Origin of the sequence: Nocardia albiluteola (assembly GCF_018860155.1) — a bacterium.
Lineage (GTDB): Bacteria > Actinomycetota > Actinomycetes > Mycobacteriales > Mycobacteriaceae > Nocardia > Nocardia albiluteola.
In genome coordinates this window covers 114,469-228,782 of sequence record NZ_JAHKNI010000004.1, presented here as the reverse complement: position 1 = coordinate 228,782, position 114,314 = coordinate 114,469, and the positions used below count along the sequence as shown (strand labels likewise).

At 67.7% G+C, this 114,314-nt stretch carries 109 protein-coding genes, 2 tRNA genes and 2 pseudogenes (1 of these 113 running past the window's edge); 69 read left to right on the top strand and 44 right to left on the bottom strand.

The features are described from left to right. Positions 1–254 precede the first annotated feature (254 nt). Positions 255–1,088, bottom strand: a complete 834-nt coding sequence (locus tag KO481_RS14215) for a MerR family transcriptional regulator (RefSeq protein ID WP_215917582.1) — start codon at positions 1,086–1,088, stop codon at positions 255–257. 444 nt (positions 1,089–1,532) lie between these two features. Here KO481_RS14215 and KO481_RS14210 point away from each other — a divergent pair, with 444 nt between their 5' ends. Further along, on the top strand, positions 1,533–2,837 hold the full coding sequence (locus KO481_RS14210; RefSeq protein WP_215917581.1) for a prenyltransferase/squalene oxidase repeat-containing protein: 1,305 nt from the start codon (positions 1,533–1,535) through the stop codon (positions 2,835–2,837). Positions 2,838–3,035: 198 nt separating this feature from the next. Here KO481_RS14210 and KO481_RS14205 read toward each other — a convergent pair whose 3' ends face one another. Further along, the gene (locus KO481_RS14205; RefSeq protein WP_215917580.1) at positions 3,036–3,641 is read right to left on the bottom strand and encodes a TetR/AcrR family transcriptional regulator; all 606 of its coding nucleotides are present in this window, start codon (positions 3,639–3,641) and stop codon (positions 3,036–3,038) included. A 72-nt stretch (positions 3,642–3,713) separates the two neighbouring features. Here KO481_RS14205 and KO481_RS14200 point away from each other — a divergent pair, with 72 nt between their 5' ends. The 5 genes and pseudogenes from KO481_RS14200 to KO481_RS14180 all read left to right on the top strand — a co-directional run bounded on the left by KO481_RS14200 (position 3,714) and on the right by KO481_RS14180 (position 6,095). After that, positions 3,714–4,406, top strand: coding sequence for an NAD(P)-dependent oxidoreductase (locus KO481_RS14200; RefSeq protein ID WP_215917579.1), 693 nt, complete (start codon positions 3,714–3,716; stop codon positions 4,404–4,406). Positions 4,407–4,473: 67 nt separating this feature from the next. After that, positions 4,474–4,866, top strand: coding sequence for a pyridoxamine 5'-phosphate oxidase family protein (locus KO481_RS14195; RefSeq protein ID WP_215917578.1), 393 nt, complete (start codon positions 4,474–4,476; stop codon positions 4,864–4,866). 67 nt (positions 4,867–4,933) lie between these two features. Continuing rightward, positions 4,934–5,323, top strand: coding sequence for an antibiotic biosynthesis monooxygenase family protein (locus KO481_RS14190; RefSeq protein ID WP_215917577.1), 390 nt, complete (start codon positions 4,934–4,936; stop codon positions 5,321–5,323). A gap of 27 nt (positions 5,324–5,350) precedes the next feature. Then, a pseudogene (locus KO481_RS14185) lies at positions 5,351–5,530 on the top strand (WHG domain-containing protein); the annotation flags it as partial. Positions 5,531–5,660: 130 nt separating this feature from the next. Next, positions 5,661–6,095, top strand: coding sequence for a DUF6924 domain-containing protein (locus KO481_RS14180; protein ID WP_215917576.1), 435 nt, complete (start codon positions 5,661–5,663; stop codon positions 6,093–6,095). 27 nt (positions 6,096–6,122) lie between these two features. On the opposite strand, the gene KO481_RS14175 is transcribed toward KO481_RS14180, so the two are convergent. Then, entirely contained in the window at positions 6,123–6,956 is an 834-nt protein-coding gene (locus KO481_RS14175; RefSeq protein ID WP_215917575.1) for an IclR family transcriptional regulator, read from the bottom strand. A gap of 235 nt (positions 6,957–7,191) precedes the next feature. Here KO481_RS14175 and KO481_RS14170 point away from each other — a divergent pair, with 235 nt between their 5' ends. The 7 genes from KO481_RS14170 to KO481_RS14140 all read left to right on the top strand — a co-directional run bounded on the left by KO481_RS14170 (position 7,192) and on the right by KO481_RS14140 (position 15,703). Continuing rightward, complete coding sequence (locus KO481_RS14170; protein ID WP_215917574.1) at positions 7,192–8,598, top strand: MFS transporter; 1,407 nt, start codon at positions 7,192–7,194, stop codon at positions 8,596–8,598. A 54-nt stretch (positions 8,599–8,652) separates the two neighbouring features. Continuing rightward, positions 8,653–9,210: a formaldehyde-activating enzyme gene (gene fae / locus KO481_RS14165; RefSeq protein ID WP_215917573.1), complete on the top strand. Its 558-nt coding sequence runs from the start codon at positions 8,653–8,655 to the stop codon at positions 9,208–9,210. Further along, positions 9,207–10,313 carry a mandelate racemase/muconate lactonizing enzyme family protein gene (locus KO481_RS14160; RefSeq protein WP_215917572.1) on the top strand — a complete coding sequence of 369 codons (1,107 nt, stop codon included), beginning with the start codon at positions 9,207–9,209 and terminating at the stop codon, positions 10,311–10,313. Before fae ends, KO481_RS14160 begins: the two co-directional genes overlap by 4 nt. Next, the gene (locus KO481_RS14155) at positions 10,301–11,788 is read left to right on the top strand and encodes an aldehyde dehydrogenase (protein ID WP_215917571.1); all 1,488 of its coding nucleotides are present in this window, start codon (positions 10,301–10,303) and stop codon (positions 11,786–11,788) included. Before KO481_RS14160 ends, KO481_RS14155 begins: the two co-directional genes overlap by 13 nt. 5 nt (positions 11,789–11,793) lie before the next feature. Next, complete coding sequence (locus KO481_RS14150; protein WP_215917570.1) at positions 11,794–12,717, top strand: NAD(P)-dependent oxidoreductase; 924 nt, start codon at positions 11,794–11,796, stop codon at positions 12,715–12,717. Continuing rightward, positions 12,714–13,901 carry an iron-containing alcohol dehydrogenase family protein gene (locus tag KO481_RS14145; RefSeq protein WP_215917569.1) on the top strand — a complete coding sequence of 396 codons (1,188 nt, stop codon included), beginning with the start codon at positions 12,714–12,716 and terminating at the stop codon, positions 13,899–13,901. Before KO481_RS14150 ends, KO481_RS14145 begins: the two co-directional genes overlap by 4 nt. A gap of 332 nt (positions 13,902–14,233) precedes the next feature. Continuing rightward, on the top strand, positions 14,234–15,703 hold the full coding sequence (locus tag KO481_RS14140; RefSeq protein WP_215917568.1) for an NAD-dependent succinate-semialdehyde dehydrogenase: 1,470 nt from the start codon (positions 14,234–14,236) through the stop codon (positions 15,701–15,703). Positions 15,704–15,755: 52 nt separating this feature from the next. On the opposite strand, the gene KO481_RS14135 is transcribed toward KO481_RS14140, so the two are convergent. Further along, positions 15,756–16,379, bottom strand: coding sequence for a TetR/AcrR family transcriptional regulator (locus KO481_RS14135; RefSeq protein WP_215917567.1), 624 nt, complete (start codon positions 16,377–16,379; stop codon positions 15,756–15,758). 89 nt (positions 16,380–16,468) lie between these two features. Here KO481_RS14135 and KO481_RS14130 point away from each other — a divergent pair, with 89 nt between their 5' ends. The 4 genes from KO481_RS14130 to KO481_RS14115 all read left to right on the top strand — a co-directional run bounded on the left by KO481_RS14130 (position 16,469) and on the right by KO481_RS14115 (position 21,168). Beyond that, a complete protein-coding gene (locus KO481_RS14130) occupies positions 16,469–17,866 on the top strand; it encodes an amidase (RefSeq protein ID WP_215917566.1) in 1,398 nt (465 codons plus the stop codon). Between the two features lie 95 nt (positions 17,867–17,961). Further along, positions 17,962–18,396, top strand: coding sequence for a nuclear transport factor 2 family protein (locus KO481_RS14125; RefSeq protein WP_215917565.1), 435 nt, complete (start codon positions 17,962–17,964; stop codon positions 18,394–18,396). A gap of 98 nt (positions 18,397–18,494) precedes the next feature. Further along, entirely contained in the window at positions 18,495–19,709 is a 1,215-nt protein-coding gene (locus KO481_RS44340) for a DUF445 domain-containing protein (RefSeq protein WP_215917564.1), read from the top strand. A 349-nt stretch (positions 19,710–20,058) separates the two neighbouring features. After that, positions 20,059–21,168 carry a pentapeptide repeat-containing protein gene (locus KO481_RS14115; protein ID WP_215917563.1) on the top strand — a complete coding sequence of 370 codons (1,110 nt, stop codon included), beginning with the start codon at positions 20,059–20,061 and terminating at the stop codon, positions 21,166–21,168. Between the two features lie 253 nt (positions 21,169–21,421). Here the strand turns inward: KO481_RS14115 and KO481_RS43935 are convergent, their stop codons facing one another. Then, positions 21,422–21,550: a hypothetical protein gene (locus KO481_RS43935; protein ID WP_281066087.1), complete on the bottom strand. Its 129-nt coding sequence runs from the start codon at positions 21,548–21,550 to the stop codon at positions 21,422–21,424. Between the two features lie 715 nt (positions 21,551–22,265). Here KO481_RS43935 and KO481_RS14110 point away from each other — a divergent pair. Continuing rightward, entirely contained in the window at positions 22,266–24,302 is a 2,037-nt protein-coding gene (locus KO481_RS14110; RefSeq protein ID WP_372452017.1) for a glycosyltransferase family 39 protein, read from the top strand. Between the two features lie 55 nt (positions 24,303–24,357). Here the strand turns inward: KO481_RS14110 and KO481_RS14105 are convergent. Next, positions 24,358–24,430 (bottom strand) — tRNA-Gly (locus tag KO481_RS14105). Between the two features lie 228 nt (positions 24,431–24,658). On the opposite strand from KO481_RS14105, the gene KO481_RS14100 reads away from it, so the two are divergent. The 3 genes from KO481_RS14100 (at position 24,659) to KO481_RS14090 (ending at position 27,806) form a co-directional block, all read left to right on the top strand. After that, entirely contained in the window at positions 24,659–26,737 is a 2,079-nt protein-coding gene (locus KO481_RS14100) for an ArnT family glycosyltransferase (RefSeq protein ID WP_215917561.1), read from the top strand. Positions 26,738–27,033: 296 nt separating this feature from the next. Then, positions 27,034–27,303, top strand: a complete 270-nt coding sequence (locus KO481_RS14095; protein ID WP_215917560.1) for a type II toxin-antitoxin system TacA family antitoxin — start codon at positions 27,034–27,036, stop codon at positions 27,301–27,303. Further along, positions 27,300–27,806: a GNAT family N-acetyltransferase gene (locus KO481_RS14090; RefSeq protein ID WP_308166598.1), complete on the top strand. Its 507-nt coding sequence runs from the start codon at positions 27,300–27,302 to the stop codon at positions 27,804–27,806. Before KO481_RS14095 ends, KO481_RS14090 begins: the two co-directional genes overlap by 4 nt. A 75-nt stretch (positions 27,807–27,881) precedes the next feature. Here the strand turns inward: KO481_RS14090 and KO481_RS14085 are convergent, their stop codons facing one another. Next, positions 27,882–29,351: a sensor histidine kinase gene (locus KO481_RS14085; protein WP_372452042.1), complete on the bottom strand. Its 1,470-nt coding sequence runs from the start codon at positions 29,349–29,351 to the stop codon at positions 27,882–27,884. 199 nt (positions 29,352–29,550) lie between these two features. After that, the gene (locus tag KO481_RS14080) at positions 29,551–30,255 is read right to left on the bottom strand and encodes a response regulator transcription factor (protein WP_215917887.1); all 705 of its coding nucleotides are present in this window, start codon (positions 30,253–30,255) and stop codon (positions 29,551–29,553) included. 251 nt (positions 30,256–30,506) lie between these two features. Here KO481_RS14080 and KO481_RS14075 point away from each other — a divergent pair, with 251 nt between their 5' ends. Continuing rightward, the gene (locus KO481_RS14075) at positions 30,507–31,211 is read left to right on the top strand and encodes a hypothetical protein (RefSeq protein ID WP_215917558.1); all 705 of its coding nucleotides are present in this window, start codon (positions 30,507–30,509) and stop codon (positions 31,209–31,211) included. 456 nt (positions 31,212–31,667) lie between these two features. Here KO481_RS14075 and KO481_RS14070 read toward each other — a convergent pair whose 3' ends face one another. Beyond that, positions 31,668–32,588, bottom strand: coding sequence for an NADP-dependent oxidoreductase (locus KO481_RS14070; protein WP_215917557.1), 921 nt, complete (start codon positions 32,586–32,588; stop codon positions 31,668–31,670). An 85-nt stretch (positions 32,589–32,673) separates the two neighbouring features. On the opposite strand from KO481_RS14070, the gene KO481_RS14065 reads away from it, so the two are divergent. Beyond that, positions 32,674–33,279: a TetR/AcrR family transcriptional regulator gene (locus KO481_RS14065; protein ID WP_215917556.1), complete on the top strand. Its 606-nt coding sequence runs from the start codon at positions 32,674–32,676 to the stop codon at positions 33,277–33,279. A gap of 143 nt (positions 33,280–33,422) precedes the next feature. Here KO481_RS14065 and KO481_RS14060 read toward each other — a convergent pair whose 3' ends face one another. The 4 genes from KO481_RS14060 to KO481_RS14045 form a co-directional block, all read right to left on the bottom strand. Next, a complete protein-coding gene (locus tag KO481_RS14060) occupies positions 33,423–34,394 on the bottom strand; it encodes a carbohydrate kinase family protein (RefSeq protein ID WP_215917555.1) in 972 nt (323 codons plus the stop codon). Next, on the bottom strand, positions 34,381–35,184 hold the full coding sequence (locus tag KO481_RS14055; RefSeq protein ID WP_308166597.1) for an ATP-binding cassette domain-containing protein: 804 nt from the start codon (positions 35,182–35,184) through the stop codon (positions 34,381–34,383). The genes KO481_RS14060 and KO481_RS14055 overlap by 14 nt, the downstream gene beginning before the upstream one ends. Next, positions 35,181–36,182: an ABC transporter permease gene (locus KO481_RS14050; protein ID WP_215917554.1), complete on the bottom strand. Its 1,002-nt coding sequence runs from the start codon at positions 36,180–36,182 to the stop codon at positions 35,181–35,183. The genes KO481_RS14055 and KO481_RS14050 overlap by 4 nt, the downstream gene beginning before the upstream one ends. A gap of 113 nt (positions 36,183–36,295) precedes the next feature. Continuing rightward, positions 36,296–37,315, bottom strand: a complete 1,020-nt coding sequence (locus KO481_RS14045; RefSeq protein WP_215917553.1) for a sugar ABC transporter substrate-binding protein — start codon at positions 37,313–37,315, stop codon at positions 36,296–36,298. 164 nt (positions 37,316–37,479) lie between these two features. Between KO481_RS14045 and KO481_RS14040 the strand changes: the two genes are divergently transcribed. Next, complete coding sequence (locus KO481_RS14040; RefSeq protein WP_215917552.1) at positions 37,480–38,559, top strand: LacI family DNA-binding transcriptional regulator; 1,080 nt, start codon at positions 37,480–37,482, stop codon at positions 38,557–38,559. A 67-nt stretch (positions 38,560–38,626) separates the two neighbouring features. After that, positions 38,627–39,016 (top strand): annotated as a pseudogene (locus KO481_RS44335) (Uma2 family endonuclease); the annotation flags it as partial. Positions 39,017–39,282: 266 nt separating this feature from the next. Here the strand turns inward: KO481_RS44335 and KO481_RS14030 are convergent. The 4 genes from KO481_RS14030 to uraD all read right to left on the bottom strand — a co-directional run bounded on the left by KO481_RS14030 (position 39,283) and on the right by uraD (position 41,910). Continuing rightward, positions 39,283–40,050, bottom strand: coding sequence for an IclR family transcriptional regulator (locus tag KO481_RS14030; RefSeq protein WP_215917551.1), 768 nt, complete (start codon positions 40,048–40,050; stop codon positions 39,283–39,285). 100 nt (positions 40,051–40,150) lie between these two features. Beyond that, the gene (gene pucL, locus KO481_RS14025) at positions 40,151–41,074 is read right to left on the bottom strand and encodes a factor-independent urate hydroxylase (protein ID WP_215917550.1); all 924 of its coding nucleotides are present in this window, start codon (positions 41,072–41,074) and stop codon (positions 40,151–40,153) included. 6 nt (positions 41,075–41,080) lie between these two features. Continuing rightward, positions 41,081–41,416 carry a hydroxyisourate hydrolase gene (gene uraH / locus KO481_RS14020; protein WP_215917549.1) on the bottom strand — a complete coding sequence of 112 codons (336 nt, stop codon included), beginning with the start codon at positions 41,414–41,416 and terminating at the stop codon, positions 41,081–41,083. Continuing rightward, positions 41,413–41,910, bottom strand: a complete 498-nt coding sequence (gene uraD, locus KO481_RS14015) for a 2-oxo-4-hydroxy-4-carboxy-5-ureidoimidazoline decarboxylase (protein WP_215917548.1) — start codon at positions 41,908–41,910, stop codon at positions 41,413–41,415. The genes uraH and uraD overlap by 4 nt, the downstream gene beginning before the upstream one ends. Before the next feature lie 341 nt (positions 41,911–42,251). Between uraD and KO481_RS14010 the strand changes: the two genes are divergently transcribed. From KO481_RS14010 to KO481_RS13975, 8 genes are all read left to right on the top strand, one after another. Continuing rightward, the gene (locus KO481_RS14010) at positions 42,252–43,064 is read left to right on the top strand and encodes a hydroxypyruvate isomerase family protein (RefSeq protein WP_215917547.1); all 813 of its coding nucleotides are present in this window, start codon (positions 42,252–42,254) and stop codon (positions 43,062–43,064) included. Continuing rightward, positions 43,061–43,984 (top strand): NAD(P)-dependent oxidoreductase, encoded by a 924-nt coding sequence (locus KO481_RS14005; RefSeq protein WP_281066096.1) that lies wholly within the window; start codon positions 43,061–43,063, stop codon positions 43,982–43,984. Before KO481_RS14010 ends, KO481_RS14005 begins: the two co-directional genes overlap by 4 nt. 4 nt (positions 43,985–43,988) lie before the next feature. Continuing rightward, on the top strand, positions 43,989–45,140 hold the full coding sequence (locus KO481_RS14000; RefSeq protein WP_215917545.1) for a glycerate kinase: 1,152 nt from the start codon (positions 43,989–43,991) through the stop codon (positions 45,138–45,140). 301 nt (positions 45,141–45,441) lie between these two features. Continuing rightward, on the top strand, positions 45,442–46,776 hold the full coding sequence (allB, locus tag KO481_RS13995) for an allantoinase AllB (protein ID WP_215917544.1): 1,335 nt from the start codon (positions 45,442–45,444) through the stop codon (positions 46,774–46,776). 125 nt (positions 46,777–46,901) lie between these two features. Then, positions 46,902–47,930 (top strand): allantoicase, encoded by a 1,029-nt coding sequence (gene alc, locus KO481_RS13990; protein WP_215917543.1) that lies wholly within the window; start codon positions 46,902–46,904, stop codon positions 47,928–47,930. 31 nt (positions 47,931–47,961) lie between these two features. Further along, a complete protein-coding gene (locus KO481_RS13985; protein ID WP_215917542.1) occupies positions 47,962–48,348 on the top strand; it encodes an allophanate hydrolase-related protein in 387 nt (128 codons plus the stop codon). Positions 48,349–48,492: 144 nt separating this feature from the next. Continuing rightward, positions 48,493–50,283, top strand: a complete 1,791-nt coding sequence (gcl, locus tag KO481_RS13980; protein WP_215917541.1) for a glyoxylate carboligase — start codon at positions 48,493–48,495, stop codon at positions 50,281–50,283. 225 nt (positions 50,284–50,508) lie between these two features. Then, on the top strand, positions 50,509–50,994 hold the full coding sequence (locus KO481_RS13975; protein WP_215917540.1) for a DUF5666 domain-containing protein: 486 nt from the start codon (positions 50,509–50,511) through the stop codon (positions 50,992–50,994). A gap of 539 nt (positions 50,995–51,533) precedes the next feature. Here the strand turns inward: KO481_RS13975 and KO481_RS13970 are convergent. The 4 genes from KO481_RS13970 to KO481_RS13955 form a co-directional block, all read right to left on the bottom strand. Next, entirely contained in the window at positions 51,534–52,691 is a 1,158-nt protein-coding gene (locus tag KO481_RS13970; RefSeq protein ID WP_215917539.1) for an ROK family transcriptional regulator, read from the bottom strand. Positions 52,692–52,811: 120 nt separating this feature from the next. Beyond that, the gene (locus KO481_RS13965) at positions 52,812–54,266 is read right to left on the bottom strand and encodes a sugar ABC transporter permease (RefSeq protein ID WP_215917538.1); all 1,455 of its coding nucleotides are present in this window, start codon (positions 54,264–54,266) and stop codon (positions 52,812–52,814) included. A gap of 35 nt (positions 54,267–54,301) precedes the next feature. Beyond that, entirely contained in the window at positions 54,302–55,075 is a 774-nt protein-coding gene (locus KO481_RS13960; RefSeq protein ID WP_215917537.1) for an ATP-binding cassette domain-containing protein, read from the bottom strand. A gap of 17 nt (positions 55,076–55,092) precedes the next feature. Beyond that, positions 55,093–56,217 (bottom strand): sugar ABC transporter substrate-binding protein, encoded by a 1,125-nt coding sequence (locus KO481_RS13955; protein WP_245400893.1) that lies wholly within the window; start codon positions 56,215–56,217, stop codon positions 55,093–55,095. Positions 56,218–56,547: 330 nt separating this feature from the next. On the opposite strand from KO481_RS13955, the gene KO481_RS13950 reads away from it, so the two are divergent. The 3 genes from KO481_RS13950 to KO481_RS13940 are packed head-to-tail and all read left to right on the top strand — an operon-like array spanning position 56,548 to position 59,124. Next, complete coding sequence (locus KO481_RS13950; protein ID WP_245400892.1) at positions 56,548–57,267, top strand: ABC transporter permease; 720 nt, start codon at positions 56,548–56,550, stop codon at positions 57,265–57,267. Further along, a complete protein-coding gene (locus tag KO481_RS13945) occupies positions 57,260–58,093 on the top strand; it encodes an ABC transporter permease (RefSeq protein ID WP_308166596.1) in 834 nt (277 codons plus the stop codon). Before KO481_RS13950 ends, KO481_RS13945 begins: the two co-directional genes overlap by 8 nt. A gap of 2 nt (positions 58,094–58,095) precedes the next feature. Further along, a complete protein-coding gene (locus KO481_RS13940; protein WP_308166595.1) occupies positions 58,096–59,124 on the top strand; it encodes an ABC transporter ATP-binding protein in 1,029 nt (342 codons plus the stop codon). A 12-nt stretch (positions 59,125–59,136) separates the two neighbouring features. On the opposite strand, the gene KO481_RS13935 is transcribed toward KO481_RS13940, so the two are convergent. Then, positions 59,137–59,871 (bottom strand): DUF4389 domain-containing protein, encoded by a 735-nt coding sequence (locus KO481_RS13935; protein ID WP_215917534.1) that lies wholly within the window; start codon positions 59,869–59,871, stop codon positions 59,137–59,139. Positions 59,872–60,124: 253 nt separating this feature from the next. Here KO481_RS13935 and KO481_RS13930 point away from each other — a divergent pair, with 253 nt between their 5' ends. From KO481_RS13930 to KO481_RS13915, 4 genes are read left to right on the top strand one after another with little or no spacing between them, the layout of a single operon-like run. Further along, entirely contained in the window at positions 60,125–62,800 is a 2,676-nt protein-coding gene (locus KO481_RS13930; RefSeq protein ID WP_308166594.1) for a sensor histidine kinase, read from the top strand. Continuing rightward, positions 62,797–63,225 (top strand): roadblock/LC7 domain-containing protein, encoded by a 429-nt coding sequence (locus KO481_RS13925; RefSeq protein WP_215917533.1) that lies wholly within the window; start codon positions 62,797–62,799, stop codon positions 63,223–63,225. The genes KO481_RS13930 and KO481_RS13925 overlap by 4 nt, the downstream gene beginning before the upstream one ends. Further along, entirely contained in the window at positions 63,222–63,590 is a 369-nt protein-coding gene (locus KO481_RS13920; protein WP_215917532.1) for a DUF742 domain-containing protein, read from the top strand. Before KO481_RS13925 ends, KO481_RS13920 begins: the two co-directional genes overlap by 4 nt. Then, on the top strand, positions 63,571–64,185 hold the full coding sequence (locus KO481_RS13915) for a GTP-binding protein (RefSeq protein WP_372452041.1): 615 nt from the start codon (positions 63,571–63,573) through the stop codon (positions 64,183–64,185). The genes KO481_RS13920 and KO481_RS13915 overlap by 20 nt, the downstream gene beginning before the upstream one ends. A gap of 400 nt (positions 64,186–64,585) precedes the next feature. Here the strand turns inward: KO481_RS13915 and KO481_RS13910 are convergent, their stop codons facing one another. After that, positions 64,586–64,906: a hypothetical protein gene (locus KO481_RS13910; protein WP_215917530.1), complete on the bottom strand. Its 321-nt coding sequence runs from the start codon at positions 64,904–64,906 to the stop codon at positions 64,586–64,588. 363 nt (positions 64,907–65,269) lie between these two features. Here KO481_RS13910 and KO481_RS13905 point away from each other — a divergent pair, with 363 nt between their 5' ends. Then, entirely contained in the window at positions 65,270–65,845 is a 576-nt protein-coding gene (locus KO481_RS13905; RefSeq protein WP_215917529.1) for a DUF4254 domain-containing protein, read from the top strand. Here the strand turns inward: KO481_RS13905 and KO481_RS13900 are convergent. From KO481_RS13900 to KO481_RS13890, 3 genes are read right to left on the bottom strand one after another with little or no spacing between them, the layout of a single operon-like run. After that, positions 65,842–66,162 carry a hypothetical protein gene (locus KO481_RS13900; protein ID WP_215917528.1) on the bottom strand — a complete coding sequence of 107 codons (321 nt, stop codon included), beginning with the start codon at positions 66,160–66,162 and terminating at the stop codon, positions 65,842–65,844. The two genes, KO481_RS13905 and KO481_RS13900, sit on opposite strands and share 4 nt — an antisense overlap. Continuing rightward, entirely contained in the window at positions 66,162–67,361 is a 1,200-nt protein-coding gene (locus KO481_RS13895; RefSeq protein WP_215917527.1) for a fatty acid desaturase family protein, read from the bottom strand. Before KO481_RS13895 ends, KO481_RS13900 begins: the two co-directional genes overlap by 1 nt. A gap of 35 nt (positions 67,362–67,396) precedes the next feature. Continuing rightward, positions 67,397–68,503 carry a ferredoxin reductase gene (locus KO481_RS13890; RefSeq protein WP_215917526.1) on the bottom strand — a complete coding sequence of 369 codons (1,107 nt, stop codon included), beginning with the start codon at positions 68,501–68,503 and terminating at the stop codon, positions 67,397–67,399. A 164-nt stretch (positions 68,504–68,667) separates the two neighbouring features. On the opposite strand from KO481_RS13890, the gene KO481_RS13885 reads away from it, so the two are divergent. The 4 genes from KO481_RS13885 to KO481_RS13870 all read left to right on the top strand — a co-directional run bounded on the left by KO481_RS13885 (position 68,668) and on the right by KO481_RS13870 (position 72,915). After that, positions 68,668–69,291, top strand: a complete 624-nt coding sequence (locus tag KO481_RS13885) for a TetR family transcriptional regulator (protein WP_245400890.1) — start codon at positions 68,668–68,670, stop codon at positions 69,289–69,291. 168 nt (positions 69,292–69,459) lie between these two features. Then, on the top strand, positions 69,460–70,044 hold the full coding sequence (locus KO481_RS13880) for a PadR family transcriptional regulator (protein ID WP_215917525.1): 585 nt from the start codon (positions 69,460–69,462) through the stop codon (positions 70,042–70,044). Then, positions 70,037–72,076, top strand: a complete 2,040-nt coding sequence (locus tag KO481_RS13875; RefSeq protein WP_308166593.1) for an FAD-dependent oxidoreductase — start codon at positions 70,037–70,039, stop codon at positions 72,074–72,076. Before KO481_RS13880 ends, KO481_RS13875 begins: the two co-directional genes overlap by 8 nt. A gap of 236 nt (positions 72,077–72,312) precedes the next feature. Continuing rightward, a complete protein-coding gene (locus KO481_RS13870) occupies positions 72,313–72,915 on the top strand; it encodes a VOC family protein (RefSeq protein ID WP_215917523.1) in 603 nt (200 codons plus the stop codon). 34 nt (positions 72,916–72,949) lie between these two features. Here the strand turns inward: KO481_RS13870 and KO481_RS13865 are convergent, their stop codons facing one another. From KO481_RS13865 to KO481_RS13855, 3 genes are all read right to left on the bottom strand, one after another. Next, a complete protein-coding gene (locus KO481_RS13865; protein ID WP_215917522.1) occupies positions 72,950–73,180 on the bottom strand; it encodes a hypothetical protein in 231 nt (76 codons plus the stop codon). Positions 73,181–73,391: 211 nt separating this feature from the next. Next, positions 73,392–74,897 (bottom strand): alpha/beta hydrolase, encoded by a 1,506-nt coding sequence (locus KO481_RS13860; RefSeq protein WP_215917521.1) that lies wholly within the window; start codon positions 74,895–74,897, stop codon positions 73,392–73,394. A 102-nt stretch (positions 74,898–74,999) separates the two neighbouring features. Further along, on the bottom strand, positions 75,000–76,091 hold the full coding sequence (locus tag KO481_RS13855) for a serine hydrolase domain-containing protein (protein WP_308166592.1): 1,092 nt from the start codon (positions 76,089–76,091) through the stop codon (positions 75,000–75,002). A gap of 471 nt (positions 76,092–76,562) precedes the next feature. Between KO481_RS13855 and cmrA the strand changes: the two genes are divergently transcribed. Both cmrA and lysA read left to right on the top strand, forming a co-directional pair. Next, positions 76,563–77,357 (top strand): mycolate reductase, encoded by a 795-nt coding sequence (gene cmrA / locus KO481_RS13850; protein WP_215917520.1) that lies wholly within the window; start codon positions 76,563–76,565, stop codon positions 77,355–77,357. A gap of 145 nt (positions 77,358–77,502) precedes the next feature. Next, positions 77,503–78,846 (top strand): diaminopimelate decarboxylase, encoded by a 1,344-nt coding sequence (gene lysA, locus KO481_RS13845; RefSeq protein ID WP_215917519.1) that lies wholly within the window; start codon positions 77,503–77,505, stop codon positions 78,844–78,846. A gap of 113 nt (positions 78,847–78,959) precedes the next feature. On the opposite strand, the gene KO481_RS43000 is transcribed toward lysA, so the two are convergent. Further along, entirely contained in the window at positions 78,960–79,424 is a 465-nt protein-coding gene (locus tag KO481_RS43000) for a MarR family winged helix-turn-helix transcriptional regulator (RefSeq protein ID WP_215917518.1), read from the bottom strand. Positions 79,425–79,497: 73 nt separating this feature from the next. On the opposite strand from KO481_RS43000, the gene KO481_RS13835 reads away from it, so the two are divergent. After that, entirely contained in the window at positions 79,498–80,436 is a 939-nt protein-coding gene (locus tag KO481_RS13835) for an amidohydrolase family protein (RefSeq protein ID WP_215917517.1), read from the top strand. A 147-nt stretch (positions 80,437–80,583) separates the two neighbouring features. Here KO481_RS13835 and KO481_RS13830 read toward each other — a convergent pair whose 3' ends face one another. Beyond that, a complete protein-coding gene (locus KO481_RS13830; RefSeq protein ID WP_215917516.1) occupies positions 80,584–82,341 on the bottom strand; it encodes a helicase HerA-like domain-containing protein in 1,758 nt (585 codons plus the stop codon). A gap of 261 nt (positions 82,342–82,602) precedes the next feature. On the opposite strand from KO481_RS13830, the gene orn reads away from it, so the two are divergent. Beyond that, complete coding sequence (gene orn / locus KO481_RS13825; RefSeq protein WP_215917515.1) at positions 82,603–83,238, top strand: oligoribonuclease; 636 nt, start codon at positions 82,603–82,605, stop codon at positions 83,236–83,238. 54 nt (positions 83,239–83,292) lie between these two features. Beyond that, positions 83,293–83,365, top strand: a tRNA-His gene (locus KO481_RS13820). Between the two features lie 501 nt (positions 83,366–83,866). Here KO481_RS13820 and KO481_RS13815 read toward each other — a convergent pair. The 3 genes from KO481_RS13815 to KO481_RS13805 all read right to left on the bottom strand — a co-directional run bounded on the left by KO481_RS13815 (position 83,867) and on the right by KO481_RS13805 (position 86,157). Next, positions 83,867–84,859, bottom strand: coding sequence for a quinone oxidoreductase family protein (locus tag KO481_RS13815; RefSeq protein WP_215917514.1), 993 nt, complete (start codon positions 84,857–84,859; stop codon positions 83,867–83,869). An 82-nt stretch (positions 84,860–84,941) separates the two neighbouring features. Further along, entirely contained in the window at positions 84,942–85,316 is a 375-nt protein-coding gene (locus tag KO481_RS13810; protein ID WP_215917513.1) for a VOC family protein, read from the bottom strand. 262 nt (positions 85,317–85,578) lie between these two features. Next, entirely contained in the window at positions 85,579–86,157 is a 579-nt protein-coding gene (locus tag KO481_RS13805) for a TetR family transcriptional regulator (protein WP_215917512.1), read from the bottom strand. A gap of 110 nt (positions 86,158–86,267) precedes the next feature. On the opposite strand from KO481_RS13805, the gene KO481_RS13800 reads away from it, so the two are divergent. Together KO481_RS13800 and KO481_RS13795 are read left to right on the top strand one after the other, a co-directional pair. Further along, positions 86,268–88,418, top strand: a complete 2,151-nt coding sequence (locus KO481_RS13800) for a flavin-containing monooxygenase (protein WP_215917511.1) — start codon at positions 86,268–86,270, stop codon at positions 88,416–88,418. Next, positions 88,415–88,672, top strand: a complete 258-nt coding sequence (locus tag KO481_RS13795) for an SDR family NAD(P)-dependent oxidoreductase (RefSeq protein WP_215917510.1) — start codon at positions 88,415–88,417, stop codon at positions 88,670–88,672. Before KO481_RS13800 ends, KO481_RS13795 begins: the two co-directional genes overlap by 4 nt. A gap of 106 nt (positions 88,673–88,778) precedes the next feature. On the opposite strand, the gene KO481_RS13790 is transcribed toward KO481_RS13795, so the two are convergent. Next, positions 88,779–89,603 carry a MerR family transcriptional regulator gene (locus tag KO481_RS13790; protein WP_215917509.1) on the bottom strand — a complete coding sequence of 275 codons (825 nt, stop codon included), beginning with the start codon at positions 89,601–89,603 and terminating at the stop codon, positions 88,779–88,781. Positions 89,604–89,732: 129 nt separating this feature from the next. Between KO481_RS13790 and KO481_RS42995 the strand changes: the two genes are divergently transcribed. Together KO481_RS42995 and KO481_RS13785 are read left to right on the top strand one after the other, a co-directional pair. Further along, positions 89,733–89,909, top strand: coding sequence for a VOC family protein (locus KO481_RS42995; RefSeq protein WP_245401035.1), 177 nt, complete (start codon positions 89,733–89,735; stop codon positions 89,907–89,909). Then, on the top strand, positions 89,906–90,115 hold the full coding sequence (locus tag KO481_RS13785) for a VOC family protein (RefSeq protein ID WP_245400945.1): 210 nt from the start codon (positions 89,906–89,908) through the stop codon (positions 90,113–90,115). Before KO481_RS42995 ends, KO481_RS13785 begins: the two co-directional genes overlap by 4 nt. Before the next feature lie 287 nt (positions 90,116–90,402). Here the strand turns inward: KO481_RS13785 and KO481_RS13780 are convergent, their stop codons facing one another. Beyond that, positions 90,403–91,059 (bottom strand): TetR/AcrR family transcriptional regulator, encoded by a 657-nt coding sequence (locus tag KO481_RS13780; protein WP_215917507.1) that lies wholly within the window; start codon positions 91,057–91,059, stop codon positions 90,403–90,405. A 150-nt stretch (positions 91,060–91,209) separates the two neighbouring features. On the opposite strand from KO481_RS13780, the gene KO481_RS13775 reads away from it, so the two are divergent. Then, a complete protein-coding gene (locus KO481_RS13775) occupies positions 91,210–92,034 on the top strand; it encodes an aldo/keto reductase (RefSeq protein ID WP_215917506.1) in 825 nt (274 codons plus the stop codon). Continuing rightward, the gene (locus KO481_RS13770) at positions 92,031–92,387 is read left to right on the top strand and encodes a hypothetical protein (protein WP_215917505.1); all 357 of its coding nucleotides are present in this window, start codon (positions 92,031–92,033) and stop codon (positions 92,385–92,387) included. Before KO481_RS13775 ends, KO481_RS13770 begins: the two co-directional genes overlap by 4 nt. Before the next feature lie 9 nt (positions 92,388–92,396). Here the strand turns inward: KO481_RS13770 and KO481_RS43930 are convergent, their stop codons facing one another. Together KO481_RS43930 and KO481_RS13760 are read right to left on the bottom strand one after the other, a co-directional pair. Continuing rightward, positions 92,397–92,519 (bottom strand): hypothetical protein, encoded by a 123-nt coding sequence (locus KO481_RS43930; protein WP_281066086.1) that lies wholly within the window; start codon positions 92,517–92,519, stop codon positions 92,397–92,399. 150 nt (positions 92,520–92,669) lie between these two features. Continuing rightward, on the bottom strand, positions 92,670–93,596 hold the full coding sequence (locus tag KO481_RS13760) for a helix-turn-helix domain-containing protein (RefSeq protein WP_215917504.1): 927 nt from the start codon (positions 93,594–93,596) through the stop codon (positions 92,670–92,672). A 118-nt stretch (positions 93,597–93,714) separates the two neighbouring features. Between KO481_RS13760 and KO481_RS13755 the strand changes: the two genes are divergently transcribed. Next, positions 93,715–94,758, top strand: coding sequence for an NAD(P)-dependent alcohol dehydrogenase (locus KO481_RS13755; RefSeq protein ID WP_215917503.1), 1,044 nt, complete (start codon positions 93,715–93,717; stop codon positions 94,756–94,758). Positions 94,759–95,131: 373 nt separating this feature from the next. Continuing rightward, positions 95,132–96,604: an AAA family ATPase gene (locus KO481_RS13750; protein ID WP_215917502.1), complete on the top strand. Its 1,473-nt coding sequence runs from the start codon at positions 95,132–95,134 to the stop codon at positions 96,602–96,604. Positions 96,605–96,671: 67 nt separating this feature from the next. On the opposite strand, the gene KO481_RS42990 is transcribed toward KO481_RS13750, so the two are convergent. Both KO481_RS42990 and KO481_RS13740 read right to left on the bottom strand, forming a co-directional pair. Beyond that, complete coding sequence (locus KO481_RS42990; protein WP_245400889.1) at positions 96,672–97,346, bottom strand: cupin domain-containing protein; 675 nt, start codon at positions 97,344–97,346, stop codon at positions 96,672–96,674. A 109-nt stretch (positions 97,347–97,455) separates the two neighbouring features. After that, positions 97,456–97,893, bottom strand: coding sequence for a DoxX family protein (locus KO481_RS13740; protein ID WP_215917501.1), 438 nt, complete (start codon positions 97,891–97,893; stop codon positions 97,456–97,458). Positions 97,894–98,063: 170 nt separating this feature from the next. Here KO481_RS13740 and KO481_RS13735 point away from each other — a divergent pair, with 170 nt between their 5' ends. Then, the gene (locus KO481_RS13735) at positions 98,064–98,690 is read left to right on the top strand and encodes an MspA family porin (RefSeq protein ID WP_245400888.1); all 627 of its coding nucleotides are present in this window, start codon (positions 98,064–98,066) and stop codon (positions 98,688–98,690) included. Positions 98,691–99,032: 342 nt separating this feature from the next. Here the strand turns inward: KO481_RS13735 and KO481_RS13730 are convergent, their stop codons facing one another. Then, a complete protein-coding gene (locus tag KO481_RS13730; protein ID WP_308166590.1) occupies positions 99,033–100,457 on the bottom strand; it encodes an ATP-binding protein in 1,425 nt (474 codons plus the stop codon). Between the two features lie 403 nt (positions 100,458–100,860). Here KO481_RS13730 and KO481_RS13725 point away from each other — a divergent pair, with 403 nt between their 5' ends. After that, positions 100,861–103,098: a sensor histidine kinase gene (locus KO481_RS13725; RefSeq protein ID WP_245400943.1), complete on the top strand. Its 2,238-nt coding sequence runs from the start codon at positions 100,861–100,863 to the stop codon at positions 103,096–103,098. A 10-nt stretch (positions 103,099–103,108) separates the two neighbouring features. Here KO481_RS13725 and KO481_RS13720 read toward each other — a convergent pair whose 3' ends face one another. Together KO481_RS13720 and KO481_RS13715 are read right to left on the bottom strand one after the other, a co-directional pair. After that, the gene (locus KO481_RS13720; protein WP_215917499.1) at positions 103,109–103,921 is read right to left on the bottom strand and encodes a PIG-L family deacetylase; all 813 of its coding nucleotides are present in this window, start codon (positions 103,919–103,921) and stop codon (positions 103,109–103,111) included. Positions 103,922–104,030: 109 nt separating this feature from the next. After that, the gene (locus KO481_RS13715) at positions 104,031–105,614 is read right to left on the bottom strand and encodes a CocE/NonD family hydrolase (RefSeq protein ID WP_215917498.1); all 1,584 of its coding nucleotides are present in this window, start codon (positions 105,612–105,614) and stop codon (positions 104,031–104,033) included. Between the two features lie 155 nt (positions 105,615–105,769). On the opposite strand from KO481_RS13715, the gene KO481_RS13710 reads away from it, so the two are divergent. Together KO481_RS13710 and shbA are read left to right on the top strand one after the other, a co-directional pair. Then, positions 105,770–106,663: a GAF domain-containing protein gene (locus tag KO481_RS13710; protein ID WP_215917497.1), complete on the top strand. Its 894-nt coding sequence runs from the start codon at positions 105,770–105,772 to the stop codon at positions 106,661–106,663. A gap of 157 nt (positions 106,664–106,820) precedes the next feature. After that, the gene (gene shbA / locus KO481_RS13705; RefSeq protein ID WP_215917496.1) at positions 106,821–107,387 is read left to right on the top strand and encodes an RNA polymerase sigma factor ShbA; all 567 of its coding nucleotides are present in this window, start codon (positions 106,821–106,823) and stop codon (positions 107,385–107,387) included. A gap of 78 nt (positions 107,388–107,465) precedes the next feature. Here the strand turns inward: shbA and KO481_RS13700 are convergent, their stop codons facing one another. Further along, the gene (locus KO481_RS13700; RefSeq protein WP_215917495.1) at positions 107,466–108,320 is read right to left on the bottom strand and encodes an alpha/beta fold hydrolase; all 855 of its coding nucleotides are present in this window, start codon (positions 108,318–108,320) and stop codon (positions 107,466–107,468) included. A gap of 127 nt (positions 108,321–108,447) precedes the next feature. On the opposite strand from KO481_RS13700, the gene KO481_RS13695 reads away from it, so the two are divergent. From KO481_RS13695 to KO481_RS13665, 7 genes are all read left to right on the top strand, one after another. After that, positions 108,448–109,083, top strand: a complete 636-nt coding sequence (locus KO481_RS13695; protein ID WP_215917494.1) for a CGNR zinc finger domain-containing protein — start codon at positions 108,448–108,450, stop codon at positions 109,081–109,083. A 76-nt stretch (positions 109,084–109,159) separates the two neighbouring features. Further along, complete coding sequence (gene hypA / locus KO481_RS13690) at positions 109,160–109,531, top strand: hydrogenase maturation nickel metallochaperone HypA (RefSeq protein WP_215917493.1); 372 nt, start codon at positions 109,160–109,162, stop codon at positions 109,529–109,531. Further along, the gene (hypB, locus tag KO481_RS13685; protein WP_215917492.1) at positions 109,492–110,316 is read left to right on the top strand and encodes a hydrogenase nickel incorporation protein HypB; all 825 of its coding nucleotides are present in this window, start codon (positions 109,492–109,494) and stop codon (positions 110,314–110,316) included. Before hypA ends, hypB begins: the two co-directional genes overlap by 40 nt. Before the next feature lie 97 nt (positions 110,317–110,413). Then, on the top strand, positions 110,414–111,469 hold the full coding sequence (locus KO481_RS13680) for an NADH-quinone oxidoreductase subunit B family protein (protein WP_215917491.1): 1,056 nt from the start codon (positions 110,414–110,416) through the stop codon (positions 111,467–111,469). Between the two features lie 10 nt (positions 111,470–111,479). Continuing rightward, positions 111,480–113,276: a nickel-dependent hydrogenase large subunit gene (locus KO481_RS13675; protein ID WP_215917490.1), complete on the top strand. Its 1,797-nt coding sequence runs from the start codon at positions 111,480–111,482 to the stop codon at positions 113,274–113,276. 31 nt (positions 113,277–113,307) lie between these two features. Continuing rightward, the gene (locus KO481_RS13670; protein WP_215917489.1) at positions 113,308–114,225 is read left to right on the top strand and encodes a NifU family protein; all 918 of its coding nucleotides are present in this window, start codon (positions 113,308–113,310) and stop codon (positions 114,223–114,225) included. Then, a protein-coding gene (locus KO481_RS13665) for a DUF5947 family protein (RefSeq protein ID WP_215917488.1) crosses the window boundary here: on the top strand, positions 114,222–114,314 show its start. The gene runs 546 nt beyond the window's last position; 93 of the gene's 639 nt are visible here — the first part of the coding sequence; its start codon is at positions 114,222–114,224; the stop codon falls past the right edge of the window. Before KO481_RS13670 ends, KO481_RS13665 begins: the two co-directional genes overlap by 4 nt.

Below are 114,314 nucleotides of genomic sequence, written 5' to 3'. Positions count from 1 at the left end.
TTTGCAGGCATCCTCGCAGGACCCACCGACAATCCGGCCCCGAGGCGTATCGAAGAGTTTTGACGTCGTGATCTGCGGCGAGCACCGGGTGACCGTAGTCGCCTTCCGCGGTCATGGACACCGGCCTGCCCAGCCGACGCCCGATGCCGCTCGCCGCCGGGAGGATAGCTTCACCTGGCGCCGGATCTCGGTGAGCGGTTCGCCGATACCGTTGCCGCTCACCGAGATTTGATATCGACTGACCTGGGGCAGGGTCAGATCACCGGGACGATTACCGAGGTTTCGGCCTCGGATTCGGGGACCTGGCTGGGGTCGTTGAGATAGATGTTGAAGTGGTGGGTCGAGAGGTCGTCGGTGCGGGAGATGCGCAGGCCGTTGTCGTCGATGAAGGCGGCGATCTGGTCGTGGGCCTGTGGGATCACCTGGGCGAAGGGGCCTTTCACGGTGGCCGATACCGCGCGGCGGGCCGGGAGGTGCAGCGCGATGAGCGGGGACTGGACCTCGGTGCCAGGGGTGGTTTCCACGAAAACCGACTCGTCGACGTCGGATTCGCGGAATTCCGCGTCGTGCTCGATGCATCCGCCGGGGCCGATTATCGAGATGTGCTGGCGCTGAAGTTCGGGCATGAAGCGGGCCCAGAGTTCCCCTTCCGCCGCGTAGTTGGCGAGGGTGCCGCGCAGGGTCACCAGCGTCTGGGCGGGGATATCGATCAGTTTCACGTCGGTCATGGTGTGCTCCAGAGTGTTTCGGTCGAGTAGGTGCTCGATGAGGGTCAGCCGGTGCCGGGCCGCGGCGGACTCGTCCACCAGCGCCAGGCGCTGCGAGCGCAGCGCCTCGGTGTAGGCGGGGGTGCCGTAGACGGCGAGCAGGGCTCCGATGGCGGACACGCCGAACCCGACGTCACGCAGCTGCCGGATGCGGCTGGCCTCGCGTAGCTGCCGCGGCGAGTACCAGCGATATCCGGTGATGTTGTCGACGACTGCGGGAATCAGCACCCCGCTGGCGTCGTAATGCCGCAGCATGCGCACGCTGATCCTGCTCAGCGAGGAGAAGCGCCCGATGGACATCAGGTTCGAGGGGTCGGTCACGCCAGTGAGTCTGCGGTCTCACATGGTGTCAGAGTCAAGCGACACACGCGTTCGGGCGAACCCACCCACCAAAGTCCGTGCGGCCAACGCATGGTTCGGGCTCGCTCGTCGCGTCCGGACGTCAGCTGGGAATGGGGTCGAAGAAGGAGTAGATGCGGTGGATGGTGTGGGTGCCCCTGCGCACCGGCGCCCGACGGCGTGACCGGCTCGGTACCGCCGTGCCCGGTCACGCTGTCTCGGTGAAGAATTGCGTGCGGATCTGGGCTGCTTCCCCAAATGCCACCGGCTCGAACCGGGTGACAGTGCCGACGACCAGCGCAGCACGCAAGTCATATTTCTCCTCGGTTCAATTCGCATAACTATCCGACGCCGCCCGGTACACGAACACAGACCGACGGGTATCGATGGAGGTAGACGGATCGAACGGCAACAAAGGCGGTTGCGGTGCGAATGGATCTGGAGACGAGAATCGGTGCGGCGGCGGAGTGGCTGTACCGGAATCAGATGTCCGACGAGCCCGGGGGCACGGGCTGGGGCTGGCTTGCGGACGTGCCACCGAATGCGATGAGCACGGCGGAGGTCGTGTGCGCGCTACGGGTCTGCGGGCGGGAAATCCCTTGGGCGCAGGAGGTTTCCGAACTGTTGCGCCAGCCGTTGCTGGACGGGGGCGAGCGCATGGCGCCGATCGATACGTCCTGGCGATTGCGGGCATTGCGCGAACTGGGGGCCCAGGCAGACGACGCCGATGAGGTGGAGCTGCGCGAGTCGTTACTCGCGGCGCAGGACGCCGACACCGGCGGATGGCCGATGTCGAGCCGGTCGGGGCCCGTGTCGGTCATGGCCACCGCCAACGCGATTGCCGCGCTCGATGCGGCCGCATCCTCCGATGAGGATGTGGCACAGGCGATTCTGTGGGGCGCGGGCTGCCTGGTGGCCGCGATACTGGACCACGATCCACGCCCTCGGCCGCTCTATGAGTCGGCCTATGTGGTGGCCGCGCTGGTCCGGCCCGAGATCGCCGCGATCGGCGGGGAACGCTTCGCCCACGCCCGCGAGCTGGCCGTCTGCCGCTTACTCGCAGCGTTGCGGCGCGGTGATGCCGGCGTCGCGAAGGAGACGTTCGTCCGGGACGGCGTCGCCGAGAGCTGGCGGCATCTGACGCTGCACACCGCGCTCGGCGCGGTCCTGGCCGCCGAGCCCCGGTCGATCGCCGATCCGGCGGTATCACAGGCGCTCACGACCCTGCTCGACCTGCAGGAAACCGATCGCATGCACGCCCAGTACGGCGGATTCCGTACCTCACCGGACGGATATGTGACCACCTCTGCCACGGCACAGGCCCTGACGGCAATGACACTCGCCAAGCAGGGATCGGACGAAATCCCGTCCCCGGCAAGGAATCCGAGAGCTCGAGAACGCTCCCGAACGGCCCACCTGGCCGAACCACACCGGCTGGCCATCGCGGGCGGCCGCCCGGTGGTCATGAACGCCCACGCCGGTGCCGCCCTGTGGATCTGCGGCGTCGCCGCCGGACTGACCATCGCGGCCATGGCAATCGTCTTCTCCGGCCACCTCGGCCAGATCGGCAGCCGCGCACTGACCGCATGGGGAATGCTGTTCGTAGCCCTGGGCACCTACGCGGGCATCGGAACCCGATTGCCACGAATACCCCGCGGCCAGATCGCCACCACGATATTCGGCACCTACACCGCAGTTGTCCTGCCGCTCATCGCCTTTCTGCTGCGGTGAATCGAACGGGTAGCCACCTCCACGACGCAGTTCCCGGGAATGCGAAAGCCTCGTGCTCGACATCGACGACACAGCTCTGAAAGCTCTGGATAACCATCGTCCACCGACACTCGAAGCTCGGCTACCGCGTCGCCCTCGAACCAGTCGGCGACACCGCATGATTCGCACCTCCCGCGCAGGGTTGTCGATTCGATGGGTCTATCGGGTTGCGATGCGGCTATGGGTTGGGGTGCGGCGGGGGTACAGGGCGCTGTGTAGCGGGGGGCCCAGGACGCGGCGCAGCGCGTGCGGTGTCATGGCAGTGACGGGGGCGAGGGGGTTGAGGTACCTGGTAAAGATCACTCCACCGATCAGAGCGACGGCGGCGGTGGCGCGTTCGGTGGCGTCGGGGCCGCCCAAATATTCAGCAAGTCCGCTGATTACCTCGTTCTCCAGGTAGTCGCGCAGGACGCGCATGACGTCTTCGTCTCGGGCTGCCAGCCGGTTCTCGGCGGGATCGGTGGCCTCCCAGCCGTCGACGACCGAGCACAGCAGCCGGTCGGCCAAGCCCTCCGCCGGACCGTCCACGACCGCGGCCAGGTTGAGCGTGCGACTGCAGGCCACGCGCATGACCTCGACGAAAAGGCCTTGTTTGGTACCGAAGTGATAGATGACCGCCGCCGAGTCGACCCCGGCTCGCGCGGCCACCGCGCGCACCGTTGTACGCCGGAAACCGTGACGCAGGAACAGCTCCTGCGCCGCCTCCGCGATGTGTTCCCGCGTAGGCGGACGGCCCCTCGGGCGACCACGCGATTTATTCAGCATCGTTGAATTCCACGACTCGTGGGTGCCAGTGTCAAGCACGCCCCACCCACGAAGATCGAAGGAGTCACGCACATGCTCATCACAGTGTTCGGAGCCACCGGCCCGACCGGCCGCCAACTGACCGACCAGGCACTCGCCGCAGGCCACCACGTCACCGCCGTAGCCCGGCGGCCGGAGAAACTCACGCCCCGTCCAGGCCTGACCTTGGCCCGAGCGGACGTCGCCGATCCCGAAGCCGTCGAGGCTGTGGTCGCCGGCAGCGACGCTGTGCTGTCCGCCCTCGGCGCAGCACCGACCCGGGGACCTGTCGACACATACTCCACCGGTACCGGGCACATTGCGGAGGCGATGCACCGGCAGGGTGTGAAGCGGCTGATCGTGATCAGCTCGAGCGTCCTCGATCCCGGTTGGAGGCCGAGCAACGCCGTCTTTTTCAACAACGTGTTCGACCCGTACGTGAACCGGGTCCTGGCCCGTACCGCCCACGAGGACATGCGGCGGATGGAGGCCGCAGTCCGCGCCAGCGAGTTGGACTGGACGATTGTCCGACCCTCCGGTCTTTTCGATCACCCGGACGTGACCGACTACGTGACAGACGAGAACAGCGCCGACGGGGTGTTCACTGCCCGATCCGACCTCGCCGCAGCCATGCTCGGACAGCTCACGGACGGCCGCTTCACCCGCAAGGCGATAGGTGTCGCGACAACCCAGATCAAGCCCAATATCGCCAAGCTGATCTGGAGCGAGGCCACCCGGAAGCGGTAGTAGACCTATGGCGACGCTGTCGGCGGTGAACGCTGAAATTCCTTCCACGATAAAAGGATTGAGCACAATGTCTGTGTCGTTGTCGGCCTCGGCCGAGGCCTTCTTGGCCGAGAACCACGCCTGCACGCTGACCACCGTGCGACCCGACGGGTCGCCCCACGTGGTGCCCGTGCGATTTACCTGGGATCGCACGTCCGGGTTGGCGCGCGTCATGACGATCAAGTCGCGACGCAAGGCTAGGAATATCCTGGCCGGCCCCGGCGGCCGCGTCGCGATCTGCCAGACGGCAGGTTTTCGGTGGCTGACGCTCGAAGGTCCGGCCGTCGTATCAGATGATCCGCGGCGCATAGCCGAGGGCGTGCGCCGGTATACCAGCCGCTACTCGTCCCCGCCGCCCAGCCCGCCAGGGCTGGTGGTGATCGAGGTCGCGGTGGACCGGGTCATAAGCCCGGACAACTGATCCGGGTATCGCGGCCCAGAGCATCCGGGTTACCAATCCCCAATCATCATCAACACAAGGGAACATCATGACGCAACTCGATAGCAACGACGACGATCGGCCGGTCACCTTGATCAACGTATTCGAGGTTCCAGCCGACCAGGTCGACGAGGCCATCACCCAATGGCGTATCCGCGCACAGCTCATGGCGAGTGCTCCCGGATTCCGAGACTCACGACTGCATCGGGCGATCTCTTCGACGGCGCGGTTCCAACTTGTCAACGTTGCGCATTGGGACAGCCAGGCCGATCTGGAAGCGGCCCAAGCCGACCCCGCGTTTCGAGCTATGGCGGAGAACGCCCAGTTGTCGGTTTCAGCCAACCCGGCAGCTTATGAGGTCGTGGTCGAACTTCTTAGAAACGACTCGGAGCCGCCGGAATTCGACGGCTCCGAGCTCCCGGAAAATGGGGACCGGTAGTTCACACCGGCCCTCGCCGCCACCACCCGCGCCGCTTTCCCCGGCCTCCCGCCCGCAGCACTCGCTCTCGCCCTGCGAATCTGGGGTCGCATGCACGGCCTCGTCGCCCTCGAGGTGCACGGCCACCTCGGCCCGCAGACCAGCCGGCCCGTGGCTCTGTACCACGCGGAAATGCTCGACCTGGCGGACTCCCTCGGCCTGGGTTGAGCCTCGCGCTCGGCCCGTTGCGGTTTCGCATCAAGATCGGGACGCGGCGGAGGGGCCGCGGAGCGCGTAGGCGGAGAATGTGATGTGATCGAGGAATCCAGATCCACTCCCGGGAAGGGACTCCACACTCGTGATCATCCAGCGAGAGACCCAGATGTCGCTCGTCGTGCGCACGGACTTCTCCGATGAACAGGCTTGGGAGGCTTGCCGTTCAGCGATCGAGAAGTCCGCGGTCGAGGCGATCGGGCACCCCGACAACTTCGTCGAGTTCGTGGACAATCCGGAGTACCGCGACATCACGGTGCAGCAGTTCCTCGACGAGCTCCCCGAGGGAGACGAGGATGAGAACGACACGTACGTCATGCTGGCGGACCAGCAGACCATGACGAACGCGGATTATCCGGTGCTCGTACTCGACCTGTTCGACGCGGGGCGCGGGACGACCGCGCGCGTCGCCTCGTCCGAGTTGTGGGAAGTGGTCGGCAATCTCGACAACGCCAACATGGATGTCCGGGACTACGCGGACGCCGCGGGCGAAGACGGCGTATTCCGTAACTTCCCCTGATCCGTTTCGCGCCCGAAGTCCGCGGCGTCACCCGGATTTCGGGCGCTTCCGCCGCGCCGGCGCGCCGAGAGTCGCCGACAGCTGATCGGCCACCGTGCGCGTGAACTCTCCCGCCTCGCGTAAATGGTTGCCCAGGCGCTGTTTCGGGGCGGAGACGTTGATGGCGGCGACGACGTCGCCGCGGAAGCCGTAGACCGGCGCGGACACACCGACCAGCCCGGGCTCGAATTCCTCGTCCACCGAGGCATATCCGCGCTGCCGGATGTCGGCGACCCTGCCCAGCAGGAACTCCAACGTCAGCCAGTCCGTATCCGCCTGTGCGCCAACGGGTATCGCGGTGGCGATCGGCGACGCGGGACGGTCCGGGGGAAACAGGTCCCACCAGCGGGTGATGGTCTCGTCGTCCCATTCGCTCATCAGGGTGCGGCCCGCGGAGGTGGTGTAGGGGTCGACCGAGGTGCCCTCCCAGCCGATGCCGCGGAAGGCGTGCGTCGCCAGCTCGCTGTGCAGGGTCAGCACCCGGTTGCCGCGCAGGACGCACAGGTGGGTGGTCTCGTTCAGGCCTCCCACCACCTTGCGCAGGTACGGCGCGGACACATGCGCCAGCTGAGTTTCGGTGGCGTGCGTGGCCAGGGCGAACAGCCGCCAGCCCGGGCGGTAGGCCTTGGTGTCCTCGTCGCGGGCCACCAGACCGGCCTCGGCGAGCGTGGCCAGCGCGCGGGAGACCTGCGCCTTGTCGCGCCCGGCCAGCTCGGCGATCCGGGAGACACCCAACCCGGCCGCGGCATCGGGCCGCGCCAGCACCTCCAGCAGCTCGACATCGCGGATCAAACCGGAGCTGTAGGTCCGCTGATCAGCCATTACTCCCCCTATCGGAGCTCACGGCGGGGCCGACGACCCCGCCTCGCAGTCGGACGGTCCATCTCACGCCGTAACCCCACGGTTCGGCCGCCGCCCGCGTCATTGTGTTGATTATCGTGCAACAGTGGTTGCTTGAATGTCAATGCTCGCGATACCTTCGCTCCATTGAAGTGCCGTGGCTCACACCGCCCCCATCGGTGTGCCACGGCATGCTGCAGGAAGAGAGTGCATTGCAATGACGAGTGCCGAAATCCACGATCCCGCCGAACCCGTCGTAGGCCCCAAGGCCTGGCGGTTCCTGAAACGGCTCACGGCCGTGACCGCGGGCGGAATGTTCATCGACGGCTACATATTCGCGGTCATCGGCGTGACGATGGCGCTGCAGACGTTCAAGGACGATCTGCACGTCACCACCACCTGGGCGGGCCTGATCTCCTCCGCCACGCTGATCGGAATCTTCATCGGCGCAACCACTTTCGGCTGGCTTACCGACAGGGTCGGCCGCAAGGCGATGTTCCTGGGCGACCTGGCCGGGTTCGCGATCGCCTCGGTGCTGATGTTCTTCGTGCAGTCCTCGTGGCAGATGTTCGCGCTGGGCCTGATCATGGGCCTGGCGGTCGGCGCCGACTACGCGATCGGTTCGCCACTGATCACCGAGTTCTCCCCGACCTCGCTGCGCGCCCGGCTCACCTCGTTCCTCCAGATCGCATGGAACGTCGGCTATGTCGTGGCCTTCCTCATCGGCTACCTGATCACCCGCGCCTACCCGCACGAGTGGCGGCTGGTCCTGGTCTCGGCCTTCATACCGGCGGCGCTGTGTCTGATCGCCCGGCACGGACTGCCCGAATCGCCGCGCTGGCTGCTGTCCCAGGGTCGCCGCGAGGAGGCCGAAGCCGTTCTCGCGCAGCTGGATTGGTCGCTGGAATCCGGCGACTTCCAGGCCGAGCAGCCCGAGGAGGCGAAGTTCTCCACGATCTTCTCCCGCGACTACATCGGCCGCACCTTCTTCGTCTCGATGTTCTGGACGTGCCTGGTACTGCCGTACTTCGCGATCATCTTCTTCCAGGCCGACGTGCTGAAGGCCCTGCACATGACCAATCCGATCGTCTCCGCGCTGGTCGGCACGATCGTCGCGCTGGCCGGCGCGGTGCTGGGCTGGTACCTGATCGAGCGGGTCGGGCGGCGCCGACTGCTGATCGTGCCGCTGTGGATCACCGGCATCGCGCTGCTGATCGTCTCGTTCGACGCCTCGCTGCCGCGGCTGATCGTGGCTGTCGCATTCTTCGTCTACCTCTTCGCCTACGGCGTGGCCTCCATCCTGTGCGGCGTATACCCGATGGAGCTGTTTCCGACCGCGGTGCGCACCAGCGGCGTCGGATTCTCCAGCTCGGTCAGCCGGATCGGCGCGGCCATCGGCACCTTCCTGTTGCCGATCGCGTTGAACCACTGGAGCGTCGGCGGCACCATGGCGGTGATGGGCGCGGTGTGCATCGCGGGCGCGATCGGCTCGCAGTACCTGGCGCCGGAGACGACCGGCCGTTCCCTGGCCGAGGTCAGCTCCAAGGCCGCCCGCGGTGTCATCCGCACGACCGCGGAGCGGCGGACCGCTGCGAGCCCGGCCACCGAGCCCAAGGTCGCCTGACCCGGCCGCTCGACCGAACCACCAACCCCTGCAACACCTTCGGAGGTGACAGCCATGGCCCGGCACACCGGTGTCGAACTCGGCGAATCGTTCATCGATCCCGGCGTCAACGCGGCGCACATCAATACCGTCCTCGGCCCGCGCGGCAGCGCCGCCGAAACGGCGTGGACCACCAGTCTGGCCACCCCGTCGGCGGGTTACGAACGCTTCGTGGTGATCATGCGCCCCGGTGTGCCGGTTCAGCCGTTCACCGTCTTCGTCTCCAAGGCCGCACCCGTCGACGACCGGCACGGCGAAATGATCTGGGGCCCTGCGCAGGCCGGGGTCGCCGCGGGCGTGGCCGACGCGGTCGCCGCGGGCACCGTCGCCCCCGACGAGGTCTCCGATCTGCGCCTGATCGTCGCGGTCTGGGTCAACCCGAAGGCCGACGACGCGGAGGCGGTCTACCGCAACAATCGCCTCGCCACCGCGACGGCGCTGGCCAACGGTGCGGCCCGGTACCCCGACGTCGACACCGTGCTGAAAACCCGTGGGCAGATCGGTAATCCGTTCTTCACCCCAGCCGACGGCGGCGCCCCCGGCACCGAAACCACCCCGGAGGACCCGAAATGAAAATCACCGCGATTCGTACCCGGAAACTACGTCAGGAACTCGATCCGCCCTTCTTCGCGGCCTGGGATCCGGTGCCGCGCAGGCATTTCGACGCCACCATCGTCGAGGTGCACACCGACGAGGGCATCGTCGGCATCGGATCCGGCGACACCATGGACGGTTTCGCCGCCTACGAGGACCTGTTCATCGGCACCGATCCGCTGAACATCATCGAGCAGGTCCGGCGGATCGAGACCATCAACTTCCACGCCGGGCGTTTCTGGCCGCTCGAGGTCGCGCTGTGGGACATCATCGGCAAGGCCGCGAACATGCCGGTGGCACAGCTGTTCGGCGGCGCGGAGCGCAAGATCCTGGCCTATGCCTCGACCGGGGAGCTGCGCACGCCCGAGCAGCGTGCCGAATCCGCCCTGGCCATCCGCGAAGCCGGCTTCCGGGCCATGAAAATCCGTGTGAATCCCCATGATTCGCGCGCCGGGCTCGCCGCGGTGCGCGCGGCCCGCGAGGCCGTCGGCGACACCATGGAGATCATGGTCGATCTCAACCAGTCGTGGCGGATGGCCGGGGACACCCAGGTCCCCGCGGATTATGTGACCGCCCGCCGCCTCATCGAGCAGTTCCGCGACCTGGACGTGTACTGGGTCGAGGAGCCGCTGCCCTACGTCGATCGCGACGGCCTGCGGCGGCTGCGCGCCGAGACCGGGATGCGGATCTCCGGCGGAGAGATGATCTCCTCGCTGCCCGAGGTCATCGACTACCTCGAGCACGACGTGCTGGACATCTACCAGATGGACGTGGTGCTCGCGGTCGGCATGCACCGTGCGCGGACCCTGGGCGAGCTGGCCATCGCCAAGAACCGCCGCTTCACCCCGCACTCCTGGACCAACGGCATCGGCGTGCTGGCCAATCTGCACGTCAGCGCCGGAATCGGCGGGGGGCCGTACTTCGAATTCCCCTACGATCCACCGGGCTGGACGCCCGAGCGCCGGGACTTCATGCTGACCCGCCCGGTAGAGGTCGATACTGAGGGCTACCTGCATGTTCCCGACGCACCCGGGATCGGATTCGAACTCGACGAGGAGGCGTGCCGCCGATGGGCACTGTGAACTGGCACGAGCGGGCCGAGCGCGCCGACCTGCCGAATCAACTCTTCATCGACGGGAAATTCGTCGATGCCGCCGACGGCGGGACCTTCGAGAAGTACTCCCCCATCGACGGGCGGCTGCAAGGCGTCGTTGCGTCCGGGCAGGCCGCCGATATCGACGCCGCGGTGTTCGCCGCGCGCCGGGCATTCGAGGACGGCCGCTGGTCCGGGCTGGATCCGGCCGTGCGCAAGGCGCACCTGCTGCGGTTCGCCGACGAGATCGAGCGCGCCGCCGAGCGCCTCGCCCTGGCCGAGACCCTGGATGTCGGCAAGCCGATCGCCAACACCCTCGCCGTCGACGCGCCCGGCACGGCGAACACGATCCGCTGGTATGCCGAGGCTATCGACAAGACCTACGACGAGATCGCCCCGGCCCCCGCCAAGCGCCTCGCGCTCATCACTCGCGAGCCGCTCGGCGTGGTCGGCGCGGTCGTGCCGTGGAACTACCCGTCGATGATCGCGTCCTGGAAGATCGGTCCCGCCCTGGCGGCGGGCAACACCTTCGTGCTCAAACCGGCCGAGCAGTCCCCGCATTCGGCGCTGGTACTGGCCGAGGCCGCGCAGCGCGCCGGGCTCCCCGACGGCGTGCTGAACGTGGTCACCGGATTCGGTGAGACCGCCGGGCAGGCCCTGGGCCGTCATCTGGACGTGGACAAGATCGCCTTCACCGGGTCCACCCGGGTGGGAAGGCTGTTCCAGCAGTACGCGGCGGAATCCAACGGCAAGCAGGTGGCCATCGAGGCGGGCGGCAAGTCGCCGCAGCTGGTGCTGGACAGCGCCGGAGATCTGCAGCGCATCGCCGAAACCGTGGCCTGGGGCATCTATTACAACGTCGGGCAGACCTGCAACGCCGGCTCCCGCCTGATAGTGCACGAATCCCTAGCGGACGAATTGGTCACGCGCATCGCCGAATTCGCGGCCAGGACGTTCGTCCCAGGAGATCCGCTGGACGAGAACACCCAGTTCGGTGCGATCGCCGACGAGCAGCAGCTCGCCAGCGTGACCGGCTATCTGGAACAGGGCCGCCGCACCGCCCGCCTGGTGACCGGCGGCAACCGCGTGCGCACCGAATCCGGCGGCTACTACGTGCAACCGACGATCTTCTCCGAGGTGGATAACGATTCCACGCTCGCGCAGGAGGAGATCTTCGGGCCCGTGCTGACCGTGACCACCTTCACCACCGAGGAGCAGGGGGTGGCGCTGGCCAACGACACCCGCTACGGCCTGGCGGCCTCGGTATGGACCACCGATCTGTCTGCCGCCCACCGGGTTTCGCGCCAGCTACGCGCGGGGACGGTGTGGGTCAACACCTTCGACGAATCGAGCGTGATCACCCCGTTCGGCGGCTTCAAGGAGACCGGACTCGGGCGGGACAAATCCCTGCACGCCCTCGACGCCTACACCGCACTGAAGACCACCTGGATAAATTGGGAATAACTGAGATGACACTGAATTCGACCCCGCTCATCGGGTTCATCGGCCTCGGCCACATGGGCGGGCACATGTCCGCGAACCTCGTGCGGGCCGGGCATCGCCTGCTCGTGCACGACCTCAACGCCGAGGCTGTGCAGCGCCTGGTCGATCTCGGCGCCGAGCGCGCCGAGTCGATCGCCGAGCTGGCCGCCGCCTGCGACGTCGTGATCACGATGCTGCCCGGGCCGCCGCAGGTCGAGGCCGTGATCCGGGAGATGGGTCCGCTGCTGCGGCCCGGCTCGGTGTGGGTGGACATGTCCACCTCCACCCCGGCCGCCGCCCGTGTGCTGGACGACCTGCTGAGCGAGCGCGACGTCTCCCGCCTCGACGCGCCGGTGTCGGGGATGGCCAAGGGCGCCGCCTCGGGCATGTTGCAGATCTTCGTCGGCGGCGAGACCGCGGTGCTCGAGCGGGTGCGGCCGCTGTTCGAGGTGATGGGCGATCCCGAGCGGGTGCTGCACGTCGGCGGGCTCGGCGCGGGGTACACCGTCAAGCTGATGATCAACCAGCTGTGGTTCTCGCATCTGGTCGCCGCGGCCGAGGTGCTGACCGTCGGGGTGAAGGCCGGGGTCGACCTCGAGGTACTGCACCGCTCGCTGCTGGCCAGCCCGGCCGCGAGTTCGTTCCTGGCCAACGATCTGCCCTCGATCTTCGCCGATGACTACGACGAGTCCTTCGCGATGAAGCTGGCATGCAAGGATCTCGGCCTCTCGATCGATCTGGGCCGCGATGTCGGTGTGCCGACGCCGATCTCGGCGCACGTCGAGCAGATCTATCGCACCGCGCTGGCGAAATACGGCCCCGATTCCGGCGAGATGATTCCGGTGCGGCTGGCCGAGGAGTACGCCGGGCTGCTGCTGCGTCCGGCCGAGGCGCAGGAGACGGCGGCATGACCGAACATCATTGCGGCTACGCACATTCGGTGCACGCCGAGAACTGGGACATCACCACCCGAACCCAGGTGATCGCCGGGGCCGGGTCGGTCGCGCGGCTGGGCGGGCTGCTTCACGAGCGGGGCGCGCGGCGGGTGCTGATCGTCACCGATCCGGGCCTGCGCAAGACCGGCATGGTGGACGACGTCGCCGCGACGATCACCACCGCAGGGCCGGCGGTGACGATCCACAGCGAGATCCCCGCGAATCCGTCGACGGCCTCGCTGGACGTGGCCACAGCGGTCGCGCGGGATGCCCGCGCCGATTTCGTCGTCGCGATCGGCGGCGGCTCGGCGCTGGACGCGGCGAAGGCCGTTGCGCTGCTGGCCCACACATCGCTGTCGGCCGAATCGCTGGACGGCTCTGAGGAATTCGACGCCCCGACGGTACCGCTGGCGGCCATCCCGACTACGGCCGGAACCGGCGCGGAGACCAACGGTTTCGGCGTCATGGAGAGCGCCGACCATCGCAAGGTGTACATCGGCACCGCCGCGACGACCCCCGAACTGGTGATCCTGGACGCCGAGCTGACGGTCGGGCTGCCCGCGAAGGTCACCGCGGCGGCGGGTTTCGACGCGATCATCCACGGCGCGGAATCGCTGCTTTCCCAGGGCGCTACCTCGCTCTCGCGCGCCTACGCCACCGAATCGCTGCGGCTGACCGTCGCGGCCCTGGCCGACGCGGTGGCCGACGGCTCCGATATCGAGGCCCGCAGCCGCATGCTGATCGGCTCGCACCTGGCCGGGCGCGCCCTGTCGCTGAGCGGACTGGGCCTGGTCCACGGCATCGGGCATTCGATCACCGCCACCACCGGCACCCCGCACGGCGTCGCGCTGGCCTCGATCGCGGGTCCGGCGCTGGCCTTCGGAGCCGGTGCGGCACAGGCGAAGTACGCCGATCTGGTCCGGGTGCTGGATCTGGACGGCGACGGTGCGCGCGCGGCGCAGCGGATCGAGGAGATCGCGGCCACGGTCGGCCTGCCCACAAACCTGGGTGAGCTGGGCGTGGGCGAGGAGCTCGTCGAAACCCTGGTCACCAAGACCCTCGCGGACGCGGTCACCAACAACACCCCGCTGCGGCCCAGCGCCGAGCAATTGGCGGCGCTGTTGCGGGCCAGCATCCGGAGCCCCGGTAAGGACCAATGACCGACAGCCGCACCGCGGGAAGCCTCGATGTCGTTGCCATCAGGGCATCCGTGTGGCCGACGTCCGATCCGATGTGCTCCCGCGACCGGCGAAAGCCCATGAGCCAAAGGCGCATCCAACCCAGGCTGCGGTATCACGCACGAGTTCCGCATCTCACGCCGTGATCCGGACCGTGTCATCCGATCGTTCCGCGCGCCAACGAGAGCTGAGAGTCGAGCAGCACGTGCGGACCGACGATCCGGACCGCTCGACGACGACACCGCCCGCGGGCCGTGTCGGATCACCGGGTGCGAACGCCCGGCTGGATAGCCGACGAAAGAAGGAGAACTGTGATGGCTCACGACCGTGAGTCCGCCCTGGCCCTGGTCGCGGAGCTGCCGCGCGGGCTCTACATCAATGGCCGCTGGCGCGAATCTGCAACGGGCGCACACTATCCCGTGCACAGTCCCGCCGACGGCACGGTGCTGACCGAGGTCGCCGACGCGAGCGTGGCCGATGCGCAGGACGCGCTGACCGCCGCCGAAGCCGCCCAGAAGGACTGGGGTGCAACAACACCGCGGTATCGCGCCGAGCTGCTGCGCAGGGTGTTCGATCGGATCATCGAGCGCACCGAGGATTTCGCGGCGCTGATCAGCCTCGAGATGGGCAAGCCGCTGGCCGAGGCGCGCGGCGAGGTGGCCTACGGCGCGGAGTTCCTGCGCTGGTTCTCCGAGCAGGCCGCTCATCTGACCGGGTCGTATGCCCCGGCGCCGAACGGCGGCTATCGCATCGTCACGGCCAAGCAGCCGGTCGGGCCCTCGCTGCTGATCACCCCGTGGAATTTCCCGCTGGCCATGGCAACCCGCAAGATCGGCGCGGCGCTCGCGGCGGGCTGCACCTGCCTGATCAAGCCCGCACCGCAGACGCCGCTGACGCTGGCGCTGCTGATGCGGATCTTCGATGAGCTGAATGTGCCCGCGGGCGTGGTGAATTACCTGCCGACGCTGGACGCCGCGGCGCAGTCCAAGGCGCTGATGGACGATCCGCGGCTGCGCAAGGTGTCGTTCACCGGATCCACCGGGGTCGGCTCGATCCTGTTGCATCAGGCCGCGGATCGGGTGCTGCGCACCTCGATGGAGCTGGGCGGCAACGGGCCGTTCATTGTGTTCGACGACGCGGACCTGGATGCCGCGGTCGAGGGCGCGATGCTGGCGAAGATGCGCAATGCGGGCGAATCCTGTGTCGCGGCAAACCGATTCCTCGTTCACAGCGCCGTCGCGGAGGAGTTCACGCAGCGGCTGGTGCGGCGTTTCGAGAAGCTGGTCATCGGCGACGCCTTCGACCCGGCCAGCACCGTCGGGCCGCTCATCGATGCCAGGCAGCTGGACAAGGTGACCGAACTGGTGGACGATGCCGTCGCCCACGGCGCGCGAATTCGCGTCGGCGGCAAGGCATCCAGCGGCGCGGGCTACTTCTATGCGCCGACCGTACTGACCGATGTGCCGGAGACGGCGCGAATCGGGCGCGAGGAGATCTTCGGCCCGGTCGCGGCGATCACCACCTTCGACACCGAGGCGCAGGCGCTCGAGCGCGCCAACGCCACCGAGTACGGCCTCGCCGGATACGTGTACACGCGGGACATCTCGCGCGCGCTGCGGTTCGCCGAAGGCCTGGAGTCCGGCATGGTCGGAGTGAACCGCGGCCTGGTGTCGGATCCGGGCGGCCCGTTCGGCGGGGTCAAGGCCTCGGGCCTGGGGCGTGAGGGCGGTGCCACCGGCATCGAGGAATACCTCGAGACGAAGTATCTCGCCGTCCAGTTGTAGAGGCGGGAGGGTGCGGCCCACGCGGATGAGGGCGCGTGGGGCGCACGGACCGCTACTGCCGCCGCAGTTCCATGGCCAGCTCACCGTGGCCGTTGTCGACGAGGAAGCCGAGGAACAGCGCCCGGAACGCCGCCTGCGCCGTCTCGGGTGGAATCGCGCCCGGCACGGCCAGTTCGTGCAATGCCATCCCGTGTGCCAGGGCGGTGAACGCCGCGGCGGCGCCCTCCGGATCCGGCCCGCCGGCTGCCCGCACGCCGGCCACGGCCACCGTCCGGGCAGCGGTCAGCGCGTGCGAGATGGAATCTCGGTATTCCGGATGCCGCGCGGCGTGCAGATACGCCTCGAACAGCGCGAGCGTTTCCGGATCGCGCGGCGCGGCGGTGAAGGCCAGGGCCTCGAGGACTTCGTCGGGCGTGCTGTGCGCCTCGGCGAGCGATTCGGCGAGCCGCACCTGAGCCTGCGCGTCGGTGTCGGTGTAGACCCGCAGCGCCTCCTCGATCAGCGCATCGATCGAGTCGAAGAAGTACCCGACGGTCGTCAGGGGCAGCCCGGCCCGTTCGGTCACCGCGCGGTGGGTCACCCCGGCCACACCGGCGGCCGCGACCACCTCGACGACGGCCTCGAGCAACGCCTCACGCCGCGCCTGAGCGCTGGGACGATGGCGGCGCACGGTCACATCCCCACCCTAGAACATCTCTGTAACTCTGTAACTTCTTACAGTTTCCCCCTGGGCAAAGTCTGTAAGTTCTTCTAGGGTTGGCCGTTATGACGTCCATCCACGCCTTTCGCGACGACGCCCTCGGCGAACACGACGCGGTAGCCCTCGCCGAATTGATCCGCGCCGGAAAGGTGAGCCGCCAGGAGCTCGCCGCCGCGGCCATCGAGCGGGCCCGCCTGGTCGATCCCCAGCTCAACGCGGTCATCAGCCCGATCTATGACGCTCCCCGGTACGGCACCCGCCCCGGCGCCGCCCTCGATGGCGTGCCGACGTTCGTCAAGGACAACACCGACGTCGCGGGCCTGCCGACCGGCCACGGCAGCGAGGCGTTCCGTGCCCGCCCGGCCGCGAAGGACGGCGCGTACACCGAACACCTCCGTGGCACCGGCCTGACGCTGATCGGCAAATCGCGCCTGCCGGAGTTCGGTTTCAACGCCAGCACCGAGTACATGACCGAATCGCCGGCCCGCAACCCGTGGAATCTCGATCATTCGATCGGCGCGTCGTCGGGCGGATCGGCCGCGCTCGTCGCCTCGGGTGTGGTCCCGATCGCGCACGCGAACGACGGCGGTGGCTCGATTCGCATCCCCGCGGCGTGCGGCGGACTCGTCGGGCTCAAGCCGAGCCGTGGCCGCCACATCGACGGGGAGCAGGTCAAACACCTTCCGCTGCACATAATTTCGGAGGGCGTGCTCACCCGCACCGTCCGCGATACCGCGGCATTCGTGGCCGCGGCCGAGGATCACTGGCGCAACCCGGCGCTGCCACCGATCGGACAGGTACACGGCCCGGCGCGGCGCCGGCTGCGCGTGGGGCTCGTGCTGCGCAGCGTGACCGGCGCCGAGGTGGACGCGCCGACGCGTGCGGCCGTCGAACACACCGCGGCCCTGCTGGAAAAGGCCGGTCACCTCGTCGAGCCGATCGCGCTACCGGTCACCGAGCAGTTCGCGGCCGACTTCGTCCAATACTGGGCGCTGCTGGCCGATCTCGCGATCAGCACCGGGAAGCTGATCCTGGATCGGTCGTTCGACGCCGCCCGGGCCGACGGCCTGTCGCGCGGCCTGCGGGCCCATCACCGGCAGGCGCCGCACCGCACCCCGGGGGCGCTGCGGCGCTTGCGCCGCGTTCCGGCCGCGTACGCGCGGATGTTCGCGCGGCACGAAGTCGTTGTCTCGCCGGTACTTTCGCATACGACTCCGCCGCTGGGCCATCTTTCGCCGACGGTCCCATTCCCCGAATTGATCGAGCGCCTCACGCACTATGTGGGTTACACGCCCCTGAACAACATCGCGGGCACCCCTGCCATCTCCTTGCCGATGGGCCGGACCGACGACGGACTTCCGGTCGGCGTGCACATGTCCGCCGCATACGGCGACGAGCGCACCCTGATCGAACTGGCCTACCTGCTCGAGGCCGAAAACCCCTTCCCTCGAATCCAGGACTGAATTCCACACGGCGGGAGATTTCGCCGAATCCGCTGACGCGCGGACTGGATTCCTGATGGCATGGACCCCGCACGCACGCATCACCGGAGGTCAGCATGTTGTCGCTACAGGAGATATCGGACCGGATGGAGATCCAGGATCTGATGGTGCGATATTCGCATGCGGTGGACACCCGGCAGTGGGATCTACTGGACGAGGTGTTCACCGCCGATGCGTACATCGACTACACCGCGATGGGCGGCGCCGCGGGCGACCTGGCCTCCACCAAGAAATTCCTGGCCGACATGCTGCCGAATTTCCTGGCGTTCCAGCACCTGATCAGCAATTCCTCGATCGCCGTCGACGGCGACACCGCCACCGCGCGCACCATGTGCCACAACCCGATGCTCGTCGCGGACGCGCAGGGCAAGCAGAGCCTGATGCTGTGCGGGCTGTGGTACCTGGACACGTTCGTGCGCGTCGAGGGGCAGTGGCGAATCCAGCGGCGGGTCGAGGAGAAGGGGTACATGTTCGTGGCACCGTCCGCCTGAGCGGCGCGGATACCGCCGGCCAAGCGCCGGACCAGATCTAGAACCCGCTACAGTTCCGCGGTGGGTTTCGCTAGCTTCTTCCGGCTCGGATCGGCCGCGTGATCGCCGATTTCCTCCAGCACTGGATGCTCTACTGCTCTATACCGGTCGTGGCGGCGCTCATCGGCTGGACCACCAAGCTAGTTGCGGTGGAGATGCTGTGCCGCCCGCTCGAGTTCGTCGGCATCCGGCCCTGGTTCGGCTGGCAGGGAGTGATCCCGAAGGCGGCGCCGCGGATGGCGACGATCGCGGTCGACCTGATGTTCTCCCGGCTGATCGACCCGCAGGAACTGCTGGGCCGCGTCGACGTCGCCGAACTCACCACCACCCTGCGCGAACCCCTGGACAACGCCATCGCGCGCATGGTGAATCAGCTGATGATGCGCTACGAACCGCGGATCTGGGTGACCATGCCGCAGGTCGCGCGCACGGCCATGATCGCCCGCGTGCAGCGGGACGTGCCCGAGCTGATCGAGGACATCGTCACCGACCTGCGCCTGAACCTCGACCAGGTGATGGATCTGCGGTCCATCGCCATCGACACCCTGGTCAACGACAAGGCGCTGCTGGTGAAGATGGTGCGTCACGTGGGGCATCACGAGCTGCGCTTCATCGTGCGCTCGGGGCTGCTGTTCGGCACGGTGCTGGGCTTCGTGCAGATGTTCACCTGGGCATTCACCCACTCCCCCATGCTGATGCCGCTGTTCGGCGGCCTCACCGGCCTGTCCACGGACTGGCTGGCGCTGCAGATGATCTTCCGTCCGGTCGACCGGCGCCGAGTGCTGGGCATCGTGCCGTGGCAGGGCCTGTTCCACCGGCGCCGCGAACAGGTCTGCAACGACTACGCCGACCTGATCGCCACCGAAATCCTCACCCCGGCAAAGATGCTCGAGGCCGTCCTGAACGGCCATCGCGCGGACCGCCTCACCTCCATCCTCTCCAGAAGGATCGGCGAATTCATCGATGCCCAGTCCGCACCCGCGCGACCGCTGGTGACCCTGGTCGCCGGCGACAGCATCACCGCCCTCAAACGCGACATGGCGCCGGAGATGATCGCCTACATCCGCAGCGCCGCAGCCGGATTCGAGGAGCACGCCATGCGCACCCTCGATCTGCGCACCCTTGTCGTGGAGAAGACCCGCCTGATGACCGACAACGAGTACGAGGGCCTGCTGCGCCCGGCCTTCAAACAGGACGAGTGGAAGCTGGTGGCAATCGGCGGCATCCTGGGCTTCCTGGTCGGCGAACTACAGGTCCACCTGCTGCTGAACTGACAGCTCATACCACCGGTTGCGACCGTCCCCGGGCAATTCTGTCGCCACCCCGCACTACCGGTGCCGCTGGCCGGAAGATGTAGCGGAAGAACGGATTCCACCTCAAGCCGACCATAGCCTTGTGTAGGGAGGCCGTGGTGATACCGGCGCACCGGAGGTGGGCGTGTTCTCAACGCCTGTGACGCGGTTTGCAGGGCGAGATGCGCTGTGGCGCACAACATCCGTGTGTTGGTCGCCGCTCGGCCGGAGATGAAGTGGTCTCCGTGAATCCAGGAGCGCAGGTAGGGTTCAGCCAATGAGTGGGCGTTCGTGGCTGAGGTCGCCGCTGAGTTTGACCTTGGGTCTGTCAGTGTCGTTGTTGGTCGTGGTAAGCGGCTTGTTGCTCGCCGATTCCACCACGAGCCACTCCGACGCACTGCGTACCGGTGGACTGGCAGCAGGTTCGGTCATCGCGTTGTACGCCTTATGGTTGAACGACCGACGCCGAAGGGTGGAGGAGGATCGACAGCGTACTGAGCGCGAGCGGTACAATTTGGAGTTGCTGCGGGCTGAGCGTGACCGGGACCGGGTAACAGACGAACGCTTCGCAAAATCGGTGGAGCTTCTCGGATCCGATGCCGATCAAGTGCGGGTCGGCGCGCTGCATGCGCTCGCTGGTGTTTCGCGTGGTCGACGAGATTACACGCAGACAGTGCTGGACGTGATCTGTTCCTATCTGCGTCGTCCATTCGACCATCCGGAATATCTCCGGGAGCATGCGGCTGGCGAGAAACCCGACGCCGTACCGGACCGAGCAGAAGCCGAGCGGGAACTTCAAGTTCGGCTGACCGCCCAACGACTCGTCGCGCAACTGCTACCGCCGGCGAGTTCTCCCGGTCCCAGCTATGACCTCGACCTCACGGGCGCTTGCGTTGCGCACTTCGATCTGTCGGGCCGCAAGGTTGGTTCGCTCACCATGAGGAATGCTACGTTCCACGACGACACGGATCTCGGCGGCTGCGTGACAACCGGACCTGCGCAGTTCACAGCGGCGACTGTCGGAGACGGCCGATTTCGGTGCCGCGACACCGTCTTTCATGATCGCGTCTGGTTCAATGAAATGCGGTTCGGCGGGCTGGCCGACTTCGCGGGTACTCGCTTCATGGGGGAGACCACGTTCAAGCAGGCGGTGTTCGAAAGCGACGCGGACTTCCAGGAAGTGGTTTTCGAGGGGCCGCTGGACCTCTTCCGTGTTCGCTTCGAGGGACATTTGGATATGCGCTTCGCCGCAGTACCTCCGACGGTGGCCTTCTACAACACCCAAGTGAATCCACAGCGGGAGATCCAGCTGCCACCAGGATGGGAGCCGGTGCGCCGTGACGGTTTGGTCCGTTTGTCCGTAGTCGCAGACGCACGGCAGTGGGATGGCGTCACAACGGAAGCGTCTGCAGTGAAGGCGCCTTCGAAGGAGTCATCGTGACCACCCGCCGACGATGGGAGTCTGATCGATGGAGTATCAGCGGGCGTCACCCAGCCTTTCGGGGACGCGCGCCCTCGACCTGCGCAACCTGGGCGCGGCAAAGACCTGCCTGATGACCGACAACGAATACCAAGCGCTTCAAACAGGACGAGTGGAAGCTGGTGGCGATCGGCGGCATCCTGGGCTTCCTGGTCGGCGAACTACAGGTCCACCTGCTGCTGAGCTGACCAGCGCGGGAAACAACGAAGGGTGATCAACGGGAGTGCATTGTGAACTGCACTGTGTACTCCACCGATCCTGGGGACGTCACGTCCCCGTTGGTCGCGGTGAAGTCGCAGCGGGCGTACAGCCGGTACAGGGTGTCGAGTTGAAGACCGGTCACGACGGAATGCCACCAATAGTCCGCTGGCACTTCGGGGCGCAGGTCGTGGTACCCGCGCTTCCCGGACGTACGGCGACAGACGCAATGACCAAATCAATCGATTTCCGCCGTCGGGATTCTGGAATGCGTAGATCGCGTCGCCGGTGAATGTGCCGTGCGGACCGGCGTACTGGTACCGGGTGTCGTTGGGGTGGAAGTCGTAATGTCCCGGGCTCGATCCCGGTGAGGCGGTCGCCGGAACATACACAACGAGCACCGCGACTACCGCCGCGACGGCTGCGGCTATCCGTCGTGTTTGCGCACCGATATAGCCCTGCATGTGTATTCCCCCTGCGGTACGCTCTCGATCTCTACGTCCACCCGATCGCCCTCATGCAACGAGAGCGGATCCCCCTCGACGGTGGACAGGTGAAACCACGCCGGCGGCGCGTCCGACCGGGTGAGGACGCCGGTTCCGTTCCGGATGTTCCACCGGTAGACAGTTGCCAGCTCCGACACGCGTTCCCCTCTCGAGTGTTCCGAACCTTCTATGATCGCATCGAACCACCGGAGATGGCGACAGACTTGGAGCTCAGGTTCAGTCTCGATCCACCCGAAGTCGAATGGACCGCAATACAGGTGATCCTGGTCGCGGCAAGTGATGCACGCCGGGGCTCACAGGGAGTGCACAGGGGCGACAAAGCTGGGAACCACGGAAGGTCCGCAGGCTGGGGGTGTGACCTCGACATTGCTGGAAACTGTGGTGGACGTGCGTGCGCCTGCGGAGCCCTCGGCGGGGCATCCGCGGTGGGTGCGCCGGGTGACGCTGGCGGCGCTGTTGGCGGCGACGGCGGTGTTGTATCTCTGGGATCTGGGGGCCAGCGGGTGGGCCAATCAGTTCTATGCCGCAGCCGTGCAGGCCGGGTCGGCGAGCTGGAAGGCGATGCTGTTCGGATCCAGTGATGCGGCCAATGCGATCACCGTGGACAAAACTCCGGGGGCGCTGTGGGTGATGGATATCTCGGCGCGGCTGTTCGGGTTCAATGCGTGGAGTCTGCTCGTTCCGCAGGCGCTGGAGGGGGTGGCGGCGGTCGCGGTGCTGTATGCCTCGGTACGCAGGGTGAGCGGGCACTGGGCGGGGATTGCGGCCGGGGCGGCGCTGGCGCTGACTCCGGTGGGGGCGTTGATGTTCCGCTACAACAATCCGGATGCGCTGCTGGTGCTGCTGCTCACCGTCGCGGCGTACTGCATGCTGCATGCGGTCGAAAAGGATTCTGCCGCATGGTGGTTGCCGCTCGCAGGCGTTTTCGTCGGGCTGGGGTTCCTGGCCAAGATGATGCAGGCGTTCGTCGTGCTGCCCGCCCTCGTCGTGGTGTATCTGATTGCGGCGCAGCGGCCCTGGCGGCAGCGGCTACTGCAGACGATGGCCGCGGCGGTGGCGATGGTGGTGTCGGCGGGCTGGTATCTGGCGCTGGTCGCCCTGTGGCCCGCGGGTTCGCGGCCCTATATCGGCGGCTCGCAGCACAACAGCGTGCTCGAACTGGCGCTGGGCTACAACGGCGTCGGGCGGTTGACCGGCAATGAGACCGGCGGCCTGGGCAATACGAACTTCGATGTCGGCTGGAACCGGCTGTTCAGCGATCAGATGGGCGGCCAGATCGCGTGGCTGCTCCCGGCGGCGCTGCTCCTGGGCGCGGCCGGGCTGTGGGTGACCAGGCGGGCACCGCGCACGGACCGGACCCGGGCCGCGCTGCTGGTGTGGCTGGGCTGGCTGCTGGTCACCGGCGGCGTGTTCAGCTTCGCGAACGGAATTCTGCATCCCTACTACACGGTAGCGCTGGCGCCCGCGATCGTCGGCTCAGCGGGGGTCGGCGGCGCGCTGATGTGGCGGTCTCGCAGCGATATTCGCTCCCGGATCGTGCTGGCGGGGTCGCTGGCGGTGACCGCTGCGCTGGCCTCGGTGCTGCTGCGCCGCACCTCCGACTGGCTGCCGTGGCTGGCGCCGGTGATCGCCGTGGCCGCCGTGCTCGGATGCGTCCTGTTGCTCGTGGCCGATCGGCTGCCGAAGGCGATGGCGACAGTCGCGCTGCTGCTGGCGGTTACCACCGGATTGGCCGCGTCCGCCGCGTATTCGATTGCGACCGTGGGGACCACGCACAGCGGTGCGATGCCGTCGGCGGGTCCGGACGGTGCGGGCTGGCCCGGCGGTCACGGCGGCCGGGGTGGCTGGCACGGCGGGGCCGGAAATCCGGTGCGGGGCAATGGGAATGCGGCGGCCTTCGGAGGTGCTGCGGGCTCGGGCAAGGCCCGCGGCGGCTCGACGAACAGCGGTACCGCGGCAGGCTCGACGACGGGCGGCACCACACCGGGTGGTGCCCACGGCGGCCCGGGAGGCATGTTCGGCAGCTCCACCCCGAGCGCGAACGTCGTTGCGGCGCTGAAGAAGAACGCGAGCGGCTACACCTGGGTGGCCGCCACCACGGGCTCCGACAACGCGGCCGGATACCAGTTGGCCACCGGCGATCCGGTCATGGCCATCGGCGGCTACAACGGCACCGACCCGGCCCCCACGCTGCAGCAGTTCGAAACCTCTGTGGCGCAACACAAGATCCACTACTACATCGCGGCCGCGATGATGCGCGGCATGCGCGGCGGCGCCTCGTCCGGCGGCAGTCAGGCGTCCGACGAGATCGCCGCCTGGGTCAAGGCTCATTTCACCCCGCAGACGATCGACGGCACCACGGTCTACGACCTGACCGCCCCGCTCTCCTGACCCCGACAATGACGAAACCCCCGTCCAGGATCCGGACGGGGGTTTCGCGCGATTGAGCGGATGACGGGATTCGAACCCGCGACCCTCACCTTGGCAAGGTGATGCGCTACCAGCTGCGCTACATCCGCATGTCGCGTTCCCGCGACGAGAAGAAACGATAGCCCACCGGGCGGGAAAATATCGAATCGCCAGGTTAATGGGGGATGTCGCGCCCGGCGGCTGTTTCCCGCGCACGCCCGCAAACAGCCCACAGGACCCGGAAATGTGATCTCCGTCCTCACAGGGGCCGCACAGGACGGACCAATTCTCAGCCCATTGCGGCGGCCGATGCTCGTGGTAACAACGAGAGGACCACCATGACGATCACCGACGCGCCCGTACGCGAGGGCGTACCCGTCGAACGAATCGACCCGCCGCGGCGCCCGTCGTGGCGCCGCTGGGTGTGCGGACCGCGCGACCAGTCGCGCTGGGCCCGCCCCTGCCTGTGGACGCTGCTGGTCACCGCCGCATTCCTCTACCTGTGGGGTCTGACCCGCAACGGGTGGGCCAACGACTTCTACGCCGCGGCGGTGCAGTCCGGGACGAAAAGCTGGAAGGCGCTGCTGTTCGGCTCGCTCGACCCGGGCAACTCCATCACCGTCGACAAGCCGCCCGCGGCGATGTGGGTGATGGCCCTGTCGGGACGGTTGCTGGGCTTCGGTTCGTTCTCGATGCTGCTGCCCGAGGCCCTGATGGGCGTGGCCTCGGTGGCGCTGGTGTACGCGGCGGTGCGGCGCTGGAGCGGTCCGGCCGCCGGTCTGCTGGCCGGTGCGGCGCTGGCACTCACCCCGGTTGCCGCGCTGATGTTCCGGTTCAACAACCCGGACGCGCTACTGGTTCTGCTGCTGGTGGTGGCCGCCTACTGCACGGTGCGCGCGACCGAGAACGGCAGCGGGCGCTGGCTGGCCTTGGCCGGCGTCGCGGTGGGCTTCGGGTTCCTGGCCAAGCTGCTGCAGGCCTTCCTGGTGCTGCCCGCACTGGGGCTGGTCTTCCTGGTTGCCGCGCCGATCGCCCTGCGGCACCGGATCGTGAAACTGCTGGGCGCGTGCGTCGCGATGGTGGTATCCGGCGGCTGGTTCGTGGCCCTGGTTGCCCTGTGGCCCAGCGCATCCCGGCCCTACATCGGCGGCTCGACGAACAACAGCCTGCTGGAGCTGGCCCTGGGATACAACGGCCTGGGCCGGGTGTTCGGCGGCGAAGGCAACGGCGGTGGCGGCGGAATGGGCGGCGGCAGTAACGCATTCGGCGGCAGCACCGGCATCACCCGCCTGTTCGGCGCGTCGTTCGGCACCGAGATCTCCTGGTTGCTGCCCGCGGCGCTGATCGGATTGCTTGCGGGCCTGTGGTTCACGCGCCGCACGCCGCGCACGGGCCGTACCCGGGCGGGCCTGATCCTGTGGGGCGGTTGGCTGCTGGTCACCGGCATCGTCTTCAGCTTCATGCAGGGCACCATCCACCCGTACTACATGATCGCGCTGGCGCCCGCCGTCGCGGCGCTGCTGGGCATCGCGGTCACCGAATTATGGCGCGGCAGGAGCCATTTCGCGGCGCGTGGCGTGCTCGGCGCGATGCTGGCCGCCACCGGAGTCTGGAACTTCGTGCTGCTGGATCGCACGCCCGAGTGGTATCCGGCGCTGCGCTGGATCGTGCTCATCGGCTCGATCGTGGTCGCGGCCGTCCTCATCGTCGGCGCGCATCAGCTGGGCCGGCTCACGGTGATCGTCGCCGCGGCGGGCCTGCTGTTCGGACTGGCGGGCTCCACCGCGTACACCATCGACACCGTGGCCACGGTGCACACCGGATCGATCCCGACCTCGGGCCCGACTGCCGGACACGGGTTCGGCGGGCCGGGCGGATTCGGCGGCGGGACGTGGGTTCGGCACAGCGGTTCCGGCACAGGCGATTCGACGGCCTCGGGGATCGCGGCTTCGGGTACGAAAGGCTCGAAGGCGCCCGGCGCAGGCGGGGCTCCGGGCGCAGCTGCCTTGGGCACGACGACCTCGGGTAATGGTGCGGCGCCCGATGGTCAGGGCGGCTTCGGCGGCGGCTCGGACAACAACACCGCCCTGCAGCAACTGGTGAAATCCAGCTCCAACTACCGCTGGGCCGCCGCGGCGATCGGTTCCCAATCGGCGGGCAGCCTCGAATTGTCCACCGGCGCATCGGTCATGGCGATCGGCGGCTTCACCGGCAGCGACCCGTCACCGACCCTCGCCCAGTTCGAGCAGTACGTGGCCAACGGCGATATCCACTACTTCATCGCCGGTGGCGGCCACGGCCCGGGCGGCGGCGATTCGGGTGTGGGATCGCAGATCACCACCTGGGTGGAACAGCACTACACCGCGACCACCGTCGGCGGTACCACGGTCTACGACCTGACCAAGCCGATTTCCTGATCGCACCACGCGACGACGGGTCTGTGTCCCCCATCCGGATACAGAACCGTCGTTGTGTGCGACGTAGTTCAGTCCCGCAGGGTCCGCTGCGCGAAGACGAGGAACCGCTGCCAGATGCCTGGGTTAAGGGTCTGACCTGCGAAGATCTTCGGCACAGCCAAGTCGCTCGCAATGTACGGACAATGCCCGTACATTAGGCAGTATCTATTTGGATCACACCACACACGACGCCGAGACTCGTCAGCTTCACCCCCAGCTCACCAGGCGGTTGTCAGAACCCAAGCGAGGTCACTGCGATGAGCGCCAAGACGGAACGATTCGAGATAAGACTGGCCGAAGACGGCCGCAATCAGATCGAAGCGGCGGCGTCGGCCGTCGGTGAGACGGTGACGGACTTCGTTCGTAACGCGGCAATGCAACGTGCTGATCAGGTGCTCGCACTGGCCAGTCGCACACTGATGCCCGCCGAGCAGTTCGACGCCATGATCCGATCGCTGGACACCGCCGACGACGCCCCCGAACTGGCCAAGGCCGTGGCTCGGGGCCGGAGGTTCGTGCGCAAGTGACTCTGATCTCGACCGGCCTCACGGCCGAACACGACGTGTCACAGTTCGACTGCGGCAAAGAGGTTCTGAACAAGTGGTTGCAGACCAAAGCCCTCGCCGCGGACAAAGGAATGACGAGCCGGACGTACGTCTGGGTCCTCGACGACGACCCAGCCGTCAGGGCGTACTACTCCATCGCGCCGACCTCGGTCAATCGTGCCGAAGACGGCATCTCGAGCAATCTGGCAGCTGGAATGCGATCTGTGCCCGCATTCCTCCTCGCCAAGTTCGCCCTCGATTCGTCCCTCCACGGTCAGGGGTACGGGACCGACCTTCTCATCGACGCCATCTCGAAGATGATGGGAGCCGCGCAGGTGTCGGGCGGCCGGCTCATCGTTGTCGATGCGATCGATGAGTCCGCGTTCCGCTTCTATCAGAAGTACAACTTCATCCCTGTCGAGAACACGCCAGGTCGCCTTGTCATGAAGATGTCGACCGCTCTCGCAGCGTTTGGCATCGGCTGACCGGTGGAGTGATGGACTGACCCACGTCGCTTCATTGGCGCGGAAATCAACATGTAGACGGCGGTCGGGCGGACCTCAGTCGGCGATCGGGAGGCGGACGGTGAACTCCGTGCTGCCGGGGACGCTGTCCACGGCGATATCGCCGCCGTGGGCCTTGACGACAGCCGCGACGATGGCCAGGCCCAGGCCGGTGCTGCCCGCGTGGCGGGAGCGGGAGGAGTCGCCGCGGGCGAAGCGCTGGAAGATCTCCGGCTGCAGGTCGGCGGGGATGCCGGGGCCGTCGTCGCGGACCGTCCACACCGCGGCCCCGGCGGCGTCGACGCCGAGCGCGGCGGTGACGGTGGTGCCGGGCGGGGTGTGCACGCGGGCATTGGTCAGCAGATTCGCCAGCACCTGGTGCAGGCGCGCGGCATCGCCGTCGATCACCACCGGCCGGTCGGGCAGTTTCAGGTCCCAGCGATGATCCGAGCCCGCGATGTGGGCGTCGCTCACGGCGTCCACGGTGAGCGGGGTCAGGTCGACGGGCCGACGCTCGAGCGGGCGGCCCGAGTCCAGCCGGGCCAGCAGCAGCAGATCCTCCACGAGCCCGGACATGCGATGTGCCGCGGCATCCACCCGGCTCATCGCGTCGGCCACGGACGGGGACACCTCGTCCCGATTGCGCTGGGCCAGTTCGGTATAGCCGCGGATCGCGGCCAGGGGCGTGCGCAGCTCGTGGCTCGCGTCGGCGACGAACTGGCGCACGCGAACCTCACTGGCGTGCCGGGCCGAGAGCGCGCCGGCGATGTGGTCGAGCATCCGGTTGACCGCGGCGCCGAGTTTGCCGACCTCGGTCCCCGGATCGGCGTCATCGGCCGGAACCCGCACGGGCAGTTCGACTTCCCCGCGGTCCAGCGGCAGATCGGCGACCCGGGCCGCGGTCGCGGCGACGCGGTCCAGTGGCGCCAGGGCACGGCGGATCACCCAGACCCCCACGGTGACGGCGACGACCAGCGCGACGAGCGTGACGACGATCGACACCACCAGCGCCCACACGATCGTCGCGTCCACCGATGCCAGCGGCAGGCCCGCGACCACCGTGCCGCCCTTCCAGGTCGTCGCCGCCACGACGCGATAGCTGCCCGCGCCGTCAAGATCGATCGTGACGGGCTTCGCGTCGGCCGCGACGGCGGCCACCTGCGTGCGAGCCGTGTCCGACAGCGCGACCACGCCACCGTCGGTGCCGATTCTCCCTGCGGCCGTGACACTTCCGTGCTCGAGCAGGGCGCCGACGGCATTGGGCTGATTGCCGGGATGATCGAGGAAGTTCGGGCCCGGTTCGGACCCGTCGGAATCGGGCGGAGGCGGCGGATGGCCGATGCGGCCGGTGGGCACGGGCCCGACGATCGGTCCGCCGCCGGATTCGATAACCGCTCGCTTCTCCATGTCGACGAGCTGGGTATCGAGCTGATGTACCAGAAACTGGTGCAGCGCAAGCTCGGTCGCGGCGCCGATGCCGACCACCACCGTCACCAGCAGCAGCACCTGGCCCACCAGCAGCCGCATCCGCAGCGACCAGCGCCGCGGAGACCACCGCCGGTAGCGGTGAGCGGTGCATTCCTCGCCTCGCGCGCCCGCGCGACTGGACATCCTCCGGGCACGAGCCTTTTTCCCCTGGTGCACAACGGATTCCGCCCCCTCGGTCGGCGATCCGGGCACGCGCACGGGCCCCAGCGGATACGCCGCGGCCCCCGGCACCGGCGGTTCAGGTAGCAGGTTTGAGGACATACCCGGCCCCCCGAAGCGTGTGAATCATCGGATCGCGCCCGCTGTCGATCTTCTTGCGCAGATAGGAGACATACAGTTCGACGATGTTGGAGGTGCCGCCGAAGTCGTAACTCCAGACGCGATCGAGGATCTGTGCCTTGCTCAGCACCCGCTTCGGGTTGCGCATGAAGAACCGCAGCAGCTCGAATTCGGTGGAGGTCAACGTGATCGGCTCGCCGGCCCGGGTGACCTCGTGGCTGTCCTCGTCCAGCACGAGATCTCCCACGACTATCTGGGCCCCGCTGTCGCGCATGGTGATTCCGGTGCGCCGCAACAGCGCCCGCAGCCGCAGCACGACCTCCTCGATGCTGAACGGCTTGGTGACATAGTCGTCGCCGCCCGCGGTCAGCCCCGCGATGCGGTCCTCCACCGAATCCTTGGCGGTCAGCAGCAGCACCGGCAGATGCGGGATCTGTTCGCGCAGCCGGCCCAGGACCTGCAGCCCGGTCATATCCGGCAGCATCACGTCGAGAACCACCACGTCGGGGCGGGTCTCGCGGGCGCGGGCCATCGCGGTGCGGCCGTCACCAGCCGTGAGCACCTCCCAGCCCTCGAAGCGCAATGCCATCGAGAGCATCTCGGCGAGCATCGGCTCGTCGTCCACGACCAGCACCGTGACCGGGGTGCCGTCGGCGCGGCGCATCACGGGTCGATCGATCGGGGCATTGGCACTGGTCGTCGCTGTCACATCAACCATGATCGGCGGTCGCGCTCGGAGCGAGCTTTGCCTTGGCTGTGCGCAAACTGTGAACCTCACCGGCCGCCCGACACTGCCCGCGAACGGCGCACATATCGCGCGCTGGGCCCGCACACAGCGCGCACCTACATTCGCCACCCACGGTGGAGCGAAACCGCCCGGTCCGCCGGGTCCGCACCGCACAGGAGCTTTCGACGATGACCGATCCCCTACAGCCCGCGAGCCCCGAAGAGCCCGCGGCGAGCCAGCCCGCCTGGGGCGCACCGCAGACCACGCCGTCCCTGTGGACGACACGCAAGACCCTCGCGACCGTGGGCGTTGCCGCGGCGATCGCCGCGGTGGGCGGCGGTGTGATCTATGCCGCCTCCGGCAGTTCCACCGGCGACCATCGCGGCCCGGGCGGCCCCGGCATGAGCATGAACGACCCCGGCATGAACAGTCCCGGCGGCTCGAACAACGGCGGGGGCAGCTTCTCCGGTCCGATGGGCGGGGCTCTGCACGGCCAGTTCGTCGTCTCGGACGGCAACGGCGACTACACCACCGAGCTGACCCAGACCGGCACCGTCACCGCCGTCTCGGCCGATTCGATCACCGCCAAGAGCGCCGACAACTACACCCACACTTACACCATCGGATCGGACACGCGCGAAACCTCGGGCGTGAAAGTCGGTGACACGGTGAGCATCCGGGCCACCGATGCGAACGGCACGTCCACCACCACCGTCGTCACCGAGGGGACAGCCGCCCGGCCCGGCGGCGGGCGGTGGAACCGGATGGACGGGACGGGTGGCCCAGGAGCGATGAACGGTGCAGCAGCCCCGAACCAGATGTCCAGCGGCCCCGGCCAATTCGGTCCGGGCGCGGGCAACCCGGCCGCCGACCCGGTCGGCGCGCCCAACTGATACGCCCGGCCGGTCGGCACCGCGCCGACACCGCCCGGCGCCTCCGTCATCCCGAACGTCCGCACCGGAACGCACTGTGGCCACCGTCGCGCTGTCGGTTGGGGCGGGCCGATAGTTGCTGTCACACAGCGCATCCTGGCCGGAACTGTCCCGATGGCTACCGAAGCCTCGCACCCCTGAGCCGGTCCGGATCGTCGCTGCCTCGCTATGCATCCCGACCGCGCTGGGTATACATCCCGACCGGACCGAGCCGACCGTCACCGCTACACCAACCATCCCGACCGGACCGAGCCTACCGTCACCGCTACACCAAGCATCCCGGCCTGACCGGACCCGATCATCGCCGCTATACCGGGTATCCCGATCGGGTCGAGCCGGGACGCGGGCAGGTTAGCACCGCCCATCCGGGGCGAAGGCACGCAGGAGTGACCGGGCTAGCCGAATACCGTTGCGGCACTACCCGATCTGGAGCACCAGCTTGCCGTGCGCCCGGTGCGACCCGCTGAGCTCGAGGGCGGTACGCCAGTCCTCCAGCGGAAATGTGCGGGCCACCGGGACGGAGAACCGACCTTCGGCGGCGAGCTGTGCAAATTCGCCCAGCACGTCGTAACGCGGCATCGCGCCGGTGTCCAACGCGGAGCGCACGCCGAGTTCCTTTGCCACCGGGTCGATTCCGAGCGTCAGCACGTGTTCGGGTTCCTTGACCGTGCGCACGAGTTCAGTCAGCGCGTTGCTGAACGGCGCGGTGTCGAGGGCGAGTTCGACCGGCCCACCCGCCAGCGCCGTCACTCGTTCCGCCATGCCCTCCCCGTAGCTCGTGACCTCGGCGCCGGCGGCGCGGAGGGCATCGGCGTACGTCTCGCCCGCCGTGGCGATCACGCGGGCGCCGCGCCCGAGGGCGATCTGCACCGCGGCGTACCCGGTGGTGGTGCCTGCGCCGTGCACGAGCACGGTGGTGCCGGAACCGACGCCGAGCACATCCACGGCCACGTACGCCGTTCCGACGGCCATCGGCAGCGCGGCGGCGGCCACCGCCTCGAGCCCGGACGGACGCGCGAACCACAGGTCGAGCAGTGCGTACTCGGACGCGCCCGCGGTCGGACCGGTGAAGGGCGCGGTCCCGAACACCGGATCGCCGATGTCGACCCCGGTCACGTCGTCACCGACGGCGTCGACGGTCCCGGACACCTCCAGGCCGATCCCGCGCGGCAGGTCGCCGGGGTACAGCCCACCGCACAGCGCCCAGTCGGCCGGGTTCAGTCCGCAGGCCTGCACCGCGATGCGGATCTGGCCCGAACCGGGGTCCGGGACCGGGGCGTCGTCGATTCGCAGCACGTCGGCCGCCTCTCCGTAGGTGTGAAAGCGAAGGGTGCGCATGAGTGATCTCCCAAGTGACGACAACATCTGTCGTCACCAACGCTACCAGAGTGACGACAGCATCTGCTGTCGCTAGAATCGCGGCATGGCACGGTGGGAAGGCAATACCCCTGATCGGCTCGCAGAGGCGGCCCTGGACCTGTTCGAGGAGCAGGGCTACGACCGCACGACGGTCGCGCAGATCGCGCGGCGCGCGAACCTCACCGAGCGGTCGTTCTACCGATGGTTCTCCGACAAGCGAGAGGTGCTGTTCGGCGGCGGCCGGGAACTCGAGGAGCACCTCGTCGCCGCCATCGAGGCCGTCCCCGCGGGCACGGGTGCGCTGCGCACGCTGCTGACCGCGTGCACCACCGCGACGGCGGTGTTCCGTCCGCGCGAGCACCTGGAGCGGCGCGCGGCGATCATCGCGGCGAATCCGCCATTGCGAGAGCGAGAGTTGATCAAGCTCGTCTCGCTGTCCGAGGCCCTCACGGCCGCACTGCTGCGCCGCGGGCACGACCGCGAGACCGCGCGGCTGGCCACCGATCTCGGGATGGCCGTGATGCGGCTGACCGCCGAGAGGTGCATGGCCGACGAGAATGCCGACTACGCCGAGGTGCTCTGGGCCAGCGCCGCGGATCTGGTCGCCGTCGCGGCCGACGGCGCACCGAGTGCGATCGCCTCCGGCGAATCACCAGGTTCCGGTACGTAATCGGCCGTTCCGGACCGGCGCGAATCGCGGCGGCCGCCCCGGCGAATCGCCGTGCCGCGGCGTGCTGGAGCCGCGCGGGTCACGGAAGCCGCACAGCCCCTCATGATCAGGACCGAGCCGGGGTCGGCGCCCCCTGGGCTCGCTCACAACTGTGCGGCGCGCACCTCCCGCGTGGTCGGCGGATCGGCTCCGCGCCGCCCGCAGGTCAGCGCAGCCACCAGCATCGCCTCATCCACGATCGCAATCAGCTCCGCGCTCTCCAACGCGCGCAACGCCTTTCGCCGATGCGCGCCGAGTAGGTCCCGGCGGTGCAGACCCGCGAGCAGGCCGCCGGCGAAGGCGTCGCCCGCGCCGACGGTGTCCACCAGCTCGATCGGTACGCCCGGACGACGGATCGGCCTGGGATCCTCGGCGGTGGCGGCCAAGGCGCCCTCGCCGCCAAGCGTGACCACGACCAGCGCTGGGCCCCGGCAGGCCCAGTCGGTCAGCACGTCTTCGGGCGCTCGGTCCGGATACAGCCAGGCCAGATCCTCAGAGCTGACCTTCAGGACGTCGGCCAGGCCCAGCATCGTCTCCACGCGCGCCCGGGCGTCGTCGTGAATCATCAACTGCGGACGCATATTCGGGTCATAGGAGATGGTCGCTGTCGCCCGCGCGCGCTCGACCAGGCGCAGCAGCGCATCCGCGCCGGGCCGCTGCGTCATCGCCAGCGAGCCGGTGTGCAGGGCCGCCACGTCACCGTCCAGGGCGGGCCCGAGTTCGGCATCGGTCCACTGCCAGTCCGCGGTGCCGTCGATGCGGAAGTCGTAGCGGGCCACGCCGTCGGCGTCCAGATCCAGCAGCGCCAGCGAGGTCGGCTCGCTGCCCTGGATCGCATGATCGAGGCCGATGGCGTTGTCGCGCAGGAAGTTCCGGACCCTGTCCCCGAGCGTGCCGGTGCCGATCCGGGCGAGCATCCGGACCGGAACATCGAGCCGGACCAGGCCGACGGCCACATTAGTGGGGCTGCCGCCCGGCATCGCCGCGAACTCCCCCGGCGCACCGGTGGGCACCATGTCCACCAAAGCCTCACCCGCGACGGCGATCACCCCCGTGCCCCGCTCAGTCCCGGACACGATGGTTGTCCACCTCCTCGCCCGCCATGGCCCCGGTCATGATCGCGACCGCATCGGACATGGAGAACTCGTGCGGTTCGATCACCGCCACCCGCCGTCCGAGCCGCTGGATGTGCACGCGGTCGGCGATCTCGAAGACATTGGGCATGTTGTGGCTGATCACGATGACCGCCAACCCGCGATCGCGGACCTGGCGGATCAGGTCCAGCACCATGCCGGTCTCCTTGACCCCCAGCGCCGCGGTCGGCTCGTCCATGATCACCACGTGCTGGGCGAAGGCCGCGCTGCGCGCCACCGCCACACCCTGGCGCTGCCCGCCCGAGAGGGTCTCCACCGGCTGCTTCATCGAGCGGATGCCGATCTTCAGATTCGCCATGTGCTCCTGGGATTCCCGGACCATCCGCTCCTTGTCCAGCATCCGGAACACCGATCCCAGCACCCCGCGACGGCGTAATTCCCTGCCCAGGAACAGATTGTCGGCGATATCGAGCGCGGGGGCGACGGCCAGATCCTGGTACACGGTCTCGATGCCCGCGCGGCGCGCATCGATAGGGCGGCGAAACCGGACCGGCTTGCCATCGACCAGGATCTCGCCCTCGTCCGGCGCCACCGCCCCCGAGAGTGCCTTGATGAGAGTGGATTTCCCGGCGCCGTTGTCGCCGATCACCGCGAGGATCTCGTTCGGATACAGGTCGAAGTCGGCGCCGTCCAGCGCGGTGACCTGACCGTAGCGCTTGACCAGCCCCTTCGCCTGCAACACAGGCTGTTTCGCGTCAGTCTGCTCACTCACCGCTGCTGCCTCCTGCGGTTGAATTGATCCACCGTCACCGCGGCGATCACCAGGATGCCGGTGATCAGGGTCTGGTAGATCGAGGAAACTCCCATGAGCTGCAGGCCGTTTCGGATGATACCGACGATCAGCGCGCCCAGCAGGGTGCCGATCACGCTGCCGCGCCCGCCGAACAGGCTGGTGCCGCCCAGGACCACCGCGGTGATCGAGTCGAGGTTGTCGGTCTGCCCCGCGTTCGGATCGCCGACCCCGGTGCGTGCGATCAGCAGCAGCGCGGCCAGTCCGTAGATCAGCCCGGCGACGGTGTAGACGCCGAGAAGTACTCGGCGCGTGTCGATTCCGCTCAACCGGGCGGCCTCGGGATTGTTGCCCACCGCGTAGATGTGCCGTCCCGCCGAGGTCTGCCGCAGCACGTACCAGGCCACCGCGAACAGCACCAGCATCGCCACCGATCCGTAGGTGATGTCGGTGCTGCCCAGCGGAAAGGTCTTGTCGAAGAAGGTGAGCATCGAGGGCAGGCCCGAGATCGTCTGCTCCCCCGAATAGATATGGGTCAGCGCGAAGGCCACGCCGTAGGTGCCGAGCGTGACGATGAACGGCGGCAGTTTGACCATGCTCACCAGCGACCCGTTCACCAGCCCGAACGCCGCGGTCAGCGCGAGCCCGAGCACGATCGCCAGCAGCGGCGGCAGCCCCGAGTTCACGGCCAGTTTGGTGATCGCGATATTGCCCAGCGCCATCACCGCGCCGTTGGACAGGTCGATGCCCGCGGTGAGGATGATCAGCGTCTGCCCGATGGCGAGGGTGCCGACCACCATCACCTGCTGCACGATCAGCGAGAAGTTTCCGCCAGTCAGGAACCGGTCGGACTCGGAGGAGAAGATGATGATCGTGATGAGGATGACCGCAATCGGGCCGAAGTTCGGGAAGCTCAGCACCCGGCTCGCCAATGCGGACACCGATTTCGGCGGCGCCTTCGATGTGGTTGTAGCAGTCATGCGGATCCTTCGAATATCGGCTGAATGATGCACTGCCGGACCGGCCGGATGTCACATCTCGCCGAAATCAATGGGGTGAATGTGACATTCGGCCGGTCTTGCGGTGGCGGGGATCAGCCCCAGCAGTTGTCGGTGCCGTACTGCACGTCTTTGGAGTCAACTCCCGCTTGGGGTTTGGCGGTGATGAGGTTGACGCCGGTATCGGTGTAGCCCGTGGTCTTCTTGCCGGTCTTGGCGTAATCGACGATGGCCTGGACGCCCATCTGCGCCATCTTCAGCGGGTACTGCTGCGAGGTGGCGGCGATCTTGCCGTCCTTCACGCCCTGTACGCCGGTGCAGCCGCCGTCGACGGACACGATCAGCGCGTCGTTCTCCTTGCCGGCGGTCTTCAGCGCGGTGTACGCGCCCAGCGCGGAGGGCTCGTTGATGGTGTAGACCACGTTGATGCCCGGATCCTTCTGCAGGCAGGTCTCCATCGCCGACTGCGCCTTGGCCTGATCGCCCTGGGCGGGCTGCGCGCACACCACATTCGGCGCGGTGACGTCCTGGGTCATGTCCTGGGTGGCCTGCGCGGCGCCGTAGCCGGACAGGAATCCGTTGTGCCGCAACGTGCCGACGCTGACGCCCGGATTCAGGTCGATCATCGCGATCTTCACCGGCTTGTCACCCTCGACGGCCTTGGCGTACTTGCCGATCAGCTGGCCGGCGGTGAAGTTGTTGGTCGCGAACAGCGCATCGACCGCGGACTGCGGCTCGGTGGGCGTGTCCAGCGCGAACACCTCCACGCCCTTGGCGCGGGCCTTGGCGATGGCGGGAACGATCGCCTTGGTATCGCTGGCGGTGATCATGATGCCCTTGACGCCCTCGGCCACCATGTTCTCGATCGCGGTCACCTGGCTGGCATTGTCGCCGTCGAATTTGCCCGCGGCGGTGACCAGTTTGACCCCGGCGGCGTCGGCGGCCTTCTGCGCACCCTCCTTCATCTTGACGAAGTACGGGTTGGTGTCGGTCTTGGTGATCAACCCGACCTCGATCTGCCCGCTGCCGGACCCCTTGCCGCACGCGGTGGCGGTGAGGGCGACGGTGGTGAGGGCGAAGCAGGCGGCGGCGATACGAATGGCACGAGAGGACATCTATGTGCTCCATGTGTACTGCGAAAGACAACGTTGTCAGTGACCATAGATCGTGACGCGGCTCACGTCCAGAGCCAAGTACTCACAAATTTCTAGGCAGTACGTCGGGGGACGGCACGACGCGCAGGATGTGTCACAGTGCTAGAAAGAAGGAGATGTCAGCGTTGTCAGACCCTCGGACCCCCGCCTCGGAGGCGGCCCGGCGCAGCACCCCCCGCCGGGGCGCAACCATGCGCGAGGTCGCCGCGCTGGCGGGCGTGAGCATCAAGACGGTGTCGCGGGTGGTGCGCGGCGAGCCCGGCGTATCCCCCGAACTGGCCGCGCGCGTGACCGATGCCGCGGCCATGCTCGACTACCGGCACAATCTCGCGGCGAGCACGCTGCGCGGGCACGGCCAGAAGACCGCCGCGATCGGCCTGGTGCTCATGGATGTCGCGAACCCGTTCGCCTCCGCGCTGCACCGCGCGGTCGAGGACTTCGCCCACGGCCGTGGGACTTTGGTGTTCGCGGTCTCGAGCGACGAGAATCCGGGCCGCCAGCGCGAGGTCCTGGACGCGCTGCTGTCCCGCCGCGTCGACGGGCTGATCGTGATGCCGGTCGGCACCGACCACGGGATGCTGATCCACGAGCAAAGGCGCGGCACCCCTGTCGTTTTCGTCGACCGCCTGCCCGCCGCCGCCGAAATCGACAGCGTCACGGTCGACAACCGAGCCGGAGCCCGCCGCGCGATCGAGCATCTGGCCGCACAGGGCCACCGCCGCATCGCCTATCTCGGTGACCTGCATACGATTTGGACCGCCGCGCAACGCTACGCGGGTTACGTCGAGGGCCTGGCCTGCACGGGAATCGCCTTGGACCCCACCCTTATCTGTGCCGATCTGCACAATCCCGACGCGGCCGAGGCCGCCGTCGACGCGCTGCTGTCCCGTCCCGACCGCCCCACCGCGCTGTTCAGCGCCCAGAACCTGGTCACCGTCGGTGTACTGCGCGCACTCCAGAAGCGTGGCCTGCACCGGGATATCGCGCTGGTCAGCTTCGACGACCTGCCCCTGGCCGAACTGCTGACCCCTGCCCTCACGGCCGTCACCCAGGACCCGGCCGTCATCGGGCGCACCGCCGCCGAGCTGCTGTTCGCCCGCCTGGACGGCGACCAATCCCCACCTCGCCGCCGCGTGGTACCAACTCGACTGCTGGTCCGCGGATCGGGAGAAATCCCCCCGTCCGGCGCACAGCCGGAAGCCTAGGACGGCGCTCGATCGGACCCCGGAACGATCGGCCGCGGCGGCCCGACCTGCGGATAGTGTGGTCAACATGGGTATCCCGTACATCGCGTCCCCGGACCTGCCGGAGCACATGACCTGGGAAGAACTCGAGCAACTACCCGAGGAGATCGCCGGGGAGATCGAGCTATGGAAGGGGCGTGTCGTGTGGATGCGACGCCCGCCGGCCCCACATCAGGAATATTCGATCGAGTTTCGGAACACGCTCCGTAGATGTGGGCGTGAAGACATGTCGGTGCGGCCGGAGCAGTGCTGGCGGGTACTCACCGGGACGAATGTCTTCTTCGGTACGAACGGAAAGTCGGACTTCTCGACCCCGGATTTCCTCATATCCCGCTGCTATGAGGACGAGTTTGCGGATATCCGTGCCTCGGACCTGTATCTAGCGGGTGAGGTGTTGTCGGCATCCAACACCGAGCGGGACATCGAGGCGAAGAAGGCGCGGTACGCCGCGGCCGGAATTCCCTGGTACTGGGAGGTATTGCTCGGTCGAAACCCCCGCCGGATCGTCGTTGTTCGCGCCTACGCGCTCGAAACACACCACGGACAGTTGCCACCCGGTGTATCTCCGCTGCACCCCACCTATTACGTCATGGCTGGTGAATGGAAGTCCGAGGACACCGACGGCATTGCCACCAACTTTCGTTCCCCATTCGAATTCCCTGGTCCGAACTCGAGTACTGACGCTCAGCTCGCGGCGGACAGCTCCCGGCCGAGGCTGGCGGCGGCCTCCTGCAGCAGCGGGATGATGTTGTCCATGTCCAGACCCGCCACCCGGGCCTGCGGCCCGGAAATGGACAGGGCCGCGCGGGTGGGAGCGTCGGGGATGCCGACCGCGAAGCAGCGCACACCGATCTCCTGCTCGCCGTCGTCGACGGCGAAGCCCTGCAGGCGGACCCGATCGATCTCCTCGCGGATCACCGCGGGATCGGTGATGGTGTGAATGGTGCGGGGGCTCATCGTGATTCGCGACAGAATCCGGTCGGTCTCCGCGGGCGGCAGCGTCGCCAGCACCGCCTTGCCGACGGCGGTGCAGTGCAGGTCCACCCGCTGACCGACCTCCGTGAACATCCGCATGGCATGCGGGGAGGGCACCTGCGCGACGTAGACGACCTGATCCCCGTCCAGCACGGCCATATTCGAGGTTTCCCCCGTGAGGTCGCGCAGCCGGGTCAGATGCGGGCGCGCCGAGGAGCCCAGCACCTTCCCGGCCGTCTCGCCGAGCCGAATCAGCCTGGGCCCCAGGGAGTATCGCCGCGAGGGCTGCTGCCGGATATAGCCGCCCGCGATGAGCGTGCGCAGCAGCCGGTGAATGGTCGGCTGCGGCAGCCCGGACGCCTCGGCGAGCTGCGAGAGCGTCGCCTCCCCGCCCGCGTCGGCCACCAGCTCCAGCAGTTCGAAGGCTCGGTCGACGGACTGCACCCCGCCACTGGCCCGCGTCTGGGTGTCGGTCACGGCGTTGTTCCCTCCTGGATCGGTGTTTCCACCATCTTTGCAGCGAATTCCAGCATACGGAAGTCCGGATGCCGGAATTCGCTGCGCACCCCCGCTCGAATCAACAGAATCCAGGGATACCGTGCCATGCGCGGCCGGCCTCGGGGGCGTCGTCGCGCTCGACGGCCGCCTCGATCAGGCCGTACGGGCGGTCGGCTGCGATGAACACCTCGCCCGGGTTGTCCAGGCCGAAGCGGTCCAGGTCGTAGAGGAAGTGGTGCTTGTTCGGCGCGGAGAAGCGGATCTCGGCGACGTCGCGGTGCTGCTCGAGTACCGCGCGGCCCATGCTGTAGAGAGTCTGCTGCAGGGCGTAGGAATGCACGACGGCGAACTGCCGCAACAGGATCGAGCGAATCGAATCGAAGGTCTTGTCCCAGTTGACCGTTCCCTCCCCGGCCGCGCCCGTGGGGTTGTAGCGCCAGCGGGCCACCAGCGAGGTCGCCATGATCCGGTCGTTGGTCGGCTCCAGGGTGGTGTACTTGTCCTTGAAGAAGCCGTGGAATTCCGAGCCGGTCGTCTTGAGCAGCACCAGATCCTTGATGCCGGACACCACGTGCGCGCGCCGGTCCGGGCCGACGCCGTCGATGTTGACCACCGTGGTGCGTACGCCGCCGCCGCTGCGCACGAACGAATGATCGTGCGGCAGACCATCGACCGCGATGCGGTCCCAGGAGTACTCGTCGATCTCGATGCGGGCGCCGTCCGCGCCGGGGCAGCGGGCGATGAAGTGGTCGCCGAGGGTGAGCGCGAAGTCCTCGATCGCCTCGACGCCCTTCTCCTTGGCGAAGGCGAAGACGGTGTTCTTCTGGGTGTCGGTCGGCAGCACATCGCCCTGGTCACCCGCGATGTGCGCCTCGGCGAAGCGCCCGCGCAGCGCGGAGGAGACGTTCAGGTCGCGGATCTGGTGGCGGTCCGTATCGCGGTAGACGCGCACGAGACGGTTTTCGGCCTTGCCGTACTGGTTGGGTCCGAGCTGGATGGCCATGGCTGGTCAGCTCCCTCGATAGGTAGATAGGGCGAACGGGGACAACAGCAGCGGCACGTGATGGTGCTGCTGCGGATCGGAGATCGTGAAGGTCACGGTCACCTCGGGGAAGAACGTGGGACGGTCGCCGTAGTAGGCGGCGGTGTCGAAGGTCAGCCGGTAGACCCCGGCCTCGACCCGCTCGGGGCCCAGATCGGTGCAGCGACCGTCGTCGTCGGTGCGGCCGGAGGCCAGCTCCCGCCAGCCGTCCTGAGTGCGGGCCTCGAGCCGCACCGGAACCCCCTGTGCGGGATGACCTCCGGCGGTGTCGAGCACGTGGGTAGTGATTGCACTACGGGTCATTGAGTAACCATCCGTTCCAGCCGCTTTCGCGCGATCGCGGCGAGTTCTCTTCGGGTGACCAGGATTTCGGCGTCCGGATCGTTGTCCAGGCGCGCGAGGCAATCGGCGAGCATCTCGTGGCCGGTGCGGCCGGAGGCGCACACCAGATAGATGAGGCCGAACTTGTCCTCGTAGGCGAGGTTCCCCTCGCGCAGCGCGGCCGCCAGCTCGGCATCGGCCGGATCGACTCCGGACTGTTCGCGCGCGGCCTGGGAGCCGGGCGCGGTGGAGGCGCCGATGCGCGGATGGTCGGCCAGCGCGGCGCGCACCTGCTCGGGCGACAGCGCGAGCACCTGCCCCTCCGCCAGCTCCAGCAGTGTGTCGCGATCGGCGTACGGCCGGGCCGAGTCGACCGCGCGGACCCACTCCTCGACGCCTACCACGCCGGTCAGGCTGACACGCCAATCCTCGCCGGGCAGCGCGTTGAGCTGCGCGATCGTAAGATTTTGGGTCACCGGGTACCTCCGCATTCCGATCGATCCGCCGGTCCTGCGGCCGGAAATCTTGTAGTTCGAGACTACCGCATCAACTTCTACGATGCGGAAATTAAATTCCGCTGAAACGAATGTAGGAGGGGTCACAACGCGCTGTCAACAGATTCGCAAAGGTTCGCCCGGATCCGCGAAAGGTGTTGACCGCCACACCCCGGGGGAGCTACCGTCGTATAACGGAAGAAACATTCCATATTGTGGAATCAAGATCGCAACAGCGCGATCCGGGTCGCAACGAGGCGATCCACCTTCCCGGAAGTGAAGTCTGTACGGACGCTGCATCCCGAGAGAGAAGAAGAGACGGCATGACACAACCCCTCCCGTATGCGGTGAACCTGTCCATCCTGTTCACCGAGCTGCCCCTGCTGGAGCGCCCCGCCGCGGCCAAGGCCGCCGGATTCGACGCGGTGGAGTTCTGGTGGCCCTTCGGCGCCAACGCCACCCCCGCCGACGACGAGGTCGAGGCCTTCGTCACCGCCATCGAGCAGGCCGGCGTGCAGCTGATCGGCCTGAACCTCTTCGCCGGTGACATGCCCGCCGGAGAGCGCGGGCTGGTGTCGTGGCCGGGACGTGAGCAGGAGTTCGCCGACAGCGTCGCGGTGGCCGTGGCGATCGGGCGTCGCCTGGGCTGCAAGGCCTTCAACGCCCTCTACGGCCTGCGCCTCGAGGGCCAGGAGCCCGGCGCGCAGGACGAGGTGGCCATCCGCAACCTGGCGCTGGCCGCGCGCTCGATCGGCGAGATCGGCGGCACCGTGCTGCTCGAGCCCGTCAGCGGCATCGCCACCTATCCGCTCAAGACCGCCGAAGACGTTGTCGGCGTGCTGGATCGGGTTCGCGAGGCGCAGGGCGCGACGAACATCGGCCTGCTGGCCGACATCTACCACCTCACCGTGAACGGCGACGATCTGGACAAGGTCATCGAGGCGCACGCCGACCGGATCGCGCACGTCCAGTTCGCCGACGCGCCCGGGCGGCACGAGCCCGGCACCGGTGAGCTCGACATCTTCGGCTACATCGACAAGATCGGCGCCGCCGGCTACCGCGGCTACGTCGCCGCGGAGTACGCCCCCAGCGGCGCCAGCGCCGACAGCTTCGCCTGGCTGCCCGCAGCCCGCTGAAAAATACATCGCCGAAAGACATACGGAGAAACAACATGACCAGAATCGGATTCATCGGCCTCGGCATCATGGGCTCGCCCATGGCCTCCCACCTGGCCAAGGCCGGGCACGAGGTGGTCGGCTACACCCTCAACACCGACGCGTACGCGCGGCTCGAGGGCGACGGCGGTCGCGCGGTGGACAGCATCGAGGCCGCGGTCAAGGACGCCGAGATCGTTATCACCATGCTGCCCAACCATCCTCAGGTCGAGGACGTGGTGCTCGGTGAGGGCGGCGTGTTCGCCCACGCGCCCAAGGGTGCGCTGCTGATCGACTTCTCCACGATCCGGCCCGAGAGCTCGATCGCGGTGGCCGAGGCCGGCGCCAAGGCCGGATTCCGGGTGCTCGACGCGCCGGTATCCGGTGGCCAGGGCGGCGCCGAGGAGGGCGTGCTGTCCATCATGGTCGGCGGCGACGCGGACGACTTCGCCGCCGTGACACCGGTTTTCGAGGCGGTCGGCAAGACCTACATCCACGTCGGCGCGCACGGCGCCGGACAGATCGTCAAGGCGGCCAACCAGCTCGTGGTCGGCGGCACCTACGCCCTGGTCGCCGAGGCCATCGTGCTGATGGAGGCACTGGGTGTGGACGCGGGCAAGGGCCTGGACGTGCTGGCCGGCGGTCTGGCGGGCAGCACCATCCTCGAGCGCAAGCGCAAGTCGATGGTGGCCCGCGAGTTCGCCCCCGGCTTCCGGATCGACCTGCACCACAAGGACATGGGCATCATCACCGACGCCGCCAAGCAGGCCGACGTGTCGCTGCCGACCGCCGCGCTGACCGCATCGCTGATCGCCGCGGGCCGCGCCCAGGGCTACGGCTCGCTGGATCACTCGGCGCTGCTGAAGGTCATCGAGAACCTCAACGGGCGCGGCGAGAAGTAGCCTGATGAACTCGCCGCGAATCGTACTGGCCCCGGACAAGTTCAAGGGCTCGCTCACCGCCGGGGAGGTCGCCGAGGCGGTGGCCGCCGGTATCCGGCGGGTTCGCCCCGACGCCGACATCCGCTGGGTCCCGGTGGCCGACGGCGGGGAGGGGACGGTGGACGCGGCAGCCGCCGCCGGATTCGACTGCACCACGGTCGAAGTCGGCGGCCCGACCGGGGAGCCGGTGCGAGCGGCGTTCGCGCACAACGGCACGACCGCCGTCGTGGAGGCCGCGGCGGCCTGCGGGCTGTCCCGGCTACCACACGGCGTGCTCGCCCCGCTGACCGCGACCAGCCGCGGCGTCGGCGAGCTGCTGCTCGCCGCGCTCGACACCGGCTGCCGCACGGTGGTTCTCGGTGTGGGCGGCAGTGCCTGCACCGACGGCGGCGCCGGCATGCTCGCCGGGCTGGGCGCATCGTTGCTCGATGCGGATGCCCGTCCGGTGGGCCCGGGCGGCGGCGGCCTGGCCGATATCGCGTATCTCGACCTGCACCAGCTCGATCCCCGCATCCACGAGGTGGATCTGGTGCTGGCCAGCGATGTCGACAACCCGCTGCTCGGAGCGCACGGCGCGGCCGCGATTTTCGGGCCGCAGAAGGGCGCGGGCGCCGGTGAGCTGGCCGTGCTGGAGGCGGGGCTGACGCACTGGTCCCGGCTCGTGGCCCAGCGCACCGGATTCGACGTGGCCGACCGGCCGGGCGCCGGTGCGGCGGGCGGCATCGGTTTCGCCGCCCTCGCGGTGCTCGGCGCCCGGCGCTCGGGCGGCATCGACGTGCTGCTCGACCTGGTCGGATTCGATCGGGTGGTCAAGGACGCGGATCTGGTGGTGACCGGGGAGGGTTCGCTCGACGAGCAGACCCTGCACGGCAAGGCGCCCGCCGGCGTCGCGGCCCGCGCCGCCAAGGCCGGGGTGCGCACCATTGCCGTCGCCGGACGGCAGCTGCTCGACGAGGCACAGCTGCGGGGCGCGGGTTTCGCCGCGTCCTATCCGCTCACCGCGCTCGAGCCGGACCTGCAGCGGTGCCAGGACGAGGCCGCGGAACTGTTGCAGCGCCAAGGGGAACTGATCGCGCGGGAGCAGCTGACCGAACCGGCTGCCGGCCGCACGTCCTAGACCCAGCCGTCGTCCCGGCCGCGCGGCCGGGGACGACGGACCACCCGTCGCCTCGGTGGAGGCCGGAATCCCGCTTCGCGGTCGCGGATTCCGACCTCCGCCCGGGCGCCGGACACGCTCCGCCGTGCGCGCGGAAGCCGGAAATACCTAGCCGTCAAAGGGTTTCCGTCTTCCGCCCGCACTACGGCGCACCCGCGCCGGTCGCGTCGTTCCCGCGGAGGTCGGAACCCTATCCCGCCGTCTATGGGTCCCGGCTTCCGCAGGAACGATGCGGCACTATCCATGCAGTACAGGAGTTTTCGTGAATACCAACAGCGACAAGGTATTCCGCGCCCGCCGGGTGATCACGCCCACCGGCGAGGTCGCGGCATCGGTGGTCGTCCACGACGGGCGGATCGCCGAGATCACCCCCTACGACGCGCCGCACGCAGCGGGCGAGATCATCGACGTGCCGGACGATTCGGCGCTGCTACCGGGCCTGGTGGACAGCCACGTCCACGTCAACGAGCCCGGCCGCACCGCGTGGGAGGGCTTCGCCACCGCGACCCGCGCCGCGGTGGCCGGGGGCATCACCACGCTCATCGATATGCCGCTCAACAGCATTCCAGCGACGGTCGATATCGCCGCGCTGCGCGAGAAGCAAGACGTGGCGGCCGGGCAGTGCAGCATCGACGTCGGCTTCTGGGGCGGCGCGGTCGGCGACAACCTCGGCGACATGGCCGAGCTGGCGCGCGCGGGGGTGTTCGGCTTCAAGGCATTCCTGCTGCCCTCGGGCGTCGAGGAGTTCTGTCACCTGGACGCCGCCCAGCTCGAGGCCGCGGTGCGCGCGGTGGCCGAGCTGGATTCGCTGCTGATAGTGCATGCGGAGGACCCTGCCGTCATCGACGCCGCACCGGCCCCGCACGGACCCATCTACGCCGATTTCCTCGCCTCGCGCCCGGTCGAGGCCGAGACCCGCGCCATCGCCGCACTGATCGACCTCGCCGAGCGGTACGGCGCACGCGTGCACGTGCTGCACCTGGCCGCCGCCTGCGCGGTGCCGATGATCGCGGCCGCGCGCGCCCGTGGTGTGCGAATCACGGCGGAGACCTGTCCGCACTACCTGACCATCAGCGCCGAGGAGATCCCGGACGGCGCCACCGAATTCAAGTGCTGCCCACCGATCCGCAACCGGGTCAACCAGCAGGGGCTGTGGAACGGACTGCGCGACAACGTCATCGACTGCATCGTCAGCGACCACTCCCCCAGCACGGTGGAGCTGAAGCGCGCGGGCGGCGGCGATTTCGGCAAGGCGTGGGGCGGCATCGCCGGTCTGCAAGTAGGGCTTTCGGCGATCTGGACCGCCTCCCCCGACTGGGTCGGGCTGCCCGATCTGGTGCGCTGGATGGCCACCGGGCCCGCGGATCTGGCCGGCCTGGAACACAAGGGCCGCATAGCAATCGGCGCGGACGCGGATTTCTGTGTGTTCGCCCCGCACGAGGAGTTCGTCGTCGACGCGACCGCGTTGCAGCACCGCAACCCGATCTCCGCCTACGACGGCCGCACGCTGCGCGGCGTGGTGCGATCCACCTGGCTGCGTGGCGATCTGATCACCGGTGACCACGCCCGTGGGCGCCTGCTGCAGAGAGAAGGGTAGTCATGAGCGAGCTTGCGAGCGAATCATCGACACAGCGTGCTTCGCTCACGCCGGAGCGAAGCAAAGGGACACAGCGTGCTTCGCTCACGCCGGAGCGAAGCAAAGGGACACAGCGTGCTTCGCTCATGCCGGAGCGAAGCGGAGGCGTGAGCGATTGGTCCCAACTTCCGGACCTGGCCTCACGACAGGTCGGCGGCAGCGTGGTCGCGGCGAACGACGAATTCTTCGCCGAGCGTGAGAATCTCATCAAGGATGCGGCGCCGGTCTACCAGACCCACACCTTCAACAACAAGGGCCAGGTGTACGACGGCTGGGAGACCCGGCGCCGCCGCGACGGCAGCCCGGGACCCGACTGGGCGCTGATCCGGCTCGGCGTCGCGGGGGTGGTGTCCGGAATCGTCGTGGACACCGCATTTTTCATCGGCAACTTCCCGCCGCACGTCTCCATCGAAGGCGCCTCGGTGCCCGGGCATCCCTCGGTGGACGAACTGCTGGCCGCCGACTGGCATACCCTCGTGCCGGTCTCCCCGGTCGAGGGCGACAGCCGGAACCTGTTCGAGGCCAGCAACGATCGGCGCATCACCCACGTGCGGGTGAACATGCATCCCGACGGCGGCATCGCCCGGGTCCGGGTGCACGGTACCGCGGTCCCGGATCCGCAGTGGATCGACGACATCCCCTTCGACCTCGCGGCGCTGCGCAACGGCGGCCGCGCGGTGGCCTGCAGCGACGGCTTCTTCTCCCCGCCGAACAACATGCTGCAGCCCGGTATTTCGCGGTTCATGGCCGACGGCTGGGAGACCCGGCGCCGGCGCGACGACGGCAACGACTGGGCCACCGTGGCCCTGGCCGCCGAGGCCGTGCCCGCAGTGCTCGAGCTCGACACCACGCACTACAAGGGCAACTCCCCCGCGCGCATCTCCCTGGACGGGTACACCGCGGACGGCGAGCTGGTCTCTCTGCTCGAGCCGACGGCGCTGCAGCCCGATGCCACCCACCGCTTCCGCCTCACTGGCGATCGGCCGGTGAATCACGTGCGCCTCAACGTCCTTCCCGACGGCGGCGTCGCCCGGCTGCGCCTGTTCGGCCGCATCACCCCCGCGGGGCGTGAGCAGCTCGAGAGCCGCTTCACCGCCACCACCCCGGACCACTGACCCCACGGCCATTGATCACGAAGGAGACCCGATGGTTCTGATGTTCCTCAACGGCGACGGCATGCGCGGCGGGCGCCTCAACGGCCAGCTCGACGGCGCCCCGCTACTGCGCGCCGCGCGCAGCGCCGCCAAGTACCGCTACTACTCGGTCGGCGACCGCTTCCCCGCCATGCTCGCCACCTCCGACGAGGGTCGCTCGGTCCTCGGCGAGGTATACGACGTACCGATGGAAGTGTTGCGGGACAACCTGATCCCGAACGAACCGCCCGAGCTCGAGCTCGGCCTGATCGAACTCGAGGACGGCACGGCCTGCCTGGCCACCGTGCTGCGGCCGAACCTGGCCGACTCGCCCGAGCTGACCGACATCTCCGATATCGGCGACTGGCGCGCCTACCGCGGCATCCCGGTCGCCGACTGATCGCGCCGCCCCGGCCGAATAGCCGAGGGCACAAGTAAATACATCCGGTCTCGCACCGCGGACCGGGCCACGCGGGGATGACGGCTCCCCGCGCGGCCCGATCAACGGAACGAGACGCCAAACGCACACATGGGAGTACACGACATGCCACGCATGCGGGCCGTCGACGCGGCCGTCAAGATCCTGGAACTGGAGGGCGCCACACAGGCTTTCGGCCTGCCCGGCGCCGCGATCAACCCCTTCTACTCGGCGCTGCGCGCGCACGGTGGCATCAAGCACGTGCTGGCCCGCCACATGGAGGGCGCCTCGCACATGGCCGAGGGCTACACCCGGGCCGCGCACGGCAACATCGGCGTGTGCATCGGCACCTCCGGCCCGGCCGGCACCGACATGATCACCGGCCTGTATTCGGCCATCGCGGACTCGATTCCGATCCTGTGCATCACCGGGCAGGCGCCGCGCGCCCGCCTGCACAAGGAGGACTTCCAGGCGGTCGACATCGCCGCCATCGCCGCGCCCGTCACGAAAATGGCTGTGACCGTGCTGGAACCGGCCCAGGTGCCCGGGGTCTTCCAGCAGGCGTTCCACCTGATGCGCTCGGGCCGGCCTGGCCCGGTGCTCATCGACCTGCCGGTCGACGTGCAGGTCGCCGAGATCGAGTTCGACCCGGAAACCTATGCGCCGCTGCCGGTCTACAAGCCCGCCGCGACGCGCGCGCAGGCCGCGAAGGCCCTGGAAATGCTGACCGCCTCGCAGCGGCCGCTGTTCGTCGCGGGCGGCGGCATCATCAATGCCGGCGCCGAGGACCTGATGGTCGAGCTGGCCGAGCTGCTGAACGTGCCGGTGGTCCCGACCCTGATGGGCTGGGGCATCCTGCCCGACGACCACGAGCTGTCCGCGGGCATGGTCGGCCTGCAGACCTCCACCCGCTACGGCAACGCCACCCTGTTGGCCTCGGACTTCGTCATGGGCATCGGCAACCGGTGGGCCAACCGCCACACCGGAAACCTGGAAACCTACACCCGGGGACGCACTTTCGTGCACGTGGACATCGAGCCCACGCAGATCGGCCGGGTGTTCGCGCCCGACTACGGCATCGCCTCGGACGCCAAGGCCGCGCTCGAGCAGCTGCTGGCGGTGGCCCGCGAGCGCAAGCAGGCCGGAACCCTGCCCGACTACTCCGGCTGGGTCGCCGAGTGCACCGAGCGCAAGGGAAGCCTGCACCGCAAGACGCACTTCGACAACGTTCCGGTGAAACCGCAACGGGTGTACGAGGAGATGAACCGGGCGTTCGGGCGCGACACCCGCTACGTCTCCACGATCGGCCTGTCGCAGATCGCCGGCGCGCAGATGCTGCACGTGTACCAGGCGCGCAACTGGATCAACTGCGGCCAGGCCGGCCCGCTGGGCTGGACCGTGCCCGCGACGCTCGGCGTGGTGGCGGCCGACCCGACCCGCAATGTCGTTGCGCTGTCGGGTGATTACGACTTCCAGTTCATGATCGAGGAACTGGCCGTCGGCGCCCAGTTCAACCTGCCGTACGTGCACGTGCTGGTGAACAACTCCTACCTGGGCCTGATCCGGCAGGCGCAGCGCGCGTTCGACATGGACTACTTCGTGCAGCTCGGCTTCGACAACATCAACGCCGACGATTCCATCGGCCTGGCCAAGGGCTACGGCGTGGACCACGTCCGCGTCGCGGAGGGCCTGGGCTGCAAGGCGATTCGCGTCGAGGACCCGAAGGATATCGCCGCCGCCTTCGCCCGCGCCAAGGAGTGGGCACAGGAGTTCCGGGTTCCCGTGGTGGTCGAGATCATCCTGGAGAAGGTCACCAACATCTCCATGGGCGCCACCGACATCGACCAGATCACCGAATTCGAGGCCCTGGCCGAATCCGCCGCCGATGCACCGACCGCTCTGCTGCCGCTGAGCTGACCCAGGACTCCGTCGGCTTTATCACACACGCTCCCACGCCGACGGTCGCCCCGCCACACCCGAGACCCGGGTGCGGCGGGGTTTCTCGTTCGACCGCACGATTGTGACCCCGTTCCGCAGCGATCTCCGCTGGTCAGGCCCTGCCAGCTAGGTCACAGCCGGTCCCCCGAGAACTGACAGAGGGCACGGAGGCACCTCCCAGAATCGATGAATAGTCTTGCCGCCATGACACATCCGACCCCCTCGGGCTCCCCGTCAACCTCCAGCCGCCGCCGCAGGATCGCGCTGGTCACCGGCGCCACAGGCGCGGCCGTCGCCATCGTGGTCGGGGTGAGTGCCTGCGGATCGTCCGGCAACTCCAGCTCGGCGCCGGCCTCGTCCACCTCGGCCGCGGCCTCCAGCACGGCCAAGCCGGGCAAGCACCACGGGAACGCGATCTTCGGCACCATCGCCTCGCAGAACGCCAACACCTGGACGCTCACCAAGAAGGACGGCACCACCGAGACCGTCACCATCACCCCGCAGACGAAATTCGGCTCCAAGAAGAATCCGGCTCAGCAGTCCCAGTTCACCCTCGGTGAGATGGTCGCCGTGCGCGGCAAGGAGTCCGGCACCACCATCACAGCTACCGACATCACCCAGGCCAAGCAGCATTCGGCCAGCGCCACCCCGTCGGCCTCGGCTGCCCCGGCGGCTCCCACCACGAACTGAGGTCGCCGCGCCGCCGGTAGCCCGCGGGCCGGCGGCGCCGCGTTCTTCACAGCTCATACCTAACCTGCCCCAACGACAGCCAAATGTCCGAGCCCGAGGATTTCCCTCGTCGGTCCGGCAGGTGCCGGACGGCGTTTCGGATTCCGGTCCGGGAACCAGGAGGTTGGTATGGGTATCACGTCGAGGCTGGCCGCTGCGGTAGCGGTTGGCGGACTGACGTTGGGGGCGTTGGGAATTGGGTCCGCGGTCGCGAGCGCGCAGCCTCCGCAGGCGCCGGCGCAGAACGGACAGCAGTGCGCTCCGCCGCCCAACGGACACCAGGGACCGCCGCCCTCCGGGCACCAGGCTCCCCCGCCCGGCGGCCAGAAGCCCGGCAACCCGCCCGCATGCCCGCCCGCGCACTAGAAAGAGCTGCTGCACAGCGCCGATAGCGCCGCGCAGCCCGCAAGGCCCCGTGCCCACTGTCGTCGGGACACGGGGCCTAGGCGTGGTTACACCACGTGGCATAACGAGTTCCCAGCTGCCCCCTCCGGCAGCCCTCACACGCTCGCGAGCACGTCCTCGAAGGCGGCCTCCGCGGCCCCGAGAAGCTTGAGATCCGGCCCGAGGGAAGACCTTTCGATCCGCACACCTCCGTGGGCACGCGAGACCATGCTGCGCCGCCGGACCTCCTGCTGCGCGCGCTGCACCACGGCCTCCGGGAGGATCGCGAACAGGTCGCCGAGCACCACCAGCTCCGGGCCGAGAATGTTCACCACGTTGACCAGGCCCAGGATCAACCAGTCGACATAGCCCCCGAGACGGGCCACCGAATCCGAATCCCGTTGCAGCTCACGCAGTTCGGCCACGATCGCGCCCCGGGCTCCGGTCTCGCTCAGGCCCAGCGCCCGGCGTAGCGCGTGCTCGCCGACCTCGGTCTCCCAGCAGCCGGTATTGCCGCAATGGCAGACCCGGCCACTGGGATTCACCGTCATGTGGCCGATTTCGCCGAGGTAACCGGCCGAGCCGCGCAGCAGCCCACCCTGGGCGATGATGCCCCCGCCCACCCCGACGTCGGCGGAGACGAACACCGCGTCCGAGGCCCCGCGCCCGACCCCGCGCACGTATTCGGCCAGCGCACCGAGTTCGGCATCGTTGCCGACCACCACGGGCACACCCAGGACCCGGCCCATCCGGTCGCCGAACGGCACCTCGTCCCAGCCCAGATTCGACGCGTTGTACACGAGGCCGTCGTTGCGGCGCACCACGCCCGGCACCGAGATCCCCGCCGCCACCGGATGCAGGTCGAGATCCTGGGCCAGCAGCGCCGCGGACTCGGCGACATGCGTGACCACCTCATCCGGATCCCGTTGCCGCCCACGCAGATTCCAGCTGTTGCGCCCCAGGATCTGACCGCCCAGGCCGACCAGCGCGATGGCCGCGTGCTCGACCTGCACATCCACCGCGAGCACCACGACCGCCTGCGGCTGCGGCAGCACCAGCAGCGACGGGCGGCCCGCGCCCTGCGGCAGCCGCGGCACCCGCTCCTCGACGACCCCATCCCCCGCCAGCCCGTCCACCAGCATCTTGATGGTCGAGCGGTTCAACCCCAGTTCCGTGGCCAGCGTGGCGCGCGTGGCCGGACCGCCCACATGCAGCAACCGCAACAGCGAGGCCCGATTGAAGCGCCGCACCTCATCGGGCCGGGCGACATTCACGACGGCACCTCCCACATCGACAACCCCTCACTCCGCAATGCACACGCCCGGGACCGTCCCAGCCGAAAGTCGGTGCGCGATCGGCGATCACCATGACACACGGCTGGGCGGCCGCCGAATTCATCGGCCCGTATGTGCGGCCCTGCGGCGCGAGAGCGCATCCACGGTGGCCGCCAGCAGCAGCACCAGGCCCGTGACCACCGAGACCACCGCGGCCGGCTGTTTCAGCAGGCCGAGGCCGTTGGACACGACCGCCAGCACGGCGCCACCGATGACGGCGTCGGCAATGCGTCCCTTACCGCCGAACAGCGACGTACCGCCGATCACCGCGGCGCCCACCGCGAACAGCAGGGTGTTCAGGCCACCGGCCTGCGGATCGACCGAACCGACCTTGGAGGAGTACACGATCGCGCCGATCGCGGCACAGCCGGAGCTGATCACGAAGACGCTCGAGCGCAACTGGGTGACGTTGATACCCGCCCGGCGCGCGGCCTCCGCATTGCCGCCGATCGCGTACAAATGCCGACCGTACGTGGTCCGGTTCAGCACATAGGTGCCGATGGCCAAGAGCACCAGGATGATCGGCACCACGTACGGCACCCCGGAGATCGTGATCAGCTTGCTCGGCGACCGGTTCACCGACATGAACGCGGTCGCAATGCTCGCGAGCACCAGCAGCGCGACCACCTTGCCGATCACCAGCGGCGTCGGCTGCACCACCAATCCCTTTGCCCGCCTCCGGAAGTGACCGAACAGCGTGACCCCGGCCCAGCCGCCGGCGGCGACCACGAACAGCACCCAGCTCCACAGCACCGACAGATTCCCGTTCGCCACCGCATCGAGCACGTGCGAGGAGCTGATGCCCAGCACGCCGCCCTCGCCGATCAGCTGCAGGATCGCACCCTGCCACGCCAGGAACAGCGCGAGTGTCACCACGAACGAGGGCATTCCGATCTTGGAGATCAGGAATCCGGTGATGCAGCCGATGGCGGTGCCGACACACACCGCCAGCAGCATCTCTATCCACGGATTGGCATGGAAGCCGACGACCGTGATCACCACCCCGAGCAGCGACATCGCCACCCCGGGCCAGATCCGCAGCAGCGCGGCCAGTGCCGCGGCGAGCAGCAGCAGGCCGTTGAAAATGTAGAAGACCGTACTGCCCATGCCCGTCAACAGATTTCCGTTGTCGACATAGTGCATGGCCAGCACCGCCCCGGCCACACCGGAGGCGGTGCCCGCCGACAGATCGATCTCGCCCAGCAGCAGCACATACACGATGCCCATCGCGATGATGGTCTGCCCGGCGCCCTGGGCGAGCAGATTCGCGATGTTGTTGAGCGAGAAGAACACATTCGACAGCGAGGAGAACAGCACGACCAGCACCACCAGACCCAGCAGTGCAGGCAGCGAACCGATCTCGCCGCCCCTCACGCGGGCGAGATAGGCACGCACGGCCTCCGCCGTGGATACGGTGGTGGTGTCGATGCCGAAATCGGTGATCGCCGTCTGGGCGCCGGTTGCGGTCTCGGGGCTCTCCCCGCCGCCTGCCGTATCGGCCGAAACTTGGGTCATCACAAATGCTTTCCTGCTAATCCTGCTACAAACGCCTACAACACAGCGGATTCCGGCCGGGCCAAGCCCAACTCACCGGAGCGTCCCGCGGTGATCAATTCCACGACCTGATTCTGGGTGACCTCCGAGGTCCGCACCTGCGCCGCCATCCGGCCCAGGTACAGCACCGCGATCCGGTCGGCGACCTCGAACACGTCGGCCAGGTTGTGGCTGATCAGCACCACCCCGAGCCCCTGTTCGGCGAGCCGGCGCACCAGATCCAGCACCTGCCGGGTCTGGGCCACCCCGAGGGCGGCGGTCGGCTCGTCGAGCAACACCAGATTGCTGTTCCACAGCACCGATTTCGCGATCGCCACGGTCTGTCGCTGTCCGCCGGACAGCGAGGCCACCGGGGTGCGCACGGATTTCACCGTGCGCACCGACAGCGATGCGAGCGTGCGCCGCGCCGCGTCCTCCATGGATGCCTCGTCCAGGAACCACGGCTTGCCGCGCTCCCGGCCCAGGAACATGTTCTGCACGATGTCGAGGTTGTCGGCCAGGGCAAGATCCTGGTAGACCACCTCGATGCCCAGTGCGCCGGCATCCTTCGGGCCGTGCAGGTGCACCTCCTCGCCCCGGAACTTGATCGTCCCGGAGTCGAAGGGGTGAATCCCCGCGATGCACTTGACCATCGTCGACTTACCCGCGCCGTTATCGCCGACCAGCGCGGTCACCTCCCCCGCGGGGGCGGTGAACTCGACATCGTGCAGAACATGGACCGCACCGAAGCTCTTGTTGAGCCCGGAGATCTGCAGCAGCGGATCACTCATCTGATTTGCAATACCTCTCAGGAGATCCCGAGCTGGGTGCACACGGAGGAAACATCACCCGAGCACAGATCGCTCGCCTTCACATAACCCTGGTCGACAACCGTCTTGACCTGATCCCGGGTGACCGTATGCGGGTCCAGCAGAACGGATTTCACAGTCCGATTGCCCTTGGGGTCCTGACTCGACGCCGTGGCGACGGCGTCCGCGGCGGCCTTGTCGCCCTTGGCCAGATCGGCGGCGAGCTTGGCCGCGGCGTTGGCCTCGTCCTGGATCGGCTTGAACACCGTCATGTACTGATCGCCGCGCAGGACGGCCTTCAGGCCGTCGGTGGTGGCGTCCTGGCCGGTGACCGGGACCTTGCCGTTGAGGCCGTTCTTCTTCAGCACGGTGACGATAGCGCCGGCGAGGCCGTCGTTGGAGGCCACGACGCCGTCGATCTTGTTGCCGTTGGTGGTGAGCAGCTGCTCGAAGGTCTCGCCGCCCTTCTGGTTGTCCCAGCCGTCGATGGCCTGGCTGGCAACGAGTTTCAGCGCGCCCGAATCGTAGAGCGGCTTGAGCACCTGCTCCTGCCCCTGATGGAAGAGGGTGGCGTTGTTGTCGGTCGGCGCGCCCTCGATCTCGATGACCTGGGCGGCCGGCTTGGCCTTGAGCGCGTCGGCCATGGCCTGGCCCTGCAGCGCACCGACCTTCACGTTGTCGAAGGACACGTAGTAGTCCGAGGAGCCGCCGAGGTTCAGCCGGTCGTAATCGATGGTGGGGATGCCCGCCTTGTGCGCCTTGGCGGCCACGGCATTACCGACCTCGCTATTGATGGAGGCGATGAGCAGCACCTTGACGCCCTTGGCGATCATGCCGTCGGCCAGGGTGCTGAACTTCTGCACGTCGCCCTGCGCGTTCTCGACGTCGGCGTCGAATCCCTCGGCATTGAGAGCCTTGGTGATCATCGGGCGGTCGAAGCCCTCCCAGCGGGCCGAGGTCGCGGTCTCCGGCAGGATCACACCGACGGTCCCGTTCTTGCCCCCACTACTGCCGTTCGAGCTGGTGGAGTTGCCGCCGCCGCTGGAGGAGTTGGATCCGCAGGCAGCGAGGGTCAGCAGGCCGGCGAGCGCAACGGCCACGGCCCCATACCGTTTCATCCTCATCAGGTGAACCTTTCGAGCTGGCGGCCCCCGCCACCGGTTCGGGTGTCCGGTGACGGAGGCCATATGTTGTAGGCAACAACATATGCGACACAGCTCGCGGCGAAGGTCACAATTGCGCAACACTGTGTCTCAGCTCACGTTCGATTCCATGGTGACAGGCCGGGCCGGTATCACTTCGGAGAACATTCGAATCTCGGCGAAGAAGTTGTTAACGTATGCCCACCCCCGTAACGTTGTGTGGTTGTGCACGCCGCTGCAGGGGTTTATTGGCGACTGGCATCAGCAGGGTTCCTGCGTCAGTGGCACTATCGGCTCGCGATGTTCGCGGGCATGTTCACCAATGTGGTGTTCGGGCTGGTCCGCGCCTCGGTGATGCTCGCGGCCGTGCGCGCCACGACCGGATTCGGCGGCTACACATCGGATTCCATCGGCGCGTACGTCTGGCTCTCCCAGGGACTACTGGGATCGCTCGGGGTGATGGGGCCGACGCTGGACATCGCCGAGCGGATCCGCACCGGCGACGTCGCGATCGACTTCCTCAGACCCGCGGACATCCAATTCTGTTATCTGGCAACCGATCTCGGTCGGGCGGCGTGCGCCTTGCTGCTGCGCGGGCTGCCCAGTGTCGCCGCGGGACTGCTGGCCTTCGAGCTGGCGATGCCACATCAGGCCGGCGCGTACGTGCTGGGCGCGCTCAGTATCGTACTGGCCGTCACGATCTCGTTTCTGCTGTTGTTCGCGGTGTGCCTGACCGGATTCTGGATGGTGGAGACCCGCGGTATCCGGCTGCTGTATCAGATCGTCGCCACCTTTCTGGCCGGCCTGTTCGTTCCCGTGCACCTGTTTCCCGGATGGTTGCGCACGCTGGCGGAGCTCACCCCGTTCCCGTCGCTGCTGCAGACGCCGATCGATGTGCTGTCGGGGCGGGCGACCGGTTGGGATGCCCTGGAAGTAGTTGCTGTACAAGTATTCTGGGTTGTCGTCACAGTTCTACTGGGCCGGGGGTTACTTCGGGCGGGCCGCCGTAAACTGGAGGTACAGGGTGGCTGAACTACTCGGAACCACCCGGACCTCGGGAACATGGTTCACCCCGTACAGTGCCGTACTCCGCTCGCGGATGCGCTCACAGCAGGCGTATCCACTCTCCTTTGCCGCCGACATGCTCTCCTCACTCCTGGTCGGTGTGGTGGAATTCGCCGAGGTCTGGGTCATTTACCACAACGTGCGGGTGCTGGGCGGCCTGGATCTGCACGCGATGCTGCTGCTGTTCGGCATGTCGAATCTGGCCTTCGCGATCGCGCAGATCGCCTTCGGGCACACCGACACGCTGCCCGCATACATCCGCGCGGGCACCCTCGATGCCTTCCATCTGCGCCCGCAGCCGCTGCTGTTGCAGCTCATCACCAGCGATGTCTCGCTGCGCCGGGTGGCCCGCGCCGGCGTGGCGGCGACTGTGTTGTGCATCGGCCTGGATATCAACGACATCGATTGGACCGTAACCACATTGGCCCTATTGGCGCTCTCGCTGACGACGGGCATCGCGCTGTTCGCCGGGTTGTTCGTGTGCGCGGCGGGCCTGCAGTTCTTCCTCGTCGACGGATCGGAACTGACCAACAGCTTCACCTACGGCGGCGCCTTCGCCGCGCAACAGCCCAGCTCGGTGTTTCGCGCGCCGATGACACTGCTGTTCGGCTTCGGGGTGCCGGTGTCGTTCGTCGCGTATCTGCCCACCATCGCGCTGCTGCGGCTGCCCGGACCGGCATGGCTGCCGAGCTGGCTGGCATGGGCGAGCCCGATCGCGGCGGCGTGGGTCTGGGGACTGGCACTGCTGTGCTGGCGTCAGGGAGTGCGACACTATCAGGGAGGCGGTGGATAGCGGTGTCCATCGAAATCAACAATCTGACAAGACAATTCGTCATTCATCGGAAAACCGAGAAGCGCTGGACCCGTCGTCGCGAGGTGATCACCGCGGTCGACAGGATGAGCTTCTCGATCGAATCCGGCTCCGCGGTGGGCTATATCGGGGCCAACGGCGCGGGCAAGTCGACGACCATCAAGATGCTCACCGGCATCCTGGTGCCCACCTCCGGGACCGTGCGCACCTGCGGGCTGGAACCGGTGCGGCAGCGGCGCGAGCTGGCCGGGCGGATCGGGGTGGTGTTCGGGCAGCGCTCGCAGCTGTGGTGGGATCTGCCGCTGCGCGAATCGTTCTCGATCCTGGCCGCCATCCACCGCCTGGATCCGGATCGGGCCCGTAAGCGCCGCCACGAACTGGTGGAGCAGCTGGAGATGGCCGGCACCCTGGACACGCCCGTGCGGCAGCTATCGCTGGGGCAGCGGATGCGGGCGGAAATCGCCGCGGCACTGCTACATTCGCCCGAGCTGCTCATCCTGGACGAGCCCACCATCGGCCTGGACGTGCTGTCCAAGCAGCGATTACGCGATTTCCTGTCCTACGAGCGCATCGAACGCGGCACCACCCTGTTGCTCACCACCCACGACATGGGCGATATCGAGCGGCTGTGCGAGCGGGTGCTGGTGGTCGACCGCGGCCGCCTGGTCCACGACGGATCTCTGACGGGGCTGGCCGCCACCGTGCGAGTGCGCCGGATGCTGGTGGTCGATCTGGTCGCGCCGGCACCCGAACTCACCGGCCTGCGCGGCGCGCAGTTGATCGCCAGCGAGGGCGGCGGCATCCGGCAGCGGCTGGCCTTCGATCCCGAGAGCATCACCGCCGCACAGCTCCTGGCCGCGGTCTCGGCGCGGGCCGAGGTGCGCGACCTGTCCATCGAGGAGCCCGGCATCGAGGACGTGGTGCGGCGCATCTACCGCTCCCAGAGCGCGGCGCGATCACCGAGTGTGGACACAAACGCGTCCCCGCCGACGGGCGACGGGGACGCGAGGTAGTGCTCGATCGGATCATTCAGGGGGTGCGGCCGCCTCCTGCTCACGTGCCCCCTGGTCCAGCCGGAACGGCGGGTACTCGTCCCGCATCAGCGAGGAGTACGCGCGCACCCGGATGCTCCAGCGGTTCAGACCCATCACCAGGTCGAACAGCCCGCGCAGGTAGCGGCCGGTGAACAGCAGCCCGATCAGGGCGATGAGCACCAGCACGGCCAGCAGGGAGATCCCGCCGCCGCCCATCATCCAGTGGCCGTGCCCCCCGCCCACGCCGTGGTGGTGATGGTGATGGCGGTGCCCGCCGCCACCTCCCCAGCGCCAGAAGCCACCGGCGAAGGCCGCCACGATCAGGTACTGCGGGATCGCGAGCAGCCACCACTTGATCAGCACCAGCCAGCGGTGCAGCTGTTCGGGGTAGTCCACCTCGAGATCCGCCGGGTAATTCTCGTCGGGCTTCAGGCTGAACGGCGGATACCGATCGGTGCCCGCGGGCGAGAACGCGTAGAACCGGACACGCCAGCTCCAGCGCATGACACCCACATTGAAGTCGAAAAGGCCTCGGGGATAACGACGTGTGAACAGAATCGCGAAGAATGCGATGACCGTCACGACGAAGTAGGCGATGTGCAGGAAAATCAGCACCACGATATGCGGAATCGCAAGAATCCATTTGATGATCCATTGCCAGCGCGACAGCGCCGGGTCGAGATCACCTCGAACGCGGACGGGGTAAGCGGGGGTGTCAGGTTGCATGACCACGCTCCTCTCGGGCGTATCCGGCTCGACGCCGAGCCGCGATACCACCGATTGTTTCGCAACCAGGTCACGTTCATGGTTCTTTCCGAGGTGGATGTGTCATCGACTGTGATGACACGCGCCGACACTCCGTTTGCTTCGTCACATCCACCCTCTCGTGTTGCGAGAAGCGGCGTCATGTGTCACCTTGCTTCTGATTGTCCGCAGCTCGGGCCGAAGGCCGTGCGGGGAGCGGGAATGAGGAGTCGAAGTGCAATTCCGTCGAGCACCATTGTTGCCGAACGGTAGCAAGCAACGTGCCACGACGATCGGGCTGTTGCGTCCGCGCACCATCCGCGGTCAATTGATCCGAGTGCTGGCGGTTTCGGTCGTCCTGGTGCTCGTCCTGCTGGGTCTGCTGATGGCCGGCCAGGTGCGTGCGTACCGGGCCACCGACAAGACGGTGCGCGCGGTGTCGCTGACGCTGTCGGTCCAGGACCTGGTGCAGGAGGTGCAGCGCGAGCGGGGCCTGTCCAACGGCATGCTCGCCGGCGACGCGGCGATGCGGCAGGCGCTCGACGCCCAGCGCCCCGCCACCGACCGGGCCCTGCAGGCGTTGAGCGCGGCACTGGACGACCGCGCCCCGGGCGTCGGCGATGTGCGTGCCGCGCTGCGGGATCTGGCGGCGCTGAGCGACGAGCGGGCCGGAATCGACGCGCACCGCACCGACCGCACGACCGCCTTCGCCTTCTACACCGATGCGATTACCGCGCTCACCCGCACCCGGCTCGGACTCGACCACGCCCAGGACGATCAGGTGTGGCGGGGCCTGTCCGCGCTGTACTCCCTGGGCGATGCGAAGGAATTCACCGCGCAGGAACGCGGCTTCCTCAGCGGCGTCTTCGCCGCCGGCGGGTTCGGCCCCGGCGAGTACGTGCAGTTCCTCGACATCCGGGCCGCGAAACAGGCCGCGCTGGAGACATATCCGCGCGATGCGACCCCGAGCGAGCGCGTGGCGGTGACCAGTTTGATGCACTCGGCCGACGCGCTGCGCTCCGCCGAGTCGGAGGGCGTCGCCATCGCGGCGCAGCACGGACCGCTCCTCACGCCGGTCTCCGCGACCGATTGGTGGGCACAGACGAGCTCGGTAATCGATGCGGAGCGCGGCGTGCAGCAGTCGATCGGCGCCGACATCAATCAGCGCGCCCAGCACCTGCGTCAGATCGCCGAGCGGACCCTGGTCGGATACGGCGTCGGCACCCTGCTCGCACTGCTGGTGCTGGCGCGGCTGGTCTTCTCCGGCGTGCGGGCCATCGTGCGCCCGCTGGCCGCGCTCGCGGCGACGGCCGACGAGGTCGCCACCCAGCGGCTGCCCGCGCTGATCCGCGCCTGGCAGGATCCGGACGCGGACGATCCCGGCCCGCCCGAGCCGGTGCCCGCCCCCGAACGCGCGAGCGTCGAGATCGCCCAGGTGGCCGTGGCATTCGACCGTGTGCAGACGACCGCCTACGAGCTCGGCGCGGCGCAGGCGACGGTGCGCCGCAACACCACCGAATCGCTGGCCAACCTGGGCCGGCGCAATCAGAATCTGCTGCGCCGCCAGCTGGCGCTGATCAGCGAGTTCGAACGCGAGGAGCTCGACCCGCGGGCGCTGTCGAACATGTTCGAGCTCGACCATCTGGCCACCCGCATGCGGCGTAACGCCGAGAGCCTGCTGGTCATGGTCGGCCAGGCCAGCCCGCGCCGGTGGAGCGAGCCGATCCCGCTGACCGACGTCATCCGTGCGGCCCTGTCGGAGGTCGAGAACTATCGGCGGGTAGTGGTGCGCCGCGTCGACGACGTGCCGGTCACCGGCGGTGTGGTCAGCGAGCTCGCCCACATGCTGGCGGAACTGATCGAGAACGGGCTGTCCTTCTCGCCGCCCGAGGTCGAGGTCGAGATTTACGGCCGCCTCGTCGGGCAGCGGTACCTGCTGGCCGTGGTCGACCACGGCATCGGCATGTCGCCCGAGCAGTTGGCGGCCGCCAACGCGCGGCTGCGCGGGGAGGCCGACTTCATGGTCGCGCCGACGCGGTTCCTGGGGCACCACGTCGTCGGGCGACTGAGCCGACGCCTGGGCATCGAGGTGGAGCTGACGGTCTCGCCGATCAGCGGTGTGGCGGCCCGGATGCTGCTGCCCCTCACGCTGCTCGCCGGGCCGGTCGCACCCCGCACCTCCCTGGCCCTCCAGTCGGCGCAGGCCGCGTTGCCCGCCGGGGGCTCTCCGACCACACTGTCGGCGAGCGAGGACCGCTCGGCGTTGGAAGCGGCCGCACACGACCGTCCGGCAATCGCGGCGGACCACAATGCCCGGGCGCCGTTCGACCCGGCACCGGCGAACGGCTCGAACTGGGCATTCTCCGAAAATCCGGTGACCGCAACGGATTCCGCTCCGTACGATGCCTCGACGAACGGCGCGGCGGCCCGCCCGGATCCGTTCCCGACACTGCCGCCGGGCCGAATCAAGGATTCCCTGAACGCCCTTTCCACGCAACGGAATAGGCATTCGGTGCAGTCGGCCTGGACCAACGGGCAGGCCCCGGGCACCGCCCCGGCAACCCCCACTCCACGGTCATCGCCTCCGGTGACCGATCCGAATCCAGCTGAGCCGCAATCGAATGCGCCAGGCCATTCGGAACGCGCCGCCACCGCCGCGCCGGAAGTGGAACGAACCCGCAACGGTCTGGTCAAGCGCGCCAAGCGGATTCCGTCCCCAACCGCACCGGATCCGGTCGCCGCCACACCCGCCTCACCGGCGCCGCCGCGACACCGGACATCGCCCGCGGTGGACCACTCCGCCGAGCAGACCAGGGGTATGCTTTCAAGCTTCCGGGCCGGTCATCGGCGCGGCGAAATGCATGAGCCGGCGCCAATTCCGGCATCCACAGCACAGGAGGACCCCCGGTGACCACTCAACTGCCGGAATCCGGTTCACACACCTTCAACTGGCTGCTCACCGATTTCGTGCGCTCCACCGACGGTGTCCGGGATACCGTCGCGGTGTCCTCGGACGGGCTGCTGATGGCGATGTCGGAGGGGCTGGACCGGGCCGGCGCGGACCGCCTCGCCGCGATGGTCTCCGGACTGGTGAGCCTGGCCCGAAGCGCCGCGCGCAGTTACGATTTCGATGGCCTGAAGCTGATCATGATCGAGATGCGGCGGGGTTTCCTGCTGGTGTCGGCGATCTCCGACGGCAGTTGCATCGGCGTCATCGCCGACAATGACAGCGATGTGGGCCTGGTCGGATATCAGATGGCCATCCTCGCCGATCGGGCCGGCGCGATCCTGACCCCGGCACTGATCGCCGAATTACGACAGTCGCTGCGCGGATGATCGACCGCCAGCCTGGCGACACCGCGGATGCGGAGCACGGAGATACCGGCCCCGTGGTCCGGCCGTTCCTCATGACGGCCGGGCGAACCACCCCGCTGGTCGACGGGCTGCGCGTCGAAACCCTCATCCGCACAACCCACACCGCACCCTCGGCATCGCTGCGGTTCGAGCAACGGACCGTGGCGCTGCTGTGCCGACACCCCCATTCCATCGCCGAAATCGCTGCCACACTGCGTGTTCCGATCGGCGTGGCTCGGATCGTGGTCAGCGATCTGATGCTCGCCGGTCACGCGGAGGCGGCGTCGGCCGATGATCTATCCACCGCAGCCATCGAGAGGATCAGGGATCTTGTTCGGGCACTCTGAGACTTCAGCTACACCGGAACCCACCCCGGCCCCACCGGAACAGGCCGCCGTCTCGGTCAAGATCGTGGTGAGCGGCGGCTTCGGCGTCGGCAAGACCACCTTCATCGGCGCCATCTCCGAGATCGAACCGCTGTCCACCGAGGCCGCGATGACCGAGGTGTCGACGGGGGTGGATCCGGAGCAGTACACGGGCAAGACGACCACCACCGTGGCGATGGACTTCGGCCGGATCACCCTGGACCGTTCGCTGGTGCTGTACATGTTCGGCACGCCGGGCCAGGAGCGGTTCGAATTCCTGTGGGACGACCTGCTCGACGGCGCCCTGGGCGGGGTGATCCTGATCGATACCGGACGGATCGAGGATTGCTATCCGGTCCTGGACTTCTTCGAGCGCAACGGCACCCCGTTCGTGGTGGCGGTCAACCGATTCGACGGTGGCGACCGCTTCGATCTGGACGAGGTGCGCGAGGCGCTGCGCGTCGATGAATCCATCCATATGGTCGAATGCGATGCCCGCAGCCGCGAGTCGGTGAAGCAGGTACTGGTGGCGCTGCTGGAACAGGTGCTGGTCCAGCGTCTGGCCCGCGCGAGCTGATCCGCCCACGTCCCGGCGCGGGACACGACACCGCCCCGGAGTCCGCGGGACGCCGGGGCGGTATGCGAGCGTGCACTCGCGTCAGCTGCGATTTAGCCGAAGGAGCCGGTCCACAGGGTGCTGGCCAGGCCGTGGAAAGCAGCGCTGCCGGTGCTGAGGACGCCGTTGAGCGCAGCCGAACCAGTGTTGATGATGACCGGGATCATAAAAGATCAACCTCTCTTGTCAGGGGCGTGGAACCGTCGGTGCTCCGTATTGGACCACCGACCAGGACCACCCTGCTGGGCCGATCTGAGAGTTCACTGATCCGTAGCTGACAAAGGACTGAGAGGTCTCATGTTAAAGATCACCGTAACGAGTCGCGCACAACGGGCGATGCAGATCTCGTCAATACCGCCCCCTACCGGCGCATTTTCCCTTCCGCGGAGTAGAGACTGATATCGCCGCCCTCGCTCAGAAAGGCATTGACGAGCATCGGCCTCCGCTCCAGCAACTCCTCAGTTTCGGGAACCGCGGTGGTGATCGAGATCTGCGGGATCGACGCCCAATTCACGACGTACCGCTCCGGCGGACCGTCCGCCCCGGACATCGGGGCGAGCCGGAAGACCGACACCGTGCGGCGCTCCATGAGGCCACGCACCACCTCCGCGATTCGCTCCGGATCTTCCAGCGCGAACAGGAAGGAGAAGGTCAGCTCCGGGGAGGACACGTAGGCGGACATGAAATACCAGGTTACGGAACTTTCGGGCGTGGCGCAGCCATCTCGCCGCGCCCCCGATAGATCATCGATCTTCGCGAGCACGTGACACGGCCGTAACTGTCTATAACGATTACTCGGCAGCTTGGCCATGAGGGGTTCGTCCTGTTGCGCGGGCTATCTGGACGCGCTTTCCTGAAAGAGTCCCGTTTCCTGGACTCATTGCTCATCGCATCGTCGCGGATTTCCCGGTTCTCACCGTGTCCTTTTGCGGTGGGCTGCCGCGTGCGGGAACAGGGACTGCGCCGGTGCCGGGGAGCGCACCCCCCCAACCTCCCTGGCCCTGGCGCAACCACGGTCCGATCCCGAAGCAAGGGTGGGAGTGTTATGGCGACCGAATATGCCGGTAGCCGTATCGGATCCGACGAGCTGCCGTCGGTGGTGGAACTGCTGCGGGCCTTCCGCGCACCCGTCGACGGGCGAGGCCCGGCCCACGGCCGACATCGTCCCGTGCTGGATGCCGCCCACGAATTGGTCGGCTGTCACGAGCGCCGGTATCTCGCGCTCGCGGCCGCGCACGCCCCCGGCGCGGGCAGCGATCAGCGGGCCCACTACAGCCAGCTGGTCGACGACATCGACGCCGAACGCGCGAAACAAGTTGCGGGCATAGACATCTGGGTGGCCGACAATATCGCGCACCGCTCCGGCGCCTCACTGCACACCGAAACCCTCGGCGCGGTGATCGACCGCATGGCGGCGAAATGGGTTGCGGCACAGGATGCCCTGGGCCTGCCGTGCACCGCCGTCAAGTCCGGCGCGCGTACCCGGGCCGGTATCGGCGGCCCGCACGGGGTGGACGCGCAGGCCCACCTGCACTGGGTCCAGCTCGCCGAACTGGCCGACGGCTACAAGGATCTGATCACCGACGTGACCGAACACCGGCGGCGGCTGCCGGTGTTCTAGCGCCCCGGGTCGACGATCTCGACGTTGGCATCGATGTACGGCTGGTCGGCGGACACCCGTGCACTGGGCGCGGGCTCGTCGATCAGCACGTCGGGCTCCTCGCGCCCGGCGTTGACGCCGTGCGCGGCCTCGCGGTCGCGCTGCGCGGCCGCGGCGGCCTCCCGCATTTCGATCGCGTCGGTGATCCAGTCACCGATCTCCCGGGTCACCTCCGAGACCGTGCCCGTGATGATCGAGGCGATGTTGCCGACGTGCCGCGCCCCCGAGGAGGTCAGCTCCTGGATCAGATCCTTGTTGCTCTCGAATTTCCCGATCATCAAACGCCCGCTTCACTCGGATCCGGCTGTGGCTTGTTTCTCATCACGATAACAGCTGGCTGCGGCGTCTTCCCGGCGAGCGCGGGCGGCAGCGCCAGGCGAAACAGCTTGAGCCAGACCGAACCGATCTGCTTGCTCAGCGGGCCGGTGTTGTAGGGCAACCCGTACTTCTCGCACAGGACGCGGACCTCCGGGGCCATCTCGGGATACCGGTTGGCGGGCAGGTCCGGGAACAGGTGGTGCTCGATCTGGTGCGAGAGGTTGCCGGACAGGATGTGGAACAGCTTGCCGCCGGTGATGTTGGCCGAGCCGAGCATCTGACGCACATACCATTCGCCCCGGGTCTCCTCGGCGGTCTCCTCCTCGGTGAACGTCTGTACGCCCGAGGGGAAGTGACCGCAGAAGATGATCGAGTACGCCCACACGTTGCGCACCAGGTTGGCGGTGGCATTACCGGCCAGCGTGGAGACGAACAGCGGCCCGGACAGCAGCGGGAACACCACGTAGTCCTTGAGCACCTGCCTGCCCGCCTTGCGCCACTGCCCCTTCAGCAGCCGCTTGACCTCGGACCAGGACCGCTTGCCCCGCACGATGTTCTCGGCCTCGAGATCGTGCAGCATCACGCCCCATTCGAACAGCAGCATCAGCAGGGCGGCGTAGATCGGGTTGCCCAGGTAGTAGGGATTCCACCGCTGGCCCTCGTCGATGCGCAGGATGCCGTACCCGATGTCGCGGTCGCGGCCGTGGATATTGGTGTATGTGTGGTGCATGTAGTTGTGCGAATGCTTCCACTGATCGGCCGGGCAGACCGTATCCCATTCGAAGACACGCGAATTCAGGCCCGGTTCCCGCATCCAGTCCCACTGGCCGTGCATGACGTTGTGGCCGATCTCCATGTTGTCCAGGATCTTGGACAGGCTCAGCGCCGCCACCCCGGCCAGCCAGAACGGCGGCAGGAATCCCAGGTACATCAGCCCGCGCCCGGCGATCTCGAAACCGCGCTGCGCCTTGATGATCGAGTAGATGTAGTCCCGGTCACGCTCGCCGAGGTCGGCGGTGATGCGGTCGCGCAGCTCGTCCAGCGCGCGGCCGATGTCCTCGACCTGCTGCGGACTGAGAACCAGCGGGCCGTCCTGGGTTTCGGTCAGTATGGTCGCAGCTCCGCTTCGCTCCGCTGCAACCTGTGGTGCTGTGTTCATAGTTCCCTCGCTTCGCTCGCTCACGGCTCTCCCCTTCAGATTTCGATATCCACGTCGCCCACGGCGGCGTTGATGCAGAGCTGAATCGGCTGATCGGGATCGCTGTCCAGCTCCCCGGTGCGCAGGTTGCGGGTGCAGCCGGAGCGCTTGATCGAGGTGCAGGAGAAGCAGATTCCCATCCGGCAGCCGTATTCCGGTGTGAGGCCGGCGGATTCAGCCTGTTCGAGCAGGGTGGCACCGGCGTTGGGCACGGTTGTCGCGCTGGCGGAGAAGGTGGTGACGCCGGTGATCTCGCCCGGATCCACCGGCGCCGCGGCGAGCGTGAACTCCTCTCGGTGCAGCCGGTCGTCGAGCTGTTCAGCCTGGTAGACGGTGCGGACCGCCGTCATCAGCGGCGCCGGACCGCACACATAGGTCTGGGCGGTGGCGAACCACGGCGCGATGCGCTCGAGCTGGTCGTAGCCGAACAGCCCCGCCACCGGGTTCTTCGCGCAACTCCAGGGCGCGCCGTCCAGCAGTTCGGACCGGCCCAGCCGCGGATAGCACAGGGCGATCCGGAAGTTGTTGTGCCGCTCGGCAATTTCCGCCAGTTCCACGCGATGGGGCACCGCCTCGGGCGAGTGCGCGTAGTGCAGGAACACCACCGGCCCGCGATGATTCTCCGCGTCCAGGGTGCGCAGTATGGACAGCACCGGGGTGATCCCGCTGCCGCCGCTGATCAGCACGATCCCATCCGGGCGCCGCTGCGGCAGGGTGAACACGCCCGCCGCGGGAGCCAGATCCACCACCATGCCGGGCGCGGCGTGGCGGTGCAGATACCGCGAAACCAGGCCGTGCGGATGCGCCTTGACCGTCAGCCGCAGCCGCCGCGTGGCGCCCTGCGGATCGATCGGCGAATAGCACCGGGTGTGCTTGACGCCGTCGATCAACACCCCGATCTGCACATACTGTCCCGCGAGGTGCCCTCGCCACTGCCGGGTCGGCCGCAGCGTCAGGGTGATCGAGCCGGGCGTGCGCCGATCCACCTCGACGATCTCCGCGCGCATGTCGCGCACGGTCAGCGTGGGGCGCACGAGTTCCAGATAGCGATCCAGGGTATGCGGTGTGGTCAGCGTCTGAACCAGATCGATCAGTCCTGCCATAACTCTTCTCCCACCACCCGGTGTAGCTCGTAGAATTTCAGTGCACATCTGTACACTGATCCAAGTGTGCTCCGACACGGCACGGAATTTCAACCAGCAGGTCGTGTGACCGACGCGACACCGAGAGGAGCAGGCGCATCGTGAACGGATGTATGCTCACCGAGATGACCGAGCGCAGCGAACAGACAGAGTCCCGGGGGGAGCGCAAGGAGCGCACCCGCCACGCGCTGCTGGAGGGCACCCTCGAGCTGGCCGCGGAGCGCGGATTCGCCGCGCTGAGCCTGCGGGAGGTCGCGCGCTCGGCGGGCATCGTGCCCACCGCGTTCTACCGTCACTTCGCCTCGCTGGACGAGCTCGGCACCACACTCGTCGACGAGGGCGTGCGCCAATTGCGTTTGGCCCTACGGGATCTGCGGCGCGCCCCCGATGCCCGCCTCGCCGAGACGGTGCGCTTCGTCTTCGCACAGATCGCCGGGCGAGATGCGCTGTACGGCTTCCTGGTTCGTGAACGGTACGGCGGGTCGGCCGTCCTGCGCACCGCCATCTCGATCGAAATGCAGCTTCTCACCAGGGAATTGGTCGTCGACCTGTCCCGCCTGCGCGCGCTGGACAGCTGGTCGCCCGAGGATCTGGAGCTGGCCGCGGATCTCATCGTCTCGACGGTTGCGGGGCACATCGCCGACTACGTGGCCGCGCTGCCCCGCGACCGCCAGAACGTCGTGGAACGCACCGTGCGACAGGTGCGACTGATCGCCCTGGGCATGGCCGCCTGGCGCTCGGTGCCATAGATACAGAAGGACGCCTCGCGAACCTCCCGGGATCGCGAGACGTCCTTCCCGTATCCGAGCTGGTGCTTCCGAGCACCGCACCCGACGCTACCTCGAGTCCCCGGCTGTGAACAGCTGTCCCTATGCACCCAGTTGCATAGGACGGCAAGTGTCAGTTAGCCTCGGCGCATGGCCCTCGAGCATGCGCTGCTGGTATCGCTGACCGAGCGCGCCGGTTCGGGCTACGAGCTGGCTCGCCGGTTCGACAAGTCGATCGGCTTCTTCTGGAGCGCCTCCCACCAGCAGATATACCGTGTGCTCAAGCGCATGGAGCAGCAGGGCTGGGTGGCGAGCGAGGCCGTCGCTCAGGAGGGCCGGCCGGACAAGAAGGTCTACACCGTGAGCCCGGCCGGGCGAACCGAACTGGCCCGCTGGATCGCCGCGCCCGCCGAGGATGTCGGCCCGCTCCGCAGCGAGCTGGGCGTGAAGATTCGCGCCGCCGCGCACGGCGATCTCGCGGCGCTGCGCGCCGAGGTGACCCGTCATCGCGACGCCCACGCCCAGCGGCTCGAGCTGTTCCAGCTGATCGAGAAGAAGGACTTCCCCGACCCGCACGGCCTCACCGGCACCGCGCTGTACCAATATCTGGTGCTGCGCGGCGGTATTCGCATCGAGTCGGGATTCGCCGAGTGGTGCGACGAGGTACTCGCCGCGCTCGGCGGTGATAATGCTCCCCCTCCCCGCCCCGGACCGAAAGGTGACCCACGTGAGTGAGCCGAACCCTTATCCGCACCTGTTCGAACCGCTGGATCTGGGCTTCACCACCCTGCGCAACCGGGTGGTGATGGGATCCATGCATACCGGCCTCGAGGACCGGGCCTGGGATACGAACAAGCTGGCGGCCTATTTCGCCGAAAGGGCCCGCGGCGGTGTCGGACTCATCATCACCGGTGGCTACGCGCCGAATCGGGAGGGCTGGCTGCTGCCGCTGGGCGCCAAGCTCACCAACCGGACCGAGGCCTACCGGCACCGCGCGATCACCCGCGCGGTGCACGCCGAGGGCGGCAAGATCGCCATCCAGATCCTGCACGCCGGGCGCTATGCCTATGTGCCGTTCAGCGTGTCGGCCTCCTCGATCAAGGCGCCGATCAATCCGTTCCGGCCGCGCAAACTGTCGGACAAGGGCGTCGAGCGCACCATCGACGACTATGTCCGGTGCGCGGAGCTGGCCAAGCTCGCCGGGTACGACGGCGCCGAAATCATGGGCGGCGAGGGCTATCTGATCAACCAGTTCCTCGCCCCGCGCACCAACAAGCGCACGGACCGCTGGGGCGGTTCGGCGGAGAACCGGCGGCGATTCCCGCTCGAGATCGTGCGGCGCATCCGGGCCGCGGTGGGTCCGGACTTCATCATCGTATTCCGGCTGTCCATGGCCGAATTCGTGGAGCACGGCCAGACAGAGCACGAAATCCTGGCGCTGGCAACGGAATTGGAAGCCGCGGGGGTCAGCATCATCAACACCGACATCGGCTGGCACGAGGCACGGGTGCCGACCATCGTCACCTCGGTGCCGCGCGCGGCCTTCGCCGAGTACACCGCGAAGGTCACCGCGCGCGTGAGCATTCCGGTCTGTGCCTCCAATCGGATCAACATGCCCGAGACGGCCGAGGAGATCCTGACCCGAGGCGACGCCGACCTGATCTCGATGGCGCGCCCGCTGCTGGCCGATCCGGAATGGGCGAACAAGGCCCGCGCGACCCGCGAGGACGAGATCAACACCTGCATCGCCTGCAACCAGGCCTGCCTGGACCACGCCTTCGTCCACAAAACGGTGTCCTGCCTGCTGAATCCGCGCGCGGGCCACGAGACCGAACTGCGGCTGCTGCCCACCCGGCGGATGCGGCGGATCGCGGTCGTCGGCGCGGGCCCGGCCGGGCTGTCGGCCGCGGTGAACCTGGCCGAGCGCGGGCACAAGGTCGATCTGTTCGAGGCCGACAACAAGATCGGCGGTCAATTCGACATCGCCCGGCGCATCCCGGGCAAGGAGGAATTCAACGAGACCATCCGCTATTTCACGCGCAAGCTGGAGGTCGCGGGCGTGCGGGTGTTCCTCGACCGGCGGGTCGGGGCGGCGGAGCTGATCGAGGGCCGGTACGACCACGTCGTGCTGGCCACCGGTGTGCGCCCGCGCATTCCGAACATTCCGGGCATCGACCACCCGAAGGTGCTCACCTACGCCGAGCTCGTGCGGGAGGAGAGGCCGGTCGGCAAGAAGGTCGCGGTGATCGGCGCGGGCGGAATCGGCTACGACGTCAGCGAATTCCTCACCGTCGAGGGGCATCCGTCGCTGAAGCTGGACGAGTGGAAACAGGAATGGGGAGTCATCAGTGACGATCCGGACGCCCTCGGTCAGCTCACCACCCCGCGTCCCTCCCCCGCCACCCGCGAAGTGGTTCTGCTGCAACGCAAATCGGGTTCCTTCGGCAAGAGCCTGGGCAAGACCACCGGCTGGGTGCACCGCGCCGCGGTCAAGGCCAAGGGCGTCGAGCAGATCGGCGGGGTGAACTACGAGCGCATCGACGACCGCGGCCTGCACATCAGCTTCGGCGAGCAGCGATCCCGGGCCACCGTCATCGATTGCGACAACGTCATTCTCTGTGCCGGACAGGAATCCGTGCGTGAGCTGGCCGAGCCGCTGACCGCGGCCGGCGTGAGCGTCCATCTGATCGGCGGCGCCGACGTCGCGGCCGAGCTGGATGCCAAGCGGGCGATCGACCAGGGCACCAGATTGGCCGCGGAGCTGTGAGCGGGCCGGGACAGAGCGAACCATCGGGCCGACACGCCTCACGCGGGACGGAGCCGAGTAGCCGTGAGGTGGAGTCGTGAGCGGAGCGAAGCGGAGTGAACCGTCAGGCCAGCGCGCGGCGCGCACGACGGAGCCGAGCGCCAGCGAGGTGGAGTCGTGAGCGGAGCGAAGCGGAGTGAACCGTCAGGCCAGCGCGCCCCGGGCACGACGGAGCCGAGCGCCAGCGAGGTGGAGTCGTGAGCGCCGCCCTGACCCGCCTCGGCCTGCCGGGCGAGGAAAAATCCTGGGCGGCACTGGGTTTCGCGATCGCCGACGGGCGCTTCCGGATCGGCGAGATCGAGTGCACGGTGAATACGGCACCCAGCTGGGGCTTCGACGGCACTTCCGCCGATCCCGCCGCCCTGGACATTCCCGAGCTGCTGCCCCACGCCGCCGACCAGGGTGCCGGTGACGCCGACGCCCCGCACCCCAACGCGGTGAGCTTCATCGATCACGTCGTGTACTGGGTGCCCGATCTCGACGACGCGATTACGGCACTCAATTCCGTCCTCGGCGCCGAACCACGGCGCCGTTTCCACCCCCGCGGCCCCGCAGGCCCGGAGATGGCCTTCTATCGCGCCGGCGCGGCGGTACTCGAGGTGGTCGGGTCGGGCAAACCCGCCAGCCTTCCCGGAATTGCCTTCGGCACAACCGATCTCGACGCCACGGTCGCCGCAGTGCACGCCGCGGGCGGCCCGGTCGGCGAGCCCAAGGCCGCGGTGCAGGGCGGCCGGATCGCCAGCGTCTGGCACGGACACCTGAACTGGGGCATAGCCTTCTACGAACCCCGTCCCCGCTAGGCGGTGTCTCGGGGCGGCAGACCGCCGATACCGCTCACCGGCGACGTTCGGTGAGCTGCTCGCCGAGTTGGATGGCCCTGTCGCCCAATTCCTTGCTCCAGCGGATCGCCGTATGCTCCACCTGGGCGACGGTGTGCCGGATTATCTTGTTCGCCTTCGTATTTCCGTGACCCGCTCGTTCGATGAGGCCTTCTCCGACGGTCTCCGCGGCGTCGGCCACCCGGTAGCCCACATCGTCGGTTCGGCCCGCGAATCGTCCCGGCATCGTCGAGGGTCCCGTCGACGAGGTTCAGGCCCTGGTGATCGGTGTCGCCGACCTCGCCCTTACCGAACAGATGTGGAGGGAGGCGGACCCGGTCGCGACGGGCGGGCTCGAGATCCGGTTCGCCGCGGCCTGATCGGCGCTGTCGGCGAAGCCGCCCTTGGACCGCGCACGGCCGGAGCGGATGCGGAGGTACGCACATGTCGCAGCCGAATCAGCCGGTGCAGGTGCTGTCGGCGGCGGGCAGGACGCCGTCGCGGTAGTAGGCGTTGATGGCGGACTCCACGCACCGATCCGGGTAGCGGCCCAGTATGCCGTGGATGGCGACGCCCTGCAGGGTGATCAGGCGGGAGGCTGTCATATCGCGGTGCAGGGCAACACCTTCGGAGTACGCGGTGCGGGTGTCGCCGGTGGACTGCACGATCAGCGCGGGCACCGCGTTGTGCACCGCGGTCGGCGGCTCGATCGGCCTGGGCCAGAAGGCGCAGGTCGTGAGGTTGTTGGTGAAGGCGCCGAAGACCGGTGCGGTGGCCCGGCTCGCCTCGATATTGTGCCAGTACCAGAGCGGGTTCCGGGGCGCGGCGACGTCGCCGCACAGGACGAAGTCCTGGCCGTAACCGCCCGGCGCCGGGGCCGTGAGCATGTGCGACAGGGCCTGGTCGAGGTCCCCGGCGGGCCGCACGGGTTGTCCCGCCGCCGCGGCGGCGAGCTGCTGAATCTCCCCTGCCAGCACGTCGTAGTGGAGCGGATTGTCCAGGCCTCCGAACAGCACCACCGGCATCCAGTGGTCGTCCACCCGATAGGAACCGATCCGGATGGGATCCCGGGCGGACCGGTCGATCAGTCCGGTCACCGTTGCGCGTACCGCGGAAGCCGTGGCGCCCAGGTGATATCGGTCGTCACGCGCGGCGGTCCAGACGGTCCATGCCTCGAATGCCGCCTCGTTGGGCGCGGTCATGTCCTGGATCATGCCGATGCCGTACCGCTGCGGGTCGACCGCGCTGTCCAGCACGAGCCGATCGACGCGCTCGGGGAACAGCTGCGCATACACCGCCCCCAGATAGGTGCCGTAGGAGACGCCGTAGTAGCTGATCCTGTTCTCCCCCAGCGCGGCCCGGATCACGTCCATATCGCGGGCGCTATTGCGCGTGGTGATGTACGGCAGTTTGCCGTGCTCGGCGGCAACGCATCGCGCCGCCAGGTCCGCATGTGTGGCAACGGATTCGCCGAAGCTCAACCGGCTCTCCCCCGCGGACTGCAGCCCGAAGCCGATCGGCCATCCGCAGTCCACCGGCGTCGATCGGCCGATACCGCGCGGATCCATATCGATCAGGTCGTATCGGGCGCGCACGTCCGGGGCCAGCGCCGCACCGTATTCCAGGCCGAAGCCCAGGCCCGGGCCGCCGGGACCGCCCGGATTGGACAGCATGATCCCGCGCCGGTGCGCGGGATCGGTCGCAGGCAGGCGATCGATCGCCACCGTGATCGTCTGCCCCTGCGGCTCGGCGTAATTCAGCGGGACCGTAATGTCGGCGCACTGCGCAGCCGCCTTGGCAAGATCGGGTTCGTCGCATGGCTTCCACTGCGGCCGTTGCTGATAGAACCGCTCCAGCCCTGCGGGGGCGACGGCCGGTTCGGGGACCGCGGCCGCTACCCCGACGCCGGCGAGCATGGCCGCCGTCAGCGCGCAGACGAACGTCCCCCTACCTGGTCTTCTCATCGAATCTCGTTTCGCTCGGCTTGCTGGCTACTCATCGTGATCCCGCCGGGCATTGCGCGAGATCCCGCTGGAGTACTGGTCGGGATCCCGCTGGAGTAGCGGTCAGGCCCCCGCGCATATCGCGGTGTCGAATGCCTTGGTAACCGTGTCGTAGCCCTGCTCATCCGAGGGAGTTCCATTGACCGTCACGGTCACCGCTCGGCCGTCGGCACGGACGCCGTCCATGGTCTCGAAGCCCGGAACGTCACCGCCGTGGCCCCATACCTGCGCACCGCAGGACACCGGCAGACGAGCCAGCCCGAGCCCATACCCTCCGGGCAGCCGATCGTTCGGCCGGGTTCGCTGCATCTGGGCCAATTGGGCCGCGGGCAGCAGCTTTCCGTTGAGCAGGGCGGTGAAGAATCGATTCAGATCGGCTCCGGTGGAGATCATGGCGCCCGCCGCACCCGCCCACGAGGTATCGAACTCGGTGACGTCGACCGGCTTACCGTCGACGGTGAAATATCCGCGCGGATGCGGATCACGGATTCCGGTATCACCGTCGCCCGGGAAGTAGGTTCCGTGCAGCCCCAGCGGCGCGATGATTCTCCGGTCGATCTCGGCCGCGGTCGACTGCCCCGTCACCCGCTCGATCACCATGCCCGCCACCAGATAGTTGGTGTTGGTGTACACCGATTTCGCGCCGGGCTCGAACTGCGGCGGCATGGTCAGGGCGTTGGCAAGCATCTCCCGAGGGGTGTGGTGCTGCCGCATGGTCGCCGGACTCAGTTGCACCTGAGCGGGATTCGGCGGCTGCGGGTTCGACGGATCCTCGGGTGTCAGATACTCCGGCAGGCCGCTGCTGTGCTGCAACAACTCTCGTATCGTAATGCGGGCGCCGTCGTTGCCGTTCCCCCGGATCACACCCGGCAGATAGCGTTCCACCGGCGCGTCGAGATCGACCTTGTGCTCGGCCGCCAACTGCAGCAGCACCGTCGAGACGAAGGTCTTGGTATTGCTGCCGATCCGGACCTCCGATTGGACGGGGAACGGCGCGCGACTGCCGAGATCGCCCACACCCGAGCCGGCTGTCCAGTCCACTCCCGGCCCGGTGATCACCACCTGCGCCCCCGGCAGCCCGTGCGCGGTCACCGCATCCAGCGCCCGCACTATCTGTGCCCGTCCCGCATCCCCCGGATCGGCAGTCGGCCTCACGGCCCGGTCGCCGCCGCATGCGGCCACTGCCCACATCGCCACCCCCAGTACCGCCGCCGCACCCAGAGCACGCCGAAACCCACTCTCACCCAAGTCATTTCCCTCTCCAACCCGCCTGTGACCAGAATGATCACCGGACCGTTTTCGAGCCTATGAGCCACACGCCACCGCCCCCAGGGGAGCAGCACCCGAATCCGGGGTACGGCCGGCGCACGAGCGCGGGTGGTGCCAGCACCACCCGCACCGCCACGGTCCCGATGCCCGATTCGCGCGGGCGTGAGGGACGGCAGGTCCGGGAACACCCGGTAGGCTCCCGGTACGTGAGCGGAGCGAAGCGGAGCGAACCGATGAGCCAGCGTGCCATGCGCACGACCGAGCCGAGCGCCAGCGAGGATCGATACGTGAGCGGAGCGAACCGATGAGCCAGCGTGCCATGCGCACGACCGAGCCGAGCGCCAGCGAGGCTCGGTCGTGAGCATTCCTGCCCCTACCTCAGATAATCGCGCCGTCGTCACCGGGGCCTCCTCGGGTATCGGGACCGCGCTGGCCGAGGAACTGGCCCGGCGCGGCTACTCGGTGATCCTGGTCGCGCGCCGCGGGGACCTGCTCGGCGAGCTGGCGCAGCGGCTGACCGAGCGGTACGGCGTCACCGCCGAGGTGCGGGCGGTGGATCTGTCCGATCGCGAGCAGCGGGCCCCGCTGGCGGCCGAGCTCTCCTCCCGCGACATCGCGATCCTGTGCAACAACGCCGGGGTCGCCACGTTCGGGCCGGTCGCCGAGCTCGACCTGGACTTCGAACGGTCGGTGATGGAGCTCAACGCGGTCGCCGTGCACGATCTGACCCTGGCGGTGCTGCCCGGCATGATCTCGCGCGGTGGCGGCGGCATCCTGATCACCGGGTCGGCGGCGGGCAACATGCCCATCCCGAACAACGCCACATACGCGGCCACCAAGGCTTTCACCAACAGCTTCTCCGAATCGCTGCGCGGCGAGCTGACCGGCAGCGGCGTGCACGTGACGCTGCTGGCGCCCGGCCCGGTCCGGACCGACAACCCGGACCAGGAGGAGGTCGGCGCCAAGGTGCCCGACTTCATCTGGGTCACGGCCGCGTACACCGCGAAACTGTCGATCGACGCTCTCGTCCGCAACAAGATGCGGGTGGTTCCGGGCCTGATCAGCAAGGGTATGAGCGTCGCGGGCCAGTACTCGCCGCGGGCGCTGACCGCACCCATCGTGGGCGCCTTCTACAAGAAAATGGGAGGCTGATCACACCGGCGTCAGCACCGCGTCAAGATCGGGCGGTCCCGGGTCAAGGGCGCGTTACGACCGGATCGGGTGAAGTGAGATCGGCGTAGTCCTGTAAATGACCCCCGCAGTCTCAGGAGAAAGCGGGGAACCTACAGGAGAAGTCGTGACGCTGCTCGAGATCTTCCCGTCGCTGCGGTCGGGAATGATGTCCCCGCGCCTGGACGCGACCGTCTGGCCGTGCGAGACGCACTACGACGACCTCAGCCGGATCACCGTGGGTGGGGTGGCCCTGGCCGACATCGCCGATCAATACGGCACCCCGACCTACGTGCTGGACGAGACCGAGGTGCGCCGCCGCTGCCAGTTGTACCGCAAGTACTTTCGGGATGCCGAAATCATCTATGCGGCAAAGGCTCTGCTGACCAAGTCGGTGGCATCCTGGGTCAGCCAGGAGGGCCTGTCGGTGGACGTGTGCTCGGCCGGCGAGCTCGCCGTGGCGCTGGCCGCGGGCGTGGATCCGGCGCGAATCGTGCTGCACGGCAGCGGAAAACCGTTCTCGGAGCTGGAGGCCGCGGTCAACGCGGGCGTGGGCCGGATCGTGATCGACTCGCTCACCGAGGTCACGCTGCTCGCGGCCGTGGCGCCCCGGCGCCAGCAGGTGCTGCTGCGGCTGTCCCCCGACATCGACGTGCACGGCCACCCCGCGGTGCGGACCGGCGTGATCGACCAGAAGTTCGGGTTCCCGCTCGGGAGCGCGGCCGCGATCGAGGCGATCGATCGCGTGATCCGCCAGCCGATGCTCGAATTGGTGGGCTTCCACTGCCATCTCGGCTCACAGATCCACGACCCCGATTACTACGGCGAGGCGGTACGCCGCCTGATCGCCGAAATGGCCCGCGTGGAACGGGAATACGGCATCACCCTGCCCCAACTCGACCTCGGCGGCGGGCACGCGGTGGCCTACCGCTGCGGCGATTCGGAAATGAACCTGGCCGAGCTCGCCGACATCGTCGAAGACGCCCTCGACGCCGCGTGCGCACTGAATCACTTTGCGCGCCCGCGAATCTCGCTCGAGCCGGGCCGGGCCATCGTCGCCCGTGCGGGCGTCACGCTGTACCGCGTGATGACGGTCAAACACATCGAGGGCGGGCGGACGTTCGTCATCGCCGACGGCGGCATGAACGACAATCCGCGCGTGGCGCTCTACGGCGCCCGCTACGAGGCGGTCGTGGCCAACCGGCACCCCACCGGACCGCACATGACCGCGACGGTAGCCGGACGGTACTGCGAGGCGGGCGATATCCTCGCCGCCGACGTCAGCCTGCCCGCCGACCTACGCCCGGGCGAGGTGCTGGCTATCCCGTGCACCGGCGCGTATCACCACAGCCTGGCCTCGTCGTACAACGGTGTCGGGCGCCCGCCGATCATCTCTGTCCGCGACGGGCGTTGCAGCGAACTGGTCCGGCGGGAGACCCCGGCCGACATGCTGGTCCGCGACCTGGGCTGATCGCTCCCTCATTTTCCAGGTCCGATCCCGCCGGTCGATCCGTATCCGTTCCAAGGCCCAGGAACGGATGCGGTTCCACCGGCGGGATTCGGCGTCTGCCGAGCACCCGGGAATCAGTGCAACCCGCGGCTTTTGATGACGCGGGTGAGGCGGCGAAGATACGCGGCGAATTCCGCGCGCTCCTCGTCGTCGAATTCGGCCAGGCCATACCGCTGCGCGTCGCGGCGCTGGGTGCGTAGCTCGGCCATCTGCTCATGACCGAGCGGAGTCAGTTCGATCAGGACGCGCCGCTCATCCTGCGCCGCGCGAGTACGGGTGATCACGCCCCGGCCCTCGAGCTGTTTGAGCATGCGCGTCGCGGTCGGCATGCTCACGCCGGCGGCCGCGGCCAGCGCCCCGACCGGCTGCGCCTCGACCGCCTGGCCGGATTCGTCCAGCAGCGGTTCGAGCATCGCCTGCTGCGAGACCGATAGTCGATCCTGGGGGGCGGCGGCCGAGCGCACCTGACGCATGGCCAGGAACAGCGCGTCGACAGCGCGCGCCAGCTCCTCGATGCCGTCCTTGTCCGCGGTGACCACGAGTGCTAGCCTAGCATCACAATAGTTAGCAAGCTAAATACTTGCGCGACGATCCGCTCGAAGGAGTCAACCAATGATCGATTCCGCACGCATCGACGTTCACCAGCACGTATTGCCGCCGAGCTACGGCAAGTCCCTCACCGACCAGAACCTCACGGCCGCGGGCTGGCCGCTGCCGTCCTGGTCGGCCGACAGCGCGGTGGAGGCGATGGACAAGCTGGGCATCGCCACCGGCATCCTGTCCGTCAGCGCGCCCGGCACGCACTTCGGCGACGATGCGAAATCACGCGAATTGTCCCGCGCCAACAACGAATTCACCGCCGAGGTGGTCAAGGACCGGCCGGCCCGCTTCGGCCTGTTCGCCAGCCTGCCGCTGCCGGATGTCGACGGCGCCGCCGCCGAGGCCGTCTATGCGCTGGACACCCTGCGCGCCGACGGCGTGGTGCTGATGGCCAACGCCCGCGGCCGATACCTCGGCGATCCGGCCTTCGAGCCGCTATGGGCCGAGCTCGACGCGCGCGGCGCGGTCGTCTTCGTCCACCCCAATGAGATGGCGTTGCCGATGCTGCCGGGCACACCCGGCCCCATCGTCGACTTCCCGTTCGACACCACCCGCACGGCCGTGGACATGGCCATGGCCGGGGTGCTGACGCGGTATCCGAATATGAAGGTCATTCTGTCGCACGCCGGCGGGGCCCTCCCCTACCTCGCGCACCGGGTCGCCGTCACCGCGGGCGTAGTGGGCTCCGGCGGCTCGCCCGAGGGCATACTGACCGAGTTGCGCCGCTTCTACTTCGACACGGCGCTGTCGGGCAGCCCCACCGCGCTGCCCGCATTACAGGCGTTCGCCGATCCGAGCCACATCCTCTACGGCAGCGACTGGCCCTTCGCGCCCAGCCCGGCCGTCGGGTATTTCGACAACTACCTCGATACCCACGAGTGGCCCGAGGGACAGTTGCACGCCGTCAACCGCGGCAACGCGGAGATTCTGTTCCCGCGACTCGCTTCCTGACGGATCTCACGCTGCACGTGCACCTTTCGGCCGCAGGCAACTACCGTCCCAGCGAGGTCGAAAAGCGCACGGCTTCAACCGATCCCGGCGCTGCGGGACATGCCGACCGGGCTCCATGCCCACGGCTGACGAGAAAACTGTTGCGACTCAGCGCTTTCGGGTACCGAAAAGGCTGCGGCTGATCTCCCTGCCCGCGACTGTCGCGGCGGAACGGATGAAGTTCTTGACCGCCGGGTTGTCCATGATGCGCTCGGCGGCGGACTTCTCGGCGGGCGCGGGGCGGACGGTCGGGGGCGAATCCGACTCCGGTTGCGCCGCTTCCACTTTCGCGGTCAGGATCTCGTAGGCCGACTCGCGATCGATGGTCCGGCCGTACGTGGCGAACAGCGTGCTGGACTGGGCGCGGGATCGGATCGCGTCGTCGCCGATGGTGTCCATCAGCGAGCGCGGCGGGCGCAGTCGCGCCCAGGCGACCGGGGTGGGCGCGCCCTGCTCGGACAGCACCGTCACGACCGCCTCGCCGATCCCGAGCGAGATCAACGCCTTCTCCAGGTCGTAGGTCGCGGTCTTGGGATAGGTGCGCACCGTCTTGGACAACGCCTTCTGATCGTCGGGGGTGAAGGCGCGCAGCGCATGCTGGATGCGCGCACCCAACTGCGAGAGAACGGGATTCGGGATGTCGGTGGGCAGTTGGGTGCAGAAGAACACGCCGACCCCCTTGGAGCGGATCAGCTTCACCGTCTGCTCGACCTGCTCCAGGAACGCCTTGGACGCGCCGTTGAACAGCAGGTGCGCCTCGTCGAAGATGAACACCAGCTTGGGTTTGTCCATGTCCCCGATCTCGGGCAGCGTCTGGAACAGGTCGGCCAGCACCCACATCAGGAAGGTGGAGAACAGGACCGGGCGGGCCGCCTGCGCGCCCAGCTCGAACAGCGTGATCACGCCCTGACCACCCGCCGTGCGCAGCAGATCGGCCGGATCCAGTTCCGGCTCACCGAAGAAGGTGTCGCCACCCTCGGCCTCGAGGTTGACCAGCGCCCGCAGGATCACCCCGGCCGTCGCCGCCGAAACACCGCCGATGCCCTGCAGATCCACCTTGCCCTCAGGGCTCGTCAGATGCTGGATCACCGCGCGCAGATCCTTCAGATCCAGCAGCGCCAGCCCCTGCTTGTCGGCCCAGTGGAAGATCAGTCCGAGCGTGGACTCCTGAGTCTCGTTGAGTCCCAGCACCTTACTGAGCAGCACCGGCCCGAACGAGGTGATGGTGGCCCGGATCGGCACGCCGATGCCCTCGGTGCCGAGGGAGACGAATTCCGTCGGGAACCCGCTCGGCTGCCAGTCGGCGTCACCGGTTTCCGTGGCCCGCGCGACGATCTTGTCGCTGGCTACGCCCGGCTGCGCCAGCCCGGACAGATCGCCCTTCACATCGGCCAGCACCACCGGAACCCCTGCGGCCGAGAGTTGTTCGGCGATTCCCTGCAGGGTCTTGGTCTTACCGGTACCCGTGGCGCCCGCGATGAGCCCGTGCCGGTTCATCGTCTTCATCGGAATCCGCACGCGCGCAGCGGAGTCCACCGTGCCGTCGATCAGCACCGCGCCGAGTTCCAGGGCCGCGCCCTCGAAGGCGTATCCGGCGGCAATCTCCCGGGCGGCATCGGAACCGATACCAGCCGAGGCACTTTCGGTCGCTGACTCCGAAACGGTGCCGCCCGCATCGGCATTCGCGGCGGTCGCGCCCGCGGCAGAGCTGCCCGAAGCCGACTCCGCAGATGAATCCGGTGCCACCTGCGCCTGTGCCGCCTCCCGCTCGGCGGCTTCGGCCACGGCCGCCGCCTCCGCCGCGACGCGCGCCGCCTCCTGGGCCGCCTCGCGCGCGGCCGCCGCCTTCTCCGCCGGTGTCGTCATCGCCGCTCCTCCGTCTGCCGCTCTGCTAACTGGCCGCCAACGTTGCATTTACCTGAATTCACGCGCTCGATCTGTGGAAACCATATCGCCGACGACCTGACAGCGGGCCGATGCCACTCAGCAGCAATTGTGTCGCGACCATCACTAGTGGCAAGAACACCGCCGCCTATCGGAGGTCGCACCCGACAGCGATCGCGCCGAGCGCGGCGAATCCAGCGGGCAGCGGACAAAACAATTGCTCAGCGCACTACTGTGACCCAGGTGTCCGACAAACTTGTGGTGTGGATGGATTGCGAGATGACCGGCCTGCGGCTGGACAGCGACAGGCTGATCGAGGTGGCCGCCCTCGTCACCGACAGCGATCTCAACATCCTCGGTGAGGGCGTGGACATCGTCATCCACGCCGACGACGACGCGCTGGCCGCGATGCCACCGGTCGTGCGGGAGATGCACGCACGCTCGGGTCTGACCGAGGAGGTGCGCCGCTCCACAGTCACCATGGCCGAAGCGGAACAACAGGTCATGGACTACATCACCAAGTACGCGCCCACCGCGGGCACGGTCCCGCTGGCCGGCAACTCCATCGCCACCGACCGCGGCTTCCTCGCCCGCGACATGCCCGCCCTGGACGCCCACCTGCACTACCGCATGATCGACGTCAGCTCGATCAAGGAACTGTGCCGCCGCTGGTACCCCCGCATCTACTTCGGCCAGCCCGAGAAGGGCCTGACCCACCGCGCCCTGGCCGATATCAAGGAATCCATCCGCGAACTGGAGTACTACCGCCGCACCGCGTTCGTCCCCGCTCCCGGCCCGTCCACCGCGGAAATCGCGGCCGTGGCCGCCCAGCTCGGCCCCGCCGACGACGGTAAAACCCCAGCCCAGGGCACCGATTAGGTCCCCGGCCGCCCGACACGCTAATATCTACCGCGCCGGTTATTCCGGCAAATGGTGGCTGTAGTTCAGCTGGTAGAGCACCAGGTTGTGATCCTGGGTGTCGCGGGTTCGAGTCCCGTCAGCCACCCTCATCGGCCCAGGCCAGAGCATCGCCTCTTGCCTGGGCCGAACTGCTACTCGAGCTTTTTCCAAGTTCTTACCAAATTCTGAGCGCAGTTCTTCCAAGTCATCATGCGACGTAGACATTGAGCACCTCCCGGTTGTCCAGCACGTCCCGCGGCTTCTCGACGTAATGGTCGGCGGTCACTCGCGAACCCAGCACGTGGTTCAGCTAAAGCCCGGCCGCGTCGATACCCTTCTCCTCCACGGTCGCCGTGGCTACCCGCTTTCGGTAGGACCTCAGGTTGAATGTGCGCGAACTCAGTGCCCCGCGCAGCCCGGAACGTCCGGCCGCACTAGGCCGCACCGATTCTGGCAGCATCAGTCCGCTCGGGGTCTTCCATGTCGCAGGCGGTCCATGGGTGCGCCCACCCAAAAGCGTTCTGCCTGTTGACCATGGTTGGCTGAATGGCCAAGAGGTGGGCACCGGTATAGGTGCCCACCCGAAGGGTGCTTCCCGTTGCGTTCGTTATGCGGCGTCGCCGCCGGGCAGCAGAACCTGCTTGATTCCGGCCGACCCGTCCGCGACGGTCTCGTAGGCCTCGACGGCTTGCGCCAAGGGCCATGTCTTCACGGGCGGCGGGCTGAGTAGGCCGTGGTCGAACAGCGCGGCGAGCTGGTCGAAGATGGCCGCGATGTCCGCCGGGTCCCAGAACAGGCTGGCGATCCCCGACAGGTGCAGCTGTTTGTTGACGATCTCCTCTCCCGGGTTGAACTCGACACGCGAAAGGTTGTTGAAGGTTGCGGCCATCCGACCGCCGAACCGCAGGCTGTGCAGGGCGGGTTCGAACAACTCGCCGCCGACGACGTCCAGTACCAAGTCTGCGCCACGGCCGTCGGTCAGCTCGAGTACCGCCTCGGAGATGTCGGTCGAGGTGGTGTCGATGAAGTGCTCGACGCCATCGGGTTTGCGCCGGGCGGCGACGATCGGCGTCGCGCCGCGCCACCGGGCGATCTCGGTGGCGGCTTGGCCGATCATGCCCGCGCCGCCGGTGATCAGGATGGTCTCGCCCGGCAGGAGTTGCATGGTGTTGATCACCGTGTGCCAGGCCGCGAGGTGAGAGCGGCCGACGGCAGCGGACTGGCTCATTGTCAGGCGGGCGGGCTTGCGGGAGAGCACCTTCTCGGGAAGGGCGACGTAGCGGGCGTGCGTGCCCGGGCGTGTCAACCCCAGCTCGACGCCCGTTGACCACCCACTGCCCCACACCTCCTCACCGACGCGGTCGCCGTCGGAGACGATGACACCGGCGAAATCTCCGCCGGGAATCACCGGCACCGGCGTGCCGAGCTTGCCCGAGGCGATGACGACGTCGAAGGGGTTCACCGCGGCGGCGCGTACCTCGACGAGCACCTCACCCGGGCCCGGCTGCGGCACCGGTTCGGAACGGTAGCTCAGCGCCTGCGCCGGCGACCCGTAGGCCTGCACGACGATCGCGTCCATCTGCTCGATATCGATAGTCATGATCAAATCCTTTTGTGTTCAATATGATTGGTGATTGCCGCCGTCGCGACTGCGATGGTCGGGTCGAGCGCCGGGCAAGCGACTACTCGCTGCCCTGAAAGGTCAGCAGGTCGAACTCGTTGCCCTCCGGGTCGGCGAAGGTGGTCCAGCGGGCCCCGGGAACCTCGACCTTGTCGAGCGATTTGGCGCCCAGGCCGGTCAGCCGCTCGATCTCGGTCTCGTAGTGTTCGGTGACCATGTCGAGATGGAGCCTGTTCTTGACCGTCTTGGGCTCGGGGACCCGCTGGAAGAACAGCCGGGGCCCGCGCTCCGGGTCGGTGGCGGTGAGCTGCGCGTTCTCGAGGGTCGCTCCCGGGCTGACGGGGCGGTCGAGGACCTTCCCCCAAAACTCCGCCAGGGCAGCGGGATCCGCGCAATCGATGGTCAAAGCCATCACGGTGAGACTGGTTGCGTTCACGATGGTTCCTTCCGGTGGATACGGCCGTCGCGGCCGACTGAATCCACCGTCGCCGGTGCCCTGACGGGAGGGTCAACACCCGCCCCTCGCCCCAACCCTCCCCTCAGAGGAGGGGCTGTGAACGTTTCGATCCCGGCCGCCGTCGCGATGATCGCATCGCCTCGGTGCGCTTCTACCTCGACCAGGTCGACAAGAACGAGACAGCCTAGTGTGACCGGGCAGAAGCCGTTGTACTACAACGATTTCCAAGCACTGCGCGGGACTACCGAATTGGTCGCCCATGGTTGGGAACGAGCGACTCCAGATCCGACATCAACTTCTCGGTGATCGAGCCCAGCTCGACGTCGTTTCCGGCCTCGAGCCATTGTTCGTAGGCCGCGAAGAACACCGGAATGCCAACGCGGGCGGCCAGTCTCGCGATATCGGTTTCGATCCCCCGTTGCCGCAGTGCGTCGGTGAACGCGCGCGCGATGTCGTCGTGTTTGATCAGATCGCGTTCCAGCAGTTCCGGATTCGCCGAGATCACTGCCTGCCGTCGGCGCTGGACGTCTCGTCCCAAAGATTCCCAGTCGAATTCCACCAGGGTGCCGATGACTACATGGAGCGGATTGCCGACATCGGGCGCCTGGCGAATCACTTCGACCAACGCCGCACGTAACTGGTCCGATTCGGCGAACAGCACATCACGCTTGTCGGAGAAGTACCGGAAGAAGGTGCGGGTCGTGACACCGGCCCGCTTCGCGATCTGAACGACGCTCGTGTCCTCGAACCCTTTCTCGTCGAAGAGTTCCAGGGCGGCCCGCTTGAGCCGATCTTCGCTGCCGAGTTCCCAACGAGGCATGGCCGTATCGTACCCAGCCCCTCGCATGGCTCCTACCTTGCCCTTGTCACGTCGTGACATCAGGTCTACTCTGATGTCACGACGTGACATCAGCTGGACCGAGAGTAGATATGAGCGATACGACGAGCATGGACACGGGCGCGCCGAGCAGGTTCGATCCCGTGGAGCTGCGGCAGAAATATCGGGCCGAGCGGGACAAACGGCTCCGGCCCGACGGCGACGCACAGTATCTGGATGTCAGCGGGGACTACGCGGATTTCGCGGCCGATCCGTATCTGGAATCCAGCCCCGGCGGACGGTCCCGTGCGCCCCAGGTGGCCGACGTGGACACACTCGTCCTGGGTGGGGGCTGGTCGGGCCTGCAGATGGCGGTGCACCTGCACAAGTCGGGAGCCACCGATTTCCTGATCGTGGATCAGGCCGGTGACTTCGGCGGCGTCTGGTACTGGAATCGGTATCCGGGCGTGCGCTGCGATATCGAGTCATACATCTACATGCCGCTGCTGGAAGAGGTCGGCACCGTGCCGACCGAGAAGTACGCGGGCGGCCCGGAAATGCTCGAGCACGCCCGCGCGATCGGGCGTCACTACGATCTCTATTCGCGTGCGCTGCTCGGCACGACCGTCACCGATGTCGCGTGGAGCGAAGAACTTTCGCGCTGGGTGGCGAGCACCGACCGCCACGATACGATCCACGCCCGGTTCATCACGATCGGGACGGGCCCGTTGAGCCGGGCAAAGTTGCCGGGTATCAAGGGAATCGAGAAATTCCAGGGGCAGTCGTTCCACTCGAGCCGCTGGGACTACGGCACTACCGGTGGCGATTGGCACGGGAACCTCGACAAACTGTCGGACAAGCGGGTCGCATTGATCGGCACCGGCGCGAGCAGCATTCAGATCCTTCCGCACCTGGCCGCGAGCGCGCAGCACGTCTATCTGTTCCAGCGCACACCGGCAATCGTGAACGCCCGCAACAACCGGCCGACCGACCCGGACTGGTTCCGCGGCCTCGAGCCCGGCTGGCAACGCAAACGCATGGACAACTTCGTCGAGACGATGTCGGGCAGGCCGGTCGTGGATCTCATCGACGACGAAGCCACCCGCATGGGTCGACGCGTCTCCGCGGCCATGAACGGCCCGGGCGAAGTCCCCGACTTCGCCCGAGTGCAGGCAGTCGACTTCGAGAAGATGGAGGAAATCCGCCGGCGGGTGACCGACATCGTCGCGGACGCGAGTACGGCCGAATCACTGAAGCCCTGGTACGACTACTTCTGTAAGCGACCGCTGTTCAGCGACGACTATTTCCCGGCGTTCAACAACGACAACGTCACGCTGGTCGATACCGACGGGCGCGGGGTGGACCACCTCACCGAGCACGCGGTGGTCGTCGACGGGGTGGAGTACGACGTCGATCTGATCATCTACAGCACCGGATTCGACGCGATCGCCCACACCTACAAGGCGGGCGGTTATCGGCTGACCGGGCGGGGCGGTATCTCGCTGGCCGAACATTGGCAGCACGGCATGCGCAGTCTGCACGGCATGATGACCAGCCGCTTTCCCAACCTCTTCCTCATCGGTGGCGTCGAGCAAGCCGCCATCTCCACCAACCTCCCGCACGTCGCCTCCCGCCAGGCCGACCACGTCGCCGCACTGGTTGCGCGCTTCCTGCGCGCCGACGTTGCGTTCGCGGAGGTCACGGTCGAGGCCGAGCAGCGGTGGGCCGAGGAGATGACCCGAATGCGTATCGATCGTTCGACCTACGAAATGGAGTGCACCCCAAGCTATTACAACAACGAAGGCAAACGCGACGCCGCAAAGCCGTCGCTCGCGGGCGCACAGTACGGCGGCGGACCGATCGGCTACCTCTCCGCCATCGAGGACTGGGCCGCCCACCACATCGACCGCGACATCACCATCACGAAAGGACAGACCATGCCCACCACCCCACATCCCGCTGCGACACAAACGTTCATGGCGGTAGGAACCCTTCGGAATGACACGGACTTCGCCGAATTCGCCGCGCTGAGAGAAGACGAGCAGAAACAACTGGAGGTGCTGCGCTCGGAGGGAAGGATTGGCGCCCACTACGTCTCCCCCGCCCGGCGGGCAACCTTCCTCGAGCTCATCGCCACCGATGAGCGGCGAGCCATGGAGACGCTGGCAACACTGCCATTCGCTCGATTCTTCGATGTCGACATCTATCCGGCCGCGCCACCGGACCCGGCGGAGATCGCCCACCGGGCAAGGTCGTTGCGATGACCTCGACCGTCCTCGTCACCGGCGCCGCGACCGGGATCGGCAACCTGACCGCGCGCCGGCTGGCCCAGGCCGGGCACACCGGCTACGCGAGCATGCTCGATCCCGGGGACGAGCACGGCCGGGAACTGCGCGCCCTCGCCGACAGCGAAGGGCTCGATCTGCGCACGGTGGAGCTCGACGTGCGCTCGGATGACACGGCGAGCACGCTCCCCAACGGCTTCGGGTCGCATCCGAGTCTCGGGCTACAGCTATGACACCTTCTCCGGCCGCCTCACCTTGATCACACCACCGAGTTCGAGGGACCGGTGACTCCTTGGGAGGGAAGTTTTCCCATTACGCAATAGCCGGGGCCCTGCCCGTTCAGGAGGTCGCGCCGGTGCTGAAGATCGGCCAGCAGACTTCGGTCCGCCACTGCTTCTCGTCTGCGGTCACCTGGCGGTCGACGAGGTAGTACTCGCGGATCGGTCCGTCCAGGTGCAGTTCGTGGTCGGCCACGTAGGCGGCCAGCCTGCCGTAGGCGCGGTCGACATCGGCCAGGGAGCCGGGATGCTCGATCACCGCGAGTTCGGCGGCCGGAACGACGAGCGACTCGATCCGCCCGAGCCGCGGAACCTCGGTCTCAGTCGGGACGAAAACCGTTGCCTGCCCGTACTCTTCGGTGAACAGCTCACCGGCGAAGATCCCGCCCGCCGGGCCGGTGGCAGCTAGACCCTTGGCTCCGAGGGTGGCGTGCAGTTCGCCCAGCGCACCCAGGTACCAGGGCGGCAGGTCGGCCATCGTGACGACCGCGGTGACAGCCGCGGTCATCCTCGCACCCACGCGGCGGTGGCGCACGGGCGCGGAGTCGGACGGGCCCGCGAGCAGATCGCGTAACGACGCCACCGCGGACTGCGTACGAGCCAGGTTCTGTTCGAGGCTGGCGAGGTGCGCGGCGATGAGTTCGTTTCGGGTCCGCAGGTCGGGAGCCGTGAGCACGGCTCGAATGTGGTCCAGCGGCATGTTCAAGTTCCGGAAACGGCGGATGACCTGGGCCGTGGGGATCTGTTCGGTTGTGTACCAGCGATATCCGGTATCCGCGTCCACCTCGGCGGGTGACAGCAGCCCGACACCGTGGTAGTGGCGCAGTGTCTTGACGCTCAGGTGGGTGGCGCGGGAGAAGTCGCCGATGGTCAGCGCGGCAGGCATCGGCCCAGTATGTGCCCTCCCCCAAGGGGAGGGTCAAGCTCCAGCGCCGCTGTTGACCCTCCGGCACGGGGACCGACGACGGTGTAACCAGCCGGCCGCGACGGCGGCCTCCATCGAAAGGAACAGTCCATGAACGCATCTGCCCCCGCGGTCAGTCTGGAATTCGCGGCGTTGAACTTCGATTGCGTCGACCCCGTTTCCCTCGCGGACTTTTGGGGAAAGGTCCTGGGTCGCCCGGTCAGCCCGGGTGCGGTCACCGGCGACATGGCTGTCGACGCCACTGCCCCAGCGAGCGGCCCCGACTGATCTTCCACCCGGTCCCCGAGCTCGAGGCCGTGAACAACACGCTCCGCCCGATCCTGATCACAGAGCAGTACGCCCAGGAAATCGAGCGGCTGACCGGGCTGGGCGCCAAGGCGCTCAACGAGACCAAGCTGCCAAAGGCCCAGTACACCACCTTCGCCGACCCCGAGGGCAACGACTTCGATCTGGTCACCTGGAAATCCGAATAGCGCGGCGACTTTCGGCCCGCGCATGGCGGCTGTCGCGCTCCAGCAGCCGACCGCCGCTCATCAGCGACAGTCACGAAGTAGCGCAGCAGGCGCAAATCCAGATCCACAGACCCCCTTCGCCTCACTGCGCCGAGCGGCCTCGTGTGCAGCTTCGTCTACGCCACCAGCCGGGAACCCTGGGTCGAACGCTTCCGCGCCGCCGGATACGCCCCGATCGCGCCCGACTGGCCCGGCGAACCCGCACCGCTACGCCTTCCACAGCGTTCGTGTTGCGGACGTCGTTCCCCTCAATGTTGCCCGTAGGGCGCAGGGGACAGGAGGGTGGCGATGAGAGTGGCGGCGAGCCAATCCTCGTAGATGCCGGGTAGCCAGCCCCGTTCTACGGTGAGCTGGGTATAGAGCTGCGGCCCGGCCAGTGCCCAGAGCGCGTCTGCCATGAGTCTCGGATCCGTGTCCTGAACCAGCACGCCGGCTTCCTCGAGGTGCGCGACGAACGCGGTGACCGCGGTGAGCCGTTCCTGCTCCCCGATCTCCAGCACCTCGCCGATCTCCGGCCCGGCCTGAGTCAACACGGTCCACAGCTGCGCGACCCGTTCGTGGATCCCACGAACGTAGGCGGCGTAGAGCCGGAGCTTTTCGCGTGGTTCCGCGGTGTGCCGGATCTGCTGTGTCTGGGGGCGGTCGGCCATCGGCACCGGTTCGTCGTCTCCGGCCAGTGTCATGTCCCACAGGGCCTTGACCATGCTCGTCTTGCTACCGAAGGTCTTGTACACCGTTTCGGTCGAGACGCCCGCGCACTCGGCCACACCCCGGATGGTCGTGGCGTGGTAACCGTCGCGAAACAGCAGCTCTCGGCATGCGAGCAGGACAGCAGCACGGTTGCGGAGCGCCGCTTCGCGGCGGCGCTCGGAGTTGTAGGCCCGGCGTGGTTGCTCGCTTGTCATCTACACCCCAAACTCCGATACAGCTCAACTGTATTGAATCTCATCCCAAATTTGATACAGTCTAACAGTATTGAATACTGACTTCGTGTTCGTGCCCCGAAGCAGCGGACCTCGACAACGCGGCCGACCAGATCTGAGCGAATCGAGAGCATGATGGCAATTGATGCGACAGCCGCAGGGATGATCTCCCTCGCGGGAAAGACGGTGCCCCGCATGGGATTCGGAGCCATGCAGCTGCGTACGCCGACCGATACCGAAGCTGTCTCGGCGGTGCTGCGCAGGTCGATCGAACTCGGTGTCCGCGTGGTCGACACCGCCTGGTACTACGGCAACGACGTCGTCAACCGGTTCATCGCCGAAGCATTGCGGCCCTACCCGGCCGACCTCGTGCTGGCGACCAAGGCCGGCGCGCGCGCGACCTACAACGGCGAGCCACCCCAGCCGGACTACAGCGCCGAGCAGTTGCGGGCGGGCAACGACCGCGACCGGACGGTGCTCGGCGTGGACACCATCCCGCTCACGCACCTGCGATGGATGAACGAGGACGACACCTACGACGGCGTGAGCTTCGACAGCGCCTTCGACACCATGCTCGCGATGCGAGCCGAAGGCCGGATCGAGCACGTCGGACTATCCAACGTCACGCTCGACCAACTCCGCCGCGCACACGCCCGCGGACCCATCGCCAGCGTGTCGAACATGTTCAGCTACGGCAACCAGAAAGACACACCGACGCTGGAGTTCTGCACAGAGCACGGTATTCCCTACCTGGCGTGGGGTCCACGCGGCTACGGCGCGACCGACACCCCTCCGACCGCAAAAGGCCTGACAGCCGATCAAACCCGGCTCGCGTGGCTGCTCGATCGCTCCCCTGTCACCGTCGTGATCGCGGGCACCAGCAGTGTCGAACACCTCGAGGAGAACATCGCGGCGGGCGCCTACCGAGAAGCCGAGGGCACCCGGGAGGGCGCGTGAGCGCCGGGATGATCGTTCTGACCGTGTTGAACGGCGTGTTCTCGCTGATCGGTGTCGGATTCGCCGTTGCGTCGGCGGTGCGCCCGTCGGCCATGAGCCGGGAAGCGAATCCCACTGCGGGAGAGCACCTCTACGCGCGGGTGTATGCGGCCAGAGCGGTACCGCTGGGAATCCTCGCCGGGGCGGTGCCCTTCTTCCCACACAGCACGGTAGGCGCCCTCGTTCTGGTCGTCGCCGCGATCGCACAAGCCGCGGACGCCGCGATCGGAGCCCAGCGTCGAGAACCCGCCATGGTCGCCGGGCCGCTGTTCGCGTGCATCGTCCACACGATCACCGCGATCGCGATCTTCTAGAGCTAGAGATCATCGGGCAACCAGCGGTGAGACGATGGTCAGCGCGGCCTGCTGCAGCGCCGCACGCGCGCCGACATGTTCGGGATCCGCGGAGTTGAAAGCGGCGACCAGACCCGAAGTGTCGCCGATCACGATCATCCAGCATCAGCTTCGGTGTTGGTGATCGCTTCGCGCACAGTGCTATCGATCTCATCCGCCGTCACCGCATGCCCATAGTCCAGAACGGGGATATCCCACTCCTCATCCCATCGGCGAGTGCGTATCGCGGCCAGATGAAAAGCCTCACGAAGGACGGGTTGATTCGGTGGGGGCCTGAGCGGCGTCCGTGCCCCAGCTGGCCAGGAGACACAGGGCCTCGGCCGACGGCGAGCCCGGTTCGGCGTGGTAGAGGCACAGATACTGCTCCGTGTCGTCCGGCAGGTACAGCGTCTCGTACGCCAGCGTCAGCTCGCCGACCAGAGGGTGCCGCATCCGCTTGAGGCCGTGCCCCTTCTCCTTCACGTCGTGCGTGGCCCACAGCCGCCGGAATTCCTCGCTCTTGACCGACAACTCCCCCACCAGCGCCGACAGATCCGGATCGTCCGGGTGCTGGCCCGCATACATCCGCAGGTAGCTGACCATGTCGGACGCCTTGGAATCCCAGTCGAGGAACAGCCGCTGATAGTCGGGAGAAAGAAATGTCAGCCGCGCCCAGTTGCGTTCAGCGGGTGGCAACTGCCCCCAGTCACCGAAGAGCGCCGCCGCCATGCGGTTCCACGCGAGAATCTCCGACCGCGCCCCGGCCACATACGCGGGCATCCCGTCCATCGACTCCAGCAGTTGCTGCAGCGTAACCCGCACCTGCTGCCGCTTGGGCGTCCGATACTTGCGCCGCAGCTGTTTCGGCTTGGCGAGATGAGTGAGGTGCGCGTGCTCGGCGTCGGTCAGCCGCAGAGCGCGCGCGATCGAGTCGAGCACCTCCGCCGACACATTGCGCCCGTTGCCCTGCTCCAGCCGTGTGTAGTAAGCCACCGAGACCCCCGCCAGCTGCGCCAGTTCCTCGCGCCGCAGACCCGGCACCCGCCGGTGCCGCCCATGCCAGGGAATCCCCACATCGGCCGGGTCCAGCCGGGCCCGGCGCGTACGCAGGAACTCGCTGAGCTCGGCACGCTGGTCCAGGCCGTCGGAACGGCCGGCCCGAGCGTCGTCCGGGACGGGGTTGTCGCTCATGTTCTCCAGTATTCCCGGTCGTACGACCACGAGCCTGATCCTGTCGGTAGTAGGACCACTGGACGTACGTAAAGCGGTGGGCTGGGCGAGTGCCGGTTCGTCGCGGACGCTGGACACCATGACCACCACTGTTGCCGCATATGCCGCGCCCAGCGCCAAGGCTCCACTGGAGCGCACCACTATCGAGCGCCGCACGGTCGGCGAGCACGACGTCCTGATCGACATCAAGTTCGCGGGGATCTGCCACTCCGACATCCACCAGGCCCGTGCGGGCTGGGGCGAGGCCATCTTCCCGATGGTCCCGGGGCACGAAATCGCCGGCATCGTCGAGGCTGTCGGTTCGGCCGTGACCAAGTTCAAGGTCGGCGACCGCGTCGGCGTCGGCTGCATGGTCGACTCCTGCCGCGTGTGCGAGGCGTGCCGCAACGGCCAGGAGCAGCACTGCGTGCGGGGAAACGTAGCGACGTACAACGGCGTCGGCAAGGACGGCGAGCCCACCTACGGCGGCTACTCGCAGAAGATCGTCGTTGCCGACGCCTTCACCGTCCGCATCCCCGAGGGCCTGCCCCTCGACGTGGCCGCACCGCTCCTGTGCGCAGGCATCACCACGTATTCCCCGCTCAAGCACTGGGGCGCCGGCCCCGGCAAACAGGTCGCCGTGATCGGCCTGGGTGGCCTGGGCCACATGGCCGTCAAGATCGCCCACGCTCTCGGCGCGGAGGTCACCGTCCTGTCTCAGTCACTGCGTAAGAAGGACGACGGCCTGAAGCTGGGCGCCGACCACTACTACGCCACCAGCGATCCGGAAACGTTCAAGGAGCTGGCCGGTTCCTTCGACGTCATCCTCTCCACGGTGTCCGCGCCGCTGAACTTCGGCGCATACCTGAGCCTGTTGAAGACCGGCGGCGCGCTGGTGAATGTGGGCGCCCCCGAGGAGCCCATCTCACTGAACCTGTTCTCGCTGCTCGGGGGCTCCAAGATCCTCGCCGGCTCCGCGATCGGCGGCATCGCCGAGACCCAGGAGATGCTCGACTTCTGCGCCGAGCACGGCCTGGGCGCGGAGATCGAACTGATCGAGGCGAGCCGGATCAACGAGGCATACGAACGCGTCGAAAACTCGGACGTTCGCTACCGCTTCGTCATCGACACGGCCACCATCTGACCGACACCCCGTGGTCCGGGGGCCGCGGCGGACCATTCTCATCCGTGCGGCTCACTCATCGGACCACCGCGCTCAGCGCGCAACGGTCCCGACCGACCGGATCACGATCTGCTGCCCACCGACCAGAATTTCGCGGTTCTTATACCGAGACATCGGGGACCCTGCGAGGCCCAGGCCAGAGACGAATCTCTCGCCTGGGCCTCTGCTTATTTGACGTTTTTTCCGCGCCACGGACGACATTGCACGGTCCGTCCACCGAACCGGACCCACCTGGGGACCCCGGGACGGCTCATCCGCGACTCGGCGGCAGTCTTTACGAACTATACTTCCACGAAGTACAGTTCGTAAAAGAACTAGCAGGTAGGAAGGGTGCGTGGACAAGCCAGCGGATATGTTCGACCGAGACTTCGAGTGGGGCGCCCTCGGTCGATTCGTCACCGACACGCAACCTGATGCAACCCTTGGAGTGGTCTCGGGGCGGCGGCGGCAAGGGAAAACCTACCTGCTACGGGCCGCGTGCCAGGCAACTGGCGGCTTCTATTTCGGTGCGACCGAGAGCACCGATGCCGAGTCCTTACGCCTGATCGGGTCGGCACTGACTCAATATCTGAACGCGCCCCTCCCGGTGCAGCCGACCGACTGGTTTCAGGTCGTCGATGCACTGTTGCTTCTTGGTCGTGAACAGCCGCTCCCAGTGGTGATCGACGAGTTCCCGTACCTGGCCAAGGCCAATCCTGCGCTGCCATCGATCATCCAGCAGGCACTGGCACCGCTACGTCGAGAACGGACCAGCTCGCGAACCCGGTTGTTGCTGTGCGGCTCGGCGATGTCGTTCATGGGCAAGCTGCTCGCGGGCGCCGCACCATTGCGCGGGCGAGCCGGGCTGGAATTGGTGGTTCGACCGCTGGATCACATTCAAGCCGCCAAGTTTTGGCGCGTCGAAGACCCACAACTTGCGTTTCGACTGAATGCAGTCGTCGGCGGCACGCCCGCCTATCGTCGTGAGTTCGTCCGGGACGATGCTCCGAAAGACATGGCCGACTTCGATGACTGGGTGATCCGAACGGTGTTGAACCCCGAGAGCCCACTGTTCCGGGAAGCCCGGTACCTCTTGGCCGATGAAACGGACATCCGCGATCTCGGGCTTTACCATGCCGTGCTGGCCGCTGTGGCCCAGGGCAATACAACCAGGGGCGGAATCGCCAGCTATATCGGACGCCCAGCCGCGGACATCTCGCACCCGCTGAATGTGTTGGAGGATGCGGGATTCCTGGCCCACGAAGACGATATGTTCCGCGGCAACCGCACGTACTACCGGATCGCCGAACCGTTGATCACCTTCTACTACAGCGTGATGCGGCCGGTGTGGAGCCGATTGGAGGCTCCCGGCTCCGCAGGGCGTGTGTGGCCCACCCGCCAACGTCAGTTCTCGGCCAATGCGCTCGGCCCGCGATTCGAACAGATTTGCCGCGAATGGGCACTGCTGCACGCAGATTCGGAAACCTTCGCCGAGCTGCCGGTGAAGGTGGGTGGCGGTGTGATAAATGATTCCGCCAACAAGATCGGTCGTGAGGTCGACGTGGTCGTGGTCGGAGCCGCCGACACCGGCAAGCCCCCGCTGCTGTCATTGGGCGAATGCAAGTTGCAAGAGGTGATGGGCATCGGTCACCTCGAACGACTCCGGAATATCAGGAAACTGGTGGTGGAGGCTGGCCATTACGACACCACCTCGACGGGTCTCGCTTGCTACTCGGGCGCGGGTTTCACCGACGAGCTTCGGCAGGCGGCCGCGGAGTCCGGCGATGTGCTGCTCATCGGGCTGGATGACATCTATCGCCAGATCTGATGCCTCCGGATGGAGCACGGCCGATCGTTCAGGCTCCGATGCCAGGACGATCGCCCGTGCTGAGGATTCAATCCCGTTGCGCGTATCGCGCGGCACCCGACCAGTCGAGCGTCACGCACGCCTCGTCACCGAGGGTCCAGGCGTCGTGGCCGGGCGGGCAGAACAGGAAGTCGCCCGGGCCGATATCGCGTTCGGTGCCGTCGTCCATGCGGAGTCGCATGCGGCCCGAGATGCAGTACCCGGCGTGCATGGCCTGGCAGCTGTCGGTGCCCGCGATCGGTTTGACATGCTCGGACCAGCGCCAGCCGGGTTCGAACACGGCACGGCCGACCGGACCTTGCGGTGTCTCGACGAGATCCAAACGGCCCATTCCCGCCTCGAATGGGCGGGACTCGTCGGGATTGTCGAGACTCCGCACGATCAGACTCCGGCGCTGCCCGTCGGACATGTCGTCCTCGCGGAGCAGATCGAGATTGCGGAAGGTAGCCGGGCCGTCACACAGCACGGCTAGTTCCTGGGCAAAGCGGGTGGTTTCGGGAAGGCCGGAATTCTGCATCGCCTCGGTGTACGAGGGGAATTCAACCACCTCCATGTACGTGTTCTCGCGGTCGCGATCCTTGGCCTCCAGGCCGCGCAGAGCCGTGCGTTTGCCCGCCGTCGCAGCGAGCCAGGCGTCGAGCTTCTCGTTGAACTCGTCGAGGTGCGTGGTCGTGAACTCGATCGTCTGAACGAACTTTGTCATTACCGGGGCTCCTTTGAAATAGGCACCCCGCTCAGGACACTACTCGCGAGCAGCTGGTTGAGCGCGTGCCTTAAGGCCCTAGTCCGGGCAGGCCGGTTCGGCCCGACGATCAGCCGGCCCGGACGAACGAGCGGTCGGCGGGGCGCAGTGCCCAGGATGCGACGACCAGCGCACAAATGCCCGCGGTGACCGTCAGGTGCATGCCGGCGGATCCGTAGTCGTGTTCGACCAGGTGCGAGATGAACGCACCGCTCATGTTGAAAAACATTCCGGCATAAGCCCATTCCTTCAACCGCGCGAACCCCGGCACGAGGATCGCGGCGCTGCCGAGCACCTTCCAAGTCGCGATGAGCGAGATGAAGTATGTGGGGTAGCCGAGGATCGTGTGGGTTTCCAGAGTTCCGTACTGATGGGTGTATTCGCCGTAGGCGCCGCTGATCATCATGAACGCCAGGCTCACGGTGCACGCCCAGTAGGCGATCGTGCGCACCCGCCCGGAAGCGGAGGTGCGGGGCAGGCCGGCGGCGCGTTCGGTGAGAGTGGTCATGGGACTTTCCTTTCGGTCGGGATGCCGTGATCCGGCGTCAACTCCTCGACCGCGGCCGGACCGAAAGTGTGACAACGCACCCACCGCCGAATCGGCCTGTCACCTTTCCGGGCCCGGATCGGTCGGGATTACGCAAGGCCGAAGAAGACTCGAGACAAGGACCCCTTCGAATGAAAAGCTCTACCCTCGCGATGCCCTGTATAGCGGCGGCAGCTCTCGTTGCCGGCGCGTTCGGGACCGCGTCCGCGGATCCGGTAGCGGACTCGTCGCGCGCCGTCGTCACCGACGACGGTTGGCAAGTGCGAGTCACCAAGGCCGCGGAGAATCTGGATCGCGTTCCGAATCTGGCCGGATCACCCTTCACCCGTGAGGGATTCGTCCGGCTGGAGGCAATCGCCGACATCTCCGGAAAGGGCCGGGTACCGGTCGACTCGGGGAGCATGGCCGTGGGATACGAGATCGGCTGCCAGGTCGATGTGTCCAATGGGCTGACCGTCGGGCTGTCCGCGGCCATCGGCCCCAACGTGGGGATCTCGGTCGGCGGGGTGAACGCGGGCGCGAGCGCCCTGGCAATTCCGAACGTGTCATTCGCCCCGAAACCGGGCACGATCACCACCGTGCCGCTGGCGACCAAGAAACTCACCGGCGCGCATGCGTCTGTCACGCTCGACCGGATACAGATCAAAATCGATGCCTGCATGGGCCCGGTGAGCCTGCGCTCCTACGCCATCGTGTCCACCTCGACCGCCGACGCCGACAATTCCGTCGCCGTATACGGCAACCCGATATGGTTGTGACACCGATGCGCGCCAAATACCTGCACTCGATAACGCTCGCGCTGGCAATATCCGCATGTTCGGTCCCCATCGCCCGAGCCGACACGGAGATGCCCGCCACCTGCAGCGACGCGCAACACTGCCGGCTGTCCCCAGCGACAGACGGCCCCCGATCCGGGCCCCTGCCGCTGCAACAGCTTGTCCCGCCGCCCCGCAACCCGAAAAGCCCGAGCCCGTCGGATCCGGCCGCCGCACTAACTCCGCCACCACCTGGTCCGCCCGCGACCGAACCCATCGTTCGGTAGTCGTCCCCGCACTGCCATCACATCGTGGCGCGCACTGCGCGCCCGGACAATCCGGCGCTCATCGCCATGCGGCGATGAGGTCGTCCGGCGTAAATCCCGTAACGCCCGGAACGCTGATACCTGACCGGGATACAACCAGCATCCGCGTGCTCTCGTCCGCGCCTGGCAGTTTCGAGCGATGCAGGTACAGGCGGGTCAAGTCGTGGCTGTCGAACTGCCTGTCGTCGAGCCACTTGATCGAGCCCACCGCAGTGATCGTCTTGGCGATGGGTTCCCTGTCCGCGCAGACGATGTCGATTTCCGGATCGTTGGTGCGTGTCCAGTATCCCCCAATGGCATTGGTGGATTCGGGAAGCTGCTCCGGTAGGCGCCGAAGTGATTCGCGCACAATGGATTCGATTGCCCGACCGCGCCACGATGTCCAGCGGCGCTCGACCCGTGCAAGCGTGAGATCGCCACGGCCCCGCTCGATTTCGGACAGGTATGGGCCGAGGAAGGCCAGCCAGAATCGCAAGTGGGGGTCGGCGACGATGTAGCGGGTCTCGCGGGAGGGCTGGGTCGACAGCGGCGTCAGCGCCTCGACGATGCGCTTGTCGGTCAGCAATCGCAGCGCCCGGCTCAGGCTTGCCGTGGGAAGATCCGCAGCCCGGCCGATCAGGGTATGCGTGCGTTCCCCGGCACCGATCGCACTCAGTACCCGCCGGGCTTGCGCATCCTCGGGGAACTCCGCGGCCAGTGCGCGCTCGCCGCTGACCAGCAGGGCCGATGTCGGGTCATCGACCACATCGGCCAGGTATTCCGCCGGTGTCGCACCCTGCGGCCACTCGTCCAGAATCAGTGGCAGGCCGCCGGATACCAGGAAGGCGTCGAATGCCTCCGTGGCCGGAAGTCTCAGCATCTCCGCTACATCGGCAGGATTCAGCGACGGGACGACCATTTCACTCGCCCGCTGATGGAACGGCCGACCGTACTCGTTGAGGGCTTCCATCATCGCCAGATCGGATCCGATGCACAGTAGCAACATCGGCTTGCGCGACAGTTCTCGATCGAACACCTTTTGCAGGCTGCCCTCGAAGCCCGGGTCGTTGCCGATGAGATATGGCATTTCGTCGATGACGACGACACTCGGCTGATCATCGGGCAGCACCGAGGCGAGCAGGGTCAGCGCAGCATCCCAGTCTCTGGGATGCTGCCCGGCAAACCGGGCCGCATCCGGCAGTGACGACAACTCGCCCGATTCGACGAACAGACGGAGATCCAGCTCGGCCGACCGTTGCGCGGACGCGGTGAAGTAAAGGAACGGCAAGCCCGACCGCTCGACGAACTCCTCCGCGAGGCGTGATTTGCCGACTCGCCGACGCCCGCGCATGAGTATCGCCCGGCCGGGGCGGCCCGCGCGCCCACCGGCGACAACCCGCTGAACCGACCGATCGAGCAACCCGAGCTCACGCTGCCTGCCGATGAAGCCATCCAAGAGCGCCACCCTCTACGAAGAATACTTCCAAGATTGATACTATCAACGATGATACGCTCACACTTGGATGCATTGCTGAAGTGGCCCGCGCTGATCAGCGCGGGCTCCAACTGGCCCAGCACATGAAATCGGTCTCCACCATGTGGGCGCCTCGCCGTGTGCTCGGCACGGCCACCGCGGGCGCGCTCGCGGCTGCGTCGTTCCTCACGGCGTTCGCGACCACGATGTGGTGCCACCCCTGTCGATCCGGAACCCAGGTGGGCCGAGAGCGCGAATCATCCGGACACGTGCCGAGAGCGGCCGCTCCCGCAGCATCCGGATCGTCGGAAACCCGGACGCGGAATACCTGCCCTACCAGTGGGTAGGGTACGGGGACATGGCCGTGGACGGATGAGGTGAGCGGGTGACTGCGATGTTGGGTGCTCGCGACGCGATCGCCGACCGCTTTGTGCGCCTGTCCGGCCGGCTCGTCGCCGTGGGGTATGTCGCGGATCTGGTGCTCGTCGCGCCGGACCTGGAGAACCAGTCGCGAGGGGTCGAGTCGTGGTGGACGCCGTTCGCGATCGCCGTGGCGTTCGGGCCGGGGCTTGCGCTGGGCGTGTTGAGCTTTCATCGGGATCCCCGATGGATGCGCCGGGCCGCCGTGCTCGCGGTGGTGGGCTACCCGGTGACGCTCATCGCGTGGCTGGCCGCGTGGCACGGGGTTCCGCTGCATCAGGATCAGTGGCTCGGCGATGTACCGGCCCTGGCCGGGCTGGCGGCCGCGGTGGTCTGGCGGGCGCGGGCGAGCCTGCTGGCTCTCGCCGTCACCGCGGTGGCGGCCACGGTGGTCAATTACACGGCGCGGGCGCCGGAGGTCAACGTGCCCTTCGTCCCCGATCTGCTGTACGCGTTCAGTTACAGCGCGCTGTTCGTGGCGGCGGTCCTGGTGTTCATCCGCACCGGGCGATCGCTCGACACGGTGCAGAACGACGCGTTCGAGAGCTCCGCATCGTCGGCTGCCCTGCGCAGCCGCGCCGCCGAACGAGATCGATTCGCCGCGCTGACCCACGACTGGGTGATGTCGACGCTGCTGGCCGCGGCGCGCGGCGCCGACCGGGACGCGGTGCGGCGCCAGGCCATGCAGACCCTCAACTACCTCGACGATCTCGAGCATCCGTTCGGCCGCGTGCTGGACGCACCGGCCGTCGTCTACAGCCTGCGTGCCGCTGTCGCGCATATCGAGCCGGACCTGCCGATCGCGGTCGTCGTGGATCGCGGCGCCGAACGGTGGGGCTTCCCGGCCGCGGCGGTGAGCGTCACCGCCGCGGCGGCGGGCGAGGCCGTCCGCAACAGCATGCGGCACGCGGGATCGGACGCCCACCGCCGCGTCGATATCCGGGTCGACGGCGGCGGTTTCCGGGTCGCGGTCATCGACGACGGTGTCGGTTTCGACACCGCCGTGGAGCGCCCGGACCGGCTCGGCATCGCACTGAGCATCCACGCCAGGATGCGGCAGCTGGGCGGCGGCACCTCCTCGATCGTCTCCCGGCCAGGTGCGGGCACCACGGTCCGGCTGAGCTGGGCGGGCCCGATGGCCGAGCGTCACATCACCCCGGACACATGCCGAACCGTCGCGAACTCCCCCACCCCGCTGAGCATGCGCACCCTGCTGGGCATGCGCACCCGCGCCGCCTGGGTGACGGTCGCGTTCTTCCTCGCCGCCTACGCCGCATCCCTCGCCGCCACCCCGGTACTGTTCTCCCAGCCGTGGCCGATGCTCGCCTGCCTCGTCCTCACCGCGGCCGCGGGTGGCGCGCTGCTCGCCGTGCCGGGCGACCCGCCGCCCCTCGGGGCGTCGCTGGCCATCCTGACGGCCGGTGGTCCCGCGCAGTACGCGATCGTCTGCGCCGTGGCGTCGATGTCGGACAACACGACGGTGCAGGAATGGTCCCTGGGTTGCGCCACGGCGGTATGCGTATTCATGTGTATGCGTGGTCGCGTCGTACTCGCCTGGCTGACGATGGTGGTCCTGCTCGCCGAATTCGCTGTCCGGATGGGCCTGCCTACCGACGCCTCGCACGGGTTCGCGGTCCCCTTCCTCTATCTCGCACCGCTGCTGGCCGCGACGTTCTTCGCCCGCATCATCGGCCCGGTCGCCAGCACGACGCTGGACCTGCGTGAGGAAACCCTGCACCGGATCGCCGCCCAGGCCGCCGACGCGGCCGCCGTCGCCGAGCGGGACCGGCAGCTGCATCGACTCGGCAGGCTCACCCGGCCGCTGCTCGAACTGCTCGCCAGTTTCGAACCCGTGGACGGCGTCCGGGACGTATGCGCGCTGCAGGAGGCCGAACTACGCGACGCACTGCGCGCGCCCCAGCTCGCGCATCCACCGGTCGTCATCGCCGCCCGCGCCGCCCGCCGCCGCGGCGTCGAGGTCGTCCTCTACGACGAGCACGGCCTGGACGATCTCGACGCCGCCGTCGGCGACCGCGCCCGCGAGCAGGCCGTCGCCGAAATCCAGCGCGCTCGAGACGGATCCGTCATCGTCCGGATCCAACGCCCCGGCCGCCGGCCGCTGCTGACCATCGTGGCCGACGGATCCGCGGGCACCCGGCGCATCGAACTCGACGAGCACGCCCACCCGCTACGGCAGGACCTGGAGGTGTAACCGCGACCGCTCAGCGGAGCCCGGCGAAGAGGTCGGTTTCCCGAGCCGGTGCGGCCGCGACGCGATTGGTATGCCGGACAAAGCTTTCGGTGGCGAACATCAGCTGCTGCAGTTCGGCGGGCATTCGCAGAAACGGCACGCTGTCGCCCTGGCTGGCGTGCGCCTCGAGCGCCTTGACCTTGCGCTGGGTATAGGCGGCCACGTCGACGACCGTGGTGATCTGCTCCTCGGGTGTGCCGAAGTCGTCCGGCGGGTCCTGGTCGATCATGCCCTGTGCGCGCAGCGTCGCGAACATCTCGCGGGAGCGTTCGCGCGGAATCGCGGTGTAGTAGAACTTGTCCGGGATATCCGTGGCCGCCGCCGCGGCGAGTGCGACGCGGTTGGCCTGGATGTGGTCGGGGTGGCCGTAGTTGCCGTTCTCGTCATAGGTGACGACCACCTGGGGCCGGTACTGCCGCATGAGATCCGCGAGGCGGGCGGCCGACTGCTCGACCGGGATGTTCCAGAAGGCTTCCGGATCCCGGTTGCCTTCCCACCCGTCCATTCCTGAGTCCCGATATCCGAGCAGCTCGACGTGCTCGATGCCCAGCAACGCCGCCGACTCCTGGAGTTCGGAGAGTCGCTGGGCCCGTACCGCATTCGGATCGTGGCCGGGCTCCCCGGGCTTGATCCCGCCCGGCGCATCGCCCTGCTCGCCGTTGGTGCAGGTCACCAGGACCGTTCGGATACCCTCGGCGGCATATTGCGCGAGGATCCCACCGGTGCTGATGACCTCGTCGTCCGGATGGGCGTGTACGGCCATGATCGTCAGTTGGTCGGCCATGAGTCCCCCGTCTGTATGTGCTCGGCGCTTCGGTGCTTCCACTCTACGAATCAACACCGACAACCAGCGCCGGGATTCCGCCCGCCGGACGCCGGATCGGGTGCCACGGTCATTCGGCGAGGATCGGCAGCATCAGCGACGACGGGCGCTCGCGATCGTGGAACACCTGGAAGCCGCACCGCACACCGGCCACCGCGTCGGCGACGGGCTCGGCGGTGCCGTGATTGCGGCCGAATCGGGGAAATGCACCGCCGGCGACCTGCACCCGGAGCCGATGCCCGCGGCCGAACCGGTACGCCGTCGGGAACAACGGCACCTCGATCGGCCCGTCGGCCCGCTCCCGCAGTCGCAGGATGCCCTCGGTGACATTCCGGGACACCCCCTTCGCATCGACATCGCACAGCCGGACGAACAGATCGGCCCCGGCGCGTTCGGTGCGGACGTGCACTGTCGCGGTCGGTTCGCCGACCACGTCCAAGTCTGCGGCCAGCGGTTCGCCGGTGTAGACGAGCACGTCCGGGCGGGCCTCGACCGCCCGGTTGTCCTGCTGCTTGGCCTTGCCGAACAGCAGCGGGCCGCCGACCGAGGGGGTCGGATCGGACGGGTCGTAGGTGAATTCGTCCGGGCCCGCGTCGCCAGGCGCGTCACCGAGGCTGGGCAGATGGATCCGCCGCTCGACCGACTTGGGCGGCCACTCCTCGAAGTCCAGCCAGTGCCCGGCCCGTTGCAGGTGCACACGCACCGGCGCCCGGCGCAGCGCGGCGCGGTCGCCGAGCAGATGAGCGGCCAGGAAATCGGCCTGGTCGGCGATCATCGGCCGGAAACTGGCGGGGTCGCCGTGGCTCCACGGCCCGATCAGGATCCGCGCCGGATTCCCGGCCGCGCGCAACCGCCGGAAATCGCGTAGCTGCCCCGGCAGAAACAGGTCGTACCAGCCCGCGACCATGCTGACCGGTGTGCTCACGTCCTCGGGGCGGTGCACCGTCCCGGACCAGAACTCCGGGGTCTCCACATTTCCGGCAACGTCGGCCAGGAATTGCACCCGCCGTCCGATCGCCGCGACGTCCGCCCGCCCGACCGGCAGCGTCGCGGTGGCCGCACGGACGCGGCGGCGTCGCAGCGGCGCTCGAACCGTAGCGAACCGATCCTCCTGACGGCCGATCTGCGCCGACCATCCGACCATGTCGTCCAGGGCCAGCACACCGCCGGGATAGAACACGTCGGTGAAGTCCGAGGAGGTAACGCCCAGGCACATCGCCTCCAGCGGCGGATCGGCATAGGGTGCGATCGCCCACTGGGTATGCCCGAGATAGCTGGCCCCCGCCATCGCCACCCGGCCGTCGCACCAGGGTTGCGCGCGCAACCACGCCGCGGTAGCCAGGCCGTCGTCCTTCTCGTGCAGAAACGGGCGGAACTCGCCGCCGGAGCCGAAGGTCCCGCGTGTGCTCTGATAGACCACCTGCAGTCCGCGCCGGGCGAACACCGGGCCGAACAGCTCGCTCAGCAATCCGCGGCGGCCGTACGGCGTCCGAATCAGCACCACCGGCATCGGATGCGATCCGGGCGGGCGATACCAGTCGGCCAGCAGCGTGACGCCGTCCGGCATCGGTATAGAAATGTCCCGGCGCACTACCGGCTCGGGCACCGTGGCCGGTGGCATGCGAAGGAGTCCGTCGACGATCCGGCCCAGCATTGATCCTCCTCTGAAATGTCGCCTTTCCATCGTTACCACCGGAATCCACGATTCCGCCGCAGATTCCCGCATCCGGCGGGGATAGAATCGGTATGGCTCGGGGCTCCCGGCGCCTGTTCGTCCAAGGCGCCGCACAATCGAGGACGCGATATCCAATGACCAGCGCTTGCGAAACACCATTGGACCGGATTCGCGCCGCATGGCGCACCGGCCCGTACCCGCCGGCCCCGGCAGCCGCCACCCTGACGCGGCGCGCCGATCACTTCGCCGATGGGGTGCGGTTCCTGCTCGAGCAGCCTGGTGCGCTAGGCCGGGTGCGTGCGGCCACCGCCACGCTGGAGGACGACCCCCCGGTGGAAGCGCTGGTGCAGACGGTCCTGGAGACGGCGCTCTCGCTGACTCGCGCCGAACTCGGGAACGTACAGCTGGTCGACCCGGCCTCCGGTGCGTTGTTGATCACCGACCAGTCCGGGTTCGACGCCGAATTCCTCGAGCACTTCTCCGTCGTCGACGACGACAGTTCCGCCTGCGGCCGGGCCTCGCACGGCGATCAGACGATCCTGCACGACGTCGACACCGATCCCGGGTTCGCGTCGCACCGGGGCATCGCGGCCGCCGCGGGATTCCGATCCGTGCAGTCCACCCCGCTGATCGACTTCACCGGCAGGGTCGTCGGCATCGTGTCGACCCACTTCCCGCGCCCGCATCGCCCCACGCCCGCGGACCTGCAGATCCTGCAGCTGTTCGCCGACTATGCGGGTGACGCGATCTCCCGCAGCCTCGGCCCGCCCGCGGAAACACCGCCGCGAAACCATCACGCCCTCCCGTCCACCGCCGTCTCGCCGGAAACGATCGGCATGGGCACCGAGCTCGCGGGCTCCGTCGTGGACCATCTACTGACGGCGCTACACCTGACCGGTCTGCGGCGGCTCGTCGGCGAGGGCGCCGCCTCCGCCCGGCTGCAGGCCGCCGTCGACACCCTCGACCGGGCCATCCACGATATCGAAAACCACACGCTGTCAACGCGATCCATACTCGACACACCATGAAATAGGGACCTCGCCGCCCTGTCTGCGTGCCCGTCCCCGATTTCACCGGCGCCCGAATCATCTCCACAGCGCCCTTACAGCCTTCTCACAGCGTCGCCGAGTGGAATGGAACTCGGCACACCCGACTGCGGCCCCGCCGCATGGTTCGGAAGAGGCGATGGCATTGCTGGAGAACGACCTCGCTGGGGCGGTTCGTGGCGAGCGGACCGCGATCGCACGCGTCTTGGCGGAGATACGCCCGCAGATCGTGCACTATTGCCGGGCCCGGGTGAACCACATTTCCGGGAGCACGGTCTCCGCGGACGATGTCGCACAGGAGGTCTGCATCGCGGTCCTGCGCGCACTGCCCCGATACCGCGATGAGGGACGACCTTTCATGGCCTTCGTCTACGGCATCGCCGCACACAAGGTCGCCGACGCCTACCGCAGCGCCGCCCGTAACCGCATCATCCCGGTCGAGGCGGTTCCCGACCTGCCCTGCGATGACACCGGTCCCGAACAGCGGGCACTGCAATCCGAGGCCGCCCGTCGGATGAGCGATCTGCTCGGCGCCCTGCCGCCGAAGCAACGCGAAATCCTGATTCTGCGTGTCGCGGTGGGACTCTCGGCCGCCGAGACCGCCGCGGCGGTGGGCGGCACCGCGGGGTCGATCCGGGTCGCCCAGCACCGCGCCATGACCAAGCTCAGGGCACTGGCCGTGGTCCGCGCCTCTGCCATCGCATGAGATCGGTCCCCGCCGTCCAGATGTGCTCGGACAGCGGGACGACCCGGTCACGAGATCGACTCGGGACGCCTCGGCCTCTCAGTCGGCGAGGAATCCCCGGATGGCCTCGGCGATCTCGGCGGCGTGGGTTTCCAGGGCGAAGTGGCCGGTGTCGAGGAACTCGATCCGCGCGTCGGGGAGGTCGCGGCGGAAGGCCTCGGCGCCGGCGGGCAGGAAGAACGGATCATTGGCCCCCCACACCGCCAGGAGCGGCGGAGTGTGAGTGCGGAAGTACTCCTGAAATTGCGGGTACCGGGCCACGTTGTTGCGGTAGTCCAGCATCAGGTCCAACTGCACCTGGTCGGCGCCGGCGCGGGCCAGGTAGTGGTCGTCCAGCGCGATGCCGTCCGGGGAGACCAGGGACTCGTCGGGCACGCCGTGGGTGTACTGAAAGCGCGTGGTCTCGGGGGTCAGCATCGTGCGCAGGGCATCGCGGTTGGCGGCCGAGGGATCCGCCCAGTAGGCCCGGACCGGGTTCCAGCCCTCGCTGAGACCTTCGACGTAGGCATTGCCGTTCTGGGAGACGATGGCGGTTATGCGGTCGGGGTGGGCGACCGCGAGCCGAAGGCCGGTCGGGGCGCCGTAGTCGAAGATGTAGACCGCGTACCGGTCGAAGCCGACCACGTCGGTGAAGCGGTCGATCACTGCGGCGATGCTGTCGAAGGTGTAGTCGAACTCCTTGTGGTCCGGCATGTCCGAGCGGCCGAACCCGGGCAGGTCGGGGGCGATGATGTGAAAGTCGTTGGCCAGCAGGGGAATCAGATCCCGGAACATGTGGCTCGAGGTCGGGAAGCCATGCAGCAAAAGGAGTTTGGGGCTCCCCGGGGCGCCCGCCTCACGGTAGAAGATGCCGAAGCCGTCGACGTCGACCTTGCGGTAGCGAATTGCGGTCATGATGGCCATCCTTTACTGTCGCTCCGAATAAGTAACCGTCTTAGTGTTCCCTAGAAGGTTATGCGTGGCATCAGTAACTTGTCAACCGCATTCAAGGAGGTTACTCTTCGAGGTGGAGGAGGAGCCGATGACGCAGTCGACGCCCGCGCTGTTCCTGGCCGATTCGGCCGGGCTGGATTTCCTGAACTCGGTGGCCACACCGACGGATGCGGTCGTGGACTGGCTGGAGGACGGCGAGAGTCTGCTCGACTGGCTCCGGCAGGCGGACATGGTCCCCGAACAGGTCCTGGCCGACCTGCGCGAGCGCGCCCTGCCCGGCGAGCTCGAACGCCTGGCCGCCCAGGCCCGCACCCTGCGCGAGTGGTTTCGCGGCTTCGTCACCGAGCATCGCGGCCATCCGCTGACCGAATCCGTTCTCCCCCAACTGGATCCGCTCAACGAGCTCCTGGAGCTCGACCGCCGCTACAGTGCGATCGCCGGGCCTCCCGCCGGCACCGAGGGCCCCCTCACCCTGACCGACCGCCGCCGCTGGAATTCCCCCGACACCCTGCTACTCCCCATCGCCCAGGCCATGGCCGAGCTGATCTGCGACCAGGACTTCACCCACATCAAGTCCTGCGAGGGCCCCACCTGCACCCTCCTGTTCGCCGACCGCACCCGCGGCCGCGGTCGCCGCTGGTGCAGCATGTCCCTGTGCGGCAACCGCGCCAAACAGGCGGCCCACCGCCGACGCCACCGGGCCGCATCCGCACCGCCGGGGTAATCCGCCGAATCGTGCGTCCCGGTCCGAACGTCCCAGGGAGTAATCTGAGACATCCAGGTCGTCGAACCGAGCCGCCATGCATGAATTGGCCATCACCCAAAGCGTCGTGGACACCGTGTGCGAGCACGCGGCGGGCGCCCGGGTGCACAGCGTCACTGTCGAGGTCGGCGCGCTGTGCGCCGTCGTTCCCGAGGCGATGCAATTCTGTTTCGAACTGGTCGCCGAGGGAACCGTCGCGGAGGGCGCGTGCCTCGAGATAAGAATCGTCCCCGGCGCGGCCCGGTGCCGCAGCTGTGGCGCCGAATTCGGCCTCGCCGACCTCATCCTGCTGTGCCCGTGCGGAAGCGCCGATGTCGAGGTGCGTTCCGGACGGGAACTCCGTATCCGGACGATGGAGGTGAGTGAGACATGTGTGCAACCTGTGGCTGCGGCCAGGACTCCGCGGTGATCACGATTCCCCACGAACACCCGCATCACGACGATGGCCACCCACACGATCACGATCACCCGCACGAGCACGGCGCGCACGACCATGAGCATCCGCCGGCCACCCGGACGTTGACGCTGGACCAGAAGGTCCTGGCCAAGAACGACCGGCTGGCCGCCCGCATCCGGGCCCGCCTGGCCGAACGCAACATCCTCGCGCTCAATCTGACCAGCTCCCCGGGCGCGGGCAAGACCACTCTGCTCGAGCGAACCATCCGCGAACTCGGCGACGTGCCGATGGCCGTGATCGAGGGCGATCAGGAGACGCTGCTCGATGCCGAACGGATCCGGGCGACCGGCTGCCGCGTGGTCCAGGTCAACACCGGCGCCGGTTGCCATCTGGATGCGGAGATGATGCGGGGCGCCCTCGACGCGCTCGATCCGGCCGCGGGCACGCTGCTGTTCATCGAAAATATCGGGAATCTGGTCTGCCCGGCCCTGTTCGACCTGGGCGAGCGGACCAAGGTCGTGGTCATCTCGGTGACCGAGGGCGACGACAAACCGCTGAAATATCCGCATATGTTCGCCGCCGCGGGCTTGGCGCTGATCAACAAAATCGACCTGCTGCCCTATGTCGATTTCGATGTCGAGACCTGCCGGCGGCACGCGAGGGCCGTCAACCCGGCAATCACGATCCTGCCCGTGTCCGCGACCACCGGCGACGGGCTTTTCCGCTGGTACCGATGGCTTTCCGAGCAAAGATCAATTCCGTCGAGCACCCTTGAGGATGCCAACGCACCCGCCTAGACTGACGTGATCAGGGTCACCGCACGGATTCGGTTCGCCGATATCTGGTAAGAGCCCGTTTCCGTGTGACCATCCGCTTCAAGAATGGTGGCACTCCATGCCAACTCGCGAAGCAGTCGAAGCCGAACAGGCCTTGATCCATGTTCTGTGGATAAACGCCGGGCTCAGTTGTGATGGCGATTCCGTGGCGTTGACTGCCGCCACTCAACCCAGCATCGAGGAAATCGCGCTGGGATCGCTGCCTGGTCTCCCCAAGATTGCGGTCCACTGGCCGCTGATCGATTTCGAATGCGGCCCCACCGGCGGCGCCGACGACTTCCTCGAGTGGTTCTTCAAGGCCGACCGCGGCGAATTGGAGCCGTTCGTGCTCGTCGTGGAGGGCTCGATCCCGAACGAGCAGCTGCACACCGAGGGGTACTGGTGCGGCTTCGGCAACAACCCCGCCACCGGCCAGCCCATGACCACCAGCGAATGGCTCGATCGGCTGACGCCCAAGGCGACGGCGGTCGTCGCCGTCGGCACCTGCGCCACCTACGGCGGCATCCACGCCATGGCCGGAAACCCGACCGGTGCGATGGGGGTGCCCGACTATCTGGGCTGGAAGTGGAAGAGCAAGGCGGGCATCCCGATCGTCTGCGTGCCCGGCTGCCCCATCCAGCCCGACAACCTGTCCGAGACGCTGACCTATCTGCTCTACATGGCCACCGGCCAGGCCCCGATGATCCCGCTCGACGAAGCACTGCGCCCCACTTGGCTTTTCGGTGCGACTGTGCACGAGGGCTGCGACCGCGCCGGATACTACGAGCAGGGGGATTTCGCCACCGAATACGGCTCGCCCAAGTGCATCGTGAAGCTGGGCTGCTGGGGTCCGGTGGTGAAATGCAATGTGCCCAAGCGTGGTTGGATAAACGGAGTCGGCGGCTGCCCGAACGTGGGCGGCATCTGCATCGGCTGCACCATGCCCGGCTTCCCGGACAAGTTCATGCCGTTCATGGACGAGCCGCCAGGCGGCAAGTTCTCGTCCACCGCATCGGGGCTGTACGGATCGGTGATCCGCAGTCTGCGCCACGTCACGACCCGCACGGTCGACAAGGAGCCGCACTGGCGGCATCGGGGCACCGCGCTGGAGACCGGCGCGACGCGCACATGGTAGGAGGACTGCGATGACTCAGATCATCCCGGAACCGTCGCACCGCAAGATCGACCCGGATGCCCTCGTGGAGATGGCGTGGGATCCGATCACACGCATCGTCGGCAGCCTGGGCATATACACGAAGATCGACTTCGACAATCGCGAGGTGGTCGAGTGTCACAGCACCTCCTCGATCTTCCGCGGCTACTCGATCTTCATGCGCGGCAAGGATCCTCGCGACGCGCACTTCATCACCAGCCGAATCTGCGGCATCTGCGGCGACAATCACTGCACCTGCTCGTGCTACTGCCAGAACATGGCCTACGGGGTGAAGCCGCCGCATCTGGGCGAATGGATCGTCAACCTCGGCGAGGCCGCGGAATACATGTTCGACCACAACATCTTCCAGGAGAATCTGGTCGGCGTGGACTTCTGCGAGAAGATGGTCGCCGAGACCAATCCGGGCGTCCTGGCCCGCGCCGAGACGGCGCAGGCGCCGCACGCGGACGCGCACGGGTACCGCACCGTCGCGGACATCATGCGCGCGCTGAACCCGTTCACCGGTGAGTTCTACCGCGAGGCCCTGCAGGTCAGCCGGTACACCCGGGAGATGTTCTGCCTGATGGAGGGCAGGCATGTGCACCCCTCGACGCTGTATCCCGGCGGTGTGGGCACGGTGGCGACGATCCAGCTGATGACCGACTACATGTCCCGGCTGATGCGCTACGTCGAATTCATGAAGAAGGTCGTGCCGATGCACGACGACCTGTTCGACTTCTTCTACGAGGCCCTGCCCGGCTACGAACAGGTCGGCCTGCGCCGCACCCTGCTCGGCTGCTGGGGTTCGTTCCAGGATCCCGAGGTGTGCAACTTCGCCTACAAGGACATGGAGAACTGGGGCCGCAAGATGTTCGTCACCCCCGGCGTGGTGGTCGACGGCAAACTGGTCACCACCTCCCTGGTGGATATCAACCTCGGCCTCCGAATCCTTTTGGGCAGTTCGTATTACGAGGACTGGTCCGACCAGGAGATGTTCGTGACGACCGATCCGCTCGGCAATCCGGTGGACCGGCGGCACCCCTGGAACCAGCACACCAACCCCAAGCCGCAGAAGCGCGACCTGGACGACAAGTACAGCTGGGTGATGTCGCCGCGCTGGTTCGACGGCAAGAATCACCTCGCGCTCGACACCGGCGGCGGGCCGCTGGCCCGGCTGTGGTCGACGGCGCTGGCCGAGTTGGTCGACATCGGCTACGTGAAGTCCACCGGGCACAGCGTGCAGATCAACCTGCCCAAGACCGCGCTGAAGGGCCCGGTCGAGCTGGAGTGGAAGATCCCCGCGCACGGCAGCAACACGATCGAGCGCGACCGGGCGCGCACCTACTTCCAGGCGTACGCCGCAGCATGCGCGCTGCACTTCGCCGAGAAGGCGCTCGAGGAGATCCGCGCCGGGCGGACCAAGACCTGGGAGAGCTTCGAGGTGCCCGACGAGAGCATCGGCTGCGGCTTCACCGAGGCCGTGCGCGGTGTGCTCTCGCACCACATGGTGATCCGGAACGGCAAGATCGCCAATTACCATCCGTATCCGCCGACGCCCTGGAACGCCAGCCCGCGGGACAGCTTCGGCACTCCGGGGCCCTACGAGGACGCGGTGCAGGGCCAGCCGATCTTCGAGGAGAACGATCGCGAGCACTTCAAGGGCATCGACGTCATGCGCACGGTGCGCAGCTTCGATCCGTGCCTGCCGTGCGGGGTGCACATGTATCTGGGCAACGGGAAGACGTTGGAAACCCTGCACTCCCCCACCCAGACGCTGACCGCGGAGTAGTCCCGGGTCGGCCCGGCGACGGGAGAGGTACATGGTGAACGATCACCCGGCCGACCGGAACGACGCCGCAGCGCCCGACCGCTGGCGCGAGGCCGGCGATCGGATCGAGACGCTCCTGGACGCCTGCGCCGCGGGCGGCACCGCCGCCCGCGACCGCGCCGAACAGCTGCTCCACGAGGTGGTCGAGCTGTACGGCGCGGGGCTGGCGCGGATCGTCGCGGCGCTCGACGAGCCCACGGCCGAGCTGCTGGCCGCGGACGATCTGGTGGCGAGCCTGCTGCTCGTGCACGGCCTGCACCCGCAGGGAGTTCGCACCCGGGTGGGGGCCGCGCTCGACAGCGTGCGGCCGTACCTGGGCTCACACGGCGGCGACGTGACCCTGCTCGGCGTCGAGGACGGGGTGGTGCGGCTGGCGCTGGCCGGGAGCTGCCGTACCTGCCCGTCGTCGTCGGTGACGCTCGAGCTCGCCGTCGAGGAGGCCGTGCGCGCCGCGGCGCCCGAGATCGAGGCGATCGAAGTGGTTGCCGCCGAACCGGATTCGGACCCAAGCGTGTTCTCGGCCGATTCGCTGTTCACCCGCGTGCGCGATGCCGCGCCGCGGACCGGCAGCTGGATCGCGGTCCCCGAACTGGCAGGGCTGTCCCCCGGCGAGGTCGGCGGATTCTCCATCGCCGGGCAGGCCGTGCTGGCCTGCCGCATCGGCACCGAGCTCTACGTCTACCGCGACCACTGCCCGGCGTGCGACAACTCGCTCGCGGGCGCGGTCCTGCACCGCCGCATGGGATTCCCGGTCGGTGACGCGGTGCTGCGCTGTCCGGTCTGCCAGGCACACTACGACGCCGTGCACGCCGGGGCGAGGGTCGATGGGAGCGGGCACCTCGATCCGCTGCCCGTTCTCGTCCGCGACGGCGAACTGTCGGTGGCCGTTCCCGCGGGGGTGGCGGGATGAATTCCTCGTTCCGGATCCTGCGGCGGCTGGCGGACACGCAGCCCGCTCCGACGCCCGCGGGCGAACGGTGCGAGATGTGCGCGGAGGCG

Excerpts from the sequence above, each read along its gene's own strand:
- KO481_RS14205 (WP_215917580.1), bottom strand. The coding sequence starts at position 3,641 with ATGCTGAATAAATCGCGTGGTCGCCCGAGGGGCCGTCCGCCTACGCGG.
- KO481_RS14200 (WP_215917579.1), top strand. The coding sequence starts at position 3,714 with ATGCTCATCACAGTGTTCGGAGCCACCGGCCCGACCGGCCGCCAACTG.
- KO481_RS14195 (WP_215917578.1), top strand. The coding sequence starts at position 4,474 with ATGTCTGTGTCGTTGTCGGCCTCGGCCGAGGCCTTCTTGGCCGAGAAC.
- KO481_RS14190 (WP_215917577.1), top strand. The coding sequence starts at position 4,934 with ATGACGCAACTCGATAGCAACGACGACGATCGGCCGGTCACCTTGATC.
- KO481_RS14175 (WP_215917575.1), bottom strand. The coding sequence starts at position 6,956 with ATGGCTGATCAGCGGACCTACAGCTCCGGTTTGATCCGCGATGTCGAG.
- KO481_RS14170 (WP_215917574.1), top strand. The coding sequence starts at position 7,192 with ATGACGAGTGCCGAAATCCACGATCCCGCCGAACCCGTCGTAGGCCCC.
- fae (WP_215917573.1), top strand. The coding sequence starts at position 8,653 with ATGGCCCGGCACACCGGTGTCGAACTCGGCGAATCGTTCATCGATCCC.
- KO481_RS14160 (WP_215917572.1), top strand. The coding sequence starts at position 9,207 with ATGAAAATCACCGCGATTCGTACCCGGAAACTACGTCAGGAACTCGAT.
- KO481_RS14155 (WP_215917571.1), top strand. The coding sequence starts at position 10,301 with ATGGGCACTGTGAACTGGCACGAGCGGGCCGAGCGCGCCGACCTGCCG.
- KO481_RS14150 (WP_215917570.1), top strand. The coding sequence starts at position 11,794 with ATGACACTGAATTCGACCCCGCTCATCGGGTTCATCGGCCTCGGCCAC.
- KO481_RS14145 (WP_215917569.1), top strand. The coding sequence starts at position 12,714 with ATGACCGAACATCATTGCGGCTACGCACATTCGGTGCACGCCGAGAAC.
- KO481_RS14140 (WP_215917568.1), top strand. The coding sequence starts at position 14,234 with ATGGCTCACGACCGTGAGTCCGCCCTGGCCCTGGTCGCGGAGCTGCCG.
- KO481_RS14130 (WP_215917566.1), top strand. The coding sequence starts at position 16,469 with ATGACGTCCATCCACGCCTTTCGCGACGACGCCCTCGGCGAACACGAC.
- KO481_RS14125 (WP_215917565.1), top strand. The coding sequence starts at position 17,962 with ATGTTGTCGCTACAGGAGATATCGGACCGGATGGAGATCCAGGATCTG.
- KO481_RS14100 (WP_215917561.1), top strand. The coding sequence starts at position 24,659 with ATGACGATCACCGACGCGCCCGTACGCGAGGGCGTACCCGTCGAACGA.
- KO481_RS14095 (WP_215917560.1), top strand. The coding sequence starts at position 27,034 with ATGAGCGCCAAGACGGAACGATTCGAGATAAGACTGGCCGAAGACGGC.
- KO481_RS14085 (WP_372452042.1), bottom strand. The coding sequence starts at position 29,351 with ATGCGGCTGCTGGTGGGCCAGGTGCTGCTGCTGGTGACGGTGGTGGTC.
- KO481_RS14080 (WP_215917887.1), bottom strand. The coding sequence starts at position 30,255 with ATGCGCCGCGCCGACGGCACCCCGGTCACGGTGCTGGTCGTGGACGAC.
- KO481_RS14075 (WP_215917558.1), top strand. The coding sequence starts at position 30,507 with ATGACCGATCCCCTACAGCCCGCGAGCCCCGAAGAGCCCGCGGCGAGC.
- KO481_RS14070 (WP_215917557.1), bottom strand. The coding sequence starts at position 32,588 with ATGCGCACCCTTCGCTTTCACACCTACGGAGAGGCGGCCGACGTGCTG.
- KO481_RS14065 (WP_215917556.1), top strand. The coding sequence starts at position 32,674 with ATGGCACGGTGGGAAGGCAATACCCCTGATCGGCTCGCAGAGGCGGCC.
- KO481_RS14050 (WP_215917554.1), bottom strand. The coding sequence starts at position 36,182 with ATGACTGCTACAACCACATCGAAGGCGCCGCCGAAATCGGTGTCCGCA.
- KO481_RS14045 (WP_215917553.1), bottom strand. The coding sequence starts at position 37,315 with ATGTCCTCTCGTGCCATTCGTATCGCCGCCGCCTGCTTCGCCCTCACC.
- pucL (WP_215917550.1), bottom strand. The coding sequence starts at position 41,074 with ATGGCCATCCAGCTCGGACCCAACCAGTACGGCAAGGCCGAAAACCGT.
- uraH (WP_215917549.1), bottom strand. The coding sequence starts at position 41,416 with ATGACCCGTAGTGCAATCACTACCCACGTGCTCGACACCGCCGGAGGT.
- KO481_RS14010 (WP_215917547.1), top strand. The coding sequence starts at position 42,252 with ATGACACAACCCCTCCCGTATGCGGTGAACCTGTCCATCCTGTTCACC.
- KO481_RS14000 (WP_215917545.1), top strand. The coding sequence starts at position 43,989 with ATGAACTCGCCGCGAATCGTACTGGCCCCGGACAAGTTCAAGGGCTCG.
- alc (WP_215917543.1), top strand. The coding sequence starts at position 46,902 with ATGCCGGAGCGAAGCGGAGGCGTGAGCGATTGGTCCCAACTTCCGGAC.
- KO481_RS13985 (WP_215917542.1), top strand. The coding sequence starts at position 47,962 with ATGGTTCTGATGTTCCTCAACGGCGACGGCATGCGCGGCGGGCGCCTC.
- gcl (WP_215917541.1), top strand. The coding sequence starts at position 48,493 with ATGCCACGCATGCGGGCCGTCGACGCGGCCGTCAAGATCCTGGAACTG.
- KO481_RS13975 (WP_215917540.1), top strand. The coding sequence starts at position 50,509 with ATGACACATCCGACCCCCTCGGGCTCCCCGTCAACCTCCAGCCGCCGC.
- KO481_RS13965 (WP_215917538.1), bottom strand. The coding sequence starts at position 54,266 with ATGACCCAAGTTTCGGCCGATACGGCAGGCGGCGGGGAGAGCCCCGAG.
- KO481_RS13960 (WP_215917537.1), bottom strand. The coding sequence starts at position 55,075 with ATGAGTGATCCGCTGCTGCAGATCTCCGGGCTCAACAAGAGCTTCGGT.
- KO481_RS13955 (WP_245400893.1), bottom strand. The coding sequence starts at position 56,217 with ATGAGGATGAAACGGTATGGGGCCGTGGCCGTTGCGCTCGCCGGCCTG.
- KO481_RS13950 (WP_245400892.1), top strand. The coding sequence starts at position 56,548 with ATGTTCACCAATGTGGTGTTCGGGCTGGTCCGCGCCTCGGTGATGCTC.
- KO481_RS13935 (WP_215917534.1), bottom strand. The coding sequence starts at position 59,871 with ATGCAACCTGACACCCCCGCTTACCCCGTCCGCGTTCGAGGTGATCTC.
- KO481_RS13920 (WP_215917532.1), top strand. The coding sequence starts at position 63,222 with ATGATCGACCGCCAGCCTGGCGACACCGCGGATGCGGAGCACGGAGAT.
- KO481_RS13910 (WP_215917530.1), bottom strand. The coding sequence starts at position 64,906 with ATGTCCGCCTACGTGTCCTCCCCGGAGCTGACCTTCTCCTTCCTGTTC.
- KO481_RS13905 (WP_215917529.1), top strand. The coding sequence starts at position 65,270 with ATGGCGACCGAATATGCCGGTAGCCGTATCGGATCCGACGAGCTGCCG.
- KO481_RS13900 (WP_215917528.1), bottom strand. The coding sequence starts at position 66,162 with ATGATCGGGAAATTCGAGAGCAACAAGGATCTGATCCAGGAGCTGACC.
- KO481_RS13895 (WP_215917527.1), bottom strand. The coding sequence starts at position 67,361 with ATGAACACAGCACCACAGGTTGCAGCGGAGCGAAGCGGAGCTGCGACC.
- KO481_RS13890 (WP_215917526.1), bottom strand. The coding sequence starts at position 68,503 with ATGGCAGGACTGATCGATCTGGTTCAGACGCTGACCACACCGCATACC.
- KO481_RS13885 (WP_245400890.1), top strand. The coding sequence starts at position 68,668 with ATGACCGAGCGCAGCGAACAGACAGAGTCCCGGGGGGAGCGCAAGGAG.
- KO481_RS13880 (WP_215917525.1), top strand. The coding sequence starts at position 69,460 with ATGGCCCTCGAGCATGCGCTGCTGGTATCGCTGACCGAGCGCGCCGGT.
- KO481_RS13865 (WP_215917522.1), bottom strand. The coding sequence starts at position 73,180 with ATGCCGGGACGATTCGCGGGCCGAACCGACGATGTGGGCTACCGGGTG.
- KO481_RS13860 (WP_215917521.1), bottom strand. The coding sequence starts at position 74,897 with ATGAGAAGACCAGGTAGGGGGACGTTCGTCTGCGCGCTGACGGCGGCC.
- KO481_RS13835 (WP_215917517.1), top strand. The coding sequence starts at position 79,498 with ATGATCGATTCCGCACGCATCGACGTTCACCAGCACGTATTGCCGCCG.
- KO481_RS13830 (WP_215917516.1), bottom strand. The coding sequence starts at position 82,341 with ATGACGACACCGGCGGAGAAGGCGGCGGCCGCGCGCGAGGCGGCCCAG.
- KO481_RS13815 (WP_215917514.1), bottom strand. The coding sequence starts at position 84,859 with ATGACTATCGATATCGAGCAGATGGACGCGATCGTCGTGCAGGCCTAC.
- KO481_RS13805 (WP_215917512.1), bottom strand. The coding sequence starts at position 86,157 with ATGCCTCGTTGGGAACTCGGCAGCGAAGATCGGCTCAAGCGGGCCGCC.
- KO481_RS13800 (WP_215917511.1), top strand. The coding sequence starts at position 86,268 with ATGAGCGATACGACGAGCATGGACACGGGCGCGCCGAGCAGGTTCGAT.
- KO481_RS13795 (WP_215917510.1), top strand. The coding sequence starts at position 88,415 with ATGACCTCGACCGTCCTCGTCACCGGCGCCGCGACCGGGATCGGCAAC.
- KO481_RS13790 (WP_215917509.1), bottom strand. The coding sequence starts at position 89,603 with ATGCCTGCCGCGCTGACCATCGGCGACTTCTCCCGCGCCACCCACCTG.
- KO481_RS42995 (WP_245401035.1), top strand. The coding sequence starts at position 89,733 with ATGAACGCATCTGCCCCCGCGGTCAGTCTGGAATTCGCGGCGTTGAAC.
- KO481_RS13780 (WP_215917507.1), bottom strand. The coding sequence starts at position 91,059 with ATGACAAGCGAGCAACCACGCCGGGCCTACAACTCCGAGCGCCGCCGC.
- KO481_RS13775 (WP_215917506.1), top strand. The coding sequence starts at position 91,210 with ATGATGGCAATTGATGCGACAGCCGCAGGGATGATCTCCCTCGCGGGA.
- KO481_RS13760 (WP_215917504.1), bottom strand. The coding sequence starts at position 93,596 with ATGAGCGACAACCCCGTCCCGGACGACGCTCGGGCCGGCCGTTCCGAC.
- KO481_RS13755 (WP_215917503.1), top strand. The coding sequence starts at position 93,715 with ATGACCACCACTGTTGCCGCATATGCCGCGCCCAGCGCCAAGGCTCCA.
- KO481_RS42990 (WP_245400889.1), bottom strand. The coding sequence starts at position 97,346 with ATGACAAAGTTCGTTCAGACGATCGAGTTCACGACCACGCACCTCGAC.
- KO481_RS13740 (WP_215917501.1), bottom strand. The coding sequence starts at position 97,893 with ATGACCACTCTCACCGAACGCGCCGCCGGCCTGCCCCGCACCTCCGCT.
- KO481_RS13735 (WP_245400888.1), top strand. The coding sequence starts at position 98,064 with ATGAAAAGCTCTACCCTCGCGATGCCCTGTATAGCGGCGGCAGCTCTC.
- KO481_RS13725 (WP_245400943.1), top strand. The coding sequence starts at position 100,861 with ATGTTGGGTGCTCGCGACGCGATCGCCGACCGCTTTGTGCGCCTGTCC.
- KO481_RS13720 (WP_215917499.1), bottom strand. The coding sequence starts at position 103,921 with ATGGCCGACCAACTGACGATCATGGCCGTACACGCCCATCCGGACGAC.
- KO481_RS13715 (WP_215917498.1), bottom strand. The coding sequence starts at position 105,614 with ATGCTGGGCCGGATCGTCGACGGACTCCTTCGCATGCCACCGGCCACG.
- KO481_RS13710 (WP_215917497.1), top strand. The coding sequence starts at position 105,770 with ATGACCAGCGCTTGCGAAACACCATTGGACCGGATTCGCGCCGCATGG.
- shbA (WP_215917496.1), top strand. The coding sequence starts at position 106,821 with ATGGCATTGCTGGAGAACGACCTCGCTGGGGCGGTTCGTGGCGAGCGG.
- KO481_RS13700 (WP_215917495.1), bottom strand. The coding sequence starts at position 108,320 with ATGACCGCAATTCGCTACCGCAAGGTCGACGTCGACGGCTTCGGCATC.
- KO481_RS13695 (WP_215917494.1), top strand. The coding sequence starts at position 108,448 with ATGACGCAGTCGACGCCCGCGCTGTTCCTGGCCGATTCGGCCGGGCTG.
- hypA (WP_215917493.1), top strand. The coding sequence starts at position 109,160 with ATGCATGAATTGGCCATCACCCAAAGCGTCGTGGACACCGTGTGCGAG.
- hypB (WP_215917492.1), top strand. The coding sequence starts at position 109,492 with ATGTGTGCAACCTGTGGCTGCGGCCAGGACTCCGCGGTGATCACGATT.
- KO481_RS13680 (WP_215917491.1), top strand. The coding sequence starts at position 110,414 with ATGCCAACTCGCGAAGCAGTCGAAGCCGAACAGGCCTTGATCCATGTT.
- KO481_RS13675 (WP_215917490.1), top strand. The coding sequence starts at position 111,480 with ATGACTCAGATCATCCCGGAACCGTCGCACCGCAAGATCGACCCGGAT.
- KO481_RS13670 (WP_215917489.1), top strand. The coding sequence starts at position 113,308 with ATGGTGAACGATCACCCGGCCGACCGGAACGACGCCGCAGCGCCCGAC.